This is a genomic window from Actinoalloteichus fjordicus, from assembly GCF_001941625.1.
GTDB classification, from domain to species: Bacteria; Actinomycetota; Actinomycetes; order Mycobacteriales; family Pseudonocardiaceae; genus Actinoalloteichus_A; species Actinoalloteichus_A fjordicus.
Genome location: NZ_CP016076.1, coordinates 1 through 115,343, shown reverse-complemented (window position 1 = coordinate 115,343; position 115,343 = coordinate 1). Strand labels below are relative to the sequence as shown.

At 68.7% G+C, this 115,343-nt stretch carries 96 protein-coding genes, 4 tRNA genes and 2 pseudogenes (1 of these 102 running past the window's edge); 53 read left to right on the top strand and 49 right to left on the bottom strand.

The window, feature by feature from the left end; translation table 11 throughout:
• Nucleotides 1–85, top strand: the 3' end of a protein-coding gene (locus UA74_RS00505; protein ID WP_404799957.1) for a CPBP family intramembrane glutamic endopeptidase. Its footprint begins 740 nt before the window's first position; only the last 85 of its 825 coding nucleotides appear in the window; the start codon falls outside the window, past its left edge; it ends in the stop codon at nt 83–85.
• A gap of 43 nt (nt 86–128) precedes the next feature.
• Here the strand turns inward: UA74_RS00505 and UA74_RS32625 are convergent, their stop codons facing one another.
• Both UA74_RS32625 and UA74_RS00495 read right to left on the bottom strand, forming a co-directional pair.
• On the bottom strand, nt 129–347 hold the full coding sequence (locus UA74_RS32625) for a hypothetical protein (protein WP_198042890.1): 219 nt from the start codon (nt 345–347) through the stop codon (nt 129–131).
• A gap of 95 nt (nt 348–442) precedes the next feature.
• Nucleotides 443–1,057, bottom strand: a complete 615-nt coding sequence (locus UA74_RS00495; RefSeq protein WP_232237579.1) for a DM13 domain-containing protein — start codon at nt 1,055–1,057, stop codon at nt 443–445.
• 94 nt (nt 1,058–1,151) lie between these two features.
• Between UA74_RS00495 and UA74_RS00490 the strand changes: the two genes are divergently transcribed.
• Together UA74_RS00490 and UA74_RS00485 are read left to right on the top strand one after the other, a co-directional pair.
• The gene (locus tag UA74_RS00490; RefSeq protein WP_232237578.1) at nt 1,152–2,381 is read left to right on the top strand and encodes an arginine deiminase; all 1,230 of its coding nucleotides are present in this window, start codon (nt 1,152–1,154) and stop codon (nt 2,379–2,381) included.
• A 176-nt stretch (nt 2,382–2,557) separates the two neighbouring features.
• Nucleotides 2,558–3,118 carry a ferritin gene (locus tag UA74_RS00485; protein ID WP_075737915.1) on the top strand — a complete coding sequence of 187 codons (561 nt, stop codon included), beginning with the start codon at nt 2,558–2,560 and terminating at the stop codon, nt 3,116–3,118.
• A gap of 339 nt (nt 3,119–3,457) precedes the next feature.
• Here UA74_RS00485 and UA74_RS00475 read toward each other — a convergent pair whose 3' ends face one another.
• Nucleotides 3,458–4,933, bottom strand: coding sequence for a UvrD-helicase domain-containing protein (locus UA74_RS00475; RefSeq protein ID WP_075737911.1), 1,476 nt, complete (start codon nt 4,931–4,933; stop codon nt 3,458–3,460).
• 320 nt (nt 4,934–5,253) lie between these two features.
• Here UA74_RS00475 and UA74_RS00470 point away from each other — a divergent pair, with 320 nt between their 5' ends.
• The 5 genes from UA74_RS00470 to UA74_RS00455 all read left to right on the top strand — a co-directional run bounded on the left by UA74_RS00470 (nt 5,254) and on the right by UA74_RS00455 (nt 9,851).
• Entirely contained in the window at nt 5,254–5,592 is a 339-nt protein-coding gene (locus UA74_RS00470) for a hypothetical protein (protein ID WP_075763680.1), read from the top strand.
• Nucleotides 5,593–5,604: 12 nt separating this feature from the next.
• Nucleotides 5,605–6,222, top strand: a complete 618-nt coding sequence (locus tag UA74_RS00465) for a DUF3558 domain-containing protein (RefSeq protein WP_075737907.1) — start codon at nt 5,605–5,607, stop codon at nt 6,220–6,222.
• An 18-nt stretch (nt 6,223–6,240) separates the two neighbouring features.
• Nucleotides 6,241–7,557, top strand: a complete 1,317-nt coding sequence (locus UA74_RS31330; RefSeq protein ID WP_157433918.1) for a hypothetical protein — start codon at nt 6,241–6,243, stop codon at nt 7,555–7,557.
• 3 nt (nt 7,558–7,560) lie between these two features.
• Nucleotides 7,561–8,370, top strand: a complete 810-nt coding sequence (locus UA74_RS00460; RefSeq protein ID WP_075737905.1) for an ESX secretion-associated protein EspG — start codon at nt 7,561–7,563, stop codon at nt 8,368–8,370.
• Between the two features lie 674 nt (nt 8,371–9,044).
• Nucleotides 9,045–9,851, top strand: coding sequence for an ESX secretion-associated protein EspG (locus UA74_RS00455; RefSeq protein WP_075737903.1), 807 nt, complete (start codon nt 9,045–9,047; stop codon nt 9,849–9,851).
• Nucleotides 9,852–10,059: 208 nt separating this feature from the next.
• On the opposite strand, the gene UA74_RS00450 is transcribed toward UA74_RS00455, so the two are convergent.
• The 3 genes from UA74_RS00450 to UA74_RS00440 all read right to left on the bottom strand — a co-directional run bounded on the left by UA74_RS00450 (nt 10,060) and on the right by UA74_RS00440 (nt 12,500).
• A complete protein-coding gene (locus UA74_RS00450) occupies nt 10,060–11,025 on the bottom strand; it encodes a DUF5926 family protein (protein WP_075737901.1) in 966 nt (321 codons plus the stop codon).
• A 26-nt stretch (nt 11,026–11,051) separates the two neighbouring features.
• Complete coding sequence (locus UA74_RS00445) at nt 11,052–11,879, bottom strand: glycerophosphodiester phosphodiesterase (RefSeq protein ID WP_075743248.1); 828 nt, start codon at nt 11,877–11,879, stop codon at nt 11,052–11,054.
• A 177-nt stretch (nt 11,880–12,056) separates the two neighbouring features.
• Entirely contained in the window at nt 12,057–12,500 is a 444-nt protein-coding gene (locus tag UA74_RS00440) for an SgcJ/EcaC family oxidoreductase (RefSeq protein ID WP_075737899.1), read from the bottom strand.
• Between the two features lie 258 nt (nt 12,501–12,758).
• Between UA74_RS00440 and UA74_RS00435 the strand changes: the two genes are divergently transcribed.
• The 10 genes from UA74_RS00435 (at nt 12,759) to UA74_RS00390 (ending at nt 24,032) form a co-directional block, all read left to right on the top strand.
• Nucleotides 12,759–13,973 carry a cytochrome P450 gene (locus UA74_RS00435; RefSeq protein WP_075737897.1) on the top strand — a complete coding sequence of 405 codons (1,215 nt, stop codon included), beginning with the start codon at nt 12,759–12,761 and terminating at the stop codon, nt 13,971–13,973.
• Nucleotides 13,974–14,084: 111 nt separating this feature from the next.
• Complete coding sequence (locus tag UA74_RS00430; RefSeq protein WP_083682818.1) at nt 14,085–15,482, top strand: sensor histidine kinase; 1,398 nt, start codon at nt 14,085–14,087, stop codon at nt 15,480–15,482.
• A gap of 300 nt (nt 15,483–15,782) precedes the next feature.
• Complete coding sequence (locus UA74_RS00425; RefSeq protein WP_075737895.1) at nt 15,783–16,688, top strand: S49 family peptidase; 906 nt, start codon at nt 15,783–15,785, stop codon at nt 16,686–16,688.
• 102 nt (nt 16,689–16,790) lie between these two features.
• Nucleotides 16,791–17,615: a LytR/AlgR family response regulator transcription factor gene (locus tag UA74_RS00420; RefSeq protein ID WP_075737893.1), complete on the top strand. Its 825-nt coding sequence runs from the start codon at nt 16,791–16,793 to the stop codon at nt 17,613–17,615.
• On the top strand, nt 17,612–18,037 hold the full coding sequence (locus UA74_RS00415; RefSeq protein ID WP_232237577.1) for a hypothetical protein: 426 nt from the start codon (nt 17,612–17,614) through the stop codon (nt 18,035–18,037). Before UA74_RS00420 ends, UA74_RS00415 begins: the two co-directional genes overlap by 4 nt.
• A gap of 187 nt (nt 18,038–18,224) precedes the next feature.
• Nucleotides 18,225–20,042: a sodium/solute symporter gene (locus UA74_RS00410; protein ID WP_198042889.1), complete on the top strand. Its 1,818-nt coding sequence runs from the start codon at nt 18,225–18,227 to the stop codon at nt 20,040–20,042.
• A gap of 389 nt (nt 20,043–20,431) precedes the next feature.
• On the top strand, nt 20,432–20,782 hold the full coding sequence (locus UA74_RS00405; RefSeq protein WP_075737891.1) for a DUF485 domain-containing protein: 351 nt from the start codon (nt 20,432–20,434) through the stop codon (nt 20,780–20,782).
• Nucleotides 20,779–22,398, top strand: a complete 1,620-nt coding sequence (locus UA74_RS00400; protein WP_075737889.1) for a solute symporter family protein — start codon at nt 20,779–20,781, stop codon at nt 22,396–22,398. The genes UA74_RS00405 and UA74_RS00400 overlap by 4 nt, the downstream gene beginning before the upstream one ends.
• A gap of 186 nt (nt 22,399–22,584) precedes the next feature.
• The gene (locus tag UA74_RS00395; protein WP_075737887.1) at nt 22,585–23,100 is read left to right on the top strand and encodes a SigE family RNA polymerase sigma factor; all 516 of its coding nucleotides are present in this window, start codon (nt 22,585–22,587) and stop codon (nt 23,098–23,100) included.
• Nucleotides 23,097–24,032: a hypothetical protein gene (locus tag UA74_RS00390; protein WP_075737885.1), complete on the top strand. Its 936-nt coding sequence runs from the start codon at nt 23,097–23,099 to the stop codon at nt 24,030–24,032. Before UA74_RS00395 ends, UA74_RS00390 begins: the two co-directional genes overlap by 4 nt.
• Nucleotides 24,033–24,353: 321 nt before the next feature.
• On the opposite strand, the gene UA74_RS00385 is transcribed toward UA74_RS00390, so the two are convergent.
• Entirely contained in the window at nt 24,354–25,154 is an 801-nt protein-coding gene (locus UA74_RS00385; RefSeq protein ID WP_075737883.1) for an SAM-dependent methyltransferase, read from the bottom strand.
• A 106-nt stretch (nt 25,155–25,260) separates the two neighbouring features.
• On the opposite strand from UA74_RS00385, the gene UA74_RS00380 reads away from it, so the two are divergent.
• Together UA74_RS00380 and UA74_RS00375 are read left to right on the top strand one after the other, a co-directional pair.
• Complete coding sequence (locus UA74_RS00380; RefSeq protein WP_075743245.1) at nt 25,261–25,608, top strand: rhodanese-like domain-containing protein; 348 nt, start codon at nt 25,261–25,263, stop codon at nt 25,606–25,608.
• A 37-nt stretch (nt 25,609–25,645) separates the two neighbouring features.
• Entirely contained in the window at nt 25,646–26,521 is an 876-nt protein-coding gene (locus tag UA74_RS00375; protein ID WP_198042888.1) for a DUF4328 domain-containing protein, read from the top strand.
• A gap of 307 nt (nt 26,522–26,828) precedes the next feature.
• Here UA74_RS00375 and UA74_RS00370 read toward each other — a convergent pair whose 3' ends face one another.
• Both UA74_RS00370 and UA74_RS00365 read right to left on the bottom strand, forming a co-directional pair.
• Nucleotides 26,829–27,692, bottom strand: coding sequence for a DNA-formamidopyrimidine glycosylase family protein (locus tag UA74_RS00370; RefSeq protein WP_075743244.1), 864 nt, complete (start codon nt 27,690–27,692; stop codon nt 26,829–26,831).
• A 225-nt stretch (nt 27,693–27,917) separates the two neighbouring features.
• Nucleotides 27,918–28,361 (bottom strand): DUF983 domain-containing protein, encoded by a 444-nt coding sequence (locus UA74_RS00365; protein WP_075737879.1) that lies wholly within the window; start codon nt 28,359–28,361, stop codon nt 27,918–27,920.
• Nucleotides 28,362–28,528: 167 nt separating this feature from the next.
• On the opposite strand from UA74_RS00365, the gene UA74_RS00360 reads away from it, so the two are divergent.
• The 3 genes from UA74_RS00360 to UA74_RS00350 all read left to right on the top strand — a co-directional run bounded on the left by UA74_RS00360 (nt 28,529) and on the right by UA74_RS00350 (nt 30,366).
• On the top strand, nt 28,529–28,996 hold the full coding sequence (locus tag UA74_RS00360; RefSeq protein ID WP_318533280.1) for a PPOX class F420-dependent oxidoreductase: 468 nt from the start codon (nt 28,529–28,531) through the stop codon (nt 28,994–28,996).
• 89 nt (nt 28,997–29,085) lie between these two features.
• A tRNA-Gly gene (locus UA74_RS00355) sits at nt 29,086–29,157 on the top strand.
• A 90-nt stretch (nt 29,158–29,247) separates the two neighbouring features.
• Complete coding sequence (locus tag UA74_RS00350; RefSeq protein WP_075737877.1) at nt 29,248–30,366, top strand: acyltransferase family protein; 1,119 nt, start codon at nt 29,248–29,250, stop codon at nt 30,364–30,366.
• Between the two features lie 31 nt (nt 30,367–30,397).
• Here UA74_RS00350 and UA74_RS00345 read toward each other — a convergent pair whose 3' ends face one another.
• Entirely contained in the window at nt 30,398–34,165 is a 3,768-nt protein-coding gene (locus UA74_RS00345; protein WP_157433916.1) for a S8 family serine peptidase, read from the bottom strand.
• Between the two features lie 1,123 nt (nt 34,166–35,288).
• Here UA74_RS00345 and UA74_RS00335 point away from each other — a divergent pair.
• From UA74_RS00335 to UA74_RS00325, 3 genes are all read left to right on the top strand, one after another.
• Nucleotides 35,289–36,074, top strand: coding sequence for a hypothetical protein (locus UA74_RS00335; RefSeq protein WP_075763678.1), 786 nt, complete (start codon nt 35,289–35,291; stop codon nt 36,072–36,074).
• A gap of 183 nt (nt 36,075–36,257) precedes the next feature.
• The gene (locus tag UA74_RS00330) at nt 36,258–36,509 is read left to right on the top strand and encodes a type II toxin-antitoxin system Phd/YefM family antitoxin (RefSeq protein WP_075737869.1); all 252 of its coding nucleotides are present in this window, start codon (nt 36,258–36,260) and stop codon (nt 36,507–36,509) included.
• A complete protein-coding gene (locus UA74_RS00325) occupies nt 36,506–36,766 on the top strand; it encodes a Txe/YoeB family addiction module toxin (protein ID WP_075737867.1) in 261 nt (86 codons plus the stop codon). The genes UA74_RS00330 and UA74_RS00325 overlap by 4 nt, the downstream gene beginning before the upstream one ends.
• 116 nt (nt 36,767–36,882) lie before the next feature.
• Here UA74_RS00325 and msrA read toward each other — a convergent pair whose 3' ends face one another.
• The gene (gene msrA, locus UA74_RS00320; protein ID WP_075737865.1) at nt 36,883–37,557 is read right to left on the bottom strand and encodes a peptide-methionine (S)-S-oxide reductase MsrA; all 675 of its coding nucleotides are present in this window, start codon (nt 37,555–37,557) and stop codon (nt 36,883–36,885) included.
• A gap of 301 nt (nt 37,558–37,858) precedes the next feature.
• Between msrA and UA74_RS00315 the strand changes: the two genes are divergently transcribed.
• From UA74_RS00315 to UA74_RS00295, 5 genes are all read left to right on the top strand, one after another.
• Nucleotides 37,859–39,403 carry a hypothetical protein gene (locus UA74_RS00315; RefSeq protein WP_075737863.1) on the top strand — a complete coding sequence of 515 codons (1,545 nt, stop codon included), beginning with the start codon at nt 37,859–37,861 and terminating at the stop codon, nt 39,401–39,403.
• 281 nt (nt 39,404–39,684) lie between these two features.
• On the top strand, nt 39,685–40,908 hold the full coding sequence (locus UA74_RS00310) for a P-loop NTPase family protein (protein ID WP_075737861.1): 1,224 nt from the start codon (nt 39,685–39,687) through the stop codon (nt 40,906–40,908).
• Nucleotides 40,901–44,656, top strand: coding sequence for an FkbM family methyltransferase (locus UA74_RS00305; protein ID WP_075737859.1), 3,756 nt, complete (start codon nt 40,901–40,903; stop codon nt 44,654–44,656). The genes UA74_RS00310 and UA74_RS00305 overlap by 8 nt, the downstream gene beginning before the upstream one ends.
• Nucleotides 44,657–44,660: 4 nt before the next feature.
• The gene (locus tag UA74_RS00300) at nt 44,661–45,782 is read left to right on the top strand and encodes a hypothetical protein (RefSeq protein WP_075737857.1); all 1,122 of its coding nucleotides are present in this window, start codon (nt 44,661–44,663) and stop codon (nt 45,780–45,782) included.
• Between the two features lie 133 nt (nt 45,783–45,915).
• Nucleotides 45,916–47,376 (top strand): acyltransferase family protein, encoded by a 1,461-nt coding sequence (locus UA74_RS00295; RefSeq protein WP_075737855.1) that lies wholly within the window; start codon nt 45,916–45,918, stop codon nt 47,374–47,376.
• Here UA74_RS00295 and UA74_RS00290 read toward each other — a convergent pair.
• The 3 genes from UA74_RS00290 to UA74_RS00280 form a co-directional block, all read right to left on the bottom strand.
• Nucleotides 47,342–48,643: an alginate O-acetyltransferase AlgX-related protein gene (locus tag UA74_RS00290; protein WP_075737853.1), complete on the bottom strand. Its 1,302-nt coding sequence runs from the start codon at nt 48,641–48,643 to the stop codon at nt 47,342–47,344. The genes UA74_RS00295 and UA74_RS00290 overlap by 35 nt on opposite strands.
• A gap of 214 nt (nt 48,644–48,857) precedes the next feature.
• Complete coding sequence (locus tag UA74_RS00285) at nt 48,858–49,400, bottom strand: PepSY domain-containing protein (RefSeq protein WP_075737851.1); 543 nt, start codon at nt 49,398–49,400, stop codon at nt 48,858–48,860.
• A 250-nt stretch (nt 49,401–49,650) separates the two neighbouring features.
• A complete protein-coding gene (locus UA74_RS00280) occupies nt 49,651–50,046 on the bottom strand; it encodes a MerR family transcriptional regulator (RefSeq protein WP_075737849.1) in 396 nt (131 codons plus the stop codon).
• A gap of 116 nt (nt 50,047–50,162) precedes the next feature.
• Here UA74_RS00280 and UA74_RS00275 point away from each other — a divergent pair, with 116 nt between their 5' ends.
• Nucleotides 50,163–51,125 (top strand): aldo/keto reductase, encoded by a 963-nt coding sequence (locus UA74_RS00275; RefSeq protein ID WP_075737847.1) that lies wholly within the window; start codon nt 50,163–50,165, stop codon nt 51,123–51,125.
• A 91-nt stretch (nt 51,126–51,216) separates the two neighbouring features.
• Nucleotides 51,217–51,975, top strand: a complete 759-nt coding sequence (locus UA74_RS00270) for an SDR family NAD(P)-dependent oxidoreductase (RefSeq protein WP_075743242.1) — start codon at nt 51,217–51,219, stop codon at nt 51,973–51,975.
• 273 nt (nt 51,976–52,248) lie between these two features.
• Here UA74_RS00270 and UA74_RS00265 read toward each other — a convergent pair whose 3' ends face one another.
• Nucleotides 52,249–53,961 (bottom strand): TM0106 family RecB-like putative nuclease, encoded by a 1,713-nt coding sequence (locus UA74_RS00265; protein ID WP_075737845.1) that lies wholly within the window; start codon nt 53,959–53,961, stop codon nt 52,249–52,251.
• A 172-nt stretch (nt 53,962–54,133) separates the two neighbouring features.
• On the opposite strand from UA74_RS00265, the gene UA74_RS00260 reads away from it, so the two are divergent.
• Nucleotides 54,134–54,667, top strand: a complete 534-nt coding sequence (locus tag UA74_RS00260; protein ID WP_198042887.1) for a DUF6474 family protein — start codon at nt 54,134–54,136, stop codon at nt 54,665–54,667.
• A 384-nt stretch (nt 54,668–55,051) separates the two neighbouring features.
• Here UA74_RS00260 and UA74_RS00255 read toward each other — a convergent pair whose 3' ends face one another.
• From UA74_RS00255 to UA74_RS00235, 5 genes are read right to left on the bottom strand one after another with little or no spacing between them, the layout of a single operon-like run.
• Complete coding sequence (locus UA74_RS00255) at nt 55,052–56,044, bottom strand: glycine betaine ABC transporter substrate-binding protein (RefSeq protein ID WP_075737841.1); 993 nt, start codon at nt 56,042–56,044, stop codon at nt 55,052–55,054.
• On the bottom strand, nt 56,041–56,787 hold the full coding sequence (locus tag UA74_RS00250; RefSeq protein ID WP_075743240.1) for an ABC transporter permease: 747 nt from the start codon (nt 56,785–56,787) through the stop codon (nt 56,041–56,043). The genes UA74_RS00255 and UA74_RS00250 overlap by 4 nt, the downstream gene beginning before the upstream one ends.
• Before the next feature lie 32 nt (nt 56,788–56,819).
• Nucleotides 56,820–58,028, bottom strand: a complete 1,209-nt coding sequence (locus UA74_RS00245; RefSeq protein WP_157433915.1) for an ABC transporter ATP-binding protein — start codon at nt 58,026–58,028, stop codon at nt 56,820–56,822.
• Nucleotides 58,015–58,662, bottom strand: a complete 648-nt coding sequence (locus UA74_RS00240; RefSeq protein ID WP_075737839.1) for an ABC transporter permease — start codon at nt 58,660–58,662, stop codon at nt 58,015–58,017. The genes UA74_RS00245 and UA74_RS00240 overlap by 14 nt, the downstream gene beginning before the upstream one ends.
• Nucleotides 58,659–60,353 (bottom strand): BCCT family transporter, encoded by a 1,695-nt coding sequence (locus UA74_RS00235; protein WP_257787493.1) that lies wholly within the window; start codon nt 60,351–60,353, stop codon nt 58,659–58,661. Before UA74_RS00235 ends, UA74_RS00240 begins: the two co-directional genes overlap by 4 nt.
• A 288-nt stretch (nt 60,354–60,641) precedes the next feature.
• On the opposite strand from UA74_RS00235, the gene UA74_RS33205 reads away from it, so the two are divergent.
• From UA74_RS33205 to UA74_RS00215, 4 genes are read left to right on the top strand one after another with little or no spacing between them, the layout of a single operon-like run.
• Nucleotides 60,642–61,454 (top strand): hypothetical protein, encoded by an 813-nt coding sequence (locus UA74_RS33205; protein WP_232237576.1) that lies wholly within the window; start codon nt 60,642–60,644, stop codon nt 61,452–61,454.
• On the top strand, nt 61,421–62,017 hold the full coding sequence (locus tag UA74_RS00225; RefSeq protein ID WP_232237575.1) for a YcnI family copper-binding membrane protein: 597 nt from the start codon (nt 61,421–61,423) through the stop codon (nt 62,015–62,017). The genes UA74_RS33205 and UA74_RS00225 overlap by 34 nt, the downstream gene beginning before the upstream one ends.
• Nucleotides 62,018–62,019: 2 nt before the next feature.
• Nucleotides 62,020–62,583, top strand: coding sequence for a copper resistance CopC family protein (locus UA74_RS00220; RefSeq protein WP_232237574.1), 564 nt, complete (start codon nt 62,020–62,022; stop codon nt 62,581–62,583).
• 42 nt (nt 62,584–62,625) lie between these two features.
• Entirely contained in the window at nt 62,626–63,642 is a 1,017-nt protein-coding gene (locus UA74_RS00215; RefSeq protein ID WP_075737831.1) for a copper resistance D family protein, read from the top strand.
• A 147-nt stretch (nt 63,643–63,789) separates the two neighbouring features.
• Here UA74_RS00215 and UA74_RS00210 read toward each other — a convergent pair whose 3' ends face one another.
• From UA74_RS00210 to UA74_RS00200, 3 genes are all read right to left on the bottom strand, one after another.
• Nucleotides 63,790–64,104: a hypothetical protein gene (locus UA74_RS00210; RefSeq protein ID WP_157433914.1), complete on the bottom strand. Its 315-nt coding sequence runs from the start codon at nt 64,102–64,104 to the stop codon at nt 63,790–63,792.
• Nucleotides 64,105–64,299: 195 nt separating this feature from the next.
• Nucleotides 64,300–65,214: an aminoglycoside phosphotransferase family protein gene (locus UA74_RS00205; RefSeq protein WP_075737827.1), complete on the bottom strand. Its 915-nt coding sequence runs from the start codon at nt 65,212–65,214 to the stop codon at nt 64,300–64,302.
• A complete protein-coding gene (locus UA74_RS00200) occupies nt 65,211–66,584 on the bottom strand; it encodes a helix-turn-helix transcriptional regulator (RefSeq protein WP_157433913.1) in 1,374 nt (457 codons plus the stop codon). The genes UA74_RS00205 and UA74_RS00200 overlap by 4 nt, the downstream gene beginning before the upstream one ends.
• A gap of 516 nt (nt 66,585–67,100) precedes the next feature.
• Here UA74_RS00200 and UA74_RS31325 point away from each other — a divergent pair.
• Both UA74_RS31325 and UA74_RS00195 read left to right on the top strand, forming a co-directional pair.
• Nucleotides 67,101–67,253 carry a hypothetical protein gene (locus UA74_RS31325; protein WP_157433912.1) on the top strand — a complete coding sequence of 51 codons (153 nt, stop codon included), beginning with the start codon at nt 67,101–67,103 and terminating at the stop codon, nt 67,251–67,253.
• 7 nt (nt 67,254–67,260) lie between these two features.
• Entirely contained in the window at nt 67,261–67,629 is a 369-nt protein-coding gene (locus UA74_RS00195) for a hypothetical protein (protein WP_075737823.1), read from the top strand.
• Nucleotides 67,630–68,185: 556 nt separating this feature from the next.
• Here UA74_RS00195 and UA74_RS00190 read toward each other — a convergent pair.
• Nucleotides 68,186–69,214: a class I SAM-dependent methyltransferase gene (locus tag UA74_RS00190; protein WP_075737821.1), complete on the bottom strand. Its 1,029-nt coding sequence runs from the start codon at nt 69,212–69,214 to the stop codon at nt 68,186–68,188.
• 197 nt (nt 69,215–69,411) lie between these two features.
• On the opposite strand from UA74_RS00190, the gene UA74_RS00185 reads away from it, so the two are divergent.
• A complete protein-coding gene (locus tag UA74_RS00185) occupies nt 69,412–70,038 on the top strand; it encodes a TetR/AcrR family transcriptional regulator (RefSeq protein ID WP_232237573.1) in 627 nt (208 codons plus the stop codon).
• A gap of 343 nt (nt 70,039–70,381) precedes the next feature.
• On the opposite strand, the gene UA74_RS31320 is transcribed toward UA74_RS00185, so the two are convergent.
• From UA74_RS31320 to UA74_RS00155, 6 genes are all read right to left on the bottom strand, one after another.
• Nucleotides 70,382–70,720, bottom strand: a complete 339-nt coding sequence (locus tag UA74_RS31320) for a hypothetical protein (RefSeq protein ID WP_157442133.1) — start codon at nt 70,718–70,720, stop codon at nt 70,382–70,384.
• A 352-nt stretch (nt 70,721–71,072) separates the two neighbouring features.
• On the bottom strand, nt 71,073–74,297 hold the full coding sequence (locus UA74_RS00180) for an L-tyrosine/L-tryptophan isonitrile synthase family protein (protein WP_075763674.1): 3,225 nt from the start codon (nt 74,295–74,297) through the stop codon (nt 71,073–71,075).
• A gap of 500 nt (nt 74,298–74,797) precedes the next feature.
• The gene (locus tag UA74_RS00175) at nt 74,798–75,448 is read right to left on the bottom strand and encodes an SDR family oxidoreductase (protein ID WP_075743239.1); all 651 of its coding nucleotides are present in this window, start codon (nt 75,446–75,448) and stop codon (nt 74,798–74,800) included.
• Nucleotides 75,449–75,593: 145 nt separating this feature from the next.
• The gene (locus tag UA74_RS00170) at nt 75,594–76,211 is read right to left on the bottom strand and encodes a hypothetical protein (RefSeq protein WP_075737815.1); all 618 of its coding nucleotides are present in this window, start codon (nt 76,209–76,211) and stop codon (nt 75,594–75,596) included.
• 291 nt (nt 76,212–76,502) lie between these two features.
• Entirely contained in the window at nt 76,503–78,251 is a 1,749-nt protein-coding gene (argS, locus tag UA74_RS00165) for an arginine--tRNA ligase (protein WP_075737813.1), read from the bottom strand.
• A 1,286-nt stretch (nt 78,252–79,537) separates the two neighbouring features.
• Nucleotides 79,538–79,623 (bottom strand) — tRNA-Leu (locus UA74_RS00155).
• 138 nt (nt 79,624–79,761) lie between these two features.
• Between UA74_RS00155 and UA74_RS00150 the strand changes: the two genes are divergently transcribed.
• The 9 genes from UA74_RS00150 to UA74_RS00110 all read left to right on the top strand — a co-directional run bounded on the left by UA74_RS00150 (nt 79,762) and on the right by UA74_RS00110 (nt 90,447).
• The gene (locus tag UA74_RS00150; RefSeq protein ID WP_075763670.1) at nt 79,762–80,961 is read left to right on the top strand and encodes a DUF3662 and FHA domain-containing protein; all 1,200 of its coding nucleotides are present in this window, start codon (nt 79,762–79,764) and stop codon (nt 80,959–80,961) included.
• Nucleotides 80,962–81,135: 174 nt separating this feature from the next.
• Nucleotides 81,136–81,594, top strand: a complete 459-nt coding sequence (locus tag UA74_RS00145; protein WP_075737807.1) for an FHA domain-containing protein FhaB/FipA — start codon at nt 81,136–81,138, stop codon at nt 81,592–81,594.
• Complete coding sequence (locus UA74_RS00140; protein WP_075763668.1) at nt 81,591–83,027, top strand: PP2C family protein-serine/threonine phosphatase; 1,437 nt, start codon at nt 81,591–81,593, stop codon at nt 83,025–83,027. Before UA74_RS00145 ends, UA74_RS00140 begins: the two co-directional genes overlap by 4 nt.
• Entirely contained in the window at nt 83,027–84,472 is a 1,446-nt protein-coding gene (locus UA74_RS00135; RefSeq protein WP_075737803.1) for an FtsW/RodA/SpoVE family cell cycle protein, read from the top strand. Before UA74_RS00140 ends, UA74_RS00135 begins: the two co-directional genes overlap by 1 nt.
• Nucleotides 84,469–85,935 carry a peptidoglycan D,D-transpeptidase FtsI family protein gene (locus UA74_RS00130; RefSeq protein WP_075763666.1) on the top strand — a complete coding sequence of 489 codons (1,467 nt, stop codon included), beginning with the start codon at nt 84,469–84,471 and terminating at the stop codon, nt 85,933–85,935. The genes UA74_RS00135 and UA74_RS00130 overlap by 4 nt, the downstream gene beginning before the upstream one ends.
• Before the next feature lie 3 nt (nt 85,936–85,938).
• Nucleotides 85,939–87,423: a protein kinase domain-containing protein gene (locus UA74_RS00125; protein ID WP_075763664.1), complete on the top strand. Its 1,485-nt coding sequence runs from the start codon at nt 85,939–85,941 to the stop codon at nt 87,421–87,423.
• A gap of 101 nt (nt 87,424–87,524) precedes the next feature.
• Nucleotides 87,525–89,492 carry a Stk1 family PASTA domain-containing Ser/Thr kinase gene (pknB, locus tag UA74_RS00120; RefSeq protein ID WP_075763662.1) on the top strand — a complete coding sequence of 656 codons (1,968 nt, stop codon included), beginning with the start codon at nt 87,525–87,527 and terminating at the stop codon, nt 89,490–89,492.
• A 177-nt stretch (nt 89,493–89,669) separates the two neighbouring features.
• Nucleotides 89,670–90,074 (top strand): nuclear transport factor 2 family protein, encoded by a 405-nt coding sequence (locus UA74_RS00115; protein ID WP_075737795.1) that lies wholly within the window; start codon nt 89,670–89,672, stop codon nt 90,072–90,074.
• Nucleotides 90,075–90,174: 100 nt separating this feature from the next.
• A complete protein-coding gene (locus UA74_RS00110) occupies nt 90,175–90,447 on the top strand; it encodes a hypothetical protein (RefSeq protein WP_157433910.1) in 273 nt (90 codons plus the stop codon).
• Between the two features lie 34 nt (nt 90,448–90,481).
• Here UA74_RS00110 and UA74_RS00105 read toward each other — a convergent pair whose 3' ends face one another.
• The 3 genes from UA74_RS00105 to UA74_RS33200 form a co-directional block, all read right to left on the bottom strand.
• Nucleotides 90,482–91,123, bottom strand: coding sequence for an aminodeoxychorismate/anthranilate synthase component II (locus UA74_RS00105; protein ID WP_075737791.1), 642 nt, complete (start codon nt 91,121–91,123; stop codon nt 90,482–90,484).
• An 82-nt stretch (nt 91,124–91,205) separates the two neighbouring features.
• Nucleotides 91,206–91,382 carry a hypothetical protein gene (locus UA74_RS32620; protein WP_198042886.1) on the bottom strand — a complete coding sequence of 59 codons (177 nt, stop codon included), beginning with the start codon at nt 91,380–91,382 and terminating at the stop codon, nt 91,206–91,208.
• A gap of 27 nt (nt 91,383–91,409) precedes the next feature.
• Complete coding sequence (locus UA74_RS33200; RefSeq protein ID WP_232237572.1) at nt 91,410–93,152, bottom strand: class E sortase; 1,743 nt, start codon at nt 93,150–93,152, stop codon at nt 91,410–91,412.
• Nucleotides 93,153–93,988: 836 nt separating this feature from the next.
• Between UA74_RS33200 and crgA the strand changes: the two genes are divergently transcribed.
• Nucleotides 93,989–94,255 carry a cell division protein CrgA gene (crgA, locus tag UA74_RS00095; protein ID WP_075737789.1) on the top strand — a complete coding sequence of 89 codons (267 nt, stop codon included), beginning with the start codon at nt 93,989–93,991 and terminating at the stop codon, nt 94,253–94,255.
• A 284-nt stretch (nt 94,256–94,539) separates the two neighbouring features.
• Here crgA and UA74_RS00090 read toward each other — a convergent pair whose 3' ends face one another.
• On the bottom strand, nt 94,540–95,280 hold the full coding sequence (locus tag UA74_RS00090) for a rhomboid family intramembrane serine protease (protein ID WP_318533279.1): 741 nt from the start codon (nt 95,278–95,280) through the stop codon (nt 94,540–94,542).
• Between the two features lie 231 nt (nt 95,281–95,511).
• The gene (locus UA74_RS00085; RefSeq protein ID WP_075737785.1) at nt 95,512–96,066 is read right to left on the bottom strand and encodes a peptidylprolyl isomerase; all 555 of its coding nucleotides are present in this window, start codon (nt 96,064–96,066) and stop codon (nt 95,512–95,514) included.
• Between the two features lie 93 nt (nt 96,067–96,159).
• On the opposite strand from UA74_RS00085, the gene UA74_RS00080 reads away from it, so the two are divergent.
• Nucleotides 96,160–96,765 carry a hypothetical protein gene (locus UA74_RS00080; RefSeq protein ID WP_157442132.1) on the top strand — a complete coding sequence of 202 codons (606 nt, stop codon included), beginning with the start codon at nt 96,160–96,162 and terminating at the stop codon, nt 96,763–96,765.
• Nucleotides 96,766–96,880: 115 nt separating this feature from the next.
• On the opposite strand, the gene UA74_RS00075 is transcribed toward UA74_RS00080, so the two are convergent.
• Nucleotides 96,881–97,642: a TetR/AcrR family transcriptional regulator gene (locus UA74_RS00075; protein WP_075763658.1), complete on the bottom strand. Its 762-nt coding sequence runs from the start codon at nt 97,640–97,642 to the stop codon at nt 96,881–96,883.
• A 105-nt stretch (nt 97,643–97,747) separates the two neighbouring features.
• On the opposite strand from UA74_RS00075, the gene UA74_RS00070 reads away from it, so the two are divergent.
• Nucleotides 97,748–98,905 carry a DUF418 domain-containing protein gene (locus UA74_RS00070; protein ID WP_075737779.1) on the top strand — a complete coding sequence of 386 codons (1,158 nt, stop codon included), beginning with the start codon at nt 97,748–97,750 and terminating at the stop codon, nt 98,903–98,905.
• Between the two features lie 93 nt (nt 98,906–98,998).
• Here the strand turns inward: UA74_RS00070 and UA74_RS00065 are convergent, their stop codons facing one another.
• The 13 genes and pseudogenes from UA74_RS00065 to dnaA all read right to left on the bottom strand — a co-directional run bounded on the left by UA74_RS00065 (nt 98,999) and on the right by dnaA (nt 115,343).
• Entirely contained in the window at nt 98,999–99,547 is a 549-nt protein-coding gene (locus UA74_RS00065; RefSeq protein ID WP_083682812.1) for a DUF2020 domain-containing protein, read from the bottom strand.
• 134 nt (nt 99,548–99,681) lie between these two features.
• Nucleotides 99,682–100,521 (bottom strand): class I SAM-dependent methyltransferase, encoded by an 840-nt coding sequence (locus tag UA74_RS00060; protein WP_075737777.1) that lies wholly within the window; start codon nt 100,519–100,521, stop codon nt 99,682–99,684.
• 1,019 nt (nt 100,522–101,540) lie between these two features.
• Nucleotides 101,541–101,613 (bottom strand) — tRNA-Ala (locus tag UA74_RS00050).
• A 117-nt stretch (nt 101,614–101,730) separates the two neighbouring features.
• Nucleotides 101,731–101,847 (bottom strand): annotated as a pseudogene (locus tag UA74_RS33195) (DLW-39 family protein); the annotation flags it as partial.
• A 76-nt stretch (nt 101,848–101,923) separates the two neighbouring features.
• Nucleotides 101,924–101,997, bottom strand: a tRNA-Ile gene (locus UA74_RS00045).
• Nucleotides 101,998–102,121: 124 nt separating this feature from the next.
• The gene (locus UA74_RS00040) at nt 102,122–102,781 is read right to left on the bottom strand and encodes a DUF3566 domain-containing protein (protein WP_075743236.1); all 660 of its coding nucleotides are present in this window, start codon (nt 102,779–102,781) and stop codon (nt 102,122–102,124) included.
• Nucleotides 102,782–103,203: 422 nt separating this feature from the next.
• Nucleotides 103,204–105,756: a DNA gyrase subunit A gene (gyrA, locus tag UA74_RS00035; RefSeq protein ID WP_075737773.1), complete on the bottom strand. Its 2,553-nt coding sequence runs from the start codon at nt 105,754–105,756 to the stop codon at nt 103,204–103,206.
• 49 nt (nt 105,757–105,805) lie between these two features.
• A complete protein-coding gene (gene gyrB / locus UA74_RS00030) occupies nt 105,806–107,773 on the bottom strand; it encodes a DNA topoisomerase (ATP-hydrolyzing) subunit B (protein ID WP_075737772.1) in 1,968 nt (655 codons plus the stop codon).
• Nucleotides 107,774–108,231: 458 nt separating this feature from the next.
• Nucleotides 108,232–108,777, bottom strand: coding sequence for a DciA family protein (locus tag UA74_RS00025; protein ID WP_075737770.1), 546 nt, complete (start codon nt 108,775–108,777; stop codon nt 108,232–108,234).
• Nucleotides 108,778–108,925: 148 nt separating this feature from the next.
• Entirely contained in the window at nt 108,926–110,083 is a 1,158-nt protein-coding gene (gene recF / locus UA74_RS00020; protein ID WP_075737768.1) for a DNA replication/repair protein RecF, read from the bottom strand.
• Nucleotides 110,084–110,269: 186 nt separating this feature from the next.
• A pseudogene (gnd, locus tag UA74_RS00015) lies at nt 110,270–111,208 on the bottom strand (phosphogluconate dehydrogenase (NAD(+)-dependent, decarboxylating)); the annotation flags it as partial.
• Nucleotides 111,209–111,242: 34 nt separating this feature from the next.
• Nucleotides 111,243–112,412: a DNA polymerase III subunit beta gene (gene dnaN, locus UA74_RS00010; protein WP_075737764.1), complete on the bottom strand. Its 1,170-nt coding sequence runs from the start codon at nt 112,410–112,412 to the stop codon at nt 111,243–111,245.
• Nucleotides 112,413–113,369: 957 nt separating this feature from the next.
• The gene (gene dnaA, locus UA74_RS00005) at nt 113,370–115,343 is read right to left on the bottom strand and encodes a chromosomal replication initiator protein DnaA (RefSeq protein ID WP_075737760.1); all 1,974 of its coding nucleotides are present in this window, start codon (nt 115,341–115,343) and stop codon (nt 113,370–113,372) included.

Genomic DNA, 115,343 nt, shown 5'->3' with positions numbered 1-115,343 from the left:
GCTGGTCATCGGCCACGCGATGATCGACATCGTCGCCTTCGTCGGTTATGCGCTGCTCGCCGACGACATCTCCTGGCTGCGGTGACTCGGCCCCGGCATCGGGCCGAGGCCTGCGTCGAACCACTGAGTCAGGGACCGGTGCCTGCCCGAGGATCGAGAACGTCCTCGGCGAGTCGCCCTGGCGAGCGACCCGCCTCGGAGCCGACGTCACCGACGACGGCTTGGGTCTCATCGGGCCTGGGCAACCCGCCTGCCAGTCGGAGCGCCGCATTCACCGTCTCGTCGACTGCGGTGGTTCCCAGCCGACGCCGTGCCGCAGCCAAGGCCAGGTCGTCGATGTCTGTCACCAGTAGCACCGCCTCGGATTAGCCCACGACGAGCACCGCCAATCGTCGGGCTTCGGCGCATCTGATCCGACGTCGCGCTGCCTCGGCGGCGAGGTTCAGAGGTCCACCGCCGCAGAGCCGAACGCAACGGAAAACCGCTCGCACCAGATCACCACGCTACGCAGCCCGGCGATGTCCAGATCACCGGGCAGTGGATAGTTCTGATTGCCGTGTGTCCCTTTGAGCACGCCGAGCTCGTGATACCTGTTGTCGCGGTACTTGAACCAGTCACCACCCGCCTCCTGGTCGGTCAGCGCCACCCGCAAGTCCGGGCCGTCGCTGGAGGCAAGGCCGGTCAGCCGAACGATCCTGGAACCGTCGGGCAGCTCGAGTACCTCGGCCGTGCCGCTCGTCTCGTGCTCTTGGGAGACGAACTCCCCGGTCGCCAGCACGATCGGCTCCGTGGGGGTGGCGGGTCCGGCGGTCTCCGGCTCGGGCTCGACCGGGTCTGCGGACGACCCCGCCATCGGTTCTTCGGATTCGATCGGCATCGACGATGTCGAGGTGGGGCCGACCGTCGGCCGCGCCTCGTCGACAGTGCTCGACGTCCACAGCCGCCACGGTTGGAAGGCCCACAGCCCGACCGCCAGCACCACCACCGACAAACCAACTCCGATCATCGGCATCAAGCGACGCAATAAACCGCGCCTCGGACCGTCTGAATGTTTCATGAATCGATGGCCTTCCGTTCTGATAGCAACGATTGTAGCTATGAGGACCGGGTCAGAGCAGCAATTTGCTCCGTTTCCTTCTAGGCTGGTCGACGTGAACCTCCAGGTCCCCACTCCCCTGTCCCCGCTGGCCGGTGTTGATTCCGAGGTGGGCAGGCTCCGCTCGGTCCTGTTGCATCGACCCGGCAGTGAACTGAAGCGCCTCACCCCCCGCAACAACGACCAGTTGTTGTTCGACGGGATCCCTTGGGTGGATCGAGCCCAAGACGAACACGATGCATTCGCGAATCTCTTGCGGTCTCGAGGTGTCGAGGTGCTGCTGCTCACCGAGCTGCTCACCGACACCATGGTCGACGAACGTGCACGCACGGCAGGGATTCACGCAGCAGTCGAAGAGCACCGGCTCGGCCTGGAACTGGCCGACGCGCTTCGCTCCCACCTGACGTCGCTGCCCGCCGACGCATTGGTGGACGTCCTGACGAGTGGCATGACCTTTGAGGAACTCCCCGCCTCCGAGGGCGCCTCGCTGGTGCGCCGGATGCGGCATCCGCATGATTTCGCCGTCACGCCGCTGCCCAACCTGCTGTTCACCCGAGATTCCTCGGTATGGGTCGCCGACCGGGTGGCGATCACCTCGTTGACCATGCCTGCTCGGCGGCGCGAGACCTCGATCACCGATGTGATCTACGCCTATCACCCCCGGTTCGCCTCGGCGGGCCGCGCCTACGGCGCACACTCCGCGCCGGTGGAAGGCGGCGACGTGCTACTGCTCGCTCCCGGTGTGCTCGCCATCGGCGTCGGCGAGCGCACCACGCCTGCCGGGGCCGAGTCGTTCGCGAGATCCGTCTTCGCCGACGGCCTGGCGCACACGGTCCTGGCGGTGCCCATCGAACAGCGACGGGCCTCGATGCACCTGGACACGGTGTGCACGATGGTCGACGTGGACGCGGTGGTGATGTACCCCGCCATCCAGGACACCCTGTCGGCCTATCCGCTGCGCCCGACCGAGGAGGGCGGCCTTGCGGTGGCGGGTCCCGTACCGTTCCTCGCCGCCGCAGCCGAGGCGATGGGCATCGAGCGACTCCGGGTGATCGACACCGGACTGGACCCGGTCACCGCCGAACGCGAGCAGTGGGACGACGGGAACAACACCCTCGCGTTGGCACCGGGCGTCGTGGTCGCCTATGAACGCAACGTGGAGACGAATACCCGACTCGAGGAGAACGGAATCGAGGTGCTCCCCATTTCCGGATACGAACTGGGCAGCGGTCGCGGCGGACCGCGCTGCATGTCCTGCCCGTTGTCGCGGGATCAGATCAGCTGATCTCGCGCCTTTTCGAATAGCTGAGACAATAGGGCTAACTGCTTCCAACCACCCCTGACCTGCCAGGTAAGGTCAGGCAGGGCTAACTTCGGCTAGCCTTTCCTCGGCAATCAGTGGAGTCGTGAGCTGCTTCTCATGCGGTCGCCCGAGTGACAAAGAAGGTTTATCCTTGAATCATGGCTATCACGGCGAAGCAGATTCAGCGAAAGGCAACCGACTTCCATACCCTGCTACAAGATCAGGTGCGCAACGAGTTCACCGCCTCGCAGCAGTACATCGCGGTGGCCGTGTGGTTCGACGCCCGCGACCTTCCGCAGCTCGCGCGGCACTTCTACCAGCAGGCGCTGGAGGAGCGGAACCACGCCTTGATGATCGTCCGTTATCTGCTCGACAACGACATCGAGGTGACCATCCCCGACGTCGGACCAGTCCGAAACTCGTTCGGCGAGGTCCGGGAACTGATCGCGTTGGCGCTCGAACAGGAGCGTGCGGTCACCGAAGAGATCGTGGCGCTCGCCAAGGCCGCGAGGTCGGAGGACGACTACCTCGGCGAGCAGTTCATGCAGTGGTTCCTCAAGGAGCAGGTGGAAGAGGTCTCGCAGATGTCCACGCTCCTCAACGTCGTGGAACGCTCGAACGGCAACCTCTTCGACGTGGAGAACTTCCTGGCTCGCGAGACCGTCGGCGACGCAGGCGCGGACCCGACCGCACCCCAGGCTGCGGGCGGGGCGCTCTGATCGGGAACCGGGCTTCGCAGCCCGAGCACTCGCCGTCGCCCGCGCCCGGCAGCTCACCCCCTGCGGGAGTGCGGGCGCCTGGCGAGACCTACGCAGCCGAGTCCTCCTCGGCACAGACGTCCGCCATCGGACCGTGCGGCCGGACGACAGACCGTCTGTGGGCGCCCGACGCGACCGGGTCGACGGCGGCTCGGGCCGAAGGCCTCATCCCGACGCAGGCAACCCGGTCACCCGAGACGACGCACGCTGCGAACGCCGGGGCACCGACCATCTCCGGACTGGTGGACGCACTGTCGCCGGACCGGCTGCCGCCGCTGCCCACCCGCTACGACAGAGTGGTCAGTCTTGCTCCGACGGTGAGGACCGGGTCTCCGGCGCGGCCGGCTGCGGAAGCAAAGCGGACGGCTCCCCCGTCCACGTGACGAGCAGGCGGTCCCGCGCCCGCGTGCAGGCCGTATAGAGCAGAGCTCGCCATCGACGCAGCAACTCGGGACGGTCTCCCGGATCGATGTGGTCGAGGAGTTCGGCAGGCGGCACGGACTCCGCCCCGATGCCGGAGAGCGCGACACGCGAGAACTCTCGGCCTGCCGCCGAGGTCAGGACGCCGACCCTGACCGCCCGATTCTCCTCGATGTCCTCATCGGAGCCGAGGACGACGGTGCCCACCCGCGCGGCACGCAACCGCCGATCCACCTGGTCCCGCAGTCGCGTCGACGGAGTCAGCACCGCGCACGGCGGCTGGTCGGCGAGCACCTCCGTACGCCACCGCCGCACGACTCGGACCACGGCATCACGTTCCTCCGTGGTCGAGTCGAACGCCCACAGGATCGGTTCGGGGCCGGTCTGGTCGGTTCGAGTCACCTCGCCGGTGCTCGGCGATGCGTCGTCCGGATCGAGCACCGAGGTGGCGAACTCGATGATCTCTCGGGTATTCCGATGACCGGTGCTCAGGCGCAGCAGCCGCCCGGAAGCCGCGAACGCACCTGCCGCATCGCCCGGCGCGTGAATCCGCTGCCGATCGTCCACACACAGCAGCAGACTTCCCGTCTCGTCAGCGACCAGGGCACGCAGCAGCCGACACTGCGCGGGAGAGAACTCCTGTGCCAGGTCGGCGACGATGTGTCGATAGCCGCCCACCCTCGGAGCCGCCGGGCCGTGCGCCGCCTCGGCGAACTCGGCGGCGCGAGCAGCCGTCCGATCCCGGCTCGCCACACCCCGCCCGGCGAGCAGTTCCTCGAACGCCGTCGCCAGTCGCCAGACCTGGGTTCGCGCCGGTCCGTCGAGGACCACGCCCCGATCGGCTCGCGAGGCGGTCAGGTAATCGTCCAGCCGTCGCAGGTCGCGCCCGACGATCACCAGCCGGTACTCGGCCGCCAGGAAGTCCGGGGTGTACCGCCTGCGTTCGGCGTCGTCCAGCTCCGCAGCCCGTTGCAGCACGTGCGCCCACCGGGTGGGCTCGTCCCGTTCGATTCGGACGGCTCGGCCGGTGATGCCGACGCAGGTTCGTCGAGCGACCGTGTCGACATCGAGTACGTCGACCCGGTCCAGGATCTCCCGGCCCGCGAGCCGGACCAGCCCGTCGGCGAGTCGCGTTGCTCCGGCCGACGTGTCGGTCGTCAACAACAGCCTGCCCGCTCGATCACCCCGCCAAGACCGGTGAATCCGGTGCAGAGCGACAAGCGTCTTGCCCGTTCCCGGACCGCCGGTCAACAGCTCCCGCCCCCCTGGCACGGGCTCGGCCGCCGCGTCCTGCGCCGGGTCGAGTCGGAACCCTCCCGCGTCGCCGTGCCCGGTGGACTCGTCGGCATCGGCCATCGCGACTCGCCTCTCCTGGTCGGCCCTGGCTGGTCAGGGTGATCATGCCGGTAGCGCCTGACGACGGCAGGCGGCCCGCCCTGTTTCCGGTCACCGGGCATCCCCGCTAGGTGCCCTCGGCACGCCTAGCCGACCGTTCGGACGCGCGGACTGCGCTGAATGTGTGATCTTGCGGGTTGACTTCGGAGTGTGGCAGACGCACTACTGAGCGACTGCTAGCTTCGAGACGAAGATCGTGGACGGGACCGTGGGGACGGCCCGCCTACGAGCACGCAACGGGGAGGACAGGACACGCATGTCCGACGGCTACCAGATCGACCTTGAACGCCCCACAGATTCTGGCGAATCTTCGCGAGGCGTCGCTGAAGGTCACAGAAATCCTCACTAGTGCAAGCCAGCTGTCCCGAATCAGCTTCCGTGGGTCCGATGGAGTCAGCAGCCATGCCACCGACGAGATGCGCAAGATGACTGTTGACACCAACACCGGGTCACTCTTCCAGGCCGCGACTGCATACCGGGAGGCGATCGAACAACAGATCGAAGCACTGGAGAAGGCACTGCTCAACTATCATAGCGCCGAAGAACTGAATGCAATTTCGGCAGACGCCATAGAGATCGCCGACAGGCCTACCGTCGCCGGGCCAAACCTCGCGATCTGAAGGATACTCGCCATGAGGACAATTGAAAACCGGAGTGCGATCTACCTCGCATTGGCAGCCGGGGCCATCTTCACGCTCGCAGGGTGCGGACAGGAAAGCGAAGGAGATGCACGGCCGAGCCCACTTGGAACATCAGAGACAGCAGGGGAACGCGCCAGCGAGACTGCAGAGGCAACAAAATTCGACCCGCTGGTGCCCCGAGTTGCAAACCCCAAGAACATCGATGACACCCTTCCATGCGATCTACTCACCGCAGATCAGGCCACCGAACTCGGATTTGCCGCCGAAGGAGTGGAAGACACAACAGAACTCGGGACCACGCTATGCCGGTGGACTAATACCGAGACGCGACAAACCGTATCCCTGTTCCCCGAAGAAGAAGGAACCACCCTGTCAGCTATTTATGCACAGGAAGACCAGTATCAGGTATTCGAGCCGGTAGAAATTGCCGAGCATCCGGCTATCAGAACGAAGATCGTCGCAACCGAGTTGAGCTGCGAGATTCTACTGGGACTCTCCGACGATCAGCTTCTGGTCGTCAGCGCAGACCGTGGAGGAATGGACGACCTTGATGCATGTGAATGGGCGTCCGAAGTAGCCGAAGCAGCGGTCGAGAACCTGGGGCAGTAGCCAGAAGGGGGGAGTCAAATGGCATACCAAGCCAACCCGAGCGACCGAACGTGGGACCACACGAACGCCCAGGCAATTTCAGCAGCCCTGAACTCCGATCCGGCAGGTGCGAGCCCGGAAGACATGGAAGTCTCCTGGAAAGGAATAGCAGACCGATTCCTGGAACTTGGACAATACATCGAGTCGTCGCTTTCGACTTCCAACGAGGTTCACCAAGGTGTCGCTGGGGAAAAATCGCGTGGGGCCGTCTCGCCACTAGCAGTCTATGCACTTGAAGCCGACAGCCAAGCCCGTCAGATCGCGAGCGCAACGGCACTTCAAGCGAATTACCAGGCAACGGCCAAATTCTTGACACCCACCGGCTCACCGGAGCCGAGCAAAGACTTCCTTGACACGGTCGTGCCCGGGATGACCGGATATACCGACCAGCGAAATGCGTACGACCAGGAGAACCAGCGCGCACGCGAGATCATGGAGAATTATCAGTCCAACACGAACGCCAACCTGGCATCCTCGCGCGGATTTGAAGCCCCTCCGAACACGCTCGTGACCATCGCCGAGCCGAACTTGGGCCGAGCCGACGACGGCATGCCTGCCACGTTCGGAGATTCTTCGCTGCCCAACGGCGGTACCGATGCCAACAGCGGTACCGACACCGGTGGCAGGGGCGGATCCAACATTCCCGGTGGCGGTTCTGACGGTGGATCCGGCGGCGGGAACGGCAGTACGCCGGAGTATCGGCCGCCGACCGGGCCTCCCCCGGTCGGGCCAGACTTCCATTACCCCGTCCCGCAGCCGCCTACACCTGGACAACCGATCCCACCACCGGTCATCGGCGCCCCCGGTCCCAGCGGACCACCTGGCGGCGGTCTTCTCCCGCCGCTTGGCGGCATCGGCCGGCCAAGCGGCAACATCGGCGGGAACGGGCCTGGCGGCATCGGCGGGCGTGGCCCCGTCGGTGGACGGCACGGTGGATTCGGGGGCCCCGCCGGCGGACGTGCTCCCGGTGGATTCGGACCCGGCGGCAGCGGATTCGGGCCAGGCAGCGGCGGACCCGGTGGCAACGGCTTCGGGCCGGGGGGTGCCACCGGCGTCGGTGGCACCGGTGGCGGCCGCATGCCCGGTGGCTTCGGGCCTACCGGCGGTGGCGCAGGCGGTATGCCCGGCGGCGGGGTGGCAGGCGGCGGTGGCGCAGGCGGGCGCAACAGCGAAGGCGATGAGGACAAGGAACACAAGCGCGCCGACTACCTCATCGAGATGGACGACATCTTCACCGACGGCACCAAGGTCGCACCGCCTGTATTCGGCGACGAGGCACCACCCAGGGACAGATGAGAAGTGACTGAACGATTCACACTGACCGCGCTCGCCGTCGACGCCGTGCGAACCCGGTTGACGACGCGACTTCCGCCGCTGTTCTACACCGTCGGCTTCGGCGAGTCGGCGGAGGAACGCCGCCACCTGCATCGCAGGGCATGGGCCGAGTTGGATTCGCTCGGTCTGCTGGAGCGCGGCGAGCCGGTCTCGTTTCTCGCGGATGCCTTCGCCACGTTGTCCCGACCGATGCGCGCGGTGTACGGCGCCTACATGATCGACCGGACGACCGGGGCCAACGCGGTCTCGGCGGCGAACGGCGAGTTCGCGGTGTTGGCGACGCAGACGGAGCCTGCGGGCAGCACGGAGGCCGAGCGACCGTTGACCATCGAGCGGATCTGGTCGACGTCGTTGGGCCGCGCCGTCGTCGAAGTGCTTCCGCAGGTTCCCGCAGGTCGTGGGGTGTCGGTGAGTCTGCCGTCCGACGACGTCCTGCGGGCGGCCGAGGCGGGTGGTCGGTCGACGGCCGCGTTGCGATCGGCGATGACCGCCACCGGACTTCGACCAGGGCAGGCCGACGTCGTCGCGCGGACGCTCACCGCGCAACGCCTGCGGGCGGGCCAGATCAGCGCGACCAGCTTCGATCGACTGACGGGACGCACTATCGACGGCGCGTATCGGGTGGACTTCCTGGACACCGCCGAGGGTCGCTATCTCATGCAGCACAAGCCGTCCCACGACGGTGGACATTGGTTCACGATCGCTCCGTCGGACCGCGCGATGCTCGCGAGCCAGGTCGACGCGCTGTTGTCCACGGTCGAACCTCGGCGCTGATTCTCGTTGGACTCGAGCACGGCCGGATCACCCAGACTCGGAGCCGGGGGACCGACCACCGCCAGGCTCCGACGACGCTCCCGGCGCACCCGCCAGAGAGGCGAGCGTCCCTGAACCGGCGTTCGTCGTTGTGGGGCCGCCCCTCGGTCGGTTCTGATCGCGCACGATCTGCCGAACGGAGTCGGTCGGGCGGTGTCGGCAGGCGGGGCATCATGCCGCCGCCTGGGCGAGAGCAGGAACGGCCCGGCAGGCGGGGCCGTCGTCGACGAGGCGGGCAGCTGTCGACCGAACACCGCCGAGCCCACTTCACCAGCGTTGCACTGCGCTGAAGGTGTGATGTTGCGGCCTGACTTCGCAGTGTGCCTGATCGGCTACTCGCAGGCTGATAGCTTCGGTCGAAGATCACGTACGGGCTGTTGGTCGGCCGCCCGGAGTACGCCACGGGAGGCGAGCACTGTGACTGTGTTTGACGCCTGCGAGATCCCCCGCGAACGAGCATCGCCCGAACCGACCGGCCCGAGGCCCGCCCGAGACAGGCTGCCCGTGCCCGGCGACCGTCTGCAGCATCCCGGTCGCCTCGTCGAGATCACGCGCGGCATCGACACCGCGAGTGCGGCGCAGGCGGCGGACTCCGCACGACTCGGCAATGCTCCCCCGGCGAGTCGATGAGCGCCATGGCAGAACGATTCACTCTGTCCGCGCTCGCCGTGGACGCGCTCCGCACCCGGCTTCGGACGACGATCGCCCCGCTCACACCCGCATCGGACCTCGGCGCGCCCGACGCCGAACGAAGCGATTCGCACCGCGAGGCCTGGCTCGAGCTGGACGCGATGGGTCTGCTCGATCGCGGCGAGCCGATCCCCTTCCTGGCGACGGCTTTCCACGCGTTGCACCGGCCCAGTCGCTCGGTGACCGGTTCCTTCCTGGTGAAGAGCCTCAGGCTCAACGCCATCGCCGCCGCGAGCGGAGAGTTCGCCGTGCTGGCCACGCAGTCGGAGTCATCGGGGACCACCGAGACGGACCTGTCGATGACGATCGAACGAATCCGGCCGACATCGCTGGCCCGAGTCGTCATCGAGGTGCTGCCGCCGGTGCAGGCCGGGCAGGGCACGGTCGTGCGGCTCCCCTCGCACTACATCCAGCGGGCCACCGACGAGGGGATTCTCGACACGGCGAGGCTGCCGTCGGCGATTGCCTCGGCAGGGCTGCGCCACGAGGATGCCGAAGTGCTGGAGCGGGTTCTCACGGCACCGCGTGAGCGGGAAGGACAGATCAGTGCCACCGGCTTCGACCCGCTTGCCTGCCGGACCACCGATGCCGCGTACCGGGTCGAGTTCCTGGACACCGCCGACGGCCGCTATCTGACACAGCACAGAACCGAACCGGACGGCCGGGAGTGGTTCACCCTCGCACCCGCCGACCGGACGATGCTCATCGGTCAGGTGGAGATCCTGCTGTCCTCGATCGGGCCCCGGATCTGATCAGCGACGAGGCTCGGCCCACGGCACACCGAGATCGATGCAGGCCGCCCGGCCCCGACGGGCGAGGGGCCGGCCGGATCGACCGGGCACGATTTGGCGGGCGCTGCTCGCCGCTCGGCCTGCGACTTCTCGGCCCGTCGAGGAGACGCGGCCTGCAGGCCGGGCCTGATCCGCGCCCGGCCGACCACGAGGTCGCATCCCACCGCGCTCAGCGCAGCGTGATCTGCCTGCCGATCAGCCCCGCCCGCGCGCGCCGCTCGGACTCGTTGAGCGGTGTGTCGTCCAGGGTGGCGAGTGCCTCGGTCAACCGGTCACCGAGGTCGGCAGCGGGCTGCTCCCATTCGCGCGCGTGCAGCTCGCGGTCGAGATCCCACACCGGTACGAGCAGGCCGTGTGCCCGGAACGAACCCGCGTAGCGGCTGCCCTCGCCCAAGGTGAGCGCGTCGCGGGCGGCGAGTCGGGCCATCGCGGCGAGCAGCTTCTCCTCCGGCTCGGGACGGACCCAGCGCAGGTGCGCCTTCTCGCCCGCGTCGACCCAGTACGCCGCGCGGATGCCGGGGCCGTCGAGACGCTCGGTCGGCATGATCGCCTCGTTGGCACGTTCCAGCGAGACGGTGACCTCGGGGGTCGCCTCGGTGCCCTCGGGAATCCACCAGGCGAAGTCGGAGTGCAGTTCGACGTCCAGCGGCGCGTCGGCGGTCAGCAGGTCCTGGAGTCGCGGTCCGGCCGGGTCGTCATCCGGTCCGACCACGGGCAGCATGTCGCCGACGCCTGCCTCGGCCACCCAGCGCACCGCGCGGGCGAGGTCGCGGCTGAGGTCGCCGGATCGGGTCTGGACCTGGAGGCCGACCAGCGCCTGGTCGTCGTTGCGCCGCATGGCCGCTGCGGCCATCGGCAGCACGGAGGCCAGGGTCACGTCCACGGCGGAGACGCCGTCGATCAGCGGCAGCCTTGCGGTGGCGCTGGGCACGAACTCGCGCAGCGCGATCAGCTCGCACTCGGAGGCGAGCCCCTCGAACGGCCTGGTGATGATCACGTCAGCCGCGCCGCCGTCGGTGCCGTGGCAGGCCTTGAACCGCTTGCCGGAACCGCATTCGCAGGGCCTGCGCGGGTTGAGTCCATCCTCGCGGGCACTCGCCCGATCCCTACGCTTGATCGCTGTGCGCTTGGCCACGTGGCGCCCCTCCCGTGATTCCCTCGTTACGCGTGGGGAACGGTAGTCGACGAAGCAGGGCGCAGGGCGGACCGGGTGGCGGCAGGCCGGTTGGTCGCGAGGAAGCGAACGCCGAGTCGGTCACACAGCTCGATGTCGGCAGGCTCGTCGACCGTCCAGCAGTAGGTCGGGTTTCCCTGCGCCTCGGCCCGCCGGACGTAGTCGGGATCGGACCGCAGCAGGTGGATTCCGGGACCCGTGTAGTCGGCCCAGGGTGGCAGGGTGCCGTCGCGAGTCGAACGGCTGAGGCGGTCGAACAGCAGCACCGTCGGCAGCGCGGGCGCCTGTGCCCGGACCCGCCGCACCGCACGGGAGGAGAAGGACATCATCACCACGGGCGAGTCGTCCTTCGACGCGGGCCGGGTGAGGCCGTGCCGGGCGAGGGTGTGCAGCAGGGCCCGCTCCACGAGCCCGCCGAACCGGACCGGGTGTTTGGTCTCCACGAACAGCCGGATCGGCCGAGGCGCGGTGACCACGAGGTCGAGCAGCTCCTCGAATCGCAGCAGCCCGGTCGCGGAGGCGGCGGGCCGTCCGCCGGACCGATCCGCAGGGGCGGACGGCGCGGCGGAGGGCTGCCCACTGCCGTAGTCCAGGGCGGACAGCTGGGCCAGGGTGAGTTCGCTGACCAGACCTCGACCCGACGAGGTTCGGTCGACGCTGCGGTCGTGGATGCAGACGAGGTGCCGGTCCTTGGTGAGCCGGACATCGCATTCGAGTGCGTCGGCCCCCTGTTCCACGGCCAGCGTGTAGGCGGCGAGGGTGTGCTCGGCGCGATCGGCTGATGCGCCGCGATGAGCGACGACGGCTGGCGACACAGCGAGATCCTCCGCCGCCGAGGTGGCGGACAGGTGGCGTTTCACCGACGTGCCTGCGAACCCCGGATGGCACTCCCGCGAGTGCGAGGCGCCGAAGCCCACCTGGGTCGGCTGGTGTTCAATCGCGACCGGCGAGCCCCCGACATTCCGTCACCGCAGCAGCCGAGTCCGGCATGGTCACGCGGGCACGAGGGTGTTCTGCCTGGCCGCCACCCACCACCGGCCCGCCTCCTTGACCAGGACGTAGAGGGCGATCATCGTCGGCTTCACGTCGAGCGGCTCGCCCTCGGCGGTGGTCGCCCTCGCGGTCTTATGGGCGATGGCGATGTCGGGCCGCAGGAAGACGACGTCACCGACGTCGTAGCGGACGTACTCGTCGCGAAGGAACCCGGCGAGACCTCGACGATTCGCGGCCAGCAGCTCGAGGCGGCCCGCCAGCAGCACTCCCATGGCGTTGACGACCGAGGCGTTCTCGGTGAAGTGGGCGGTCATGAGGTCGGGGTCGTTGGTGTTGAAGGCGGTCTCGACGTCGTGGATCACCTCGGTGACGGCGGCGAGGTCCGCACGGTGATCGACGGTCTCGTCCTGGACGACGGGCGCGGCGACGCTCTCTGCAGGCATACGAGCGAGCCAAACATCTGAACCTTGGTTCAGGTCAACGGGCGATCGGGCAGGCACGGTCGACGGCCGCCCTCCACCGCGCCCGGCACGGCAACTGCGCAGACCTCATGCCGCGGACAGGAACCGATCCTCGGAAACCAACAGGCAGGCGCCGAAGGGATGCAACAACGCCTGAGCGGCCATGCCTACCTGCCCGCAGCACTGTGAGCTGGGCTGACCGATGCCGAGACTGAGCGGTCGGCGGCTTACGGTGTCCCGATGAGCGCCGCCCAGCCTGCCGCCGCGCAGCCCTTCGACCCGACCGATCCGACCTTCCTGGCCGACCCGTATCCGACCTTCGCGGCGATGCGCTCGGCCGGACCGGTGCACCGCCACGACGGCATGGGGTTGCATCTCGCCGTCACGCACGCCGCCGCGTCCGCCGTGCTGCGGCATCGGTCCCTCGGCCGGATCTGGACCGACGCGGAGCCCGCCGCCGAGTTCGGTGCGTTCAACCTGCTCCACCAGACATCCCTGCTGGAGAACGAGCCGCCGACCCACACCCGACTGCGTCGACTGGTCTCGGCCGCCTTCGGCCGCGGCCATGTGGAGCGGCTGCGGCCGTGGGTCGAGCAGCTCGCCGACGAGCTGGTCGCCGGGCTGGCCGAGCGGATCGACTCGACCGGCTCCGGTGATCTGCTGGCCGAGGTCGCGGCGCCGCTGCCGGTCGCGGTGATCGCCGAGCTGCTGGGTGTGCCGGAGTCGGATCGAGGGCTCCTCCAGCCGTGGTCGAACGCGATCGTGAAGATGTACGAGTTCGACCTGGCCGAGGAACGCAGGCAGGCAGCGGAGCAGGCCGCCCGCGAGTTCGTCGACTACCTCCGCGAACTGGTCGCGCTGCGCAGGAGGACGCCGGGCGACGACCTGGTGTCCGACCTGGTCGCGGTCACCGACGCCGACGGCGCCCGGCTCACCGAGGATGAGTTGATCGGCACCGCCGTACTGCTGCTGATGGCCGGCCATGAGGCGTCGGTGAACGTCGTCGGGAACGGCGTGTCGGCGCTGTTGCGATACCCGGCGCAGTGGCGACGGCTGCTGGATGACCCCTCGCTGCTGTCGACGGCCGCCGACGAACTGATCCGCTTCGACTCGCCGCTCCAGCTCTTCGAACGCACCGCCGTCGACGAGGTCGAGATCGCCGGTGTCGTCCTCGCCCCCGGCGAGCGGATCGCCGCCCTGCTCGGCGCCGCCGCCCGCGATCCGCTGGTCTTCGACGAGCCCGATCGGCTGGACGTCGGGCGCGATCCCAACCCGCACATCGGCTTCGGCCTCGGCATCCACTACTGCCTCGGCGCCCCGTTGGCCAGGATCGAGGTGACCGCGACGCTGGCAGCCCTGCTACGCAGGCTCCCGACGCTGTCGTCGGCAGGCACACCTCGGCGACGCGACGAGTTCGTCATCAGAGGTCTGCATGATCTTCCGGTGAGCCGATGACTGGAGAGTCCCTGGTGACGAGGCGGGTACCGCACGGGCCTGCATCGTGGATTGCTCCATTCGGGCGACAAAACCTGAGTGGATTGCCACGTCGGCACCGATCATCGGAGCATGGGACCCGTGAGTGAGCTGTTGACCGATCGCACAGTGCTCACGACGCTTGCCGTGATCGGCGTGCTGGGCATGTTCGTCATGCTCTGTCGCGCCCGTCGCGTCAGCACCTCTGTCGAGGATGCCACGCTGCGGGCGTTGCACCGGGTCTCCCAGGCCGCGCCGGAGTTGCGGGAGGGGCTGACCGAGGAGGCCGCCAACCGGGCCACTCCGCACCTCCGCGAACTGCTGCAGTGCGTGGCCGTCGGCCTCACCGACCGAGCGGGCCTGATCAGCTGGGACGGCGAGGCCAACTATCACTACGACGACCTGGCAGACAAGGTCGGCGAAGTCGTCTCCGACGGCAAGCGCGCCCACGTCGACCACGCCGATCTCGACTGCACGCACAAGGCCTGCCCGATGCGGCACGCCTCGATCATCCCGTTGCTGGTGGAAGGCGAGATCAAGGGTTCGCTGGTGGTGGTGGCCGACACCGGAGGCAAGCGACTCATCAACGCGGCCGAGGAACTCGGGCACTACGTCTGCACCCAGTTGGCGCTGGCCGAACTCCAGGAGTCGCGAGAACGGCTGGCCAAGGCCGAGGTGCAGGCCTTACGTGCCCAGATCTCGCCGCATTTCATCTACAACGCGCTGAACACGATCTCCTCCTTCATCCGGACCGATCCGGAGGAGGCGCGGGATCTGCTCCAGGACTTCGCCGAGTTCACCCGATACTCGTTCCGCGCGACCGGACTGTTCACCACGCTGGCGGAGGAACTGCGCAACGTCGACCGCTATCTGACGTTGGAACGCGCCCGCTACGGCGAGGACCGACTGCGCGTCCAGCTGCGGATCGCCCCCGAGGTGCTGCCGGTGGTGGTGCCGTTCCTGGTCGTGCAGCCGCTGGTCGAGAACGCGGTGCGTCACGGACTGGCCAGCAAGCGGGGCGGGGGGACCGTGACCGTCGAGGCGGCCGACAACGGCACCGAGGCCCTGATCAGCGTCGAGGACGACGGCGTCGGCATGGACCCGAACCGGCTGAACAAGGAGTTCACCAACGCCCACCTCTCCGGTGCTCACGTGGGCCTCGGCAACATCCACGACCGGATGCAGTCGGTGTTCGGCAATGAGTACGGCCTGATCGTGGAGACCAACCTCGGCGCCGGGATGCGGGTCACGATGCGGGTGCCCAAGTTCAGCCCCGGGGTTCGGCCGCTGCCGACAGCGCCGGAGGCCGACGAGGTTCCGGAGACGCCGGTCGACGAGGTGGACCCACCGCAGGCCTCGGTCGCCGACGAACCCGTGTCCGACGCGGAGCCCGCGGAGCGGACCAGGACCGAGCTGGCGGTTCCCGGTGAACCTGCGACCGAGGACGCCAAGGCACGGATGGCCGCGCTGATCCAGCGCAGCGGCGACTGAGAAGGCGGGGCTGCGGCCGAGACCGTCGGGGTCGTCGGAGACGGCGGCGCGATTCCGTCCAGACGCCGTGAACGAACGGGACGTCTCGGGTCGTCGATCGGGGCATCCTGGCATCCGATGGTCCTCGGCCTCGTCGAAAGGGGAGGTGTCTCGCGTGCCGCCACGGGCCTCGCGATCGGAGCGGACCAGCCAGCCGCCCAAGTCATTCGGGAGTCACCCAGACGACGTACCGAGGACGAACCACGCGCGACCGGACAGAAGGTCTCGATCATCCGTCGACTTTCGAGCTAGGGTCGGGTCATGAGCGTGACCGACAAACTGGCCGCCCGCCTTCCGCTGCCGGGCAGACTCGGCGAACGCGGGGAACGTGCACCGGTGGTCGCCGTGATCCGGCTGCACGGCGTCATCACGCCGAACCCAGGCCCCACGGCGAGGGGCGCACTCAGCCTCCACACGGTGGAGACCGCACTGACCAGGGCCTTCGCCCATGACCGACTGGCTGCGGTGGTACTGGAGATCAATTCGCCCGGTGGATCTCCCACCCAGTCGGCGTTGATCGCGGACCGCATCATCGGGCTCGCCAAGAAGAAGGCCCACCGAGGAAGGCCGGTTCCGGTGCTCGCCTTCTGTGAAGACGTCGCCGCATCCGGCGGTTACTGGCTGGCCTGCGCGGCAGACGAGATCTACGCGCATCCGACGTCCTTGGTCGGCTCGATCGGAGTGATCAGCAGCGGATTCGGCCTGACCGGGCTGCTGGAGCGCATCGGCGTGGAGCGGCGAGTTCATGCCGCAGGCGCGCACAAGGTTCGGCTTGATCCGTTCTCCCCGCAGAAGGCGGAGGACGTGGAGTGGCTGACGGGACTGCAGGCGGATCTGCACGAGCAGTTCGCCGCGTGGGTCCGCGAGCGGCGCGGCGACCGCCTGAACGGCAGCGAGGAGGAGCTCTTCTCCGGCGAGGTGTGGACCGGGGCCAAGGCCAGGGAACTCGGCCTGGTGGACGAGGTCGGGACACTGCGCGACGTGATCTCCCGTCGGTTCCCCAAGGCGGAGATCTCCGTCGCCGAGCCCAGGCGGAACCTCCTCTCCCGGCTCGGCATCGGCAGCGGAGCAAACCTGTCCCTCGGCGGTTCGAATCCGGCGACCGGGCTGCTTCAGGTGATCGAAGGTCTCGAACAGCGCGCGATGTGGAACCGGTTCGGGCTGTAGAGGAGCCTGGAATGGTCAGGGCCGCAGGCGCCTTGTCACACTGTCGAGTAGACGCTCGGTCATGGACGGCCACGACACGTCTGGGCAGGAAATGAAGGCATAGTGAGCACTCAAGACAACGGCACGGGACTCATCGTCCTCGCGGTCGACGACGAGGATCGCGGCCTGGACGAGTTGTTGTACTGTCTGCGTCGCAATAATCGGGTACGTCGCATCCTCACCGCCTTCGACTCGGCCGATGCCCTTCGTGTCCTCCGCAGCAACGACGCCGAACTGCGCGAACGTTCCAGGGCGGGTCTGTCTCCGGTGGACGTCGTGTTCCTGGACATCGCGATGCCGGGGCTCGACGGCATGGAGCTGGGCAAGGTGCTCACCGCATTCCGGGTGCCCCCCGCGCTCATCTTCGTGACCGGTTATGACAACCAGTCCCTTGAGGCGTTCAACGTCGGCGCCACCGACTACCTCGTCAAGCCGCCGAACGCCGAGCGAGTCGACGAGGCGCTGCGACGCGCGGAGCGTCTGCGCAAACCGGAGAGCGGCCCCGGCACGGTGACCCCCGCCGAGGACGAGGTCATTCCCGTCGAACTCGCGGGCACCACGAAACTGATCCCGCGCTCCTCGATCCGCTATGTGGAGGCGCAGGGCGACTACGCGCGCCTGCACACCGTCGACGGCAGTCATCTGGTGCGCATTCCGCTCTCTCAGCTTGAGGAACGCTGGTCCGAGGTCGGTTTCGCCCGTATTCATCGGTCCTATCTGGTCTCGTTGTCGTTGGTGAGCGAGCTCCAGATGTCCTCGTCGGGCTATTCCGTGCGGCTGGGCAGCGGGGAGACGGCCATCGAGCTGCCGGTGAGTCGCAGACACACCAGGGAGCTGAAGGACCGGCTGGTCCGGTCGCCCAAGCGAGGACTCGGTCCGGGTCGATGATCCCCCCGGACGATGATCGGGCGGAACTGCCCGACCCGGACACCTTGGAGGCGCCGCCGGGTCGCCGCCTTCGCCGGGTCAAGGTGGTGCTGGCGGATCGCCGCGCCACCCGCCGCCCGCTGCGACAGATCTCGGAACTGGAGGAGCAGACGAGCGTCGGTGAGGCGCTGGTGCGCAATCTCATCCGCGCGCAGCTCCGCACCGCATTACGACTGACGCTGCTCACCCTGGGACTGCTCGGCAGTCTTCCCGTGCTCTTCTGGCTCTTCCCCGCGTTCGCGACGCTGTCGGTCGGCGGAATCCGACTCTCCTGGGTACTGCTGGGCGTCCTGCCGTTCCCGCTGCTCATCGCGGTCGGCTATGCCTACAGCGTGCAGGCCGAGCGACATGAGCGGGACTTCGTCGACATGGTGGAGAACTGATGTCGCCGCGTCGCCCTTCGACGGTGAGCGCGTCGCATCGGCGGCGGGGCCGGGCCGAGTCGGGACGGCGCGGACTCGGATCATCCGGCTGGTCGATGGAACTCCTCGTCCGACATCGGCCCGCCCTCGCCGGGACGGCCTCCGATGTCGCGGCCGCCTGCCGCCCAGCTGACCAGGCAGCGATGCCGTGGAGCTGATTCCCTGGGCGACCGTCGGCATCGTGGTGATGGCCGTCGTCACGTTCGCCCTGGGCATCTTCGGCTCTCGGTCCGTGCACACGACCTCGGACTTTCTGGTGGCCCGCCGGACGATCGGCGCGGAACGCAATGCCGCGGCGATCTCCGGCGAGTACCTCTCCGCCGCGTCGTTCCTCGGCATCGCCGGGCTCGTCCTCAAAGACGGCGTCGACGCCCTCTGGTATCCGATCGGGTTCGCGGGCGGGTATCTACTGCTGCTGATGTTCGTGGCCGCGCCGCTGCGCCGATCCGGCGCCTACACGCTCCCGGACTTCGCCGAGGCTCGGCTGGGCTCCACCGGCCTGCGCAGGCTGGCGACCCTCACGGTCGTCGTCATCTGCTGGCTCTACGTCGTCCCCCAGTTCCAGGGTGCCGGGCTGACCCTGCGGATGGTCACCGGGCTGCCGTTCTGGGCGGGCACCGCGCTGGTGGCCCTCCTGGTGGCCGTCAACGTCCTCAGCGGCGGCCTGCGAGCCGTCACGCTCGTGCAGGCCGTGCAGTACTGGGTCAAGCTCTTCGCGATCTCCTTACCGGCATTCCTCCTGGTCATCGTGTTCGTCGCGAATCAGGAGGGCACTCGCCGCGGGCTCGCCGAGCCGCTGCCGCCTCGGTTCGAGGCGGCGACCGCCATCACGGTGGGCACCGACGTGACGCTGGACGTCTCCCGGCCGCTGTATCTCCACGCCGACGGGGTGGTGGGCGGGCAGCGGGCGGCGGGCACCGTCTACTGGGCGCCGGGGGAGCACAGCGTCGGAGCGGACACCGAACTGACCTTCCCGGCAGGTTCCGACGTGCCGGTGGTGCTGGGTGCGCCCACGGACAACGCCTCCTGGCTGACCCCGCAGGACGGCGGAGGACCGAGCCTCTTCGCCACCTATTCGCTGATCTTCGCGACGTTCCTCGGCACCATGGGCCTGCCGCACATCCTCGTCCGCTTCTACACCAATCCCAACGGCGGAGCGGCCCGCCGGACGACCCTGTTCGTCCTCATGCTCCTGGGGCTGTTCTATCTGTTCCCCACGATCTTCGGCGCGCTCTCCCGCCTGTACGTCCCGCAACTACTGGTCACCGGCACCACCGATGCGGCCGTGCTGCTGCTGCCGGGCGCCATGCTGGCGGGCTGGCCGGGAATGCTGCTCGGCGCGGTGACGGCGGCAGGCGCGTTCGCCGCCTTCATCTCGACGGCTTCGGGGCTGGTGAGCTGCGTGGCGGGCGTCCTGGCGACCGACGTCCTGCGGCGCGGGGCACTGAACGACTTCCGGCTCGCCACCGTGATCTCCGCGCTGGTGCCGCTGATCGCGGTCATGTACTTCGCGAATCTCAGCATCTCCCAGACGGTGGGCATGGTCTTCGCCGTGTCCGCGTCCACCTTCTGCCCGCTGCTCGTGCTGGGCATCTGGTGGCGCGGCCTGACGGCGACCGGCGCGGCGACGGGAATGATCGTGGGTGGTGGACTCGCCGTCCTGGCGGTGACGCTGACGGTGATCCTGGAGCCTGCGTCGGCGGGCTGGCTGAGCTCGGTGACCGCCCAGCCCGCCTTGATCACGGTGCCGATCGCGTTCCTGACGATGATCGTGGTGAGCCGGGCGACGTCCCGTCAGGTGTCATCGGAGGTGTCGCGCATCCTCTTGCGGATGCACGCGCCGGATCGGCTCGGTCTGATCAGGGATCGGGACCTGGAGCGGTTCGGGTTCGTCGACGATCCGGCGAGGGAGGACCCCCCTCGGTCGAACGGGCCTCGACATCACCGGCCCGCAGGCGAGGACTGACCGGGTCCGAGGGCCACGCACGTCGGCACGCGGGCGGCGACGGCGAGAACAGGCACGACGGGGCGGGAACCGGGCGGGCTGAGACAGGGTCGTCGTGGCTCCGTCGGCTGCGGCGATCCACGGCATCGACCTGCCGAGGAGGACCAGTCGTCCGACCTCCTCGCCCGGCGCCGCGGCGCGAACCACCGCGAACACCCTCACTCGTCGGATTTAAACCGGTGCATCCAAAGAGTGATGACTTGCCCGCGATCACGTAACGCAGCGTAGATGGAAACACCCTGTGCTGTCAGATTCCTCCGAGTCAGGCGAGTAAGCCCCCCGTTTGGCGGCTTCCGATGTGATCAACGCGACACAACCATGTGGGACACCCAAGCCAGCAGGGAGGTTCTGTGAGCGAGACACCGCCACCCCTACCCCCGGAGCCGCCCGGTCCAGACGCCTGGCGCACCATCCAGGAGAGTCCGGATTTCGTCGATCTGCGCCGCAGGCTTCGCCGTTTCGTCTTCCCGATGGCCGCGTTGTTCCTCGCCTGGTATCTGCTCTATGTCCTGGTGGCCGACTTCGCGCATGACTTCATGAGCATCAAGGTCATCGGCAACATCAACATCGGCCTGGTGTTCGGCCTGCTCCAGTTCGTCTCCACCTTCCTGATCACGACCCTCTACGTGCGCTTCGCGAACCGCAGGCTCGACCCGCTCGCCGACCGGATTCGGGAAGAAGCCGAGGGAGGCGACCGATGACCGACGCCGACACCGTGATCCTCGCGCAGGGGGACATCGGATCCCCCTGGCTCAACATCGGCATCTTCGGCCTCTTCGTCGCGGTCACCCTGGTGATCGTGCTTCGGGCCAGCCGCAACACCAAGACCGCCGCCGACTACTACGCGGCCGGGCGAGCGTTCAGCGGCCCGCAGAACGGCGTCGCCATCTCCGGCGACTACCTCTCCGCCGCATCCTTCCTCGGCATCGCGGGCGCCATTGCGGTCAACGGCTATGACGGCTTCCTGTATTCGATCGGCTTCCTCGTCGCCTGGCTGGTCGCGCTGCTGCTGGTGGCGGAACTGCTCCGCAACACCGGCCGCTACACGATGGCGGACGTGCTGAGCTTCCGGATGAAGCAGAAACCGGTGCGCACTGCCGCGGCCATCTCCACGCTCGTGGTGTCCTTCTTCTATCTGCTGGCCCAGATGGCAGGCGCGGGCGGACTCATCGCCCTCCTGCTCGGCATCGAGAGCGGCGCCGGGCAGGCACTGGTCATCGCGATCGTCGGTGCGCTGATGATCGTGTACGTCCTGATCGGCGGGATGCGCGGCACGACCTGGGTGCAGATCATCAAGGCGGCCCTGTTGATCTCGGGCGCCGCCGTGATGACCGTGTGGGTGCTCAGCATGTACGGGATGAACCTGTCGAGCCTGCTGGGCGCGGCGGTCGACGCCGCAGGCACCGAGGACGTCCTCAATCCCGGCATGGCCTACGGCGCCTCGGCACTGACCAGGATCGACTTCCTGTCGCTCTCCTTGGCGCTGGTGCTGGGCACGGCCGGGCTGCCGCACATCCTGATGCGCTTCTACACCGTGCCGACCTCGAAGGAGGCCCGCCGCTCCGTGCAGTGGGCGATCTGGCTGATCGGCCTGTTCTACCTGTTCACCCTGGTGCTCGGCTACGGCGCGGGTGCCATCGTCGGACCGGAGCGCATCCAGGACGCCCCTGGCGGTGTGAACTCGGCGGCGCCGCTGCTGGCGGCGGAACTCGGCGGCCCGCTGCTCCTCGGCTTCATCGCGGCCGTGGCGTTCGCGACCATCCTCGCCGTCGTCGCAGGCCTGACGATCACCGCGTCGGCCTCCTTCGCGCACGACATCTACGCCAACGTGATCAAGGGCGGAGCGGCGGACGACAAGGCGGCAGAGGTACGGGTCGCCCGGATCACCGCCGTCGTCATCGGCGTGGTGTCCATCCTCGGCGGCATCGTGGCCAACGGGCAGAACATCGCCTTCCTGGTGGCACTGGCCTTCGCCGTGGCGGCGTCGGCGAATCTCCCGACGATCCTGTACTCGCTGTTCTGGCGCCGCTTCAACACGACCGGAGCGCTCTGGAGCATGTACGGCGGGTTGGCCATCACCATCACGTTGATCGTCTTCTCTCCCGCCGTATCCGGCAGCGACAGCGCGATGTTCCCCTCGGCCGACTTCGATCTCTTCCCGCTGTCCAATCCGGGCATCGTCTCGATCCCGATCTCGTTCTTCCTCGGCTGGCTGGGCACCGTCCTGTCCAAGAGTCCCGCCGATCCGGCGAAGTACAGCGAGATGGAGGTGCGTTCGCTGACCGGCCTCGGTGCGGAGAAGGCCACCGAACACTGATCCTTCTCACCCGTCCACGAGGGCCCGACCGCCGCCGCGCGGTCGGGCCCTCGGCCGTCTCGCCCGGTCCTCGGCGACCAGCTTCGACTCCACGTTCATCGATGATCTTCGAGATTCGTGCAACCTTCCCGGCGGAATCCGCGTAGTGGACATGACCGCAGGTTCAGCACAGCCAGGAGGAGATCGGTGCGCGGACGCGACGAGCACGTGGAGGACTTCACCGAGTTCTTCACGGCGCGCTTCGACACGGCACGACGAACGGCGTACGCGCTGTGCGGCGACTGGTCGGAGGCAGAGGAGATCGCCCAGGCGGCATTCGTCCGGGTCTATGCCCGATGGTCCTGGGCCCGCAGGAACAGTGCGTCCGGTTACCTGCGCACGACCATGACGCGGCTCTTCCTCGACGCCCGCAGGCGTGGCAGGCAGCTAGAACGGCCGGTGGCCGAACCGCCCGACAGACCTGATGTCGAGCCCGGCGGCCGGGACGAACGTCGTGAGTTGATCGCGGCGCTGCAACGGGTCCCGTATCGGCAACGCGCCACCCTGGTGCTGCGGTTCGTCCAGGACCTCTCCGTCGAGCAGACGGCGCAGGCACTGAAGTGCTCCACGGGGACGGTCAAGAGTCAGACCGCGCGCGGGCTGGATGCGCTGCGCCGGGCGTACGAGTCGGCCGGTCGGCCGCAGGAAGCAGGGATCCAGTGAGAAAGAACGTCTGGGACGACGAGGAGGCGATGGGAGCGGCGCTGCGCGACAGCGTCGACGGACCTGCCCCGATGCCGAAGGTCGGCGTGGATCAGGTGATGAGGCAGGGCAGGCGGCGGGCGGCGGTCCGGCGCGGTGCGACGCTGCTCGGGGCCGCCGGTGTCGTGGCAGGCATCGGACTGAGCACCGTGCTGGCGGGGGGCTTCGGCGGCGGGCTCTTCACACCCGCGAGCAACGGCGAGGAGACGGACTACCAGCGATCACCCCAGCGGGAACAGGCTGCCGTGGAGCCGTTGCCGGGCTGGACGCTGGTCGACGGATGCCCGCTGCTCGACCAGTACGGGGACGAGGTTCCCGCCGACCTGGGTCCGCTCCCGCAGGTGGAGATCCCCTCGGCCGGCGTCATCGAGCCCCTGCTCCGGGCCGCGCTGGTAGACCAGCAGCCGGAGTCCGAGCCTGCCATCACGTTCGCGACGACCGAGTACAGCGAGAAGTACCAGTCGCCGCGTGTCGCGGTCAACATGGACCTGGTCGGCACGGAGACGCCCGGATCGATCTACCTGGAGGCGCTGCCGCACCACGGCAGTCCGACGGAGGCGGCAGACCGCGCGGCAGCGGACAAGGTCAGCCGAGCGCCGTCGTGCGAGGTCGTCGCTCAGCGGATGACCCTGGACGACGGGACGGTGGTGCAGATCTACGGCGTCGTCAGCGGCGGTTACAACGCGAACTCCCCCAGTCAGGGGGTCGACGTCTTCCACCCCGCGAACTACTCCGTCTCGATCGACGCCGACGGCCACCTCAGCACCGACTTCGAATCGTCCGCCGACGATCCCGCCATGGGGGGCCTCCCGGAGGACGCGGGCACGGGAGTCGTGCCGCTGACCACCGAGGAGCTGGCGGCGGTGGGCCTCGCGCTGGCCGAAATGGGCTGAGCAGAGGGCCCGGCAGAGCCGGGATCTCCAGCGCCGCGCCTGTCCTCCCCTTTCCTGGAGGGGAGGACAGGCGTCGTCCATCTCAGCACAGCAGGGCGCGGCGACGACCGGTCTGCACCGTCTCGCCGCGCGAGGCCGTCCCCGAGTTCGATCAGCAGCTGCTCGACTGCAAGGTCTTGATCCACGTGGCCGGCCGGCCGAGCACTGATCCGCGTGGGCCTGAGCCTTCACTCCCCCGCGTGATCCCCAGGTGCCTGCGCAGGCATCGACGGCTACGGACGGGTCGGGCAGGCCTGGCGAGCCCGCCCCGTGCTCGTCCCCTCAGTCGAGGCGTCCCACCCCGGCCCAGCAGGCCGAGTCGCTCGGCGGAGTGTCGTCGTCCGAGTCGTCGTCCGGCCGCCATTCCGAGGTCCACACCACCCCCGGGTCCACCAGGCTGAACCCGCCGAACAGCTCCCGGACCTCCGTCCGGCTGCGATAGTGGATCTGGTGCGTGGTGGCCTCGAAGCGGGCGGCCACGGCGGCCGCCTCCTCCTCGCGTCCGTCGGCGGTCGCGTGGGAGACGACGAAGTAGCTGCCCGGCGCGAGCAGCCGGTGGTACGGCGCCAGCACCGCGAGCACGTCCTCCTCGTGGCCGAGGTAGTGCAGGACGGCGACCGTCATCAAGGCCACCGGCCGATCGAAGTCGATGAGTCCGCGGGTCTCGGCGGCCTCGAGGACGGCGGCCGCGTTCCGCAGATCCGCCTGCACCATCGCCGTGCGATCCACGCCTGCCAGCACCGCGCGCGTCTGGCTGACCGCCACCGCCTCGTTGTCCACGTACACCACGCGGGACGACGGGTCGGCTGCCTTGGCGATCTCATGCACGTTGCCCACCGACGGGATGCCGGAACCGAGGTCGAGGAACTGGGTGACCCCGTCGGTCAGGCAGTGCCGCACGGCACGTCGCATGAAGTCACGGTTCGCCCGCGCCACCTGCCGCCCGTTCCGCGTCGCCGCGATGATGGCGTCGCCGACTGTCCGATCTGCGGCGACGTTGTGCGCGCCGCCGAGCGAGTAGTCATAGATCCGTGTCGGATTCGGCGTCGTCAAATCCGGCCCGACGAACGGGGTTGGTTCCATCGGCCCAGTGTCGCCGACACTGCCCGGACCACAAGAGCCGTACCGGACACTGGTGAGCAGACCCGTCTCACAGCACGCCGACCCCGGTTCGTGGCAGCATCGACTCGTGCAACCAGTACAGGTGCCCAGTGTGGCGATCAGCAATCTTCCCGACGAGCTGCCCAACCCGGACGTCGTCCTGCTCGACGTCCGAGAGGACGACGAGTGGCAGGCAGGTCACGCGCCCGGCGCCCTGCACATCCCGCTCGGCGAGCTCGGAGCCAGGCTCGGTGAACTGCCCTCGGACAACGACGTCTTCGTGGTGTGCCGATCCGGCGGCCGATCCGCTCGAGCCACCGCCTACCTGAATCAGAACGGGTGGGACGCGGTGAACGTCGACGGCGGAATGAAGGCCTGGTCGGCGGAGGGCCGGTCGGTCGTGTCCGAGTCCGGGAACGACGCAGAGATCCTCTGACGGCGTGCACCCGCGACCAGGGCAGCGCATGAGGTGGGTGGCCGTCCCACCCGATCAGGATCACCCTCGGCGGCGAACCGCGCCCCCGTCGGTGTACCAGGGACCGCCCTCCTATCCCGCTCCGCCGCGCTGGGGCCTGCCGCTGTTGGGCTGGCGCGCGCCGACCTCGGTGCCGACCATGGCGACACCGACCCTCGATGCGAGCACCCGTGCCCGCTTGGTCGCGGTGCCCGCGATCCGCATGCTCTGGGCGACGGCGGTGCTGCTGGTGCTCGCCGCAGCCGCCGAGGCCTGGCGATACCTGTTGTTGGCGGCGGGCCTGCGCGGGGCGTTGACCGTACAGACGGTGCGACTCTCCGACACCGCAGTACAGACCGGCGCGCTGCTGGCCCTCGTCTTCAGCATCGGCGCCCTCGGCGCGTGCCTGCTGTGGCTCGTCCGGGCCAGAGAGGCGGCCGCTGAGTTGGCGGCGGTCCGACCGTCCAGGCCCGTGTGGCAGGCGACCCTCGGCTTTCTGATACCGGGGATGAACCTCGTGGTTCCCGGTTCGGTGCTGGCCGAGCTGGAGCACACCGCCGCCCTGCGACCGCCGGACGAGCGGCCTCGGCCGACCCGACTGGTGGCGCTCTGGTGGGCCGTGTGGTCGATCAACCTGCTGCTCGGTCTCGTCGTCGTCCTCTGGCGGTTCCGCGAGGGCGCCCAGGCGATGGCCGACGGCGTCCTGCTGCACCTGGCCCTGAATCTGACCGCAGCAGCGGTGGCGGTGCTCTCCGTTCGGCTGATCCGGCGGGTGTCGCGCTTCCTGGACCCGATCGACGTACGGAACACGGCTCGCTTTCACGTGGTGCGAGTCCAGGATGACTCGGCATCGTCCGGCAGGCGCAGGCCCCGACAGCCCGGTCAGGTCCGCTGACGGCGGAAGCGCTCCGCACGCCGGAGAGGTTGTCTTCGATCCCGCTCCGTCGTGGGCGGGGATCGGCGTGGCTGAGCTGCCATGACGGCGGCATGGTGACCGACGACGCCGCCGCAGGTCACCACGCCCGGCCCCGCGCAGGGATCAAAGACCGGCTCGGAGGCGACGTCTCGTCGATCGCCCGTTGAGGCGTCCGTCCCCGGTCTGCGCAGGCTTGCCGGTCGCCTTCGAGCCAGGCCGGGCGGTGGCGAGCCCGCGCACCGAACTCATCGATCCAGGCTGGAGGGCTCGCACCCGCCGCCGCGCGCTATTTGACGAACCGCGAACGTCGCCGGTCGGCGAGCGTCCGCCCCCCGGTCTGGCAAGTAGGGCAGTACTGGAACGAGCGGTCGGCGAAGGACACCTCCCGCACGGTGTCACCGCAGATCGGGCAGGGCAGCCCCGTACGCCCGTGAACCCGCAGACCGGAGCGCTTCTCGCTCTTGAGCCGGGCCGCCTCCAGACCGATCGAGCGATGTACCGCGTCGGAGAGCACCATCTCCAGCGCGGCGTGCAGCCGGTCGATCTCCTCCGCCGTCAGGCGGCCCGCTGTCGCGTAAGGCGAGAGCCGCGCAGCGTGCATCACCTCGTCGGAGTAGGCATTGCCCAGTCCCGCCAGGATCGACTGCCTGGTCAAGACGGTCTTGAGTCGCTCGGTGTGTCCACGCAGCACCTCGGCCAGCCCCGGCTGGTCGAGAGTCGCCGCATCCGGCCCGAGATTCTCGATCCCCGGCACCTCCGACGGGCTGCGCACCACCCAGACCGCGAGTCCCTTCCTGGTTCCGGCCTCGGTGAGGTCGAATCCCGGCCCGCTGCCCGGCGGGCCCAGGTGGACTCGGACGGCCAGCGGACCCCGACCAGGCCTCGGCGGGGCGGCGGCGAGCACGTCCGCCCAGCGCAGCCAGCCCGCCCTCGCCAGGTGGATCACCAGGTGCAGACCGTCGCAGTCGAGATCGAGGAATTTCCCGTGGCGGTCGGCCTGCCGCACCGGCCTGCCGTGCAGCTCGGTCCACGGCGGCGCGGCCGTCTTCAATGCCGCCAGCGACGCGATGTCGACCCGGTTGATCGTCCGCCCGACCGCATGTTCCCGCAGGTAGTGGACGATCGCCTCGATCTCCGGAAGCTCAGGCACCTGCCCAGTGTGCGCCCACCCGGCGCTGCGCACCCGGCGATGACCAGGGCGGTGCACCGACGGCGGTGCGGAGCGAGCCCCCAGGCAGCCCGAGGACGGCGAGGTGGGCGGTGCCTGCGCGAAGGCGCTCGACGGCAGCGAGTCCCACCACCGCAGGCGACCGGGCCGAGCGGGCCGGTCGCACGGAGGCGAAGTGAGGCGGCCCGCACCCGAAGACCGACCAGGTCAGTCGACCGGTTGCAGCGTGCCGTCCTGATCCGGTTCGGAATACACCTCGATGTGCCTGGCCATCTTCGCCGCCTCCTGGCGCACCAGGAACACCCCGCGCACCACGCCCACCCACCGTTCCTGCGGATGCTCCTCGTCATCAGCGCCGGGCCGGGTCTCGGCGACCAGCGTCCACGGCCTGCGCAGCACCCACCGGGCCGGGAAGAAGATCAGGACCAGGAACAGCGCGAGGATCAGCCACGCGGGGACGATCACCTCGGGCGGCTGCCAGAGGAGCAGGATGAGGACGAGCACACCGAGCACGATCGACAACAGGATGCCGGGACCTCGACCACCACTCACGTCGTGTTCGAACTCGTCGAGCTGTAGAGGATGCGTCCACTCCATCTCGCCCTGGATGCTCCACATCCGGCCGTCGGCGCCGCGCACCATCTTGTTCATGCCGCCTCCAGCGGGCAGTGGCGGCAGGGGCCACCCACCACCAAGAGACAACGAAGTAGTCGGGGTCGATTACCGTGCGTAGACCCACCGTACCGCGTCGGCAGCGACTCGCCCAGCGCTCGCGGCGGCCTCGAAGACCCGCCTCGCCGATCTTCTCATCTGAGAGGGTGGAGGAGGATGAGCAGCGCCTGCTCTGGCGCGGCGACGAGCAGACGGAGGCCGACGTGGAGCACGAGGTCGCACTGGCGAAGATTCGCGAGCAGCATCGGGCGGTGCTGGCCACCGCACGGGCCGACGGAACCCCGCAGATGTCTCCGGTCCTCACGGCCGTCGACGAGGACGGCCGTGTGCTGATCAGCACGCGGCGGACGACGTACAAGGTCCGCAACGTCCGACGCGACGCCCGAGTCTGGCTGTGCGTGCTGCCGGACGAGTTCTTCGGCGGCTGGCTCCAGATCGACGGCCGAGCCGAGGTCCTCGAACTTCCGGAGGCGATGCCGCTGCTGGAGCAGTACTACCGCCAGGTCTCCGGCGAACACCCCGACTGGGCCGAGTATCGCGAGGCGATGCGCACCCAGCAGCGGGTGATTCTGCGGGTCACGGTCGACCGGGCGGGGCCGAAGGCCCACGACTGAGCCGATCACCGACCCGGTGCAGACGTCCGGTGCGGGGCGGGCTAGAGTATTGTCACCACACGGGGTTCACCCCCGCAGGCGGACATCGTGCGGACGTGGCGCAGTGGTAGCGCATCACCTTGCCAAGGTGAGGGTCGCGGGTTCGAATCCCGTCGTCCGCTCGTGACAAGAGGCTCGATCGAATTCGATCGAGCCTCTTTCGCGTCAGCGGGCACAGATGAAAGGCATGCCGCGCCCGGAGGGATCTACAGGTGAGCACTCCACCGTCCCCGAATCCGGCATCGACGCGGCAATACCTCTACGGCCTGGACGTCTTACGAGCCGTCGCAGCATTGTTCATCGTCTATCGCCATTTCATGGACTGGACCGCGACTCGCGGACTCCCACTCGACTTCCGCGACGCGGTGAACGACACGATGGCATCGCTCCGGCTCCTGCCGAACCTCGGCATGGTCGGCCTGTCGTCGTTATTCCTGATCAGCGGCCTGGTCATCAGCTATGTCACCGAGAAGGAGACGCCGGGACAGTTTCTGGCGCGGCGGGCGTTCCGACTCCTCCCCGCGTTCTGGATCGCCGTGGTGGTCAGCTGGCTGCTGGTGCTGGCGGGGTTCTTCCCCGGCGGCAATCCCGACATGACGGCGAACGGCAACTCCCTCATCGGCAGTCTGACCCTGGCCAACCACTTCCTGACCGAGCAGAACGTCGTCCTCCCGGTGGCCTGGACACTCACCCTCCAGTTCAGCTTCTATCTGTTCACGGCCGCGATGATCCGGCCGGGACGCGGACGACCGTGGCTCGGCCCGGTCATCGCCGGAGTGATCATCGCGATCGCGCTTGCGCTGACGGTGGAGACGCCCACCGCGACGCTGAACCACCTCAGGACGATGGCGACCTTCCTGCCGGTGCTGTTCATCGGCCAGTGCATCTCGCTGGTGCGCTCCGGGCGGCTGCGGGCATCCGCAGGTCTCGCCGTGGGCGGCGGGCATTATCTGCTCTTCATCTGGGGAGGGCTCAACCACGAGACCATCCCGTACGGCGAGCCGGTCGAGCGGACGCTGCTGATGATGATCCTGCTGACGGTCCTGCTGCTCGGCACGAGCGGCGGTCTGGCCCGGTCGCGAGCGGTGCGCGAGGTGGCGAAGCGGACGTACTCGATCTTCCTGATTCACATGCCGGTCGGCTTCGCGGTGCTGGCGGCCCTCAGCCCGCGGGTTGGTGCAGGCGTCGCAGTCCTGGCGGCGGTGCTGGTCTCCGCAGTCTGCGCGGAGCTGCTCTATCGACTGGTCGAGCTGCCGGTGAACGACTGGTATCGACGCCGCGAACGCGACCGGGCCGCCCGTCGGGCGGACGCCGCCTCGGCAGGGTCGTGAGGACCCCCGCCGAGACGACGTCAGCCTCACCTCAGCGAACCTCGTAGGCCGCGATCAGCGTCTCCGTGTAGGAGTTGCCCGCACCCTCGTCGGCCGCATGCAGACGCAGCGACACAGGCCCCGCCTGCTGGCCGGGGACCGTCACGGTCCAGCCCTGATCCACCTCGGTGACCACGGCCTCCTGCCAGGCCTCGCCATCGGTCGCGAACTCGACCCGCAAGTCCGCAACACCGGCAGCGTCGGCGGTGGAGCCGGCCTGATAACCGGCCGCGACGCCGAAGGTGACGTCTTCACCAGCCTGCGCGGTGTGCAGCAGACTCAATGCCATGTCATAACGAAGATCGATCAACGGCAGCACCTCGGACTCGCCGTCGACCGGACCACTACGAAAGACCCAGTCACCCCGATACCCGGTACCGACGCGCAGACCGGCCAGCTCGCGATCCGCCCGCACCGTGAGCCGGTGCTCCGCATCCTGCGCAGGCACCTCGAATACGCCCATACCGGGGCTGTTCGATCGACCGCTCTCGATGCCATCACTGATCAACACCGTCTCACCGGTATTGGCCCAGGATTCCACGACGCCGATCGATCCGTTCGGCGAATTCGCCTGAAACACCGGCAGGTCGATCCGAATCTCATCATCCGTCCGGGCCACGAACGGCGTGGGCTCGTAGGTCACGCTGTCCCGGTGCGGCACCCCCAGGTCGACGCCGTAGGGGCCCGAAAGCAGATCGACCTCATAGTCGCCGCCCGCCTCATACCGGGCCGGCAGTGTCTCGTGAATGCCGACAGGCTGGTACGCGTCATCGGTGCCGATCCGGGCGCTGTGGAACCATTCGAAGCCCGGTGTCACGTAGAGGCCCTGTTCAAGAGGGGCGTAGACGACAGAGTCCAGCCCGACCAGCCCATCACCGAAGTCCGCGAAAGAGGCCACCGACACGGCGGCGCCCTCCGAGGCCGGCGCGTGTACCCGCATGCGGACCCGAGTCAGGTCCTCCTTCCGGTGCGACCAGGTGATGCCTTGCAGGCCAACGCCTTCGGTCTCGTCGTGCAGCAGGTACCGAACCGACCCCTGCTCCCGGCCGATGATGGTGAACTCAGTCGGTCCCTCGGCGATCCGATCGCGCAGGAGCCCCAAAAAGTCGTCTACCTGGAGAACCGGCACCTGCCACGCCGAGTCGTACTCGACATCCTGGAATCCGTTGTAGAGAACGCCCTCGGCGCCTGCCTCGATCAGCTCGGTCACCCGGGCCGCGACCTCCTCGCCGGGGACTCCCTGAACAGTGAGCAGCGCGATGGCTCCCGCCACCTCCACTTCGGCCACGTCCTCCGCTGCGCCGACATCGATCACGGGAGCGGTCAGCTCGCCGATGAACCGGTCGGCGGGGTCGCTCACCACCAATTCAGACAGCTCGACGGACAGTGGCTCTGGATCGGTGGTCGCGCCCGTCAGCATTGGCCGCGCCCACAGCGAGGTGGAGTACATCCCGAGCCCGTCGAGCGGTTCGGCTGGGACCACGAAGTCCCGCCCAGGGTGGGGGATGGCCCCAGATAGGGAGGCCGGCGCAGCGCCGACCTTCGACCGGATGCCGAAGGATGGCACCATCTGCGGAGTGAGTCGGAGTTCTGGGTCGTCAAGCTCGGTTTCGACCGGCTCGCCAGCCCGCGCATCAAGTGTGACGGTGAAGTGATCGTCGAGCGTCACCTCTCGGGCCAGATAGGTGAACGCCTCTGTGTACGAAGATCCGCTCGGCAGGACCAGATCATCGGTCACCTGAGCAACCACACGATATCGACCCTTGGGCACCACAATGCTTGAGTAAGGGCCTCCAATGGTATAGCTTTCACCGGTTTCTACGCTTTGCGCGAAGCCCATGGCCTGAACATTGTCACCTGACACACCCGCCCGGTTGATCGCCGTGTAATCGAGCCGTGCCTCGTCCTGTCCGATGTCGGCACCCAAGGCCACCCGGATCGTCTGACCGTCGGGCCCGGCACCGACCAGTCTGGCGCCCTTCGGTCCGGGTGCCTCCGCCGAGGCGGCGAAGTCTGCGGTGACATCCACCTCCGCCACACCCTGCGCGGGAACTGTGATCGTCGAGACGTCGACGTCGAACAGGCCCTCCGGAGCGGGTGCGGCATCGGCCGCCGCCTCGATGCTCAGTGCCAGCTCGACCGGTTCGGTGTCGTCGTTGTGCAGGGTCACCGGCATCGTGACCGGCTCGGCCTCCTCGACGGGAGACAATGCCTTGCCCATCGACAACGAAGCAGGCTGAGCACGCAGCGTCTGATCCACCGCGCGAGCGACGTCGAGGCGCCCAGCGCCCTGCCCGTAGACGGAGACGTCGTCCAACGGCTGTGCCGAACTCATCAAGGCGGACTTCAGCTCGGCTGCCGAGAAGTCCGGGCGCTGCTGGGCCAAGATCGCGGCGGCACCTGCCACGTGCGGTGTCGCCATCGACGTACCCGACAACCTGGCATGCTGGTCGTCGACGATCCCCCCGAGATCGGTTCCCGCCGCCCTGGCGGCGGTGATGTCTTCTCCGGGAGCGGCGATGTCTGGCTTCACCGCCGAGTCGATCAACCGCGGTCCCCGGCTGGAGAACTCGGCGAGCTCGTCCTGCTTGGTCGAGGCCGCCACCGTCAACGCAGAGTCGGCCGCACCGGGAGCTTCCACGGTGGAATCTCCTCCCCGGTTGCCCGCCGCGACCACGAACAGGGCACCGGAGGATGCGGTGAGGTCGTCGATGGCCTGCGAGAGCGGGTCGGTGCCGTCCGAGGGGTAGCTGCCGAGGCTCAGGTTGATCACCGAGGCCTGCTGATCGACGGCCCACTGCATCCCGGCGATGATGACGTCCGTCGGGCAGCCGTCGAGCTCGCACACCTTGCCGTGCAGCAGCTCGGCATCCGGAGCGACACCCCGATAACGGCCGTCCGACGCCGCACCGGAACCCGCGATCGTCGCGGCGACATGCGTGCCGTGCCCGACGGGGTCGGTGACCTCCGCCCCAGGCTCGATCAGATTCTCGGCCCCGGCCACGTTGTCGACGAGATCGGGATGAGTCGGGTCGTATCCGGTGTCCAACACCGCCACCCGCACCCCCTCGCCACTGAACCCGGCCTCCCACGCCGACGGGGCGCCGACCAGGCCGACGCTCTCATCCAGCGAAGGCTGCAACCGCTGATTCAGCCAGACCTTCTCCACCGGACCCGCCGCGGCGGAGAACTCCTCAGCCCGGGGCTCGGCTGCGAGCAACTCGCTCCAGAAGTCGGCCGCCTCGGTCTTCTCGACCGCCAACGCGGTCACGCCCAGGTCGGGGAAAGACCGGGTCACCTCCGCCCAGACAGGTGCCGCAGAGAAGGTGCTCACCCCGGCCTCCGAGGTAGAGAGCAAGGGGACCGAGTCGACGTCCGGCTCGTGCAATCCCTGCTCGGCGAGCAGCGAGATGTTGAACAGCGCCTCATCCAAGCGATCTGCCCGTAACAGCCCGAGGGCATCCGACGGATAGACGAAATGCTCGCCGTTCATCTCCAGCCGCGTGAACTCGATCGAGCCGCGCCCCGGCCCCGGCTCGACGCCGGTCACCTGGACGGACTTGTCCGGGTCGGTGCGAACCGCGACCGTGTCACCAGTGACGAGGGTGATGACCCCCGGCGTGCCACCGGGCGCCGCGCTCGGTGCCTGCCCGTCAACCTGCGCGACCGCAGTCGGAGATGCCGCCACCGCCAACCCCAGGAATACGGCGCAGGCCGTGCCCACCACCACGGGCGGACTAGTTGATCGTCTTCCCTGCACATCAGCTCCTGACTGATCGCCGCGACCACGAGGGCGTGATCGCGAACTTGCAGTCACCACACGTAACGACAGAGAGCGAGGTTGCACTGCCGATTCGACGGATGCGGCGACGGCTCCGTCCATCGGCCCGATCTGCCGGGCCTTCCGATGAGGAGATCGACCACAGCCAGGCCGTTGATCAGCAACTATTCCGTGATCGAATCTTGTCCTGCACCACCCCGCCGCAATCGGAGACGGGGGGAGACTCCGTCAGCGATCGACCGCCGGCACGTTCTCGAACAGCCGTCACTCCTGTGGCTCGGTCACGAACTGATCAAGGACGCCCGACCGACCCTCGGGCCGGGTGTCGGTACGGATGCGGTGGCGAGCCGTGATGCCGGCGCCCGCCTCACCTCAGCGAACCTCGTAGGCCGCGATCAGAGTCTCCGTGTAGGAGTCGCCCGCACCCTCGTCGGCCGCATGCACCCGCAACGAGACGCAGACTCAACGCCAGGTCGTAGCGAAGATCGATCAGCGGCAGCATCGCGGACTCGCCGTCGACCGGACCACTTCGAAAGACCCAGTCAACCCGGTAACCAGTGCCCACGCGCAGGCTGGCCAGCTCGCGATCCGCCCGCACGGACAGCTGATGCTCCGCATCCGATCCCAGCACCGAGAAGGACGACTCCGGGTGCGTTCGACCGATCGGTCCCCAAAGTCGACGGTCTCGCGTCCCGGCCCCGGCTCGACGCCGAGCACCTGAACGGACTCGTCGGCGCCAGTGCGGATCGGGACCCTGTCATCGGTGACCAGCGTGAGGGTCCCCGGCGTTCCGGGAAGACCCCGACGGCGGCGTCGATTCCGCATGCTGCGCCATCGAGTTCGGGAAGGGGAGGAGGACACCGCCCCTCCCGCCAACCCGTGGCGGCCTCCATGATGATCGTCTTGCCTGCATGCACACTCCCGACAGATCGCCCGATCACCGAAGGTGATCGTGGACTGCCGGTAGTACGCAGAATCCGCAGCTGAGGTTGCAGGTTCACTGACATTCTCGCCGGGATGCGACGAATCGCGCATAGACGGCCCGCCGACGCCGATGGTTATCTTCTAACCTGATCGATGCCCGATCAGTGAGGAGACCACGATGTCGACCTGGATGTGGTGGCGAGTCGCGATTCTGGCGGCGGGCTGCCTGACGGCGGCTTCCTGTGCAGAGTTCGGGCCGGCCGAGCCGGACTCCGAACAACGGTCGTCGGCCGAGCTGATCAGCAGCTTGCCGGTCGACTCCGCGATGGAGTCGATCAGCGCGTCGGCGTCGGTTCCGGTGGCACGGCGCCCAGCAGTGGAAGTGCGGCCCACCGGCCCGGATCTGGTCTGCGAGACCGTACGCGCCCCGGACGACACCGACTTCGCCGTCACCGCGCTGGCGGATGAGGACGGGCGCAGCGTCGACTGTGCCGAGGCCCGACTGATCGCCGACGAATACCACCGAAGCGGCGCCCACGGTGTCGGGCAACGCGCCATGATCGACGGCTGGACGTGTGCGGCAGACTCGACGGCGGCGGCGACCCAGGGAGTGCTCTGCGGCCAGGACGACGACGTCAACCTGACCATCGTGACCACCCGCATCCTGCACCGCGTCCAGCCAGCGGCCGAGGACGTCCAGTGCGGCGGGCTGCCCGTTCTCGACGGCGAACTGCGGCAGCTCGTCACGAAGGCGGGGCTGCCGTCGGAGGTCAACGGCACGGCGCCCGCGAACCAGGTCGGCTGCGTCGCCGCCCGCGAGGTGATCACCCGGTTCGACGACGGCGGGCAGGCCACGGACTGGACCTGCGTCGATCTGGACCCCGACGATCATCCGTCCAGGGTGACGGCATCCTGCGAGAGCGAGATCGGCGAGTTCTTCGTCGTCCTGGAGGGCACGGCCTGACGGAGAGAAGACGCGGCTTCCGTCGGGCAAATCAGCGACTCTCTCGATACCGGCACGAGCAGGCCGCTCTCACCGGGCTCGCCGCAGCCACCGTGTGGCCCCGCCCACCGTCCGCTCGTGGCGCCGTTGGCACCACGAGCACATCGGGCGTACGCTATCTTGTACATACTAGGAGGTGGGCTCATGAAGACCATGAGTTACTCGGAGTCTCGGGCAAACTACGCTGCGACGCTCGATGCAGTGGTCGCAGACCGCGAGGAGGTCGTGATCACCCGCGCGGGCCACGACCCGGTGGTGATCGTCTCCCTTGACGACTACCAGTCGCTCAAGGAGACCGCTTACCTCCTGCGTAGCCCGGAGAACGCGCGACGCCTGCTCACCGCCATCGAACGGCTGGAGTCGGGCGGCGGGACGCAGCACGAACTCGCCGAATGAAGCTGGTCTGGGACGAGTCGGCGTGGGGCGACTACCTCTGGTGGCAGACCGAGGATCGCAAGGTCCTCAAACGGATCAACGATCTGATCAAGGACATAGCTCGTCACGGCAATGAGGGGATGGGAAAGCCGGAGCCGCTGAAGCACGGCTTCCACGGTTACTGGTCGCGACGGATCACCGAGGAGCATCGACTGGTCTACCGGATCGCCGACGACGAGATCCGAATCGCGGCCTGCCGTTACCACTACAGCAGGTGATGAGGACAGGTCTGACCTCGCCGACGCTGCCGAGGTCCGGCTTGGCTCTGCCGCTGCCCGGGCCACCAGGACCGCCCGGGCGGCGGCTGCAGTGACCCCGCCGCACGGACCTAGGGTCAGTGCTGCGCCCCGGCTCCGCCGAGCCCCACCGGACAGGCGACACCCGTGCCCCCGATCCCGCAGTAGCCGCCGGGGTTCTTGGCGTCGCTGAGGTACTGCTGGTGGTAATCCTCCGCGTAGTAGAAGTCGGCGAGCGGCGCGATCTCCGTGGTGATGGAGCCGTGTCCCGCCGACGTGAGCGCGCGCTGGTATTCGTCGCGGCTCGCCGTCGCCACTGCCTGCTGTGACTCGTCCGAGGTGTAGACCGCCGAGCGGTACTGGGTGCCGACGTCGTTGCCCTGCCGCATGCCCTGTGTGGGGTCGTGGCCCTCCCAGAACACCCGCAACAGATCGGGCAGGGAGATCACCGCCGGGTCGAAGACGACGAGAACGACCTCGGTGTGGCCGGTACGACCGCTGCAGACCTCTTCGTAGGTCGGATTCGGCGTGCTGCCGCCTGCGTACCCGACCGCGGTCGACCAGACGCCCTTCGTCTGCCAGAAGATCCGTTCGGCGCCCCAGAAACAACCCATCCCGAACACGACTGTCTGCAGCCCTTCCGGGAAGGGCCCGGCGATCTGACGATCCGGGAACACCGTGTGTCGCCCAGTGATCGTCAACGGAGTGTCACGACCCGGCAACGCCTCGTCAGAAGACACGATCCGTCCCTTGGCTCCGCCGAACAACGCCATACCACCACTGTACGCACCGTCTGCACCCCTCCCGGCACCCTCGTGCGCCCTGCTCCGGCCTGACCTGCTGTGATCTTCTTGGCGGACCGACGGCCGTCCCCGGTCCGACCGCGCAGGGGCAAGGCTCGACATCGTCTCTCGACAACTGTCGACCCGATGGACAAGATGATCCGACAAACCGCGGCACCTTGATCTCGATCACATCACGACGTCGGTTGCTTATATCGAAGTTTGAATAGGCGATGAACAACCCGGGCCGTTTCACAGACAGGTTCGGTGGAAGCAGCGAAGGAGCACAGTCATGACCTGGCAGGACGAGTTGCGCAGACTCGATACCGCTCTCGCTGCAGGCGACATCTCGCAGAGCGAGCATCAGGATCAACGAGACGCGGTCCTGTCCATCGCGGCAGGCAGCAGAGCAGGCTCGCCCTTCGACACCCAGCTCACGCTCCGCAATCAGCCGATCGCCGCACTCTCGACGGACACGCAGACCGCCGCGCAGGGTTCCCCCACGCAGGAGGCGGCATCGACGACGTCGAAGGCAGGCGCGGGCACGGCGTCCATCGCCCAGGCGTTCGCGGGCAGCGCAGCCGCCGCCTCGGCCACGTCAGGCACGAGCGCACCCGAGGCGGACCGCTCCGCCGAGGCACCGGCCCCTGCTGAGCAGGAACAGATCGAGCAGGCGCGGACAGAACAGGTTCAGCCGCAGCAGGACCCGGCAGCGCAGCCGCCTGCTCAGAAGACGACCGGGCAGGAGAGCGCGACCAGCCAGAACGACGCCGCTGTATCGGCGCAGCCGACCACGCCCGGCGACTCATCGTCCGCGACGACAGCCGCCGCGTCGGCGCAGGTTCCGGGAGACCCCACTCCGGCCACGCAGGTCCAGGAGCACCCGGCCCCCGGCCACGTGACGACGGGAGCACCCGTGACCGGCACCACCGCACCCGCCACGACGCCGCCCCCCGGGCAGCCCGGCGCGGTTGATCCCCAGGTGCGGGCGACAGGACCCTCGGCACCGTCCGACGGGGCACCGCAGGCGCAGACGCTGGGCGCCAGGCTCGGCGCGGTCATGCAGGACCACCCCAGCGTTCATCAGAGCGACCAGGAGGCTCTGGCGTTGCCGAGCCCCGATCAGTCGAGCAGGCAGGGCCCCTACGCGGGCCGCGCCGAGGAGGTCTTCAACGCGCAGAACGCCCGACCACGGCGGAAACTCCTGCCGATGCTGGTGGTCGCAATCGTCGTCGTCGCGGTGCTCGCGGCGGGCGCATTCTGGTTCTTCAGCCAGGACGGCTCCGGGGCAGGCGATGCGACGGTCCCGCCCCAGGGGCAGGCGCAGGGCCAGGGCGACGAGGCTGCACCGCCGCCGGCGGGCGACGCCCAGCCGAACTTCCCCGTCCTGCCAGGCGCGCCTGCCCCGCATCCCGAGGCGATGAGCCGCGAAGCGGCGGTGAATGCCGGGGTGCTCGGCGAGAGCGAGGCCGCCGCACTCGGCGATCACGGCATCGCCGAGATCTTCTTCCGTGGTTCGGTGGACGGCGACAACGCGTTCGGCGTCCTCGTCGGGGTCGCCCCGACGGCCGATGCGGCGCTGGCCGGCGCCGAGGCATTGAGCTTCGGTCAGACCGAACTCGGACTCTCGGCCGTCGCGATGGAAGGGGTTCCCGCCCAGGTCCGGATCTTCGAGCAGGTGGGCGAGGAACAGAGCATCCATCGGGCCGTCTACGTCTCGGGCGAGTACGTGGTCCGCATCGGCGTGGCCGGGCCGACGAACGGCGAGGGCGAACCGGTCGATACAGCGTTCCGCACCCTCGCCGATGAGACCATGCAGGCGCTGGAGCAGAATTGACGGCTGTCCCGCTCTCACTGATCGCGTTCGCTCCTGGGGCTGCGTCACGTGTCGTCTCGACACCACAACGGTGACGTCCGCCCGCATCGCGGCGCGACATGGAGTGAACGAACCACCGGATCGGCTCGATGCAGCTACCCGGCACTGGAACTGAAGCACTGAGAGTCACCTCTAACCGGGTGCTCATCACAGATTGGTGACACCCGATCGCGGCCTCATCGCGGGTTTGGTGGGGTGTGGACAATAGGCATGCTTGACGTGTGAGGAAAGGGGGTGTCAGGGTGACCTGGCAGGAAGAGGCGCAGAAGCTGGACGCGGATCTCGCGACGGGCCGGATCTCCGCCGAGGAATATCGCGCCCGCCGTGACCAGCTGCAGGCAGGCGGCCAGGGCGTCACAGGCACCCCCCAGAGCACCGGCCACGAGGCCCCCTCGTCGATGGAGTCGACTCAGTTGATAGGCCCCAATTCAGAGAACGATCAACGGCAGGGCGGCGCCACCCCTCCGAGCGATGCCACACAGGTGGTCCGGCAGGACTGGCGCCAGCAGGCGGGTGGCCAGGCGGGCGGTCAGAGCGACGCCGATCGAACCCAGGTCGTACGCGGCCTCAATCAACAACAACCGCAGGGCGGCTATCCACAGCAGGGCTATCCCGCAGGCCCGCCCCCGCAGTCGCCGCCCGGCGGCTTCCCGCAGGGCGGTTACAACGCGCCGCCCCCGGGCGTGACACAGCCGCCCTGGGCGGGCGGCGACAGCCAGCCGCCGTGGGCCGGCTCGGATCTGCCCCCGATGGCGAGCAACTCCTCGGACAACTGGATCCGGCAGGGGCCGGAGGCCTTCGAAAGCGACGGCGGCGGCAAGGCGCCGAAGATCGTGGCGATCATCGCGGCCGTGGTCGTACTGGCGGGCATCGCGTTCGGCGCCTGGATGCTCTGGGGCCGAGGAGACGGCTCCCCGCAGGCAGGCGGCGACACCGACCAGACCAACACCGCCGATCCCTCCACCGCACCCACGTCGGAGGAGGAGCGCGAGCCGCGCGACCCGCTGCTGCCCGCCGACATCGGTGGTGCGCAAGAGCTCGACAAGGCGGAGATCGCCGACTACGCAGGCATCCAGAGCATCCAGACCCTCACCGAGGGCGAGGACGGGGTCTTCACCACGGGCGGCGCAGCCGATGCACGCGCGTTGGTCTCCCACTTCGACGACGGCACCCAGGTGGTGGTCTTCGTCGTCGAGATGGCCGACGCGGAGTCCGCAGCGGCAAGCCGTGACGAACTCACCACGTTGCAGGAGAACTACGGCCTGGAACTCCGAGACGGGGTGCCCGGCGTCAACGAGGCCTGGCGGGCCGCCCCGGAGGACGAGGATTCGATGGTCCGCACGCACTACGTCAGCGATGACCTGCTGGTCCGAATCCAGGTCAGCGGCCCTAGCGAGCAGGCAGTCAGCGACAAGCACCAGGAGGTCCTGACGCAGCAGATGGTGTCCCAGGTGCCCAATGAGTGAACTCACGGCACTGGCCTGCACCATCGTCGCGAAGAACTATCTGCCCGCCGCGCGGGTGCTAGCCCGGTCGTTCCGGGAGCATCACCCCGAGCACGGCTTCGTGATCGCAGTGATCGATCGTGAACCCGGCGAGGAGCAGGACGAGCACGCGACCATCGTCGGCCCGGACTGGTTCGGCATCGACGACGAGGACTATCTGCGGATGGCCACCTCGTACACGGTCATGGAGCTGGCGACCGCGGTCAAGCCCTACCTGCTGCGCACACTCCGCCAGAGGGCCGACGTCGCCGTGTACCTCGATCCGGACATCCAGGTGTTCAGCCCGTTCGGCGAGGTGGTCGAGCTCGCCGCGTCGAATTCCATCGTGCTCACGCCGCACACCTTGGAGCCCATCCCCCAGGACGGCCTGGAGCCCGACGATGCGGTGATCATGGGCACCGGGATCTACAACCTCGGCTTCATCGCCGTCGGCGCGGGTTCGGAGGGGTTCCTGGACTTCTGGGCCTCCCGCCTGCGACACGATGCCATCGCGGCTCCCGAGAAGCAGCTCTTCACCGATCAGCGCTGGGTGGATCAGGCGCCCGCGCTGTTCCCGCACCACATCTGGCGCGATCCCGGTCTCAACGTGGCGTACTGGAACGTCTGGCAGCGGCCGATCGAACAGGGCCCCGATGGGGGATACACCGCAGCAGGCAGACCGCTGCGGTTCTTCCACTTCAGCGGTTACCGACCGGAGAAGCCCTGGCTGCTGACCTTTCACTGCGCACGCAAGCCCCGCACCCTGCTCTCTGATCACCCCGCGCTGCGGGCCCTCTGCGACGGTTACGGACAGGCGCTGCTGGCCGCCGGTTACGCCGATTCGGTGGAGTCGGTGCCCTATCGCTACAACACGCTCGGCGACGGGGCACGGATCACGCCGGTCATGCGCCGGGTGTTCCGCGCGGGCTGGATCAAGTCGGAGCGCGCCACCGGCACGCCGAGCCGCAAACCGCTGCCGCCCGCTCCGCCGCATGCATTCGGCGTCGACGGCGGCAAGGCGTTCCGGGACTGGCTGACGGCGCCGGAGGATGCACAGCAGGCCTCGGCGGGGCTGAGCAGATGGACGATGGCCGTCTGGCAGTCCCGGCCCGACCTTCAGGTGGCCTTCCCCCAGCCGTGGGGCGCCGACGCCGAGGGCTACCGGCACTGGTGTCTGAACTCCGGCACCAAGGAGAAGCAGATCGCCGAGTGGGCGCTGCCCACCAGTTCGCCCAAGACGAGCGCTCCCCTGGACCGGTTCGGCGTCAACCTGCTCGGCTACCTGACGGCTGAACTCGGGCTCGGTGAGATGGCCAGGATCGTGCACGAAGCGATCCGTCGCGCCGACGTCCCGATCGCCGCGGTCGTCGAGGACGAGCTCGTCTCGAACCGGACCGACCTGGACGCACCGGAGACCCTGGGCGATCCGCGATTCCCGGTCAGTCTGATCTGCGTCAACGCCGATCAGATTCCGGCGGTGAGCGCGACCCATCCCAACGCGGTGCGCGACCGTTATCGCATCGGTCTGTGGGCCTGGGAGTTGGAGGACTTTCCGGAATCTCTGCATGCCTCCTTCGGAATGGTCGACGAGATCTGGACGGTGAGCGACTTCTGTCGAGAGGCCATCGCCCGACACTCCCCCGTCCCAGTGCACACGATCCCGGTTCCGGTGCGCGACACCGGTGCTCCGATCCGGCGGGATCGTGAGGAGGGCGAACCTGTTCGGTTCCTCTTCGCCTTCGACTTCAACAGCGTCGGTGAGCGGAAGAACCCCTGGGGCCTGGTCACGGCATTCCAGCGTGCCTTCCCCGATCGACAGGACGTCCGGCTCACGATCAAGGCGATCAACGGCGCGCTCCACCCGGAGGCGGCCGAACGGCTGCGTTCCCTGGCGGGTGCCGATGCGCGGATCGATCTGCTGGAGCGCTACCTGTCGGTCGCCGAGTTGCGCGCCCTGTACGCCGACAGCGACTGCTACGTGTCGCTGCATCGCAGCGAGGGCTTCGGGCTGACCGTCGCCGAGGCGATGATGCTGGAACTCCCGACGATCTCCACCGACTACTCGAGCACGACCGAGTTCATGACGGCGGAGACCGGGTGGCCGATTCCGTTCACCACGGTCCCGGTCGGCGAGCGCTGCGAGCCCTATCATGCCTCAGCGATCTGGGCCGAGCCCGACCTGGACGCTGCGGCCGAGGCGATGCGCGAGGTGGTGGACGACCCGGAGGAGGCCCGCCGCCGCGGAGTGGCCGCCCGCGCGCACCTGCTGGCGACCAGAAGTCTCGACACCACCGCGACCTGGATGCGGGAGCAGCTCGAGCGCGCCTACGCCACGTGGCGCGGCCGAGGCTCGGGCACTGCGCAGCCGACCCAGGAGCGGGAACCTGGTCCGATGGAGCCGCTGCACCGGGCTAGAGAGGCCCTGCGTTGGCGAGCCGACACGGAGATGCCGTCACGGAATCCGCTGGCGCCTGCACTTCGGCGCGCGGTGCTGCGCGCAGTCGATCACTACGACGTCCATCAGCGTCGAGTCCTCGGCGCCGTCACCGACGGTGTGGAGAGCAGCCTGCAGGCCGCGCATGATCGCATCGACGGCATCACGTCCCAGCTGACCGAACTCCACCAGCGGCAGATCGTCGGCGACGAGGACGTGAAGTCCGAGGTACGAGCCGTCGCGAACCGACTCGGCACGGCGCTGCGCGGTCACGACGACGTGTTGCGCAAGCTGGAGACCAGGCTGGACGAGCAGGCGCAGCGGTCCGAGGAGGAGCGTCTCGCCCTCGGCTCTACCCAGGCCGGGCACTCCGCTGAACTGCAAGGACTGCATAGGCGTGTCGACGAGACGGGCGAGCAGTCGTTCACCATGTTCGCCGAGCGCGACCGTCGCGCGGATCACCTCGACGTCGAACTGGCCCAGGCTCAGCGTGACCTCGACGCCTTGCACGCGCTCATCTCGGCCAGGCACAGTGCCGTCCCGACGGGGTCGGAGGTCGTGGTCTGCGATGCGGGCGCGCTGCTGATGCCGACGGACGAGGTCGTCCTGCCCTGGATTCGGTATCACCGAAGCTGGGAGCTGGACGAGGCCCGACTGATCGCTCGGCTGGCGGGTGAGGGCACCTTCCTCGACGTCGGCGCGCACGTCGGCTACCACTCGTTGCGCCTGCTCACGCAGTACCCGCAGCATCGGGTGATCGCCGTCGAGGCCAACCCCGACACGGTCGAGTACCTGCGCCGCAACATCAGCGCGAATCTCGCGCCCTCTGCGGCCGAACGTGTGGTGGTGCTCCCGGTCGCCGCCTGGGACACCTCGACGAAGCTGTCCCTGCTCGCCGCCGACGCCGACAACAGCGGTGACTTCCGGGTCAGCGAGTGGGCGGAGAACCATTCGCTGACGGTGCCCGCCGTGGCGCTCGGCTCGCAGGCAGAGGTGATCGAGGCACGGATCTCGTTGATCAAGGTGGATCTTCAGGGCCGGGATCATCGGGCGCTCGCGGGGCTTCGGGACATCCTGACCCGCGACCGGCCGCATGTCGTCTGTGAGTTCTGCCCGGAGCAGATCGAGGAGTTGACGGACGACCCGAAATCGGTGCTCGCCGAGTATCGAGAGCTGGGCTATCGGATTCGCGACGTCGCGGGAGAGGCGCTCCCCGACGACGCGATGATCATCGACGACGCGCGCGGCAGCGCCACGGGGTTCTCGACGCTGTGGCTGGACCCGTCGGCGTCCTGATCTGATGACGGCGGCGGAGACTCAGTCCAAGACCGGACCCGTCTCGGAGCGGACTGAACGGACGGCGACGACGGCCCGAGACGCGTCGGGGCTGAGCGTTCTCGGCACCGTCGCCGTCGTCCTCGTCCTGTACAGCTATCTCGTCGCGTTATGGCCGAACCGACAGGGTGAGGCGTTCGATCTCGTCGTCGTGCTGCGGCGGTGGGTGAACGAGCCGCTGGGCATCGGCTCCGACTTCGGTTTCGTCGGCATCGCACTGCTGCTGCTGATCGCGGGCTACCTCGGCGGGCGTTCGTTGGACCTGGAGTCACTCGGGCGTCTCGCGGCGCGCATGCTCGTCACCTTCTATGCCCTCGCCGCCCTCGCTGCGGGCATCGCCTTCCTGGTCGTCCTGGCAGGCGGGGAGGTCTACACGGCGCCTGCGGGTGCCGATCCGGACGGCGGCAGTCTCCTCGCGGCCGCGCTGCTGATCGCGCCGGTGACGGCCTCGGTCGAGGCCGTGCCCTTCGTGGCGGTGCTGACCTCGGTGCTGGTGTTCCTCATCGTCGCCGTGCTGTGTCGCCCCCTCGCCCGGCTCCATCCGGCGTGGGCAATCCTCGGGCAGATCCTTCTGTGCGCCGTGCCGGTGTTCATCGGGGTGGGCACCCCCGAGGGACCGCTGCGGTCACTCGGCCTGCTGGCGTTCCTGCTGCCGGTGCTGATCATCGGCCAGATCGCCTGGTCAGTCCGATACTCCACCGTCCCGCTCTGGCTCGGCGTGCTGCTGGGCATGACCACCTTCCAGGTGATGGCCTGGGCAGAGCATTCCTACCGCGAACTGCTGCACTGGTGGTACCCGTTGAGTGCCGTCTTCGCGGTGCTGCTCTTCCTGCTGCTGCTCACGCATCCGCCGAGATTCGGCGAGCACGGAGTGTTCCGCTGGTTCTTCGACCGCCGTCATGCGTTGCTGCTGTTCACTCCGACGATCGGGTGGGCAAGCCAGTCCGCGCTGGCCACCCTGCCCGCCGTCGTGGCCGTGGCGATCGGCGTGGGAGCGACCCTGGCGGCGGCGGACGGGTATCACCGGTTCATCGAGACCAGCCTGCGACGACTCCTCGACCGAGGCCGGCTGTCGGGAGGGTCATGATCGGCGAGATCATTCACGCAGCGGGCAGACGGCTGCGATCGCCACCGCGCCGATGTCCGCAGCCGTCCCCGGTGTCGAGGCTCAGGAGGCCTCGTCTGCGCCGGGCCGGTCTCACCGTTGAGGGAGCGCCGACATGACCGCCCGGCCAGGCCAGGCGCGCGACGAGGGGAGCCGAGCACCTCGGGCACGTCCCGATGACGCGATCACCGAGGCGATCCCCCGCGTCGTCGACGCGCGTACGCCCGGCACACCTCCGGTACGAGCCCCGAGTTCGGGTCCTCGACGACAGGCCGTCAGCGCGGGCACCCGGCCGGGACGCGCCCGAGGCGGTGGCATCGACGACGACGCGATCACCGAGGTGATCCCCGCCCTGGCCGGAACCGGCAGGGCACGTACCGACCAGAACGGTGCCGACGAGGGCGATGGGAAGGCCCGCGCCGAAGCGGTGCCGACCCCGCGCTCGCGGCGAAAGGACTACCACGCCGGGCTTGATCTGCTCCGCGTGCTCATGGCCGTCGCCGTGGTGTACACCCATCTCGCGATCTGGCTGGGGTCCAACGAGATCCTGTGGCCCGGTCACACCATCGTGCATCGCGGACTCACCACCCCGTTGAATCTCAACCTGAACCTGTCCTTCGTCGGTGTCGGCTCATTCCTACTGATCAGCGGCATCGTGATCACGAGGGTCGCCGATCGTGAGTCGCCGACCCGGTTCTTGGCACGGCGACTGGTGCGCATCCTGCCCGCGATGTGGCTGGTGACCATCGCGATGTACTTCCTGGTACAGGCCGAACTGGTCAGCCCGGAGGGCGATTCGACGGGCGGACCCGCCGATATCCTCACGAACCTGACGCTGACGACTTACTTCCAACAGCCTTCGGTGGTCCTGCTCGGCGTCACCTGGACCTTGGTCGTGCAGCTGCTCTTCTACACCTACATCGCCTGCACGATCCCGTTGTTACGTCGGTGGGCGTGGCTTCCGCCGCTGCTGGGGGCGGCGCTGATCTCGGTCGCCCAGTCCTGGGCGGCGGCGCACGAGGGCATCATCGCCTTTCGCATCGGGATGTTCACCAGCTACCTGCCGGTACTGTTCATCGGCCAGCTCATCGCGCTCGCCTACTCCCGACGCATCCCGCTTCCGGCCGCCGTCGGCCTCGGCCTGGCGCACTTCGGGCTGTTCCTCAGCGCCGACCTGCTCCAGGACTACATCACCACCGGCGTCGCACACACTCGCACTCTGCTCCTGCTGGTCCTGGTGGTCATGCTGGTGATGAACAGCAGCGGGCGCCTGGCGACCGCGCCGATGATCTCGGCGCTGTCGAAACGGTCCTACAGTGTCTACCTGGTCCACACCGCCTGCATCTATCCGATCATGGGCCTGATGACTCCGCGATTCGGTCCCGGCCTGGCGATCCTCGTCTCGATGACCGCCGTGGTGGTCGCCACGGAACTCCTGCACCGCTGCGTCGAGATGCCGCCCGTACGACTGCATCGAAGGTGGGAACGTCGTCGCGACCGCCGGGCGTCCCGCCGGGACGCCGACGAGGGGACCGCAGCGGTCAGGAGATCGGGTTCCGAGCCAACTCCGCGTTGATGCGACCGATCGTCGCGCTGTCCAGGAACGGTGCGGTGCCGCCGACCAGGTTGCGTTCGACGACCTCGATGACGATCACGTCCTGCTCAACGAGCATCTGGATCACCGAGTCAGGGTCGTCACTCAGCGTTCCGTAGTACTGCAAGGTCACGTCGCTGAAGAATCCGGAGACGTAACGGCTGGCCGCAGCGAGGAACGAGTCACCGATGATCGCAGTTCGCTCGGTGACCATGCCCGCGAGCGGCCCGATGCCGAAGTGCTCCGGCTGGTCGAGGTTGTAGTTCAGCCCGTGGGTGTTGTCCGTGACGCCGTCCGGTCGGATCCGATAGGTCATCCCGGCGCGCTCGGCATGCCGCCCGACGAGCACGGGCAGATCGGCGTCGCTGTGCCAGAGCGCGTCCTCGGTGGTGGTGACTGCGGCCGTGGACCCCGGACGAAGGTGTTCGGCCACGCTCGTCAGCATCGTGATGGCACCCTCGTCCATCCAATGCGAGTCGAGTGGGTAATAGGCGGGGCGGCCCAGGGCATCGCCAGCCTCCGCCAACGGCGTACGAAGGTCGATCGCTCCCGTCTCGGCGGGGATCCGCTCCCAGAACTCGGCGCCGACCTCGGTCGAGCAGTCCCGGCCCGCATAGTCGGCAGGCAGGTTCTCCGGAACCATCGTCGTCTTGTCCGGTGCGATCACCAGGACGAACTCCCGGCCCGATGCCTCGATGCCCGTCCTGAGTCGTTGCACCGCGTCGATCACCTCGTCGAGCGAGCGCTCGCTGTTGCACCTGCTGTCGACGTCGGCGCCGAGGTACATCCAGTCGTCCAGGCCCTCGATCGCCTTGGGATAGACCACCCTGCGATCACCACCGCCGTTCGGCGCGATGGGGCCGCTGCCCGCGTCGTCCCCTGCGCCGTCCAGTGACACGGACTCGCCGAAGAGCGTGTGGCTCACACCGTCGGCGATGGTGATGGCCGACTGCCGGAACGGCAGGTAGTCGATCGACCATTGCGGGAACTCGGTGAAGAAGCCCCAGCCGTGCATGACGTTCGGGAAGTCGACCAGCGCCCGGTTCTCGATCTCGGTCGCTCTGGCACCGAACAGGTAGCTGAACACCGGGGCGCCGAAGAAGAGCAGGGCGGCCAGCAACGCCAGGAGTTGGCGGCCGCCGTGGCGCGGGCGGTACAGGTCGTGCTCCCGAGGCAGCCATGCCTCGTGGACCTCGGGGAGTCGCACGCGAGGAATCGGCGCGGTCTCATCGCTCCGCTGCCTGGACATGTCAACACCCTAACGGTGGACTCGGAACGGTTCGGTCGATTCGGTCGCGTCCATCCTGATCGCTGCCTTCTCGCGGACGTCGGGGCGGGCGGTGTCCATGAACCGCCCGTGGTCGGCGACGCCGAAGCGGCCACGCCGAGGCTCTCGGGGGGAGAGCCTCGGCGGCGGTCGGTCTCCGAATCGCAGACGGTGCCGCGCCCCGCACCGGAGTCGATCAGTCGTCCCAGTCGTCGCGGTCGTCGCGGTCGTCGTCGTACCTGTCGTCGTCGTCGCGGTCGTCGTCGTACCGGTCGTCGTCGTCATCGTCGTCCCGGTCCTGCTCGACGTCGAGGACCTCACCGGTCTGGGCGTCGATCTCGACCTCCCACTCCGTCCGGTCCTGTCGCAGCTCGATGTCCCACTCGAGCCTGCCGTCGTCGGAGCCGAGGTCGACCTCGACGACGGTGGCGCCGGGCGCCTGCTCCTCGGCGATTCGTACCGCCTCGTCACGTCCGATGGCGGGCTCGGTGCGCGAGATCTGCGAGCCCCCGGCCGCGTCGGGGCTGCGGACGTCGTCCCGGCCGCCCGTGTCGCGGTCATCACGGTCGTCCAGGTCATCCCGGCCGTCTCGGTCGTCCCAGTCGTCTACCTGCTGGGTGGTGAAGGAGCTGGGGCTGACCTCGTTCGAACTCCGGTCGTCCAACGCGATGGCGGTGCCGCCGATCGCCAGGAGCCCGGCGGCTCCGATGATCGCTGCCATGATCTTCGGGTTGCGCATCAGATGTCCTTTCGTCGCTTCTCCGCTGGTGATGACTACATTGGCGGAGATCGACCTAGCGGCACGCTGCGTGATCCCTAACGACGAGTTAAGGAATTCGCGTGGTCTGGATGCGCGCCCCGACATCGGCGGAGCCGATCGGCTCCGGCGGACTCACCGTGCGGCTGCTGCGGCAGCAGGCCGCGCGCCGGCCGCCCACCCCCGCGTCGCAGGCGGTCCGCGCCGATCGGAATGCGCCTCGCCGGTCGAGTCAGCCCGCCGACGCCGTGCGCTCGCCCGACTCGCCCAGCACACCCCGGTAGTAGCCGATCTTCCGGTTGATCGCAGCGTGCCTGCCGCGCAGCTCCTCGATCTGCTCGGCGACCTTGGCGGCGTGCGTCTCCAAGAGGTCGACGCGTTCCGGGATCGTGTGCTCGCCGCTCCGCACCAGTTCCGCGAACTCTCGGAGCCTCGCGATGGGCATGTCCGTCTCACGCAGGCAGCGGACCAGGTTCAACAGCTCGACATCCGATGCCCGGTAGCGGCGGTGACCGCTCCGCGAGCGTTCGACCTCCGTGAGCAGGCCTGCCCGTTCGTAATAGCGCAGGGTGTCGTGGCTCATGCCGAAGCGAACCGACACCTCGCCCGGCGTGTAGTACTCACTCACGAGACTCGATCCTCCTTCACGGCCCGCGCATTCATCGACCGCGGCAGCGGCGATACACGCACGGGAATGATGGCACCGCACCTGCCGGAAGACCTGACACCTTATGGTCTTGAGCCGTGGAGCAACGACGACTGGGTGACTCAGGCCTGACCGTCAGCGTCGTCGGGCTGGGCTGCAACAACCTAGGCAGACCGGGGACCAGCACGGAGACGCTGTCCGGAACCCGCGCGGTGGTCAACGCGGCGATGGACGTCGGGATCACCTTCTTCGACGTCGCCGACGTCTACGGCGCCCCCCGAGGCCGCAGCGAGGAACTGTTGGGGCAGGCGCTGTCCGGCCGCCGGGACTGGGCGGTGATCGCCACCAAGTTCGGCATGGACATGCAAGGGGTCAACGGCCCCGACTTCGGCTCACGCGGCTCACGTCGCTACATCAAACGCGCCGTCGAGTCGTCACTGCGCAGGCTGGGCACCGACTGGATCGACCTCTATCAGCTGCATCGACCCGATCTGGCAACGCCGCTGGAGGAGACGCTGTCCGCGTTGGACGACCTGATCCATGAGGGCAAGGTGCGCTACATCGGGCACTGCAACCTCGCGGGCTGGCAGATCGCCGACACCGCGTGGATCGCCGAGACCGCGAAGCTCACGGGCCCCATCGCAGCGCAGAACCACTACTCCCTGTTGGAGCGCGAGGCCGAGCGCGAGGTGGTCCCGGTCTGCGAGCGGTTCGGAATCGGCCTGATTCCATACTTTCCGCTCGCCAACGGGCTGCTGACCGGAAAATACCGTCGAGGCGGGGAGACCCAGCCGGGGACCAGGCTCGCGGGCCGAGGCAGGCTGCTCGCCGAGGCGCCGTGGGATCGGATCGAAGCGATCCGCCACTTCGCCGATCAACGCAATCTGAGTATGACCGACGTCGCGATCGGCTGGCTGGCCGCGCAACCGGCAGTAGCCTCGGTGATCGCGGGCGCCACCATGCCCGAACAGATCAAGATGAACGCCGTCGCCGGGGACTGGCAGCCGACCCTGGCAGACTTGGCCGAACTCGACCAGATCTGTCCGCCCGGCCGTCGCTGAGTCCTCGGAGCCTCGCGCCGGTCGGCACGGGGATCTCGTGTCGTTCTCGGTCGGTCCCGGCAGACGGACCTACGGGCTCAAGGGAGAGCAGATGCAGATCACGGACACCGCAGCGATCGTCACCGGCGGAGCCTCCGGGCTCGGCGGCGCCACCGCACGGGCCCTCGCGGCCGGCGGCGCCACGGTGTTCGCCCTCGATCTGCCCTCGGCCGTCGATGCGGCGGCCCCCGTCGACGGAGTCCGGTTCCTCGCCGCCGACGTGCGCAGCGCGGAACAGGTGCAGGCCGCCGTCGAGACGGCCACGGGTTCCGGCCTGCCGCTGCGGGTCGCGGTGAACTGCGCGGGCGTCGCCGACGCCGGTCGCATTCTCAGCCGCAAGGGCGTCCATGACCTGGAGCTGTTCCGCAAGGTCATCGAGATCAACCTGATCGGCACGTTCAACGTGATGCGCCTGGCAGCCGAGGCGATGGCCGCCACCGAGCCGCTCGAGGAGGGTCACCGGGGCGTGGTCATCAACACCGCCTCGGTCGCCGCGTTCGAGGGTCAGGTCGGGCAGGCCGCGTATTCGGCGTCCAAGGGCGGCGTCGCGGGGATGACGCTGCCCGCCGCCCGTGACCTGGCCTCGCTGGGCATCCGGGTGATGACCATCGCGCCCGGCATCCTCAGCACGCCGATGATGGCAGGCATCACGCCCGGGTTCCGCGAGAAGCTGGAGTCGAACCTCCAGTTCCCCAAGCGCATGGGTCACCCTGAGGACTACGCGACGCTGGCCCTGTCGATCATCGCGCAGGACTACCTCAACGGCGAGACCATCCGGCTCGACGGTGCGCTGCGGATGCCGCCGCGCTGAAGCGACTCGCCGACCGAACACTGATCTATCTCGGGACCGCCGCGTCGCCGCAGCAGGCCGACGCGGCGCCGTCGGCGATCGACAGCACCAACCACGACCGTCCTCGGGCCTGCCTGGGCACCTGCGCCGCCGAGCGGTGCCCGATCGCCGTGGCGGGCCTGCTCGCGATCTCGCGCGGTCGGGGCATCGTGCATTCCGGCCGCAGGCCCCTCGGGGCGGAGCCGGGCGATCCCGAGCGACGGCGATGCCCCCGGCCTCAGAGATCCCCCGACTTCAGAGATCCCCCGCGTAGGGCACCTGCGTCATGGCGGTCGAGGTCATCCAGCGACGCAGGGTCAAGGTCGCCTGCACATCGTCCTCGTTGTAGCGGAGCAGCCGATCACGCTGGCGCGCGTCCGGTGGGAGGCCGTCCAAGCCGACCGCGTCGCGATACCAGCGCATCGAGTTCTCGCCCCCCGCCTCCGGATCTCGCCACGAGAACCCTGCCTCCGGCGCGATCGTCTTGAGTCCCCGCCCCTGTGCGCAGAGGAACTGCTCGCGGACGATCGCGAAGAGGTCGACCCATTCCTCGGACTGGATGAAGGCCCGAACCTCGGCGACGGCGGGCACGCCTGCCACGCCCTCGAATCGGCTCGCCGAGGACAGCAGCCAGCGGTTCTCCGCCAGCTCGTTGTAGCAGTAGGCCCGGAAGGTCAGGCCCCGCGCCGCGGCCCGCATCCGAATCGTCCGCAGCCACGCCCAGAACTCGGAGAACGACCTGGCCTCATCCGAGGTCGGGACCGGCTCCCAGGTCGCGAAGGCGCGGTACCCGGCGGGCTCGCCGACGTCGGAACCGGACAGCAGCGCGCCCCACAGGTACGCGCCGCCGTCGCCGAAGCTCTCCATGTCGACGTCCACCTCGACGTCGGCGCGCGGCACCCGGACGTCACGGACTCGGCGGATCATCGACAGACCCCGCAGCCACGCCCTGGCCAGCACGACGGAGTCACCGAACCCGGCGCCCATCAACGGCACCGGCGGCCTGCCCTGCGGGTCCAGGGCGGCGAGCCCGTCGACGGTGCGCACCCCGATGGAGCGGAACGCCGTCGCGTCCTCGCCCCGAACCACCAGACTGACGTCCCGATCGGCGCGCAGCGCCTGCTCGCACACCGGCCACCACGGGCAGGAACGGCATTCGAGAATGCGCGACGGCCGGGCCAGGGGCTCGTCACCGGCGGCAGCCGCCGCTGCGACGGCGAGACGGTCGGCGAACCGCCGGTCGTACTCGTCCAGCGCCGTCCGGCCGCCCGGCCAGTTGGGTGCCTCCAGGTCGTGCCAGACCACGACGTCGGCGTCCATCCCGATGACACCGCCTACGGCACGGTTCCGTCCGCCCGGCGCGGCGCTGCCGACCGACCTGCGCCTGCCCGACCGTGGTCGATCCTGCTCTGCACGGTCCCCGACCAGCCGAGCCTCGACCGCCTGAAGCAGGCGGTGGATGTGGGCGAGCCGGAGCTGGTCCCTGGCCTGCGGCCGCGCCTTGCGCCTCGGATCAGGCCGGGCGGCGGCGAAGGTCGGGGTCTCCAGCGGGCTGGTGCGCACCCCGGAACCGGGATCGCTCACCTTGTGCCGAACCACCAGGACGGGGAGATAACGGCCGTCGGCCCGCACGAGCAGGTCGATGCCGCCGCGTCGCCCGTGGTCGGGGTCGCCGGGCAGCTGCGCCCCCCAGATGAACGACGCCTCGGCCTCCATCGCGTCGAGCGTGGCGCGGGCTCTGACGCTCGACGGCAGGTCGCGGGCGATCTCGACCCAGTCGGCTTGGTGCAGGTCAGCGAGCCGCCTGCCGACGTTCGCCCGGTGGGTGGCCGCGTCGGCCATCCGCTGCTCGGCCGCCGTGTCCGGGCCTGCCTTGGGCGTGTCCGTCATCGTCGGGTCGTTCTCCAGATGAACCCGACGTCGACACCGCGTCACCACCCCCGCGTCGAGAAGCACCGTGTCCGTCACCCATCGAGCGTAAGCGCAAGCCCCGGCCTGCCGGGTCGATACCCGAGGTTGCACGCGCCCGGGGCCTGATCTGGCACGATTGGCGATCTCCAGCTGGTGTTCGCCAGGCGGCAGTCCCAGCCGGTGCTCCAGGACGGGGGCTCCAGGCAGGAAGGCGGAGGTGCTCAGGGCGATGGCACGACGAAAGAAGGACGATCCCTCTTCGAAGGGACGCGGCAGGCGGCTGGCGAGTCTGGCGAAGGTGCTGATCCCAGTCGCGGCGCCGGTGCTGCTGCCGTTCGCCGCAGGCGCGGCGGCCTCGGCCCGCGACGCCGTCGATCGGCTGCGGGCCCGGCGGCTCGGCGTCCCGGTCGAGCGGCTGGCCGAGTTCAGTGGCAAGGGTGCCGCATTGCACGCACGGATCGTCGGCGTGACGGAGGCGCTCGCCTCGCTCCGCGAGCAGGACGGCGGAAAGCACGAGGACGCCCGCTTCGCCGTCGGAATCGAGCCCCGGCTTCGGCAGCTCCTCGCCGCAGTCCGGGCAGCGGAGCGGATGCCCGGCGAACGGCGGCGGGCGGCGCACCGGGCAGTAGACGCCGAATTGGCGCAGGTGGAGGACGAACTGCTGCGGCGGTTCGGCCTCGGCACGCGCCCCGGATCGACCACGGACGGCGCCGGGCCCGCCGCATCGGCCCGTTCCGACGGCACGCGCACGACGGCGGGCTGACCACGACGCGATCACACCAAGGGGCCCGCAGACCCTGCTGCCCGCTGTCGCGTCCGCTGGCGTCCGTCGCCTGCCTGGCGCCTGCCTGGCGCCTGCTTCGGCCAGGTGCCGGGCAGGCAGCCGTCAGAAGATCAGCCCGGACGCCCGACGCGGACGTGGCGCCGACGACCGGCGCCGCCAGGGGTAGTCCCGACCGAGTGGAGCCCGCTCTAAGACCGGCTGAGGCGCCCGGAGAGCGAATCTCCCGCAGGAGCGGGCCTCCCCGTCACCCGGACACCCACCATCCCCCGAAAACGACATGGTCGTCGCAACCCCTCACATCGAGGCGTTGCGACGACCATGTGAACCCGCGCTCCTGCCGGGCCGCTGCCGTTCACGGTGTCCTCACCCTGCCGCCGTGACGAAGCCCTCCTGGATGAGCCAGTCCCTGGCCACCTGGTCCGGGTCCTGGCCCTCCACGTCGACCTTCGCGTTGAGCTCCCGCATCACATCGTTGTTCAGCCGCTCGGCCACCGGGTCGAGTACCTCCCTGACCTGCGGGTACTCGTCGATGACCTCCTCCCGCACCACGACGGAGGCGTTGTAGCGGGGGAAGAACTGCCGGTCGTCCTCGAGCACCACCAGGTCGAGCCCGAGGACGCGGCCGTCGGTGCTGAAGATCTCGCCGAAGTTGCAGACCTCGCCGTCGGCGGTGGCCTGGTAGATCGGCCCGATGCCGAGGGTGTTGATGTTCTCCGGCGGAACGGTGAACCCGTAGGTCTCCAGCACCCCCGGCATCCCGTCGTTCCGGCTCGCGAACTCGGTCTCGACGCAGAAGGTGGCCTCGGCCGGGTCCTCCTCGGCGAGCACCGCGAGATCAGAGAGCGTCTCCACCCCGAGGCGTTCGGCGTTCTCCCGGTTCATCGCGAAGGCGTAGGTGTTGTCCACCGGGGACATCGCCGTCCACACCAGCTGATGTTCCCGCTGGTCCAGCTCGGCCACCGCCTCGTACTGCTCCACGGCGTCCGGGATCGGATCGACGTTGCCGTTGTAAGAGATCCACGACGTGCCGGTGTACTCCCACATCATGTCGATCTGCCCGGCCGCCTGAGCGTCCCGCGCGCTGTTCGAGCCCTGAATGTTGGTCAGGTCCCGCACCTCGGCCCCTGCGGCGGACAGCGAGAACAAGGTGATGTATCCGAGCAGCCAGTTCTCGGTGAAGTCCTTCGAACCGACCGTGAAGACGGCCCCCTCGAACGCGGGATTCGCCTCAATCGAGCCCGGCCCGACCTCCAGGGCCAGGGCCGCGCCGGAGCTGAGCCCGCAGCCCGCGAGCATCGACACCGAGGCCAGCATCGTCGTCCCCCACAGGGCGACGCGGTTACGCGTCCGACTCATCGCAGTCCCTTCGGTCCGAGCAGCCGCTCGGCGAGCCCGCCGAGCCAGTCCACCAGCAATGCCAACGCCATCGCCAGCGTCGCACCCACCACCAGGATCGACGGCCTGCCGAGCTTGTAGCCCGCGTCGATCAGCTCGCCCAGTCCCCCGCCGCCGACGAAGAACGCCAGCGTCGCGACGCCGACGGCCAGCACCAGGGAGGTGCGCAGGCCCGCCAGCACGAACGGGACGGCCAGGGGCAGCTCGATACGGCGCAGGACGGTGAAGCTCGACATGCCGACGCCTCGACCGGCCTCCAGCAGGCTGGCATCCACCTGCTGGATGCCGATCATGGTGTTGCGCAGCACCGGGAGCAGGGCGTAGAGCGCGGTGGGGAGCACCACGATCCAGAACCCCGTCTGCCCGGTCCACAGGAAGAACAACACCAGGATGCCGATCGCGGGTGCGGCCTGACCGATGTTGGCGATGATCAAGATGACCGGTGCGACGAACCTGGCCCACGGCCTGGTCGCCAGGATCCCCAGCGGCACCGCCACCAGCAGCACGATCAAGGTCACCATGACGGTGATCTGGATGTGTTCCCAGGTCAGCGAGAGGAGCACCGGGAAGTTGATGTTGCGGGCCTCGATGTCGTCCAGTTCCCTGGTGAACGCCCAGACGAGCACTCCGGCGACCAAGGCCAACACGATCGCAGGCTCGATGAACAGCCGAAGCCGATCCGCGCGCCGCGAGCCCGAGTCCATCTCCGGCGTCGCACCCTGTGCGACGTCCGTGGTCACGACGTGGCCCCGTCGTCACCCTCGTGCTGCTCCCGCAGCTGCCGGATGGTGGCCATCAGAGTGTCGATGCCGACCACCCCGGCGTACTCGCCCCGCGACCGGGTGACCACGGCGTAACCGTCGTCGTCGGTCAGGATCGCCTCCAACGCGTCCTGCAGGGTGGAGGCCCGGTCGACGCTGTCGGCGACCGGCCGTCCCACCGTGGCCAGCGTGCCCGCCCTGCTCAGTTCACGCCGAGTGGCCCAGCGGATCGGCCTGCGTCGCCGGTCCAGCACCAGCCCCACGGCGCCCTGCCGCGATCCCAGCCGGGCCGACAGCGCCTCCGGAGTCTCCTCCACCGTCGCCGTCGGCACCTCTTCCAGTTCGATGTCCCGCACCCGCAGCAGCGTGAGCTGCTTGAGCGAGGCACCCGCGCCGACGAAGCCTGCGACCGTGTCGTCCGCCGGGTTGGCCAGGATCGCCTCGGGGGTGTCGTACTGGAGGATTCTGGACTGATCGCCGAGCACGGCGATCCGGTCGCCCAGCTTGACTGCCTCGTCGAAGTCGTGCGTGACGAAGACGATGGTCTTGCCGAGTTCGGCCTGGAGCCGCATCAGCTCGTCCTGCAGGTTTCCCCTGGTGATCGGGTCGACCGCGCCGAAGGGCTCGTCCATCAGCAACACGGGCGGATCGGCGGCCAGCGCCCTGGCCACGCCGATCCGCTGCTGTTGACCGCCGGAGAGCTGCCGAGGGAAGCGACCGATGAACTCGCCCACCTCGAGGCCGACCAGGTCGAGCATCTCCTCGGTCCTGGCCCGGATTCGCGCCTTGTCCCAGCCGAGCAGGCCGGGCACGACGCCGATGTTCTCCCCCACCGTCAGGTGCGGGAACAATCCGACCTGCTGGATGGCGTAACCGATGCTGCGGCGCAGTTCGTCCGGGTTCAGGCTGAGCGCGTCCCGACCGCCGATGGTGATCCGACCGGATGTCGGCTCGATCAACCTGTTGATCATCTTCATGGTGGTCGTCTTGCCGCAGCCCGACGGACCGACGAAGACCACCGTCTCGCCCGCAGGGATCGTCATGGTCACCGAGTCGACGGCGGGTGCCGACTGGTTGCCGTAGCGCTTGGTGACCTCGTCGAGATGGATCTCGACACTGTCCCCATCCCTCGAGCCCGACTGCGCTCCCGCACCGGCTGTACTGCTCGATTCAGACACGGACACCCCTTGACGTGGTCAATCGGCCGATCACGATGTACAGCGCGTCCAGCAACAGGGCCAGTGCGATGATGCCGAGCGTTCCCGCGACGGCCGAGTTGACCGCGTTCGCGCTTCCGACCCTGGCCAGCCCGGTCAGGATCTGATTTCCGAGGCCGGGGCCCTTGGCGTAGGCCGCGATGGCGAGGATGCCCATCAGCATCTGCGTGCTGACCCGCATCCCGGTGAGCACCGCAGGCCAGGCGAGCCGCAGCTCGACCCTGGTCAGCACCCTCCACCGGCTCATCCCGATGCCCCTCGCCGCGTCGACCACCGAAGGGTCGACCGCGCCGAGACCGACGATCGTGTTCCGCACGATCGGCAGCAGTGCGTAGAGCACCAGCGCCGTCACCGTCGGCGGCACGCCGAGCCCGAGCACCGGGATCAGCAGCCCGAACAGTGCGAAGGACGGCACGGTGAGGATCGCACTGGTCAGGGCGGTCGCCACCGACGAGCCCGCCGGGCTGCGATAGACGGCGACGCCGATCAGCACGCCGATGATCGCCGCGATCAAGGTGCACTGCACCACGGCACTGGCGTGCTGGAGGGCATCGACGCCGAGCTGTTCCCAACGCGAGCTGACGTACTCCCAGAGACTCACGTGGAACCGTCTCTGTTCTCATCGCTTCCGCTCCTCGGCGGCTCGTCCGCCGAGGAGCCGGGCAGCGTGGCGCCCGGGACGCCCGGCTGACCGGTGTCGCCCTTCTTGGCGGCGCCGACCTGAAGCTGGAAATCGCCCGCGAAGCGCTGGTTGCCGTGGATCACGGCCTGCTCCATCACGGCCTCGGCCTTCTCACTGCGGCGGACCATCGGGTCGCTGCGCAGATCCTTGGCCAGCGACACGCACAGCAGCACCATCACCAGCACGAAGGGTGCGGCGCCGAGGATCGTCAGGTTCTGCAGTCCGGCCAGCGCATCACCACTGCCGTCGCCGACCAGCAGCATGATCGCCGCCACGGCTCCGGTCGCCACGCCCCAGAAGATGACGATGGGTCGACTCGGCGAGATGGACCCGCGTTCGGACATCGTGCCCATGACCACCGAGGCCGCGTCGGCACCCGAGACGAAGAAGATCGCGACCAGCACCATGACCAGGACGCTGACCACCTCGGTGAGCGGGAAGGCGGCCAGCAGCCCGAAGAGCTGCGCCTCCTGTCCGCCCGCATTGGCGAGGTCTATCCCCTGTTGCTGTTCGTAGATCGCGCTGCCGCCGAGGATGGCGAACCACACCAGGCTGACGGCGCTGGGCACCAGGATCACGCCGCTGACGAACTGGCGGATGGTGCGGCCCCGACTGATTCGCGCGATGAAGAGCCCCACGAACGGCGCCCAGGAGATCCACCAGGCCCAGTAGAAGACGGTCCACCCGGAGAGCCAGGTGTTGACGGCGTCGCCGCCGGTGGCGTCGGTACGGGCGGCCATCGTGGCCAGGTCGTTGAAGTAGGCGCCGATCGAGGTGGGCACCAGGTTCAGGATCAGGACCGTCGGGCCGACGACGAACAGGAACAACGCGAGCACGGCCGCGAGCACCATGTTGATGTTCGAGAGCCACTGGATGCCCTTCGCGACGCCCGAGACGGCCGAGGCGATGAAGGCGACGGTCAGCACGGCGATGATCAACACGAGGACGGTGGTGCCGAGGTTGCTCGCCCAGCCGACCTCCTGCAACCCGCTGCCGATCTGGAGCGCACCGAGGCCGAGCGAGGTAGCCGAGCCGAACAGGGTGGCGAAGATCGCCAGGATGTCGATGAGCCTGCCGATCGGACCGTCTGCCATCCGCTTGCCGAACAACGGTGCGAAGGCGGCACTGATCAACTGCCTGCGGCCACGACGGAAGGTGCCGTAGGCGATCGCGAGTCCGAGCACCGCGTAGATGGCCCACGGATGCAGCGTCCAGTGGAACAGCGAGGTCGCCATCGCGGTCGAGACCGCCTCGTTGGTCTCGGCTGCGACGGTGCCGGGCGGGGGCGCCGTGTAATGCGAGAGCGGTTCAGTAACACCGAAGAACATCAGACCGATGCCCATACCGGCACTGAACATCATCGCGATCCACGAGACGGTCCGGAACTCGGGCTTCTCGTCGTCACGGCCGAGTGGGATGTTGCCGTATCTGCTTGCCGCCAACCACAGGATGAACACGACGAAGCCGGAGGCCGCCAGCACGAACACCCAGCCGGTGTTGGTCATCAGCCAGCCGAGTGCGGAGCTCGAGAAGTCGCCGAGTCCGCTGGTGTCCAGCATTCCCCAGGCCAGGAACGCCACCGCGAGCACCGCCGAGACACCGAAGACCACCCAGTCGGTCTTCGGACGCGCGGCCCTCGTCGCGGTGTGCGACGTGGCCGGTGCTTCGGCGGTGTCGGTTGATCGATCGCTATCAGGGTCTTCTGTCGTCACTTCATGTGCGACGCCCGGTCAGGGGCGCCCCTCCTCTCCATGGGAGGCACGCCCATTACTCAGAGCACCCATCGCGTGCTCTGAGTGAGAAGCATGCCGTCAGGGGCTCAACAGTTGCTCACCGCGCTCGCAGAAGCAACCAGACCCACGCGGGGTGTCATCGAAACGACACATAGGCTTGCCAGCGTGAGAGGGGTGTCTGGCGGTGGTCGCGGCGCGTTGAGCACGCTCAGCGGCACGCTGACGGCAGGCATCGCATCCTCACTCTCCGTGTCCGCACATGCCCTGGCAGGCGGGACGGCGCCCAACCTCGGCCTCACGCTGATCCTCACCGCGCTGCTCGCGGCCGGGCTGATCGCCACGCCGGGCCGCCGCCGGAGTCTGCCCGCCACCCTGCTCACGTTGACATTCGCACAGCTCGGGATGCACCTGCTGCTGGAGGCGCTGAGCAATCACGGCCATCCTGCGGCGGCGGAGACGACGGGCTTCGATCCACTGCTCATGATCGGCGCGCATGCGGCGGCGACGATCATCGGCGCGCTGCTGCTGACTCACGCCGAGCAGGTGCTGCGCCGGGGTCTCGGGGCCTTCGCCCGCAGCGTGGCCAGGCTCCGGCTGCTGTTGATCGACGGACCGGTCGTCGACACACCCCGGTCGTCGGACATCGCACCGCTGACCATCGGTCAGTCTCGACATGCCCGAGTACTCGCCCGTCGGGCCAACACCCGACGCGGCCCGCCTGCGCTCTCCGCACGGACATCACCGCGGTCCCGTCGACACGGCACGGGACCACTGCCGCCAGGAGAGAAAGCGACATGTCGACATTTTGCACTGCCCGCCGGCTCGGCGGAGCACTCGCGCTGGCCGGGGCCTTCGGCCTCGCGGGCGCGGGCACGGCCTTCGCCCACGTCACCGCCGTCCCCGACGAGGCGGCGCAGGGCGGGCACGCCACCCTCGCGCTGCGGGTGCCCAACGAGCGGCCCGACGCAAGCACGGTGAGCGTCTCGGTCACCTTCCCCGCCGAGCACCCGCTCAGCTCGGTCCGCACCCGCCCGCAGCCGGGTTGGACGGTGGAGGTCGAGCGGTTCGAGGAGTCCGCCGAGGCGGAACAGGAACCCGCGGTCAGCACCATCACCTGGACCGCCGAGGACGGCGCGGAGATCGGTCCCGACCAGTTCCAGGAGTTCTGGCTGAGTCTCGGCGGGCTGCCGACGGACGCCGATCAGCTCGTCCTGCCCGCCGTGCAGACTTACGACAGCGGCGAGGTCGTGTCCTGGGACGAGCCCCCGGCCGAGGACGGCGAGGAACCCGCCCGCCCGGCGCCGGTGGTCACCCTCGTCGAGGGTGACGGGGGGCATGGTCACGGGGGCGACGGTCACGGCGTCGACTCCGCCGTGTCCGGCGGCGAGGAGTCGGACGACCACGCCGAGGACACCGAGAACGGGTCCGCGAGCGGCGCGCAGGACGACACCGCACGGCTGCTCGGCGGGGGCGGCCTCGCAGTCGGCGCGCTGGGCGTCGGCTTCGGCATCGGGGCGATGCTCCGCTCGAAGAGGCGATGATCGTGCGGCGCGGACCGGCCTGGGCGCTGGCGGCGGCGGTGATCGGCCTGAGCATGGTCGGCACGGCCGCTCCCGCCTCGGCACACAACGTCCTGGTCGACAGCAGTCCGGCGAACGCCGCCGAGATCGACACCGCACCGGAGACGGTGGAGCTGGTCTTCGATCAGTACGTCCAGCCGGGCTTCAACACGGTGACCGTCACCGGTCCGGACGACAATCGCTGGGAGGAGACCAGCGAGGCGACCGTCGACGGCGAGACCGTCAGCACGACGCTGCATCCGCTCGGGCCCGCAGGCGAGTACACGATCGGCTTCCGGGTCCTCTCGGCGGACGGTCATACGGTTCGGGGCAGCACGACCTTCACCTTGACCGAAGCCGGTGGCGGCGAGGTTCCCCCGCAGCCTGCAGGCGATGCCGAGGACGCAGTGACGGACCCGGCCGACGACGGGTCGGCCGATGCGGGCGAGATGCCGGTCTGGCCGTGGATCGTGGGTGCGGCCGTACTCCTCGCCGTCGGAGTCGCTGCGGGTATCCGCTTCAGCGGCGGCGGCCCTGCCGAGAAATAGCAGGCGGCCGGATCGATCCCATAGAAGTAGTGAGCAACACTGGTGAGTAGTACTACTGGGTCAACGGAACATCGGGGCTCGCTCCGGTCTCCGCTGCTCACCGCCGGGGCGGGGGCACTGGTCGGGCTGGCGCTCGGCCTCGCCCTCGCCACCGCGTTCGACCGGTCCGACGGGCTGGCGGCGGACGGGCTCGGGCTGCCCGCCCTCCGCCTGGCCGTCGACATCGCGGGCACCGCAGTGGTCGGCCTGTCCGTCCTCGGTCTGCTGCTGCGCCCGTCGACCAGACACGGCACGACGGCGACCGCCGCCAAGGCGGCCTCCACCGCGGCTCGCACCGCGGGCGGCTTCGTTGTCGCCGTGGCCGCGGCGTGGGCGCTGCTCGCGTTGATTCTGCTGTGGGCCCAGGCGGGCGCCGCCTCCGGCGACGGGTTGACGATCGCCCTGCCCCGCCTGATCGACTACCTGGACGCCGTCGCAGCGGGGCGGGCTCTGCTCGTCGTGGTCGGCGCCTCGGTGGCCTGCGGCGTGCTGGCCGTGCTCGGACGGCATCGCGCGATTCCGAGGTGGGCGCCGCTGCTCATCGCACTGCTCGGCATGACGGCACTGCCGCTCACCGGGCACGCGGCGGTGACCAGCCTCGACGCCGTGGCGGTGGCCTCGGCGGCGGTGCACGCCGGAGCGGCCTCGATCTGGGTCGGCGGCCTGGCCGCGGTCATCCTGTTCGTGGCGCCGCGACGGGGCCTGGCCGCCAGGGTGCTGCCCCGCTATTCCACGGTGGCGGGCTGGTGCCTGGGGATCGTTGCGCTGAGCGGTCTGCTCAGTGCGCTGATCCGCATCGATCTGACGATCTCCGCGCTGTTCACCACGGGATACGGCGCCCTCATCCTGGCGAAGACCGGCGCGCTCGTCCTGCTCGCCGTGTTCGGGGCGCGGCTGAGATTCCGGGTCGTCCCCGGAGTCGTCCGGCACCACGGCCGAGGCCTGATCGGTTGGGCGTCCGTCGAACTCGGCGTCATGCTGCTCGCCTTCGGACTTGCTGCCGTGCTCGCGATCGCGTAGCCGCCGAGCCGACCCGTCTCGTCTGATACCGACGGGCTGGTGATCACGGCCGAGTGATTCCGGCCTGCTGCGAGTGGCAGCGCCCCAGCCGCCCGGCGCCGCTGACGGCGGCGAGCCGCCGGGTCCCGGCAGGCGAGGGCCCCGCTTCTAGAACCTGCCGATATGCCGCAGTGCGCGGGCGGCGTCGGGGCGGCGCGTCATCCGTTCCAGGGTCGCCACACATTCCCGCCCGCGCCGGTGCAGTTCTCGCCTGCCGATCCAGCCCGCTGCGAACCAGCGGTACGCCTGCCCGAGCATGACCAGTGCCGCGAGGTACTCCGCCGCACGTCGTGCCGAGGGTTCGGCGAGCCCGACGACCAGGGGAAGCTGCGCATCGACCAGTTCATCCAGCATCGCGGCGGTGCGCAGCGCGCGCCGTTGCGCCGAACCCTGTCGAACCCGACGTTCCCTGGGCCACGCCACCGACAGCCACCTCGCCTACATGCGACCGCCCTGCCCGTCCACGGTCCGACCAGCGACGACGACCGCAGACGGTGCGGTGGAGTCGATGAACGGTCGCCGTGACACGGCAGGGACGCTCTTTCGGTCGGACAGCCTGGCCATCGCCGAAGGACGCCCCGTTGTTACTCACCCGGACGGCTCACCCACATCGGGTGATCAACGATAAGGCGTCCAGGGCACGCTGTCGTCACCAGAACGCAGCGAGTCGAGGCGGAGCTGCAATTGGGCTCGGACGCCGGGGTTGCTGCGCAGAATCGGCAGCACGCTGGTGGTCAGTTTGAGTTCCCGCACGTCACGCAGTACGGAGAACCCCGACCATCGGGTGATGTCGAAGCCGTACTCGTGAGCCAGCAGCCGTTGCTGCTCCTCCGGATGCAGAAAGCGCTGCGCCCCGACCGCGAGCGGGGTCAGATCCCATTCCCTCGGACCCACGCACGCCGAGTCGAAGTCGCAGATCACCGTGCCGTCCGGGCCGGGGATGAGGTTGCCGAGGTGGGCGTCACCGTGCAGGACTCCCTGCGGCAGCGGAAATCGCAGATCCAGCAGCCGCTCCGCCACGTCGGCGCAACGGCGCTCCAGAAAGCCGCGGTCGCGGTCGGACAGTTCCTCGGCGTCGGCGAGCCTGCGACGCACGTCATCCAGGGGTCGCCAGGTCGGCAGGGGGAAGTCCGGGGCGGGCAGCCGGTGGATGTCGCGCAGCAGCCGAGCGAGCTCCTCGGCACCGGGAGGCGACCCCACATGGGGAATCGCCTCCCAGACCGTCGCCACCTGTCCGCCCGCGTAGATCGGCTGGTCGAGACCCGCAGGCAGCCGGACTGCGGCGACGCCGTTCTCGGCGAGCCACCGGGCCATCCGCACGACCTTCTCCGCGCGATGCCGCAGGCGGGCCGAGGCGACGATGCGCACGACGTGTCGCCGATCGGCCAGTTCGAACACCGCGTTGTTCGTGAAGCGGAGCAGGGTCGCTCCGGCAGGGTCCAGCCCGACTCGGGCGCACACCTCGCCCAGGGCGACGGTCAGCTTGGCGATCGTGAAACGACCGTCGAGTCGGTTCTCCGCGATCACCGTCATGCCACTCGGTGACTCCTGATCCGCTCCGCGAGCTCCCTGCTCATCGGGTTGGCGGATCGCTTCTGCGCGAGGTCTTCGAGCGGTCGCATCCGGTCGAACACCCGCTTCGAGCGCACGTGCTCACTGGCGTCGAGCGCGAGGGCGCCCATCGAAGCCCCCTGGTCGGTGTCGCCTTCGATGAGGTGGTTGAGCGCCAGCATCGTGCACTGGAACGCGACGTTCCTGGTCGGCACACCGCCGTAGTCGTTGATCGCCCTGGTCAGCGAGTTGATGGCGATCCTGCTGTGCTTCGGGTCGGCGTCGTCCTTGGTCGCCAGCTCGGTGTGGATCGCGCCGATCATCGCGAACAGGTCGGTCTCGTCGAAGAACCGCACCCAGCCCGGCGGGTCGGTGCGCTCGCTGCGCTCGAACATGTCCTTGGCCATGTTCACCAGGTTCTTGGCGGGTCGCTCCATGCCCAGCTTCGCGTAAGCCCAGGCCTCGTTGGCGCAGAGGACCGCGGTGGTGAGCTGCGAGCCGGTGTTCTGCGCCGCCATCTGCCCGAGCTGGAACAGCTTCAGCGCCTCGTTGGGCTCGTCGTGGTGCAGGTACAGCCGTCCCGTGCGATAGAGCACGTTCGCGACCAGCGAGTCGTCCCCGCCCCGGCGAGCGAACTCCAGCGCACGCGAGAAGTGACCGCGCGCGGAGTCGATCAGCCCGGTGTCGAAGGAGGTCCAGCCCGCCAGGTTGTGCAGGTCGCCGATGGCGACGAACAGTCGATTCTCGATCCCGTCCCGGCGCTGCGCGCTGAGCAGCTGCTGTGCCCACCGAAGCTGGGCGATCACCGCGTCTCGGCAGAATCCCCCGCCGTGTCGAGAGTCCAAGGAGCGCAGCGCACTGGTCGCCGCCTCGATCTGACGTACGTCGGTCACTCCGATCCGCCCCGGAATCGGGGTCTGATCAGAGGCAGGTGCCCAGCCCTCGTCTTCACCGAAGACGGCCGCGCCGACGGTCACGGCGGCAGCGTGCGCCAGGAATTTGCGGCGCTTCACCGATTCGTCCTCCTCCGACTGTGGGTCACCGGACGTGCCGACGACCTTGATCGCAGTGCCCTCGTCATAGGCCAGGCCCATGAACCCCCGAGGCACCCCCAGTCCGTCCGCGATCCTGACGAGCACGTCATAAGCCATGACCTGCCTGCCCTTGAGGATCTCCGAGACCTCGGACTGCGACTGGCCCGTCGCGGCGGCGATCTGACGCTGAGAGATCCCATGCTTGCGAAGCAGCTTGTAGACGGAGCTGATCTCGCGCTTCAGCAGCGCCTCGCGCATCTCCTGGCTCTCCCAGAACTCCGATGTAACAAGAGAGCTACGCGAACCGATGGTGTTCATTTGAACCCCCTCCCGCTCCAACGGGCGTCTCCCGCAGAGTAAGGCCACGTTGTGCCGCGGTGAAGTCCCGATCGGTGGAGCTGATCGGCCCCGCCGAACATCGCTGACCGCTTGTCGTCGAAGTGCAGCCGATCAACGCAATCGGTCTCCCCATGACAACGCCTGTGAATCAAGGTTGTACCCGGAACGGCGGAACACGGTGCGATCGACAGTGAGGAACCGAGAGTCGTGAGCTTGACGAGTCAGATCGGCCCCCTTGCGGGGGGTGACACGGAGCAGGCGGACCGTCGCCAGAGCCTCCGTGCGGACTCGGCTTCGAGCAGGGCCGAGGGACTGCACGACGGCGGGCCGTCAATCCACAGCAGTGGCGGGCCGTCAATCCACAGCAGTGGCGGGCCGTCAATCCACAACAGCGGCGGGCCGTCAAGGCACCACGACGGCGGGCGGGACCTCGGCGACAGCGGGTCCGTCGAACCGCACGGCGGCAGGCCCCACTGGTTGGTGGACTGTCGAGACGTGGCGAACCGCGCCTGCGTCATCACCGTGCTCGTCGATCACGGCAGGGTGGTCCTGCTCGGACCGCCCGGTGAGACGGCCGTGCTGACTGCGTCCGAGGTCAGTCGACTTCGGACGGTGCTGCAAGAGGCCGCCGAGCTGGCGGAAAGGTGACGTTGCGGTGGACGAGATTCTAGGCCGTGTCCTGCGGACGGCAGTCTGGGAACGGCTCGACATGCTCACCCGGCTTGCTGAGCGCGCCGACACCTCATCGTTGTTGTCGGTGGCTCGCTCGGAGCTGCCCCGTCTGACCGAGTGCTGGCGCGAACTGCTGAACGCGCATCAGCCGGACAACCGAGGAAACTGCCGCGAGTGCTCGACTCGCTGGCGACAGCAGCAGGCGCCATGCGAGGTGTGGCGAGCCGCCTACGAACACCTGGTGATGGGCGGGCTGGCACCGGAGGGTGTGTCGAGTCCGGCACCCGAGCCCGCCGGACTGCCCCAGGTCGGAACTCCAGGCAGGTCCCCCGTGTCCGTCGGAGCTGCCTGAACATCGAAGACGGGCGGTCTCGACCTCGTGCCAACCCCCGACTGGAGCGAGTTCGATCAACCGCCTCGGTACCGGTGGTCCGCCACCGCACGGCCCCCGACGGTGCACGGCGGGCCACCGGTCACCGAAAGACCTCGCCGGGCACGGCGACACCGACAACTGCACAGTGATCTTCATCGGCAGAACCGCAGCACGTCTCTCGTCCGCTCCGTCGCAGCCACATCCCGGTCGCAGTCGCATCCGGGTCACGGCGACATCCCACGGACGCAGTGATCGAGCGCGAAGCCGAGCCCGAGACTTCCGCGGGCCGACACTCACGTCCCTCCCCCGACAGTGTTGGTCCGCGGATTCCAACCGGCCTCGGTGTCCGTTGCCTTCACACGGACATCGAGGCCAGCCCAACCCGAGCCCATCACGAGATGGGGCCGAGTCCGTCGACGCCCACACGACGTGACCGCCCCACGAGAGGCGGGTGGCCGCCCACGCCACCCGCCTCTCGTCATACCTTCGTCAGCGTCACCGATCCGGCATCGATGAGTTCGTCGCCGAGCTGCCGTCACCGCGCCCGGCAGACGATCCCGTTGTGCGTCTTGATCTCCCCGTGCCGCAGCACCTCGAACCCGTTCTCATACGCGTAGAGGCCGAGCTGAGCGACGTTCTGCAGCTCGCGGTACGAGAAGTTCATCAGGTCGCCGAACAGGCGGTAGAACGCCTTGGTACGCAAGGCGATCCTCGGCGTCGTGAGAATCGCGTAGCCTCCGGGCCGGAGGAAGCGCCGATGCCAGTCGAAGGCCATCGGCTTGTACTGGTCGGGAAAGTGCTCGACCAGGCCGATCGACACGACGATGTCGAACTCGGGGCCGAAGTCGAGATCACGAATGTCGGAGACCAGGTACGAGATGTCCATCTCATCGCGGTGCCAGACCTTGGGCGCCCCGGTGGCCGGATCGGTGCCCAGGAAGGGATAGTCGGTCGGGAAGGCCCCGAAACGGCCCGTCACGCAGTACTCGTCGTAGTCGACGAGTACCACCTCGCCCCCTGGATACATCGCGGAGAGCAGCATGGCCTCGTAGCCCTCTGCCGCGCCGAGGAACAGGATTCTCGGCCGCTCCACGTCCAGGCCGCTGAACAACGACCGTTTCGCCCTCGGGTCCCATACCGTGTCCCCGACTCGATGCGCCTGGTTCCAGATCGTCCACCTGGCCACCTCGGACATCGCGGCGTAGGCGGCCTTGATCTGCATGGCGGTCAGCTTCAGCCCTGCGCTGCGCAGCGCGGCGACCCTGGCCTGCACCGGATCGGCGTCGAAGAGCGATTGGAAGGATCGGTTGAACATCTGCCACGCCAACGGGATCGGGAGCGACTCGTCGTGCTCGGTCTCCCATTCACGGCGTTCGCGAGACCAGTTCTCGACCCGGAACGGCCTGCCCACGTCCCGCCAGCTCAGGCGGGAGAAGTCGATCGGCCTCGCATCGGCGAACACGTCGCGGGTGGTGGGTCTGAGGTCGACTCGATGGGTGTCACGGATCTGGGTCCGGCCGAGATCCGCGTCGGTCCATCGCGATGACGACGAGATCGATGTCATGGCGCCTCCTGTCTCATTCGCTCGATCTGGTAGCGCACCGTCGCCCCATGCGAAGGAGATCGTTAGAGAGGGGAGGAGCCGCCTGCTGAGCCGCCCTCCCGAACGCGAAACTACTTCGCATACTAGGTGAGACGCAGCTCACGTGAAAAGGGCCGGACCCGAGCGGATCCACCGACCGCACCGTGAGGAGAGTTGCTGTGACCATCGCCCCGACCTCGCTCCGTAGGCGACCCGTGCAACAACGCAGCACACAACGGGTCGAGAGAATGCTCAGCGCCTGCGCCGAACTCGTCAGCGAGCTGGGCTACGACGGTGTCACGACCACCCTGATAGCCGAGCGGGCAGGCGTCGCCGTCGGCTCGCTGTATCAGTTCTTCCCCGACAAGAAGGCCGTCGTCGCGGAACTGACCCGTCGCAACCTCGACGACTTCCTCGTCAGGGTGCGGGAACAGCTCGCCACCAGCACGCCGGGCGACTGGTGGGGAGCGGTGGACACGGTCTTCGACGTGTACGTGGCCATGCATCGGACCGTGCCGGGATTCTCCCGACTGCACTTCGGTGACGCCGTGGACCTGCAACTCCTCGACGAGCGCAAAGAGAACAACGCGCTGATCACCGACGGACTCACCCGGTTGCTCGCGCCTCGGTTCCAGATCGCCGCCGATCGCCTGCGGCTGCCGCTGGCCGTGGCGATCGAGGCCGCCGACGCGGTGCTCAACCTCGCGTTCCGTCGCGATCCGATCGGGGACGGACACGTCGTCGACGAGGCCAAGGCCATGATCCGAGGCTATCTGTCGGCACGACTGAATCCGGCGACGGAATGACCAGCCCCGCGACGAGCGGTGTCCGAGTCGCGCCGAAACCGAAACCGAAGCCCAGCCAACGACATGACACGAACCTGCGGACGACCCGGCACGGCGGCCCGGCAGCGGCGTCGGGCCGCGCGTCGATCTCGACTCGGGGTCCCCGCAGGCCGACGAGTCCGACCGCGCGGCGGCAGACGCGGAGGTCGAGCCGCCGTATCAGCACAGGCTGATCAATCAAATCCGTCGATCTCCATCGAGGCACCGACTCGGACGGCCAGGTGTGTCGGCCGTCCGTCAGGTGAACGATGGTGACGACGTCGAGCGCCCCCACCCGGAAGCGGCCCGAGAGGGGGATGCACGCTCATCCGGCCAGGTGCACGCCTCGCCTGGCGCGATGCCGCCCTTCGCCCTCGCGATGCGGTGTCACCAGGACCATTCCGTCGGTGCACTTCCCGCAGTCCTCACAGGAGCACTCGAAACGCAGCAGCACCGCGGTCCGCGTGTTCTCCACCGACTCCTGGTGCCACCGATGCACTCCCGCCAGGCACGAGGAGCAGCGACTGTCCCGACGTGGCATCCGCAGCAACGCAGGCTTCTCGGAGTGCCGCGCCTCCCGCCCTATCGGACGACAGCTGGACCCGCTCGGCCACGAGGTGTCCCTGAGCGGCCAGGTCCACTCGGCGAGTGCAGACGATTCCACGGTTACCACTCCTCAGCACGCGACGCGCAGCTACCGCCGGGCATGATCACGCCGGGCGGACTCGACCCGAACCGGGCCGCGCGACACGACCGTCCGCACGCGCCGACGCGCCACGACCCGGCCGTTCACGGAGTGAATATCGGCATCTCACGGCGGCAGGCGGAGGACCTGACCTATCAGCCGACCGGGTGATAAATGATCTTCATGGGTGGGCGGCGGCCTCGATTTCCCTGTGCTGCCAATGGTTTCCGTCGATCACGACCGTCGGCGGGCGGCATCGGCGAAAGGCATCGGGACAGGCTGCGACGAGCGACGGCGCCGTCGCCGACGGCCGCTGCCCGCACGACTCAGGTCACCTCCGCCGCAGCCGGATGGTGTTGGCGAACGCGGGGTCCAGGCGCGCGCCGAACTCGCCGGGCACCACCCGAGCGGCCGTGATCGGCACCATCATCCAGGGCTGTCTGCTGCCGAGCAGCGGCGAGTACACGGGCACGAACGCCTGGTCGTACAGCGAGACCGCGAAGTCCGTCGAGACGTTGCCCTTCCGGTCGACGGCACCGGTCCCGTGCCACGGCAGCAGACCGGAGCCGCCGAGACCGGAGAAGCCGCATCGCCCCGGCCTCGGCACGTTCGTCAATCGGACCCGTGCCGGGAAGACGTCCTCGTAGTTCGAGTCGTGGTCGGCCCGCCGAACGACCACGTAACGCACGGCCGACCGCCAGGCCCGCCGCAACACCTGCCTGCGCGCGTCGAGCACGGCTGCGTCCGCAGCGGACTCCCGTACGTCGAAGACATCGGCGAACACCCTCGCCGACCAGTTCATCGAGTCCACGGACGGCGGGACGTCGGGCGCGGTCGAGTAGAGAGCCGAATGGAAGAAGTCCGGCAGGGCCGCGAGGAGATCGTGGGCCAGCCCGGCATCGAGGACGCTGTGGTCGGGCAGAGCGGCTCGGCGGGCGACGGCCGCCAGCGTGCCGATGGGATCCTCGGCCACGTCCAGGCCTGCGAGAAGGGCGACCAGACCCCGGTGATACCGGCGGATGCGGCCACGCCGCTCTGCCTTGCGTTCCGAACTGAGTCGGTGGTCGGCCAACTCGTCGATGTCGGTCAGCTCGATGACGTCCTCCGCGCCGACCAGTGACAGGTAGCCGTGGAGTTTGCGCTGATAGGCCGCGGTCGCCGAGTCCGGACGGGAGTGGAAGTGCTGGCCGTCGGTCAACACCGTCAGCCGCACCCCGGGCGGATAGATCTGCGCGACCGCCTTCGCGAGCTCTCGCAGCCGGACCAGGACGCCGAGCTCGGCCAGGTCGGGCAGCGGGCCCGAGGCCTTCAGGCCGTTCTGACCGTGCTTGATCGGGAAGCCGGTGATGACCATGCGGATCGGGGCGTCCCGCGCGAGGAACGGGCTCATGTCCCGCATCGCCTGCTCCGGCGGGTAGTTGGACCGGGCACCCTTGATGAACTGCTTGCGGGTCAGCAGGTGGTGGATCAACAACACGGTCTGCTCCCGCTCGGAGTCCACCGCGTCGAGTCGATCGGCGAGATGCCGCCGCGCGTTCGCCGCCACCCGGACCGCCGCGCTGTCGGCACCGTGGACCAGCGCATCGACGATGGACCTGCTCTCCGCCATGGACAGCCGCACCGCCTGCCCCCGTGCGGGCCGGTTGGCTCGCAGTTCGCCGATCCGCAGACCCGCCAGCGAGCAGGCATAGGAGAGGCGGGGCTGTTCGGCCGTCTCCGCGGCGGGCCGGGGGGTGGTCTCGAAGTTCTGGATGGTCGGGCTGATCGAGGAGGCCGCCGAGACGCCCGCCGAGGACGGGCCGACGACGAGCCGCACGGCCTGCGGGAACTCACGGACGAGCAGCGGCCAGTTCGCCGAGGAGTCGGCGATGACCGCCACCGTCTCCAGACACTGCCTGCTCTTGATCTGCGCCACCGTCTGACGTATCTCCCCGCCCTTGGCGAGGAACACCTCACCGCCCGCGTCGGACACGTCCCACCGGAATCGACGCAGTCCGGGCAGCGAGCCCTCCGACTCCGAGGAGCCGAGCTGGATCAGCACCGACGGTCGATGCCGCGTCTGCCCGGCCCGTCGGGCCTGGGTGCGCCCGCGCACCTCGGCGAGCACGTCCTTGAGCTGTTCGTCCTGCGTGGTCGACACGCTGTGCACGAACCGACGCAGCGGATGGTCGGTGTCGAGTCGAGCCGCGGTGTCCGGGCGAAGGAATCGCAGCTCCTCCACCAGCACGGCGGTCACCGCCCGCCGGACCTCGGCGGCGGGGTACCGATCGAACCAGCCGGTACAGCGGCGGAAGGCGACGGCCAGGACGCCCAGCAGGTCGTACAGCGCCCGCATCCCGTCGCCCGCCTCGCCGTCCCCTGGACCGAACGCCTCGGACGGCGCCGCCGGGTCGAGGAGCACCATCCTGCCGGTGAGGTGCAGCTCGGGCGACAGCTCGACGGCGACGTTCTTCTCGTGCAGGGCGGACAGATCGAACCCGTACCGGTCGACGAGGACGCGGAAGACCGTGACGATCGGACGTACGACGAACTCGATGAAATGGTCGAGCTCGCTCTCGGAGCGCTCGAAGCGATTCTCCAGCGCCCGTTGCAGCAGCGTCGGGGAATGCCGGTCCTGCCCGCTGATCAGCGCGTTGATGCTGACCGACAGCGTGCCGCCGGGGAACTCCGGATGCGCCGGGTAGACCTGGGTGGACCGCAGCACCGAGGTCGCGCCGGACGCGGCGTCGACCAAGGCCAGCAGCGCGGGCCTGCCTGCCGCGTAGAGCCGGAGCAGCGGATCGGTGCGCAGGATCTCCGTCAGCGACCAGCAGCGGTCCAATGTGCTCTGCGTCTGCCTGCGAACGACGTTCTCGGCGGGCCAGATCTGCTGCGATCCGCCGAGGAGCGGCGCCGCGCCCGGTTCGGTCTCGAGCTCGACCCGCCAAGGCCCCCGGCCGCCCCGCAGATCCGGCTCGGCCAGCAGCAGGGTCCCGCTCGAGGAGGTCAGCTCCGCGACGAGGGTGCGGTGGCTGATCGGTGACCGGCTCGCGGCGACGTCCGGACCCCCGACCAGGGGAAAGGTGACGGTCCCGTCCGGATTGGTCAGAAAGTGCAGCCTGCGTCGCGCCTCGTCCGTCAACGACTCGGGCAGCGCCGCGCGGGGCACGAGGGTGTCGACTCGATCGGCAGGCAGCATCGCGCAGGGCAGCGCGAACGGACCTCGCGGCACCGCAGGCAGCAGATCCGACTCGCTCGCGACGACGTGGCGCTCACCGAGCACGTCGAACCGGCGTCGATCCCCGACGGTCCTGTCCCGGAAGACACCGCCCGCCTCGGCCTGCCCGACGGTGTCCTGCTGCCAGTCGAGGTCGGTCCGTGATCGGGTCTGCCGCAACCGCACCAGCACCCGGTACAACGCCAAGCGGTCGACGGGCCCTCGGATTCGGATTCCCGCGCCGGTTCCCGGACCGGTGAGCAGGATGCCGGTGCGATTCTCGACGACGGTGAGCGGATAGCCGCCGTCGCGCAGAAGTGTGTTGAGCTGTTCCCCGGTGAGCACCTCCTCTGCCGCCATTCGGGCTAACGGAGCCGGTCTCAACGCGTCCGGTCGAGGAATGCTCGGGCCTGTTCTCGCAGGCGCAGTCTCAGTGGCCGAATGCTCCCAGGACAACAAGAGCCCGTCCTGACCCATCACGCGCGCATACCTCCCCCACCGGATCCGCGACAGCGGTTGTCACGCGAAGAAGCATTGTCGCAACGGATCGCAGCGGAGTCGAACCTGCTGGGTAAGCACCTGACCACCCAGGGGAATGAAACAAGTCGCCCGGTATGGCCGTTATGACTGCGGAACGTGTCCATCGCGCACTCTTATGAGTAAGCGCGACAGGAACACACAAGAAGCTCACGAGTCGGGCGGAGTCGGCCCGGCGAGGCGCCGATTCTTCTCCCGACGAACCCGGTCTCGCCGAGGAGCCGCAGGGGCGACTACCGCCGAGACCCCAGCCGCGTCGATCTTCCTCCGTTGCGCGGCTCGACACTCCGTCCTCGGCTTCGCCGGGATCGACCTCCACGGAGTTACAGGGCGGCCAGCGCCTCCGGAATGGGCGTCGAACCGTTCACCAGCTCCGCCGTCACCCCGGCCAGCTCCGGACGATCCAACAACCCGAGCAGCACCGAGGCGACGTCGTCCCTGCTGATCGATCCCGGCTCGGTCGAGGACGCCAGCCGCACCAGCCCCGTCCCCGGTTCGTCGGTCAGGGAGCCCGGCCGCAGGACGGCCCAATCCAAGTCCTTCGTCCGCAGCTCCTCTTCGGCTGCCTTCTTCGCCCGCAGGTAGGCGGCGAACACCTCGTCGATGCCGGGATCAGTCGCCCGATCCACTCCCATCGAGCTGACCAGCAGATACCGCCGCACGCCTGCCGACACGCTCGCGTCGGCGAGCAGCACCGCGGCCGCTCGGTCCACCGTGTCCTTCCTGGCCGCACCGCTGCCCGGCCCGGCGCCTGCGGCGAACACCACCGCGTCGGCGCGATCGAGAGTGTCGGCGACGAAGGACACCGATGCCTGCTCGAGATCGCAGAGAACCGCCTGCGCTCCGGTGTCGGCCACCTCGTCCAGATGGTCCTGGTTGCGGACCAGGCCGATGACGCTGTCACCTCGCGCACTCAGCAGTCGTTGAAGTCGAAGTGCGATCTTTCCGTGTCCACCCGCGATCACCACATGCACGACGATCACAGTAGTGCGGGTTCGTCGCGGGCGCCGTCTCACAGCCCGTCGTCACCGCTCGGCGCGCGCTCCGACTCTCGATGCGCGCTGGGCGTCTCGATGCGCTCCGCTCCACGTCGGGACCGGAGCATCAGCGGCGACCGACCTATTCGGCCAGCATCCGCTCATAGATCACCTCGTTGAGCCACAACCCCGTCACCGAGACGGTCGGGTCCACCAGTTCCGGCCAGGCGGACTGAGCGACGTCGAGGCCGTCGTCGGCTGCGGTGGTCGTCAGCACGGTGACCTCATGCCGCTGTGCACGCGAGAGACAGTTGTCCTGAAAGTCCGCCAGACCCAGCACGCCGTCGGGCAGCACCATCGCAGCCCCGCAGAACCGGGCGAACGGGGCGACCGAGGCAAGGCCCGTACGCCAGTGCCTGCCGAGGGACAGCATGCCCGCGATCCGAACGGCGGGCGGCGGCACCTGCGCGGTCAGCTCGGGCCAGACCCAGGTCTCCACCGAGGCCCGGTCGACCACCGGCGCATAGCCGAGACACAACCGCTCCGCATGCGCCTCGTGAATCAGCTCGGCGACAGGGATGACGCGCCTGCCGAAGAGCGTGAGGGCGGGCAACACGACGCCCTGCCATCCCAGCAGATCGGCTGCGGCCACCGCGAGGTGTTCCGCCGGGGTGGGAAGCGCGACGTCCGGCTCCTGCCTGGCGGGCAACACGTCGGCATTGTTTCCGGTCGCGTGCCCTGGTGAGCGGTTCACGGACATGCCTCCTTATCCGATACTTCACGACAATGGGTGAGTCGCGCATTTCTGCTCTACTCAGAGCAGGGGTACCAGTTGAGGAGAAAGCGACGACCGACTACCGGCTGCCGATGCGACCGACGGCGGCGAGCGGTCGATGACCGGTCGATAACCGGTAGGCGGTCTTCGGCCCCACATGCCGCCGTTCGTGTGAGTCGGACTCCGCGAGTCGGAGTAACGCGCCGGGGCAGGCATCGGGCCGGAGTCGGCCCGATGCAAGGAGAACAGCCCGAAAGATGAAGGAGCCGGTGAACCTCAGAGTCGCTCGGGAGCCTCGATGCCGAGCAGGGACAGTCCCAGCGTCAACACCTGCGAGGTGAGCGCTGCCAGCACCAGCCGCGACTGCCGGACGTCCTCCGGCGTGTTCGTCGCGAGGATCGGACACCGCTCGTAGAAGCCCGAGAACGCCGTGGCGATCTCGTAGAGGTGCCCGCAGATGCGGTGCGGCGCCAGGCCCTCCACCGCAGCGGACACCGCCGAGGGGAAGCGCAGCAGCGCCAGCGCCAACGCCCGCTCTGCCGGGTCTGCTGGGTTCACCGGCGTGCCGGGTGCCGGCCGGGAGCCCGCCTTGCGCAGAATCGACAGGATCCGCGTGTTGGCGTACTGGAGGTAGACGGCGGTGTTGCCGTCCATGGCCAGCATCTTGTCCCAGGAGAAGACGTAGTCCTTCTCCCGATCGCTGGAGAGGTCGGCGTACTTCACCGCGCCGATGCCCACCGCATGCGCCACCGACGCCCTGGCCTCGGCGTCGAGTTCGGTGCGCTCCGCCACCACGGCACCCGCCCGCTCGACCGCCTCGTTCAACAGCTCGACGAGCTTCACCGAGCCGCCCGCCCTGGTGCGGATCGTCTTGCCGTCGGAACCGAGGATCGAGCCGAATCCCACGTGCTCGGCCCGATGCTTCTCGGTCAGCCAGCCTGCCTGCCTGCAGACGGCGAAGACCATCGCGAAGTGCTGGGCCTGCGGGTTGCCGACGACGTAGAGCAGGTCGGTCGCCGCGCGATCGTCCGCCCAGTACCGCGCGGTCGCCAGGTCGGTGGTCGGATAGCCGTAACCGCCGTCGGACTTGCGGACGATCAACGGCAGCCGCTCGCCCTCCCGGTTGGTGAAACCGGGCGGGAAGACGCAGACGGCGCCGTCGCTGATCTCGGTGAGCCCCTTGGCCGTCAACTCCGTGACCGTCTCGTCCAGCATCGGGTTGTAGAAGCTCTCGCCGTAGAGGTCCTCGCGCCGCAGCGAGATCCCCAGCAGCTGGTAGACCTCCTCGAAATGGCGGGTGGACTCGTCGACGAACCCCTGCCACAGCGCGAGGGTCTGCTCATCGCCGCCCTGGAGGAGGACGACGCGCCGCCGGGCCCGATCGGCGAAGCCCGCGTCGGCATCGAACTTGAGGCGAGCCTGCTGATAGAAGCTGTTCAGGTCGGCGATGGCGTAAGTCTGAGCGCCGTCCGCCGTCCAGCCCTCGTCGAGCAGGTGCTCGATGAGCATGCCGAAGGGGGTTCCCCAGTCGCCGACGTGGTTGTGCGGGATGACCTCGTGGCCGATGAACTCGATCAGTCGAAGCAGGGCGTCCCCGATGATCGAGGACCGCAGGTGGCCGACGTGCATCTCCTTGGCCAGGTTGGGGCTGGAGTAGTCGATCGCGAACCGCCGAGGCGCGTCGACCACCGGCACGCCTGCTCTCGGGTCGCCGAGCAGGGTGGTCAGCCGGTCGCCGAGCCAGTCGTCGCGGAGCACGATGTTGATGAACCCCGGGCCTGCGATCTCGGTGCTCGCCACCAGGTCGTCTGCGGCCAAGTGCTCGACCGCGGCCTCCGCGACCTCCCTCGGCTTCCGGCCGATCCGCTTGGCCAGGCTCATCGCCACGTTGCACTGATAGTCGACGCCTGCTCTGCCGGAGGGTCGGATCAGGGCTTCCTCAGGAGTGATCGACACGTCCAGTGCCGTGCGCAGCGCGGCCGCGATCCGACCACCGAGTTCCAGCCCGACATCGCCCTGTAGCACCCCGGCGTCCTCCTGTTTCTCTCCGTCATACCTGCACACCCGTCCAAGACGAGTATCTCAAGCTCGTCCGCGAGACCGTTGTCCGGACGTCGCTCGGCACCGTCGTCGACCCCGGCTGATCGTCCGCTGGGGGTCCTGTCGTCGAACGCGGTCCTGAGCCGGGACTCCCTGACCTTGCCGGGCGAGGACCTCGCCCCCACGGGTACGTGGTCGCCGGGATAGATCACCAGCATGACGGGACCGTCGAACTCCTGGCGGGCGAGTGACGGAGGGGCGAGGAGGGGTCCTCCCAAGAGCCGGGTGCGAAACTGCCCGTCGGCCGCACCGCCGACGCGTCGTACGTCATCAACGAGCCGACCGCCGATCACCCGGCCTACGCGGGCGGAGGCCGGATCGACGAGTCCCGGATCGCGATGACGCCACTCGCCGGGCGGTTCGGCCACCCTGACCACGACGGCGTCCGACAAGCGGATCGACGCGGCGTGAACCAGGACGGCACGCCGACCGTCGGCGGGCCGGACGGGCCTGCTCGCCCCTTCCTGCTGGTCGGCGCACAGGGCCATACTCATCCCGCCGGTGATGAGCGCCACGAGGGACCTGGCCACGTGAGCGGGCTCACGTCAGGACCGGCGTCGGTGGCTCCAGGTCCGCGCACCGGCCACATGGCCTTCCGCGACCTCCGATCCTGGCCGACCCGTCGAGGCACCCGCCCCGGCACCGACCCCGAACCACGCGAATCCCCAGGCAGACAGCTGACTCGCGACCGCTCCGTAGCCGTCACCCAAGCCCACCGAGACGCCCTCTGAACCGACACCTGAGAGGTAGGAAAGGACGGACCCTGACCGTCCCAGCCCTCACAACACGAACTCGAGTTCCAGGGCTAGATCCACGCAGGCCTCACACCACACCCGAACCAGAAACCCGCACAGACCACAGCCCGGGCCCGCGCCTGGACCGTCAGCCGAGAGAACACCCGTTCAGCCCTGACGACCAGCCACCCGAAGCATTACCCTGAACCCGCCCCCGACGAGAAGGCCAGGACGAGAAGCACTACCACCACGAGCGCCGATGGCCGAGCCCCAGACAAAGGCGACGCACCAACGAAACCGACGGCCAAGGCCGAAGACCGCACACGAAGGCCAAAGGCCGAGCCCCAGGCACCCGCTAGTAGACACACCCGCAACCACAGAAACGGCCGAGGAGCAGGCATCGTGGGGGTCTCGGGGGGCTCGGCCCCCCGGTAGATACAAGGAAAACCGGAAAGCTGGCCCAAGGGCCAGCGAACATGGTGGGCGAGGAGGGAGTTGAACCCTCACGTCCTTGCGGACACACGGACCTGAACCGTGCGCGTCTGCCATTCCGCCACTCGCCCGAGTGACTTTCACCCCTGCTTGCTGGGTGCGGCGAAAGCGTAGCACACGTTCTGCGGGGCACTTTGCACTAGAGGCTGTGGACCGCTGCGCGCACGGATACGATCGGGTCAAGTAGTCGTATCGGGTGGAGGTATGCCGTGGGCCTCGTGCAGCGCTTCGAGCGCCGTCTCGAAGGCATGGTGGGGAACACCTTCGCGCGGGTGTTCGGTGGAAACGTGGTGCCGCAGGAGCTGGCTCAGAACCTTCAGCGGGAGGCCGACGGCCATGTTCAGGAGCTCGCGGGTGGCCGCCTGCTCGCACCGAATCACTACGTGGTCACGCTCGGACCCAGTGACCATGAGCGACTCACCGGTGACGAGCAGCGGGTCAAGCAGCTACTCGCCGACTGCGTCCAGGAGCACCTCGCCGAACAAGGGTGGGATACCTATGGTGACGTCGTAGTCTCCCTGGAGCGCTCTGAAACGCTGCACACGGGACAGTTCCGAACCAGTTCGTCTGTCGACCCGGATGCGGGCAGCCAGGCGGCACCACCTCGCAACGCAGGAGACCCACCCATGAGCCAGCCCCCCGGCCAGCAGTACCCCGAGAGCGACCCGTACGGCCAGCAGCAGTACGGCTACGACCAGCAGGGTTACGGCCAACAACAACAGCAGTACGGCTACGACCAGGGTTACGGCCAGCAGCAGCAGGGCTACGACCCGAACTACGGCCAGCAGCCACAGGGCTACGGCGGCCAGCCGGGCTACGACCAGGGTTACGGCCAGCAGCCGCAGGGCTACGACCCGAACTACGGCCAGCAGCCACAGGGCTACGGCGGCCAGCCGGGCTACGACCAGGGCTATGGCCAGCAGCCGCAGGGTTATGACCAGGGCTACGGCCAGGGCGGTCAGCAGCCGGGCTATGACCAGGGCGCTCAGCCGCAGGGGTACGACCAGGGCTACGGTCAGCAGGGCTACGGTCAGCAGCAACAGGGTTACGGCCAGCAGCAGGGTTACGGCCAGCAGCAGGGCGGATATGCTCCCCCCGCCGTGCAGACCGGCCCTCGGCAGATCACCGCGACACTGCAGCTCGACGACGGTTCCAACCGCACCTATACGCTCGTGCAGGGAAGCAACGTCGTCGGCCGGGGGCAGGACGCACAGTTCCGACTGCCCGACACGGGAGTCTCCCGGCGGCACCTGGAGATCACCTGGGACGGGCAGAGTGCGACCCTTGCAGATCTCGGCTCGACGAACGGCACCACGGTCAACGGAAATTCAGTCCAGACTTGGCAGCTCGCGGAGGGCGACGTCGTACGCATCGGCCACTCCTCCCTGGTCTTCCGCAGCCAGGGCTGAGGACACCGCAGGCACGACCGGCCACGAGACCTCGGTGGCGGCATGGAGTCCCGACCGCCAGAACTCGGTTGGCGGCATGGAGTCGCGACCACGAGACTTCGGTGGGCGGCATGGAGTAGGAGCATCCAGAACGGTGGAAGGCGCATATCCCCTCCGTAGCGGGGGTGGTCGGTCATGCCAGAGTTGGTGATCCAGCTCACCAGGGCGGGATTCCTCGCCCTGCTCTGGTTGTTCGTGTTGGCCGCGCTCCGGGTCGTCCGATCGGATCTGTACGCGGCCTCCGGGCTTCGAGTGCAGGTCCCCGGCGGACGACGTGAACCGCAGAAGGCGGGTCGTGGTCGATCTCCTCGGCAGCTCGTCGTGACCCACGGGGCTCTCGCGGGCACCCGGATCTCGTTGGACGGAAGGCCGATCACACTCGGCCGGGCCGACGACTCGACGCTGGTGTTGGACGACGACTATGCCTCGACTCGGCACGCGCGTCTGGTACTCCGAGGAACGGACTGGTACGTGGAGGATCTAGGCTCCACCAACGGCACCTACCTCGACCGGGCGAAGGTCACGGGTCCGACCCGAGTCTCGCTCAGAGCCCCGATCCGTATCGGCAAGACGGTGATCGAGCTGCACTCATGACCCTTGTCCTCCGCTATGCGGCCCGAAGTGACCGAGGCCTGGTTCGCTCCAACAACCAGGACTCCGTATACGCAGGCCCACGACTTCTCGCCCTGGCCGACGGCATGGGCGGGCACGCTGCGGGCGAGGTGGCCAGCAAGGTCGTCATCGCCGCGCTGGCCCCGCTCGACGACGACGAGCCGGGCGACGATCTGCTTGGTCGACTCCGCGAGGCCGTGAGCAACGGCAACGGCATGCTCAACGAACTGGTCGCGGGTGATCCAGACCTCGACGGCATGGGCACCACGCTGACCGCCGTGCTCTTCGCGGGCAGCAGGCTGGGGCTCGTCCACGTCGGCGACTCGCGCGCCTATCTGTTGCGCGACGGCAGGTTCGCCCAGATCACTCATGACGACACGTTCGTCCAGTCCCTCATCGACGAGGGCCGGATCAGCGAGGAGGACGCCGCGAACCACCCGCAGCGTTCTCTGCTGCTCCGCGCACTGACCGGCAACGACGTCGAGCTGACGCTCACCGTCCGGGAGGCGCGGGCGGGCGATCGTTATCTGCTGTGCTCGGACGGACTCTCCGGCCCGGTGAGCGAGGAGACGCTCGACGAGGCCATGCGCATCCAGGACCCGCAGACCTGCGCGGACCGGTTGATCGAGCTGGCGCTCAAGGGCGGCGGGCCGGACAACGTCACGTGCATCGTCGCCGACGTCGTCGACGTCGAGTTCGGCGAGAACGATCCCATCGTGGGCGGCGCCGCGGGCGACGGCTCCGAGCAGCAGCCGCCGCCGGACTCGGCAGCGGCCCGCGCCTCGGCGACGACCCTGCCGAGGCCGTCTCGACCCGAGACCCCGCCGGAGCAGCCGACCCGACCGAAGCGGAAGCGGCTGCGCACCTTCCTGGTGCTGCTGGCCGTACTGGTCCTCCTCGGCGTCGGCGGATACTTCGGCTACTCGGTCGTGATGGGCCAGCACTTCGTCAGCACCAACGACGACGACGAGGTCGCCGTCTTCCAAGGCGTGCGCGGCACCGTGCTCGGGATTCCCCTGCATCGACAGGTCGAAGACTCGTGCGGAGACGCGGGCGAGGACTGCGAGCGGATTCAGATCACCGATCTCCGGCCCGCCTACCAGGGCACCGTCCGGAACGGCATCGTGAATCAGGGCAGCCTGGCCGATGCCAGGGAGACGATCGAGCAGCTGCGCACCGAACAGCTCCTGCCGCCGTGCACCGAGGAGAACTCGCCGCAGCACGACGCGGAGCCTGCGGGCCGGTCGACCGAGCCCGACACTCCCTCCGGAACACCGACCGGACCGAGCTCGCTGATCGGCCAGGACGACGGCGATCGGGTCGGCTCGGCACAGGATGACGCCAAGCAGGACGCTGCGGTAGGCACCGCACGGCCCGTGCAGGAGCCCGGAGTCGACTGTCGGACGGTGGGCTGATGGCCAACCCGGTCGACGCCGCGTCGAATCCGGGGCAGGCAGCGCCACGGCCTCCTGCCATGCCCACTCGTCGAAACACCGAACTGCTGCTGCTGGCCTTCGCCGCGTTGCTCGTCACCATCGCCAACGTGCTGGTGGAGGCGAACCAGGAGCAGGAGCTGACCAGTCAGCTGCTCTACAACGGGGTGGCCTTCCTCGCCCTCTTCGGCATCGCGCACCTGGCGGTGCGCAAGTGGGCGCCGTATGCCGATCCGCTGATCCTCCCGTTCGCGGCACTGCTCAACGGGATCGGGTTGATCATGATTCATCGGATCGACCTCGCCAGGATCGCGGCCGCCCCGGAACGCAACGCGCTGGTCAACCGTCAGATCGGGTGGATGGTCGTCAGCATCGTGCTGTTCGTGCTGGTCCTGGCGTTCGTCAGGGACCACCGGATGATGGCGCGCTTCGGCTATACCTGTGGTTTCGTCGGGCTCTTCGCCCTGGCCCTGCCGGGGTTCCTGCCTTACAGCATCTCTGGTGCGGGCGGCGCGAAGATCTGGATCAGGATCGGCGGTGCGGGCATCCAGCCCGGGGAGTTCGCCAAGATCCTTCTGTTGATCTTCTTCGCCTCCTTCCTCGTGTCCAAACGAGACCTGTTCACCGTGGCGGGCCGTCGTTTCCTCGGGATGGAATTCCCTCGGATGCGCGACATGGCCCCGATGCTGCTGGCCTGGGCCGCCTCCGTCGGCGTCCTGGTCTTCGAGCGTGACCTCGGCACCTCGCTGCTGTTCTTCGGCCTGGTGCTGGTGATGATCTACATTGCCACGGAGCGCGCGTCCTGGGTCGTCATCGGGCTGAGCCTCTTCGCGGCGGGTTGTGTCATCGCCTATCCGCTCTTCAACCACCTTCGGGTCCGGGTGTTGAACTTCCTCGACCCGTTGGGCAGGCTGGATGCCTCCGATGGGGACAGCTACCAACTCGTCCAATCGTTGTTCGGCCTCGGAACCGGCGGCATCTTCGGCACCGGACTGGGCGGCGGCAGGCCCACGTTGATCCCTGCGGCAGAGACCGACTTCATCATCTCGGCTATCGGTGAGGAGATCGGGTTCGTCGGCGTCGCCGCCGTCCTGCTCCTCTACTTGTTGCTGGTGATGCGAGGTCTGCGCACCGCGTTGGCCGTTCGGGACAGCTTCGGCAAACTGATGGCCAGCGGGCTGGCCTTCATCATCGGCCTTCAGGTGTTCATCGTGGTCGGCGGGGCCACCCGACTGATCCCGTCCACCGGCATCACCGCCCCGTTCCTGTCCTACGGCGGCTCCTCGCTGCTGGCGAACTACATCCTGATCGCGCTGCTCCTGCTCATCTCGGACGCGGCCCGCAGGCCTCCGCCGCCATCTAAGCCCAAACCCAAGCAGGCGCCGATCGCGGAGGCGCACACGGAAATGGTGGCTCGACCGACATGAACACTCCGATCCGTCGAGTCGCACTCACCGTGATGTTGATGATCGTCGCCTTGCTGGCGAACCTGACCTACATCCAGGTGATCTGGTCCGACGAGCTGCGGGCTCATCCGCGCAACAGCCGGACGCTCACCGAGGAGCTCGCACGCCAGCGCGGCGACATCATCGTCGGTAACGAGGCGGTTGCCACCGTCGTGGAGACGGGCGACAACGTCTACCCCTACCAGCGGACCTACCCCGACGGCCCGGTCTACGCGCCGATCACCGGCTACTACTCGCCTGCAGGCCGCACCGGACTGGAGCGCGCCGAGGACCCGGTGCTCAATGGCTCCGACGACCGGCTGTTCGTCCGCAGGCTCTCCGACCTGATCACCGGTCGGGATGCCAGGGGCGGCATGGTCGAGCTCACCATCAATCGGCGGATGCAGGAGACCGCCTATCAGATGATGACCGACCAGGGGCTCACCGGCTCGGTCGTCGCGATCGAGCCGGACACCGGCCGTATCCTGACTATGGTCTCGACACCCACTTTCGACCCCAACGACCTGGCCACACTGGATTCCGAGGCAAGGTCCGAGGCGATCACGAGGCTGGAGGAGGACGAGGGCCGCCCGCTGCACAACCGGGCGATCTCGGAGACCCAGCCGCCCGGGTCGACCTTCAAGCTGCTGGTCACGGCGGCGGCGCTGGAGAACGGCTACACGGCCGACAGCGCGGTCAACCCGGCATCCTCGATCCAGCTGCCGGGCACCAACACCATGCTGCCCAACTTCAACAACAACGACTGCGGCAACGGCCGGAACGCCACCCTGCTCCAGGCGGTCGAAGAGTCCTGCAACGTGCCCTTCGGCGAGCTCGCCGACGAACTCGGCCCGGAGGTCCTTCAGGAGAAGGCCGAGGCGCTAGGCTTCAGTGATCCGGATCTCGAGATCCCGATGACGGTGGCCTCGTCCGAACTGGGACCGATGTCCGACAGGCCTGCGACGTTCCAGACCGGCATCGGGCAGCGCGACGTCCGGGTCACTCCGTTGCAGAACGCGATGATGGTCGCGACGATCGCGAACGAGGGCACCCGGATGCAGCCGCACGTGGTCTCGACGATTCGATCCCCCGAACTCGACGAGCTGGATCAGACCCGGCCGGACGAGGTCGAGGACGCAATGTCGCCGCAGGTGGCGCAGAGCCTCACCGAGATGATGATCGCCGCAGAGGCCCACGCAGGCGGTGAAGGCCAGATCCCCGGCGTGACGATCGCGTCGAAGACCGGTACCGCCCAGTGGGGCGTCGATCCGAATGCGACCAACCCGCACGCCTGGTACGTCGCCTTCGCCCCCGCCGAGGATCCGCAGGTCGCGGTGGCGGTGCTCGTCGAGGCGGGCGGCAACGTCGGCCAGGGTGCCACCGGCGGCCGAGTGGCCGCTCCGATTGGCCGGGCAGTGATCGGCGCCGGGCTCGGAGGTGGCTGAGCTGTGCTCACGTCCGGGCAGCTCCTCGCGGACCGCTACCGACTCGGCAGGCGGATCGCGGTCGGCGGCATGGGCGAGGTCTGGGAGGCGGCGGACACCCGACTTGACCGCAAGGTCGCGGTCAAGGTGCTCAAGCCGGAGCTCTGCGGCAATGCCGAGTTCCTGCATCGATTCCGCACCGAGGCCCGCACCACGGCCTCGCTGAACCATCCGAACATCGCGGCGATCCACGACTACGGTGAGACCGCCGCCGTGCCCGACGGGCCCGAGGACACCGCCTACCTGGTGATGGAGCTGGTCGAGGGCGACCCGCTCGCCGCGATCCTCGCAAACCAGGGCAGGCTCAACGCCGATCGGGCGTTGGACATGCTCGAGCAGGCCGGTCAGGCACTACAGGCCGCTCACGAACGGGGCTACGTCCACCGGGACGTCAAACCCGGCAACATCATGGTGACGCCGAACGGAAAGGTGAAGCTCACCGACTTCGGCATCGCCAAGGCAGCCGACGCCGCACCGGTCACCCGTTCCGGGATGGTGATGGGCACCGCCCACTACATCGCACCGGAACAGGCCCTGGGCGGCGAGGCGGAGCCCGCGAGCGACGTCTACTCGCTGGCGGTCGTCGGTTACGAGTGTCTGATGGGGCATCGGCCGTTCGTCTCGGACAACGCGGTTACCGTCGCCATGATGCACATCAGGGAGAACGTGCCGCCGCTCCCACCGGACGTGCCGATCGGCGCCCGGACTCTCATCGAGAACACCCTGGTCAAGGACCCGCGTCGGCGGTATCGGACCGGGGGCGAGTTCGCCGCCGCGGTGTCGGCGGTCCGGGCGGGACATCCGCTGCCGCCGCCGTCCGGACTGGCGATGGCGCTTCAGACCGGTCCCGTGACGGGGAACATCCCTCGGGTGCACACCGGCAACATGATGATGCCCGCGCAGCCCGTCCCGAACGTGCCGCCGACCCCTGGACACGGCGGAGTCCCGATGGGCCCGCCGCCGGTCGGGTATCACCACCACGGCCCGATGCCGCAACGACGGCGGGGCGGCGCGGTGCTCTGGGTGGTCATCGCCGTCCTCACCGTCGCGATCGTCGCGCTGACCGTCTGGGGAGTGAATTCGATGCTGGAGGACGGTCGGGCTCAGTCGACGTCGGGCGCCGAGAGCGAGGCGGGCGGCACCGGCCCCGCCGTCTCCGGCGAGGACGTCTTACCGTCGCTGCCCTCACCGGGAGACCGTCGGCCGACGGAGGAACCGGCGGTCGAGGACTTCGATCTCGTCGAGATCGCACCGAGTGACTTCGAGGGCAGACCGGCCGAACAGGCTGAGGTGATGCTCGCCGAGCTCAAGATGCGGACGACCCTGTCGTCGGTCGACGGGGAGGCCGTGGAATCCCCTCGTACCTGCATGGTGACGTCCGTTGAACCGAGTGGTCCGCTGCCGCCTGGCACCGAGATCACCGTGCGGTGTAGCCCTGGAGGTGCTTGATCCGATGTACCACCAAGGGGCCAGGCTAGACAGACTCGGCATCGAGCCGGGCGACCCGGCATGATGAGACGACCGTTATCGAGGATCGGGACGACGCAGTAATGAGCACGCAGCGACTGCTCTCCAACCGCTATGAACTGGGTGACACACTCGGTTATGGCGGCATGTCCGAGGTCCATATGGGCAGGGACGTCCGACTCAGCCGCGATGTGGCCGTCAAGGTGCTGCGCGCCGACCTCGCCAGAGACCCCACCTTCCAGCTTCGCTTCCGTCGGGAGGCGCAGAACGCGGCGGCGCTGAATCACCCGGCGATCGTCGCGGTCTATGACACTGGCGAGACGGAGACCGAGCACGGTCCGCTCCCCTACATCGTCATGGAGTACGTCGACGGCCGGACGCTGCGGGACATGGTGAAGGGCGACGGCCCGCTCACCGGCCGCCGCGCGATGGAGATCATGGCCGATGCGAGCGCCGCGCTGGACTTCAGCCATCGGCACGGCATCATCCACCGCGACGTCAAGCCCGCGAACATCATGATCACCAAGTCCGGCGCCGTGAAGGTGATGGACTTCGGCATCGCTCGAGCCCTGCACGACGGCCAGGCCGCCGTCACCCAGACCGCGGCGGTGATCGGCACCGCGCAGTATCTGTCGCCGGAGCAGGCTCGCGGCGAGGCCGTCGACGCCCGCAGTGACGTCTACGCGGCGGGCTGCGTGCTGTTCGAGCTGCTGACCGGGGAGCCGCCGTTCACCGGTGACTCGCCGGTGGCCGTCGCCTACCAGCACGTTCGCGAGGATCCCCGGCGGCCGTCCGAGGTGAACGACCAGATCACGCCCGCCCTGGACGCGATCATCCTCAAGGCGATGAGCAAGAACCCGGCCAACCGGTACCAGTCGGCGGCGGAGATGCGTGCCGACCTGATTCGGGTGCTGTCGGGTCAGCGGCCGAACGCGCCGATGGTGATGACCGACGAGGAACGCACCACGATGCTCGGCGGCGCCGAGGACTCGCCCCAACCGGGCAGGCGTCGTCGGCCGCCCCCGCCGGTCGAGGAGGACTACGACCTCGCCGACGAGGAGGAGGAACGCCGCGCTCGCAGGCGCAAGGGACTGGTCGCCGCCCTCATCACCGTCCTGTGCGTCGGGATCATCGCCCTGGCCGCGTATCTGACAAGCAGCGGGTTCTTCAATTCGGGTGAGGACGAGGCGCCGCCCACTCAGCAGGTGGAGGTGCCTGCCGATCTGGTCGGGATGACCGAGGCGGACGCTCGAAGCGCCCTGGCCGATGCCGGTCTGCGCATCAACATCGGCGAGGGCCAGGAGTCGACCGCAGAAGATGCGGGCACCGTCCTGGCCACCGATCCGACGCCCGGTAGCTCGGTCGACGAGGGCTCGTCCGTCACGATCACCCTCGGGCTCGGACCCGGCACCTCGACGGTGCCGGATCTGTCGCGCATGTCCGCCGAGGATGCGGGCAGGGCGCTTCGTGAGGTGGGCCTGCAGCTCAATCCGAGTTACGGGCGCGAGGAGGTCGACGACGAGAGTCTGGTCGACCTCGTCGTGGGGCAGGACCCGCCTGCGGACCAGGAGGTCGAAGCGGACACCAGCGTCCAGATCACCCTCGGGGTGGCTGCTCAGCAGGTCTCGGTGATCAATGTCGTCGGCCAGCAGTACGACGTGGCAGCCGGAAACCTGCAGGGCGCCGAGCTGGACGTGCGGCGGGAAGACGTCGACGGCGTGGCGGAGGAGGGCGAGGTCCTCTCGCAGAACGTCCCGGCGGGCTCCACCGTCGATCCGGGGACGACCATCACCCTTCAGGTGTCGCGCGGCAACCAGATCACGATGCCCGACCTGAGCCTGCTCGAGCCCGAGGAGGCGGAGCTGCGGCTGCGGGACCTGGGCTGGGAGGGCACGTTCACGGAGCAGACGACGGGCGTGGACGACATCGAGCAGATCGGCCGCGTCGTGGATCAGTCGGTGAACACCGGCGAACCGCTCGGCAGGAGTGCCTCGGTGACGGTCGGCGTCGGGCGATTGACCGGTGGCGGGCCCTCGTTCGACCCGCCGTGATCGATCGGATGTGATCCCACCGCAGGGGACGTTTCGGGGATGCCCGGGACGTCCCCTGCGTCGTCCCTGCTGGGCGACGCACGAGGCGGACGGCCGCAGACCGAGCCGCCGCCCCGGCTACGGTGGCCGACCGGGCGAGACACGGATCGGACCTCGGTCCCAGTACGCTCCAGTGTCATGGTGTCCACGGCGGAGGAACAGGCGCGGCGGACCATCGATCGGTATCTTCAGCTGCTCGCCGCCGGTGATGTGGCGGGCGTGCTGGAGCTGTTCACCGATGACGGGGTGGTCCGCTCACCGATGAACGGAGCGATCCCGGCACGCGAGTTCTATCCGGAACTCGCCGCCACCACCGCGCGATCGATGATCACGCCGATCGACGTCTACCTCTCCGTCACCGACCCGCGGTGCGCGGCCGTTCGATTCCGCTATGACTGGCGCCTCCCGGATGACACCGCCACCACCTTCGACTGCATCGACGTGATCACGCTCGACGACACCGGCCGTATCGCCGAGCTGCGCATCGTCTACGACACCCATCCGCTGCGGATGGCCTGGCAGGCCAGCCTCCCCGCACCGTGACGAGTCGCGCATCCTCCTGTTGCGACCGGGCGGACTCCGCACCACGCTGACACGACCGGACCGGCAGGCGGCTCCGGCGTTGGCGGAGGAGGTGTGCGCGATGGCAGCAGAGATCATCCCGCCTAGCGGCGAGACACTGCCGGACGTGCTCTGCCGAGATGCACAGGGCAGGCCGTGTCGGGTCGCGGTGCGTGTCGTCGAGGATCGGATCGAACTGAGCTCCTCGGAGACCGACGTCCTGATACTGGATCAAGAGTCCGTCCAGACACTGGCGACCGCACTGCGGGGCGCGGTCGCTCGGATTCAGGCCCGGATCAGGGCACGGTCCATCCCGGTGCCCCGGCCGAGGCAGCATGCTTCGCGCCCTAGGTGAGGTCGCGACTGACCCACAGGCAGGCCGTGGTGCGTCAGGCGTGCGCCGCCGCCGCGATCGTGCGGGCGCCGCGCTCCAGCTCGTCGACCAGTGCCGCCGGAACCGTCCGGCCGCAGACGGCCAGCCAGTTCGCCAGCATCCGATGCCCGCCGTCGGTGAGCACCGACTCGGGGTGGAACTGGACGCCCTCGATCGGCAGCTCTCGATGCCGGATCGCCATCACCACCCCCGACTCGGTGCGCCCCGTCACTTCGAAGGCATCCGGAACGGTGTCCGGACGGACGGTCAGCGAGTGGTATCGGGTGGCGGTGAACGGCTGCGGCAGCCCGGCGAGCACCCCGACCCCGGTGTGGTGAACCTGGCTGGTCTTGCCGTGCAGGAGTTCGGGGGCGCGATCGACGACCCCGCCCCAGGCTGCGGCGATCGCCTGGTGACCCAGGCAGACGCCGAGCACCGGCAGCGAGCGCGCGGCGCAGCGTCGGATGACGTCGATGCTCTGCCCTGCTCGTTCCGGAGTGCTCGGACCGGGACTGATGAGCACGCCGCTCACCTGGTCGAGATCGGCAGGCTCGACGACGTCGTTGCGTCTGACCAGCACCTCGACGTCCAACTGGGCGAGGTACTGGACCAGGTTGAAGACGAAGCTGTCGTAGTTGTCGACGACCAGGATGCGCACTCCGTCAGGATAGTCGAGCGTCAAGCCCGCTCCGCCGTGCTGCGCCCGCGCGACCGGCCCGGTCGCCGACCTCGCCCCCGCGTCAGCCCACCGTGTTCGAGTCGGTGGGCAGGTCCACGTTGTTCCACGGCAGCATCGGCGCCACCAGGGGGAACACGATGAACAACAACACCGCGACCACGATGGCGAACAGCACCAAGGCCTCGATGATCTTGACCACGAGCGGTCCCGGCAGGTGTCGCCAGATCCAGCCGTACACGTCGTCCCCGCTTACTCTCGTCGCTGATCACTGGCTGAGTTCAGGCGGAAGCTGAGCTCCCTCCCCGTCCTTCGGGTACTGAGCGGTCAACAGACCGTGGATGATCATCCGCTCCCGCGCCGAGAATCTCGGGTGACAGGTGGTCAGCGTGATCAACGCGCGCTGATCGGCCTCGGCCACCTCGGCGCCTCGGTTACTCGGCACCGGCAGGATGACCTCGCCCTGGCTCGGGGTGACGATCTGCCTGCCGGGAGTGTTCCCGTAGGCGCCGCCGCCGTCCACCGTCGGGTCCACCAGCGACGGGACGTCGGTGCACTCCGGCCTGCTGGCCCGCGTGTTCTCCCAGTCCGCGATCTCGCTCTCCATGGGCAGCACGCGGTAGACGAACCACTCGGAGGCGCCCTCGATGACGATGGCGTCGCAGCTCTCCAGCAGGTCGAGGTTGTTGAACGGCGAGTCCCAGCCGACCCGGTGTCCGGCCACGGCGAAGTTGCCGCGCTCACCGGGCATCGCCGTGTCGATGTAGTGACCGGGACCGACCTCGAGGTGGGCGTCGCTGGTGCCCTCGACGATGCTGTACTGGTAGTCAGGGCCGAACTTGGGCACGAAGATGCGAGCGAACGCCTCGCCCTCCATCGGATCGAGGCCCGCGCCGCGCTCGTTGTCGCCCGCCTGCCACTGCTCCTCCATCCGCGAGTCGGCCTGTGCCTGCCGCGCCGAGGTGAACCAGCCGGTCACGAAGAGCTCGTAGAAGACGAAGAGCAGCACTACGAAGCCTGCGGTCAGCATCAGCTCGCCGCCGGAGCGCGCGATGATCCGACCTGCGCTGTCCTTCTTCCGTGCCGGGGCCTGCTTCTTCTTCGGCCGCCGCCGGGGAGCGGCCTGTGCCGCGGCCTCGTGCTCCTCGTCGAGATCATCGTCGGGGTACTCGTCGTCGTGATCGCCGTGGCGATCGTCGTCGTAGTCGTCCTCGTGATAGGTCTCGGCGTCCTGGTCCTCCACCGGGGCGATCAACTCGGTGACCGCCTCGGCAGGCTGCTGCCTGCCCTGGCCTGCCTGCATCGAAGCGCCTGCCTGCATCGGCGGCCCTGCCTGGCGGGCCACCTGCGGGATCTGCCGGGTCGGCATGCCTGCGCCCTGCTCAAGCGGCGGACGAGACCTCTCGCCGTCGTCGAGATCGAGATCGCCGTCGAGCCGCGAACCCAGCCTCGACTCCAGGCCGTCCTGGCCGCCGGGCGGCGGCGGGAATGCCGGATCGGACCGCATCGAGGGGTTCGGCGGGGAGAACTGTCCCGCCTGTCCCGGCATTCCGGGGCCGGGCGGCGGCTGTCCCGGTCCGGCCTGACTCGGTGCGGCCTGGCCCGACGGCATCCCGCGCGGCTCGTCCGAGCCCGGCACGGGAAGCACGCCGCCCATCAGCGCCGCAGACCCCGGCCACGGGTCCGAGTGAGTCCGCTCCTCCCGAGGCTCCACGCCCCGACGAGGCCGAGCGGGCGGCTCCGACGCGAGCGGAGCGGCCTGCGGCGGGCGGGTGCGCCTGCCCGTCGGCGACTCGACAGGACGACGGGCGGGCGGCTGCTGGGCTCCGCCGGGCGGTGGCGCGGCCGGGCGTGGTCCAGGTCCGCGCCGGGGGCCCGCCTGCGACTCGGGAGTCTCCAGCCGCCCCGTCTGCGGCCAGGCGTGCTCGGGGGACGCGGCCGACAGCGCCGTCGCGGACGTCTCCGGCGCGACGGGGTGGTCCGGCTGCTCCCGGCGAGCCCTGCGCGGCACCGGCTGCTCGTCCGGCTCGGGGCGACGCCGACGACCGCCGCCCCCGGCGGGACGGCCTGCCTCGGGACGGAATCCGCCCTCAGGAGGCAGGCCTCCCTCGGCAGCGCGTCGCGGTGGGCGCTGGGGAGCCCGGCGAGGCTCGGCCTCGGAGACACGGCGAGGCTCAGCCTCGGAGACACGGCGAGGCTCAGCCTCGGAGACACGGCGAGGCTCAGCCTCGGGAACACGGCGGGGCTCCTCGGTGTACCCCCGAGGAGCATCGCCCGGCGGACGAGTCGGCTGGGGAGGACCCGGTGCCTCCCAGGTGCCCGACGAATGCCTGCCCGCACCACCGCCGGGGCGGCCATCGTCCGGTGCCTCGCGGGCGGCGTGCCTGCGACCAGGCGCGGCGGCGCGATGGGGACGCGGCGCAGCCCGGTGCGGCTCGTCCTGTGTGGTCTGCGGAGCGCGCGTGCGGGGGGCGTAGTCGTCCCGCTCCGGCGGGAACTCACTCACCACGAAACCTCCTGGACTCCGACTTCTGCGGCTCTGCACCAGCAGCGTAAACACACGTCTGTTGTCATCGTGTCCGTTTGTCGAGAGACACCGGTCGCACTGCGCAGGCCGTCGTGGGCCTCGCGGGCGGATCAACCGGCCTGCGATGCGGACGGCTCATCGTCGCCGTCACAGGCACCACATGCTCGACGGGTACACCTGTCCTTCGCTGAAGGCCTCGACTACGTTAACGTGATTGCGGGATCGAGGCGTCCACCTTGCGATTTATCACCAGGCGTAGACTGGACGGCCACATTCCGTGATGACGACGAGCAACACCGGTCGACGCCAGCGAGGACACGATGCCGAAGTCCAAGGTCCGTAAGAAGGACGTCTACACCGTTCCGCAGGATAAGCGCACGCCGGTGAAGGTGAAGGCGGTGGGTCCTTCACATCCGGTCTACGTGTCCGTGATGCTCGGGATCATGCTGATCGGCCTCCTGTGGCTGATCGTCAACTACATCGCCGGGGACCGCATCCCGCTGATGGCCGAGCTCGGAGCGTGGAACTTCGCCATCGGCTTCGCGCTCATGATCACCGGCCTGCTGATGACCATGCGGTGGCGTTGAGCGAAGGTCTCCCCAAGAGCACTGAGAGTGATCGCGGCCCGGATGCGACGTGCATCCGGGCCGCGCTCTTTCTGATGAAGATCACTACGCCCACGACTGGGCCGTGCACACGGGGTCGTCGAACCACAGCCGTGTAAGTCATCCCCAGTGGGGACAACTCCTGTGGATAACTTTGAGCATTTCGGCACAAGCGCCGGTAGAAGGTCCTACTTGTCCACAACACAAGAGTGGGCTCACCCATTCGGGTGAGCCCACCGGCTTGAGTTCGTCGAGGATCGTCGGCGTCAGCCGCCGATCCGCCCACAACCCGGCCGCCCGTCGGCGCCCGTCACGCACATCCACTCACCGAGCTGGGCGTCGCGGAGGAAGAACAGGGCGACGATCAGGATCACCAGGGCCGCCACCGTGCCGATCTGGACGAGGTTGCGGCGGTCCCGAGGCGCGAAGACCATCCCGGCGACGGCCAGGGCGCCGATCACCAGCCCGCCGACGTGTCCGAGCAGCGAGATGCCGGGGATGGTGACGCTGATGACCAGGTTGATGCCGATGACCATCAGCGCCTGCCTGGGGTTGACCTTCAGGCGGATCGCCGCGACTGCGATGCCGCCCATCAGGCCGAACACCGCGCCGGACGCGCCTGCGACCTGAGTGCCCAGATCACCGAGCAGGTACACCGCCACCCCGCCGCCCAGCAGGGACACGAGGTAGACGGCGATGAAGCGTGCCCTGCCGAGCAGGACCTCCAGGTCCCGACCGAGCACCCACAGCGCGAACATGTTCAACGCGAGGTGCAGCAGACCGAAGTGCAGGAAGCCCGAGGTGGCCAGCCGCCACCACTCCCCTGCGGCGACCTGGGGCGGCCACAGCGCCCAGGCGTCGAAGAGTGCCGATGCCGAGTTGCGCATCGGATTGCCCGCCTGGGCGGCGGTGATGAGATAGACCAGCACGTTCAACGCGATGAGGACCGGAACGACGATCGGCCTGGTGCCCACCGCCGCACCAGCCAGCGTCTGGGGCCTGCGCACCGCGCGGGTCCCCTCCGTGACGCAGTCGACGCACTGATAACCGACGGAGGCGTCGCGAAGACACTCCGGACAGGCCGGGCGTCCGCACCGAGTGCAGCTCAGCCCCGTCGGACGCTCCGGGTGCCGCGCACAGCCCGGCAGCGAGGGGCTTCCCCCGCCGCCGGTACCAGGTTGCTGCCCAGGGGGTGTCGTCATCACGCCACCCGCACGGTCCGGGCCGTCATGTCGGGATCAGCCTTCCCCGCGCTCGATGGTGATGCTCTCGATGACGACGTCGGTCGAGGGACGGTCGCCGGGGCCGGTCGAGGTGTGTCCGATGGTGTCGACGACCGTGCGCGACGCCTGGTCGGCCACCTCACCGAAGATGGTGTGCTTGAAGTTCAGGTGAGTGGTCGGTCCCACGGTCACGAAGAACTGTGAGCCGTTGGTGTTGGGCCCGGCGTTGGCCATCGCCAGCAGGTAGGGCTTGTTGAACTGAAGCTCCGGGTGGAACTCGTCGGCGAACTTGTAGCCGGGGCCGCCGCGACCGGTGCCGGTCGGGTCGCCACCCTGAATCATGAAGCCGTCGATGACCCGGTGGAAGATCGAGCCGTTGTAGAACGGCCCGGAGCGCTCCCCCTGCGCGTTCGGCTCGCTGTAGTCCTTGGTCCCCTCGGCAAGCCCGACGAAGTTCGCCACGGTCTTCGGTGCGTGATCGGGCAGCAGGTTGATCCTGATGTCACCCAGCGAGGTCCGCAGGGTGGCGATCAGCTTGCTTCCGACCAGTGTCTCTTTACTGTCAGCCACTCAACCATCGTGCCATCTTCAGCGAGACCTCTGGCGGAGGGGCAGTATGGGGATCGCGGAATGACGTCCGTCAACCAAGGTTCCGGAGGCAACGTGGACGAGGTGAGAGCAATGGCCGCGGCGGGAGAATCCGTGGGCCGGGCGATGGGCAGCGGGGTCAAGACCGTCCGCGAAGGCGCACAACGGGCAGGCAAGGCGAGCGCTCAGGCGACGATCAAGGCGGCGCGACAGGCCGCCAGGTCGGCCGAGTCGCAACTCGCCGAACGCGGACTGACACCGCAACAGCTCCTGGAACTCATCGAGAGCAATGCTCAGGAAGGCAAGAAGACGGTGGCGGTGAACAAGCGCAAGCTGCGCAAGCAGCAGGCCCGCACCGGCCGAGACCTGCGTAAGGCGGGCCGCTCGGCCCGGCGAGAGCTGGAGAAGAAGTTCAAGAGCACCCACAAGCGCAGGCGCTGGCCGTGGGTCCTCGGCCTGATCGCGCTCGGCGCGGTGGCGGTCGCAGCGACCAGGCGATCCGACAGCTCGGCCGTCCAGGCCGAGGATGTCTTCGACTCGCCCGATGCCATGCACGGCGACGGCCGCGACCCGACGGGCACCGGATCGGACGGCGGCCCGAGCACCAACGGCACGGGGACGCTGCATCGAGGCAACGGCGCCGCACGCGATCTAGACCGAGGCGCCGACAACCGAAACTGACCAGCCGACGACAGGCCGACGGCGGGAGCGGAGTCATCCGCTCCCGCCGCCGTCGTCGTCGTCCGTCCCCGTTGCGACGCGGCCCGACCCGCACAGTGCGTCGGCGGGTTCGGATTCAGTCTGTGTCCGGTACGTCACCGATCCGTACTGCGAGTCCGTCTAGCACCAGTTCGAGGCCTGCGGCGAAGTCTTCGCGTGCGGTCTCCTCCGAGGATGCGTCCGAAGCGGCGAGCACCCCGGAGGCGAACATCGACGCGGTGTGCGGAAATCGCTCCGGGTCGACGAGGTCCCGCAGCGCGACTGCGTACTGCTGCTCGCTCTCGGCCTGCGTCTGGCCGGGTGGACGCCCCTCGGCGAGATCCTGTGTCAACAGGACGGAGTGACGCGCGAAGCCGTTCAGCAGGGTGAGCGCCGCGAGTCTCTCGCCCCAGCCGAGTCGGCTGGACGCGAGCTGGGCGAGGCCTCGTTCGAGCCAGGCGATCTGATTCGGCCCGGATGGCGTGCTGTAGACCGGGACGCGGGGAACCCACGGTCGCCCTCGATACAACTCCCACAGGTCGACGGCCCACGATCGCAGTCCTTCGCGCCAGCCTGCCCCGCTCGCCGATGCGGCACCGGGCTTGCTCGCGGCGTCCATCATGAGCTGCAGCAGCTCCTGTTTCGAGCCCACGTAGCGGTACAGGGACATGGCGGTGACGCCCAGTTCCTCCGCCACCCTCGGCAGGGTCGCCGCGTCGAGACCCCCGGCGTCGGCAAGCCGTACAGCGGTGGCAACCACCGTCTCCACGTCCAGCGTCGACTTGCGCCCCAGCCGAGCCGGGGGTGACGGCAACCGCCACAGCCTGCGAAGAGAGTCGGGTACGGCGTCGTAGTCCATGGTTTCGCTCCTGGTGGCATCGGCCGCCGCAGCGTATCCGACCATAAAGTTTATATCAGATAGTTTATTTGATAAGTTCACGGCGTGGATAGCCGAGAACTCGACATGACACGACCGGCAGCCCCGCGCGTCCACGACATCGACGCACTCCGCGGGTTCGCACTGCTCGGGATCTTCGCCGTCAACATCACGTTCATGGCCTCGGCATACCCGGCCAACCTGGTCGACGATCCGGCCTTCGCCGCACCGCTCGACGACACCGCCCGCTTCGTGGTCGCAGCGCTGTTCTCGATGAAGTTCTATCTGCTCTTCTCCTTCCTCTTCGGGTACAGCTTCGTGTTCCAGATGGAAGCCGCGCAGCGCGCAGGCCAGGGCTTCGGGGGGCGGATGCTCCGCAGGATCGGGGGCCTGTTCCTGATCGGGGCTGCGAGCCTGATCCTGCTCGGCGGCGACATCCTGACGACCTATGCGCTGGCAGCACTGGTGCTGCTGGCGATGCATCGCGTTCGCGACGTGGTCGCGCTGCGCACCGCCTGCGGGATCTACGCGGTGGTGGTGACGTCGCTCGTCACGAGCGCGCTGTTCCTCGACCGCTCGGCGTTCGTCCCTGCCCACGACGAGGCGCTTGTCAACGCGGCGGCACAGACACAGGGCATGCTCGGCCCGTTCGCCGACATCGTGCGGGGCAACATCGACGGCCTCGGATTCCATGCCGTCCAGGCCATCTCGCTACAGGGGCCGACGGCACTCGCGATGTTCCTTCTCGGCATGGTGGTCGCGCGCCGAGGAGTCCTGGCGACGCTGACCGGGAATGAGCCGGTCCTACGACTAATCCAGTTGATCGGTTTCCCGATCGGCCTGGCTGGCGGCGTGACGTATGCGGCCCTCGGCGCCCATGCCGACACTCTCGCCACCGCCGTCAGCGTGGCCACCGCCCCGTTCCTGGCCGCCGCGTACCTGGCCACCCTGGTGCGTGCCATGCACAGTCCCCGGATCGCCTGGCTCCGGAGCCTGCTGGCACCGGCAGGCCGCGTGGCGCTGACGAATTACCTGATGCAGGCACTGATCGGGGTGGCGTTGTTCAACGGCATCGGGCTCGGACTCGCGGGACAGATGTCCCCGCCCCTGCTGCTGGCCATGACAGTCGCCGTCTTCATGGTCCAGGTCGCCGCGAGCATCTGGTGGCTCCGCAGCCATCGATACGGTCCGGCCGAGTACCTGCTCCGCTGGATCACCGACTGGCGCCGACCCGTGCGGCGGTGACGTCCCACTAGCGACGCTGTGCGGGGTCATGGTTCCCGGCGAGGCGCGGAGCGGCCCGTCGCCGGGAACCATGCGGATCGACGAGGCGGCTCGTCAGAGCGCGAGGTCGGCGATGACCGTCTCGACGACCGTCTGAGCCGGGAAGCTCTGCTGCTGATTGGTCCACACGACGACCGCGGTCTCGTCCTTGTAGACGGCGAAGACGGAGCCGTCGTCGCCGCTGATCCTGCCGCCGGTCCAGCCGCCGTCGACCTCGGCGAGCTGCGACGAGTCGACGGGCGCCTGCTCGTCCACCAGCGCCTTGGCGGTCTGCGGCTCCCCGACGAACACGCGGACGGTCAGCTGATCGCCGCCGTCGGGTCGAGCGAAGAAGCAGGAGGGATGCGGTTCGTCATCACCGATCCGTACCTCGCCGAGGCGCTGCCCGTTGACCTGCTCCACTAATGCCGCGTCCAGGTAGGGACACGGCCCGTCGGCCACCGGCTCGACCGGAGGCGGCGGCGCTCCGTCGTCGTGCACGATGGTCGTCGACGTCACCGTGCCCGGCGTGTCCGGCTGGGACTGCGCGTCCTGGGACGCACAGCCTGCGAGGGCGACGGCGGCGCCCGCCAGAACCACCGCGACAAGAACCGAGTTCTTCATAGCAGGCGATAATCGACCACCCTGCATTCCGACCGACAGCGGGGTCCCGCCACGCCGTGCCGCCGGATCGGATGCCGCGCGGGGCCGGGCGACGAATGCAGCCGAGCCTGCGCCACGCGAGGTCACGTCGTGCATCACCGAGGGCGTCGGGCGACCACCGAGAAGTTCAGCGGAATTCGAGGAACGCCCGTCGGGAGTCGCCACCCCTCCGGGCAGGACACCAGGCCCTCGAAGGCAGGCCAGTCCATGAACGGATGCTCCCCGAGCGCCTCGATCACCAGTCCGGCCTCGAGCAGCGCACCGGTCACCTCGGCCAGGTCGTGGCGCCACTCGTGGTTGACAGTGTGCGTGATGGTGTCCGTGGGGCCGTCGGTGTAGGTGGCGGCCTCGTCGTAGGTGTTCGTGCCGCCGCCGCTGAGATAGTCCCCGGTCACCTGCCACGGCTCGAATCCCATGGCTCCCAGGATCGGGTGATCGTCACGGACCATGAACACCCCGCCCGGTTCGAGCAGGTCGTGGATCGATCGGGCCCAGGATCGCAGTTCCGGCAGCCAGACGATGGTGCCCGCGCTCGTGACGATCACCTCGAAACGACGGTCGATGAGCTCCGATGCCCTGCGCGCATCGCCTTCGACCAGCGTGAGCCGGGCACCGTCGGCATCGGAGAGACGCCGAGCATGTGCCAGCGAGTTCGGGGACAGGTCCAGGCCGTGGACGTCCACCGCGCCCAGCCGAGCCCAGCAGATGGTGTCGGAGCCGATGTGGCACTGCAGGTGCAGCAACGACTTCCCGGCGACCGTCCCGCCCGGCACATGCGGCGCCAGGACGGCGAGGTCGTTGCGCACCACCTCGGAGATGAACGACGAGTCCGCGAGCAGACCCGCCACGTCGTACATCTGTGACCGCGCGTGGACGTCGGCACGTTGATCCCAGTTCGCTCGATTCGCCGCGATTGCCTCGTCGTACTCGTCCATGTCTGCCGCGATCCCTCACTCTCGTGCACATCGACTCGCTGGGCAGCCGGTCCGCACCCTGCTCGGTCCTGGGTGCGGAATTCGCCGGGCGCGCTCCTTGGAACGATCATCCGACGATCCATCGTGTGCGGCCGGACCATCGGATCGCCGTCCGCCGGGAGGCCGGTGCCGGGACGTCGATTCCGGCGGTGGACGACCCGCACGGCAGGTTAACCAGTATCGACCGGCCGATCGACCTGTTTTTCGCGCGTCGACTCGGTGCGGCCCACGCGAGGGGTGCTGACCGAGTCCGGCCGGGCCCGGTCGTCTCACCCGCCGACCGGGCCGGCACCGGCCGAAGTCAGCCCACGGCAGGCCGGCAGGGACCGATCCACGTTGATCTACGCGGAACCGGGCTTCATCGCCGAGCAGCCAGGGGATGCGGACGGTGCCCGCCTGCTGCACCTCGACGGGGTCGCCGCTGTGCGCGCCGCTGACGACACCCGAGGCGTGGCTCTCGCCTTGGAGGGACTCGCAGGAGTGGGCACGCTGCTGGGCGGGCGCCGCCGCCTCGGCACGGGAGTCGATCGGTGCGCCACTGTCGAAAGCCGAACGACAGGACGACGACCGAATCGCCGACCGGGCGCGGTCGGCGGCAGGCGAGGAAGACTTCGACGCCGAGTTCGCGGCCGGCTCGCGGCGCAGCCCCGCCGAGTCCCTGCGCCAGATCGGATTCTCGACGTCCGTCCCACCGCGACGGCCACCACGCCCGAGACCTCCGACGGAGATGACGCGGGATGAGTCGCGCTAGGACCGTCGTGCGGCGATTCGGCGGACGACGAACACCGGCCTCGCCGGTATGCCTGCGGTGACAATGCAGAAAGGCGACCCAGAAGGGTCGCCCGAGTACACGCTGGCGAAGCTGAGGTGGAACACGTGAACCGCAGCCACGAAGCGTGGTGCGGCGCCCCGATCCGCAATAGACACTGCGGGCACCGGGGCCAGGGCCGAAGCGACTGCCGACAGCAGTCCCCGGCTCGTGGAGACGAGGGGAATCGAACCCCTAACCCCCGCCTTGCAAAGGCGGTGCTCTGCCAATTGAGCTACGTCCCCGCTTGGCCGAACTGCAGGACTGTCATCCTCGCAGCCCGACACGAACACCGCAGTGGCGATATCCGAACGCCCCGGCCTGCCGCGTGATGACGCGGCAGGCGGAGCGTGGGATCAGCCCTCGCTGGGTGCGGTGGCCTCGCGCCACAGGTCCGCCTCCGCCTTGGCGGAACGGTTGCGACGGACGAGGAGCAGCACGACTCCAGCCACAGCGGCGAGTGCAAGCAGCTTCTTCACCTTTGATCGCCTCCTAAGAATGTGGCGCACAATGGCCCGATCGGGCCTGAGATTCATCGAAGATCATCATGTGCAGTGGGCCTAGGAGGACTTGAACCTCCGACCTCTTCGTTATCAGCGAAGCGCTCTAACCGCCTGAGCTATAGGCCCCCGTGGGTGCGATGGGAAGAGACTACCGTACGCCTCCCACCGCACCCAAACCGGCTGCTCGCCCGGGGTGCGAGATCAGGATCGTCGCTGATCACGCCACCGGGAGCACTCCGAAGGACGGGAATCAGTCGCGCTCGGAGAGCGTGACCTCGATGCCGCCTGCCAGATCCGCCGACACGTTGTAGACGAAGGCGCCGACGGTGGCGAGCGCGGTGAAGAGCACGATGTTCACCGCGCCGATGATCGCCGCGACGCCGAACACCCGACCCGCGCTGATCAGCGCGCTGTCCGCGCTCTCGCCCGCCAGGTCGTTGTAGGTGCCGTTGAGCTGATCCCACACCTGCATCCCGTCGAGGACGCCGTAGAGCACGCCGACCGCGATCAGCCAGACGACGAACATCGCCATCGACAGCACGAGGGTGAGCTTGAGCACCGACCAGGGGTCGATGCGCTTGATCTGGAGGCTCGCCCGACGAGGTCCGCGCCCTGGTCGACGGCCGCCGCCGCTCGGCGCGCTGCCTGCAGGCCTCGCCTGCGGCGGCTGGACTCCGGGTGCGGCGCCCGGCGGCTGCCCTGGCGTGCGAACGTTGCCTGCGGGGAAGGTCACGGCGCCGCGACCGGCACCGGGTTGCTGACCGCTGCCCACGGGTTGCGTCATGGTCGTCGCCTCGCCTCCCCCCGCGCCCGTGGACGGGCCTGCGGGTGCCCCACTCGAAGCGTACCCGGACGACTTCATCGCGTCAGGAGACTGAGTGGAGGACTGAGCGGAGGGCTGCCCGGCCACCGTGGTCCGCTGCCACGGCGGGGTGGCCGCCGGGGTGTCGGCTCGTGGCGACTCCGGTCTCGACTCGGACTTGGTCGCCGACGAGGAGTCCTTCCCCGCAGGCGACCCCGTCCCCGATCCGACGGTGCCTGCGGCCCGGGGCGCCGGGGTGGTGCCCTCGGCCGAGGCGGTCGAGACGGGGGACGCCGCCGGACTCGCCTTCTCGTCGCCCGTCTTCTGATCGCCCGTCTTCCCGGCGATCGTCTTCCCGGCGATCGGCTTCTCGGCGATCGGCTTCTCGGCGATCGGCTTCTCGGCGACCGCTTTCGCACCCTTGTCGTCGCCTGCGTTCTTGGCGTCCAGAGTCGTCATGAAAGAGGTCTTCTCCGAGTCCGGCGCCTGTTGGTCCGTGCCGGAGGCCGAATCGGAGTTGCCTGGCGAACTCATGGCTGGTCCTTCCCGGCCGACGCAGTCTGGTCAGAGGAGCCGGCTACCAGGCTCTGTCTGGCCGAGTCATCGCCCGCAGCGTCCGGGTCGGCGGCCTCTTCCGCATTGCGCGCGACCGCGAGCAGGGTGGTGCCGTCGCCGAGGTTCATCAGCCGGACTCCCTTGGTCTGCCTGCCTGCCTTCCTGACCTCCTTGGCGGTCGTGCGGATCACACCGCCCGTGGAGGTGATGGCGTACAGCTCATCCTCCAGGTCGACGATGAGCGCACCGACAAGCCTGCCACGCCTACGGTCGTACTGGATGGTCAGCACGCCCTTTCCACCCCGACCCTGCACCGGGTAGTCGTCGATGGGCGTGCGCTTGGCATAGCCGCCGTCCGTCGCCACCAGCACGAACCGGTCGGCGCGCACGACGCCCATTGCCAGGAGTTCGTCGCCCTCGTTGAACCGCATCCCGAGCACGCCTGAGGTTGCCCGCCCCATCGGGCGCAAAACCTCGTCGGTGGCGTGGAACCGGATCGACTGTCCCTCGGCCGAGACCAGCAGCAGGTCGTCGTCGTCGGAGCACAGCACCGCACCGACCAGCTCGTCGTCGTCCCGCAGGTTGACGCCGATGAGGCCACCCGCCCGGTTCGAGTCGAAGTCGGACAGCCTGGACTTCTTGACCAGGCCCTTCTTCGTCGCGAGCGTGAGGTAGGGCGCAGCCGTGTAGTCCTTGATCTGCATCACCTGGGCGATGTGCTCGTCCGGCTGGAAGGCGAGCAGGTTGGCGACATGCTGTCCCCGCGCGTTGCGGCTGGCCTCGGGCAGGTCGAACGCCCTGGTGCGGTAGACCCGTCCCTTGTTGGTGAAGAACAGTATCCAGTCGTGGGTCGAGCACACGAAGAAGTGCGCCACGATGTCGTCCTGCTTGAGCGCGGCGCCCTGCACGCCCTTGCCGCCACGCTTCTGCGCCCGGTAGAGGTCGGTCCTGGTGCGCTTCGCGTACCCCGTCCGGGTGATCGTGACCACGACGTCCTCGACCGCGATCAGGTCCTCGACGGCGACCTCGCCGTCATAGGGGATGACCCTGGTCCGACGGTCCTCGCCATGCTTGTCGACGACGACCATCAGTTCGTCCCGGATGATCCGTCGCTGCCGCTCCGGCCGGTCGAGGATGTCCTGGAGGTCGGCGATCTCCCGCTCGATCTCGGCGAGCTCGTTGACGATCTTCTGCCGTTCGAGGGCCGCCAGCCTCCGGAGCTGCATCTCCAGGATCGCGTTGGCCTGGACCTCGTCGACCGTGAGCAGCTCGATCAGCCCGGTCCGCGCGATGTCGGGAGTGTCCGAGCGGCGGATGAGGGCGATGACCTCGTCCAGCGCGTCGAGCGCCTTGACCAGACCACGCAGGATGTGGGCCCGCTCCTCGGCCTTGCGCAGCCGGTAGCGCGTCCGGCGGACGATGACCTCGACCTGGTGCCGCACGTAGTGGCGGATGACCTGGTCGAGACGCAGCGTGCGCGGCACGCCGTCGACCAGCGCCAGCATGTTCACGCCGAAGGAGGTCTGCAGCTGGGTGTGCTTGTAGAGGTTGTTCAGCACCACCTTGGCGACCGCGTCCCGCTTCAGCGTGATCACGATCCGCATGCCGCGCCGCTGGTTGGACTCGTCGGCGATGTCGGCGATGCCGCTGATCTTCCCGTCGCGCACCAGGGCGGCGATGTTCTCGACCAGGTTGTCCGGGTTCACCTGGTACGGCAGCTCGGTGACGATCAGGATGGCGCGCCCCTTGGCGTCCTCCTCCATCTCCACCACGGCCCGCGTCCGGATGGAGCCGCGGCCGGTGCGGTAGGCGTCCTCGATGCCCGAGGTGCCCAGGACGAGTCCGTGGGTGGGGAAGTCGGGGCCCTTGATCCGCTGCATGAGCGCGGCCAGGGTCTCCTCGTCGGAGGCGTCCCAGTTCTCCAATGCCCAGACGACGCCTGCGGCGACCTCCCGCAGGTTGTGCGGGGGGATGTTGGTCGCCATGCCGACGGCGATGCCGCCGCCGCCGTTGACCAGCAGGTTCGGCACTCGAGCAGGCAGGACGTCCGGCTCCTGCGTCCGGCCGTCGTAGTTGTCCGAGAAGTCGACGGTCTCCTCGTCGATGTCGGCCAGCATCTGCATGGCCAACGGCGTGAGCCTGCTCTCGGTGTACCGCATCGCGGCAGCCGGGTCGTTGCCGGGAGAGCCGAAGTTGCCCTGTCCGTCGATCAGCGGATGCCGCATCGACCACGACTGAGCGAGTCGAACAAGGGCGTCGTAGATCGACGAGTCGCCATGCGGGTGGTAGTTGCCCATCACGTCGCCCACCACGCGTGAGCACTTGACGTAACCCCGATCCGGCCGGTAGCCGGAGTCGTACATGGCGTAGAGCACCCGACGATGCACCGGCTTGAGCCCGTCGCGCACGTCGGGCAGCGCTCTGGCGACGATGACGCTCATCGCATAGTCGATGTAGGAGCGCTGCATCTCCTGCTGGATGTCGACCAGCTCGATGCGGTCGCCCTCCGGCGGCAGGGTCTCGGTCATTGAAGTCCTTCGTGTGGGGACGTATGCGTTGTCTTCCGGCTGCGACGGCTCAGACGTCGAGGAAGCGGACATCCTTGGCGTTGCGGGTGATGAACGCGCGCCGTGCCTCCACGTCCTCGCCCATCAGGACGCTGAACAGCTCGTCGGCCGTGGCCGCGTCGTCCAAGGTGACCTGGCGGAGCAGACGATGAGCCGGATCCATCGTCGTCTCCCACAGCTCGTTGGCGTTCATCTCGCCGAGCCCCTTGTACCGCTGGATGCCGTCATCCTTGGGAAGCCTGCGCCCGGCGGCGGCACCCTGCTCGATCAACCCGTCCTTCTCGCGCTCGGAGTAGGCGAACTCCGGCTCGCCCCGAGGCCACTTGATCTTGTACAGGGGCGGCGAGGCCAGGTAGACGTGCCCGTGTTCGATGAGCGGGCGCATGAAGCGGAAGACGAACGTCAACAACAGGGTTCGGATGTGCTGACCGTCGACGTCGGCGTCGGCCATCAGCACCAGCTTGTGGTACCGGAGTTTGCTGATGTCGAACTCGTCGTGGATGCCGGTGCCCAACGCGGTGATCAGGCTCTGCACCTCGTTGTTCTTCAGAACCCGGTCCAGCCGCGACTTCTCGACGTTGATGATCTTGCCACGGATCGGCAGGATCGCCTGGAACCGCGACTCACGGCCTTCCTTCGCCGAGCCGCCTGCCGAGTCGCCCTCGACGATGTAGAGCTCGCACTCCTCGGGATTGCGCGACTGGCAGTCCTTGAGCTTGCCGGGCAGGCCGCCGATGTCCAGGGCGCCCTTGCGTCGGACCAGCTCGCGGGCCTTACGCGCCGCCATCCTGGCCTGCGCGGAGGAGACCGCCTTGCTGACGATCGACTTCGCCTCGGTGGGGTGCCGCTCGAACCAGTCCGCAAGCCGCTCGTTGCAGGTCCGCTGCACGAAGGACTTCGCCTCGCTGTTGCCCAGCTTGGTCTTGGTCTGTCCCTCGAACTGCGGCTCGGCCAGCTTGATCGAGACGATGCCAGCCAGCCCCTCCCGGACGTCGTCGCCGGTGAGGTTGTTCTCCTTCTCCTTGAGCAGCTTCTTCTCCCGGGCGTACTCATTGACCACCCTGGTCAGCGCCGCGCGGAAGCCCTCCTCGTGCGTGCCGCCCTCATGTGTGTTGATGGTGTTGGCGAAGGTGTACACCGACGGCGTGTAGCCGGTGTTCCACTGCATCGCCACCTCGACCTCGACACCGGTGCCCTTGGCCTCGAACGAGATGACCTTGCGGTGGACCGCCTCGCGGGTGGCGTTGATGTGGCGGACGAAGTCCTCCAGGCCGCCGGGGTAATAGAAGACCCGCTCGCTCGCCTGCGCGGGCTGCCCCTCGGCATCGGCCTGATCGGCCGCCTCGACGACGCGCTCGTCACGCAGTCGGATCGTCAGCCCCTTGTTGAGGAAGGCCATCTCCTGGAGCCTGCGGGACACCGTCTCCATGTTGTAGGTCGTCGTCTCGAAGATCTCCGGGTCGGCCCAGAAGGTGACGGAGGTGCCGGTCCGGTCGGTGGGACCGGTGTCGCGAAGCTCACCGGGCACCGACTGCACGTAGCTCTGCTGCCAGATCCGACCGTCGACATGGATCTCGACGTCGAGCCGAAGGGACAGGGCGTTGACCACCGACACGCCGACGCCGTGGAGACCACCGGAGACCGCGTAGGACTCGCCGTCGAATTTGCCGCCTGCGTGGAGCTGGGTCAGCACCACCTCCAGCGTCGGCTTCTTCTCCAGGGGGTGCATGGCGACCGGGATGCCTCGTCCGTCGTCGACCACTCGGACGCCGCCGTCGGCGAGGAGGGTGACCTCGACCCTGGTCGCGTACCCGGCCATCGCCTCGTCGACCGAGTTGTCCACCACCTCCTGGACCAGGTGGTGCAGGCCCCGCTCACCGGTCGAGCCGATGTACATGCCGGGACGTTTACGGACCGCTTCAAGGCCCTTGAGCACGGTGATGGATGACGCGTTGTACTCGTTCTTCTTCGCTGCCACGAGCTTCGAAGTCTCCTCATTGCGGCCCTTGTCGCACAGGATGATCCGGTGCGGCGTGAAAAGGGGAACCAGCCTGACCGACCCGGTCCACGGGGCAGTCCTCGATCTGCCGTCGCCCGGTGCGGGCCAGGCGAGAACACGCTCTGCCGCCGATTCTACTGGGCCGGTACGTCAGGAGTGCCCCAAGGACACCTCTAGAATCCTCGCAGAGCCATCGAAGCGGACTCGTCTGCGGTCGGCAACCCCCCGCACCATTCCTTCAGCCTGGCGGGCGGCTCCGCGCTGACCAGAGGCCGAGCCCGACAAGGGTCAGCCGTCGGTGTTGCTCTGGTTACGCCGGGGAGTCACGGCGCGACTCCCCACCGGGCTGTCGCCCCCGGCCGAGTCCACCCGGCGCTCCACGGAGACGGCGCGGGGCGGTCGTCGAACTCCGGAGCTCGACGTCGCACGGGCCGAGCTCAGCCGTAGGTGTCCCTCGGGCCACGCCCTGAAACGTGCCTCGGGCCGTATCGCCAGCTCGGTGCGGCAGGCCCCTGGACCTTCAGGCGGCGGACGACGCCGGGACCGGCGCCGGTTCCGATGCGCGCGAGCAGCTGTCGTTGCAGCAGCCGAAGCTGCGTCGCCCATGCCGTCGAGTCGGCCTGCACGGTCAGCTCGCCGTCCCGCAGCGCGACCGGCGTGCTGTGCTCGGCGACGTCCTCCCCCACCAGCCGCGCCCACCTGCCGAAGACCGACCCGCCAGCGAGGCTCTCCGACCAGCCTCGCTCCACCGCGATGCGGGAGGCGAGTCTGCCGAGCAGCTGCGGATCGCGATCGTCGGGGCGCGGGCCGGACCACGTCCGCCGTCGCCCGGTGCGCACCCCCCGCCTGGCCGTCTGCTGCCCGGGTGCACGTCCCTTGGCCTTGGCCGCTGCCCGCGCGGCGGCGAGAGTGGCGCGCGCCAGGTCCGCACCTCGGGGAGCGGCCGCGTCCGGCAGGGAACCAGCGGATGTGACGCCGGGCACGGGCCGGTGGGCTGATCGGCTCGCCGCGTCGGCGCCCCAACGTGAGTTATCCACACCATCCACAGGGTTATCCCCAGATATGGGGGTAGTCGGACCTAGATCACCCACACCATGTGGTCGGCGCGGCCGAGACTGGTCTCGTGGTCGGTCAGTCGTCACGTCGCGCCTCGCCGTCTCGCACCTGGTATCGAACCCCGGCCAACTCCGGCGGCACGTCCGCCGCCACCGCTGCAGTGATGAGCACCTGCTCCGCCTCTGCCGCCACCTCCGCCAGTCGTCCTCGCCGCCGTTCGTCGAGTTCGGCGAACACGTCGTCCAGCAACAGCACCGGCTCACCACCGTCGGATCGCAGGAGTTCATAGGCGCCCAACCGCAGTGCCAGCGCGAAGGACCACGATTCTCCGTGACTGGCGTATCCCTTCGCAGGCAACTCGCCGAGAGCGAGTTCCAGCTCGTCCCGATGCGGGCCCACCAGGCAGACACCGCGCTCGAGCTCCCGGTTCCGGACCCGCTTCAACTCGGCGAGCAGCGTCTCCTCCAGCTCGGCGACCGAGCGACCGGCAGGCGCCAGGCCCTCCACCGAGCAGCGATAACGCAGGGAGGCCTCCCTCGACTCCGGGGCGACCTGGGCGTAGGCGAGTGCCACCCGAGGTGCCAGCTCTCGGACCAGCTCCACCCGGCCTGCCAGCAGCAGGGCGCCGAAGTGTGCGAGCCGCGCGTCCCAGACGTCCAGGGTCGCGACCTCGTCTCCGTGCGGCTCCGGTCCGTCCCGTCGCGACCGACTGCTGCGACGCAGTGCGCCTGCCGACTTCAGCAGGGCGCTGCGCTGCCGCAAGACCTTGTCATAGTCCGCCCGCACCCCCGCATAGCGCGGCAGGCGCGCGGTGAGCAGCTCGTCGAGCAGCCGCCTGCGGTCAGCCGGGTCGCCCCGCACCAGGCTGAGGTCCTCCGGTGCGAACAACACCGTCCGCAGAATTCCCAGCACGTCCCTCGGGCGCGAGACCGGCGCCCGGTTCACCCTGGCGCGATTCGCCCGGCCCGGCGCGATCTCGACCTCGACCAGCAGCTCACGACCCTCGTTGACCACCGCGCCGCGTACCACGGCCCGGTCCGAACCCTGCCGCACCAGCGGCGCGTCGAGGGCGACCCGATGCGAGCCGAGCGTCGACAGGTAGCCGACCGCCTCGATGAGGTTGGTCTTGCCCTGCCCGTTGGCGCCGACCAGGACGATCGGGCCCGGCTCCAAGGCCAGGTCGAGCTGCGGCCACGAGCGGAAGTCGGTGACTTGAAGATGGCGTAGATGCATGAGCTCCGTCAGTCCACGCGACCGCCGAAGGCGATCAGCTCGCAGGGTGTCGGGCGGGCTGTGGCGAGATTCGACCGCGGGTGTACGCCGCGTCGGACACGCCGGCGGTGGATCGCAGGTCGGGGAGAAGACCTGCCTGCAGGCCGCGGGCATAGGCGCGGCGGAGATCTCCGCCGCGCCGCCGACTCACGTGCCTTCGGACACCCGACCGGTGCCGGAGGACGGACCCGCATGCTGCACCGCGTGTCCGCCGAACTGGTTCCGCAGCGCCGCGACGGCCCGCATGGCGGGCGAGTCGGACTGGCGGGAGGCGAATCGGGCGAACAGCGCGGCCGAGATCACCGGCGCCGGGACGGCGTGGTTGATTGCCTCCTCGACCGTCCACCGGCCCTCGCCGGAGTCCTCGACGTATCCACGCAGGTCGTCGAGTTCCGGATCGGAGTCCAGGGCCTTGATCAGCAGGTCGAGCAGCCAGGACCGCACGACGGTGCCCCGGCTCCACGCCTTGAGCACCGCAGGCACGTCGGTCACGACGTCGGAGGCGTCGAGCAGCTCGAAGCCCTCCGCATAGGCCTGCATCAGGCCGTACTCGATACCGTTGTGGACCATCTTCGCGTAATGGCCCGCGCCGACCCCGCCCGCGTGCGCAAAGCCCTCGTCGCGCGGGCCCTCGGGGCGCAGCGCGTCGAAGATCGGCATCGCCCGCTCGACCAGTTCGGCGTCGCCGCCCACCATCAGACCGTACCCGACCTCCAGGCCCCAGACGCCGCCGGACACCCCGCAGTCCAGGTACCCGACGCCGTGCTCGGCCAGCACCGTCGCGTGCTGCTGGTCATCGGTGTAGCGCGAGTTGCCGCCCTCGATGATCAGGTCGCCGGGCGAGAGAAGCTCGGCAAGCTCCGCCACGGTGTCGCGGGTCGGATCGCCTGCGGGAACCATCAGCCACACGATTCGAGGCCCCGTCAGCTCACCTACCAGCTCCGCGAGCCCGCCGACGTCCCTGATCTGCGGATCTCGGTCGTAACCGATGACCTCATGCCCAGCACGGCGCAGGCGCTCGCGCATGTTGAAGCCCATCCTGCCGAGACCGACCAGTCCGATCCTCAACGACGTCCTCCCCTGCCGACGAAGCCTTGACGATTGGTGAGTTCGGAGCGAATCAACCGGGCAGCCGCACCGGCATCAACAGGTACAGGTAGCCCTCGATGACCCCGCCCTCGTCGTTCACCGGCTTGATCAGCGCGGGCCGGGTGGGCACGGTGAAGGAGAGGTGGGCACGGTCGGTGCGCAGCACGCCGAGCCCGTCGAGCAGGTAACCGGGGTTGAAGGCGATCGTCAGCGGTTCGCCGTCGAGCTGGATCGGCAGCGCCTCCTCGGCGCTGCCCTCATCGTCGCCGCCCGCCGTCAGCCGCAGGCTCGACTCGCCGAACTCCAATCGGACCTGGGTGCCGCGCTCGGCGACGAGGGACACGCGCTTGATCGCCTCGACCAGCGGTGCGACCTCGACGATGGCGCTGGTGTTGTGCTCGTCGGGCAGCAGCTGCCGGTACTTCGGGAAGTCGGCGTCCAGCAGCCGCGTGGTGGTGCGACGGCCCGCGCCCGCCAGGCCGAGGAGCCCGTCGCCCGAGGCGAGAGAGAGTTCGACCTTGTTGCCCGCGCCGCCGAGCGTCTTCGCCGCCTCGGCGAGCGTCCTGGCAGGCACGAGTACGGACGTGTCGATGGCCTCGTCGCTGGACTCCCAGGTGAAGTCACGCACCGCGAGCCGGAAGCGGTCGGTGGCCACCATGGTCATCCGGTTCGACTGGATCTCGACCCGGACGCCGGTCAGCATCGGCAGGGTGTCGTCTCGCCCGGCCGCGACGGCGACCTGCGCGACGGCTTCGCCGAAGGTCTCGCCCAGCACGCTGCCCGCGAGTCCCGGCATCGCCGGCAGCTGCGGATAGTCCTCGACCGGCATGGTCGGCAGGCTGAACTTGGAGTTGCCGCAGGCGATGGTGGCGCGGGACCCGTCGACGGTGATGTCCACCGGCTTGTTCGGCAGCGCCTTGGTGATGTCGGCGAGCAGCCGACCGGATACGAGCGTCCGGCCCGGCGTGACGACGGTGGCGGGCACTCCCACCTGAGCGGAGACCTCGTAGTCGAAGCCGGAGACCGTCAGGGTGCGCTCGGCCCCCTCGCCGCCGGTCCCCTCCGAAGAGTCGTCGCCGTGCTCCTGCCCTGCGTCGAGCAGGACACCGCCCAGCACCGGGATCGGCGGGCGGGAGGGCAGGCTCCGGGCAACCCAGGCGACGGCATCGGCGAGACCGTCACGCTCGACTCGGATCTTCATCAGGCGTCCTTTCAGGCCGCTGCGATCTTGGGCAGCCGACCGAGCTTGACCAGGTCAAACAGCATCGACGTCGTACCGGGCTCGCTGACGCTGCTCACCGGGCGGGCCATCGTCGATGGTCAGGCTCGACCGGGCGAGGAGACGGGGCAATCCCAGACGGAGACGACCCCGAGCAGGGTCACCACCGTAGAGCCTCCCCGACCTCGGGTGTGACACGGGCCGGCGCTGACGGAGGTTTCTCGGACTGTGGTTCGGCGAGCTGTCCCCACCCCCTGTTTTTCTTCACCTTCTCTCTAAGGAGAAAAAGACAGGGATAGTAGTAAGGGCTGTGGATACTGGGGATAACCCTTGTTTTGGCTGCTCACCGTCCGTGCACCCCTGTGTGCGAACCAGTGGATCAGTCGGTGGACAACTTGGCCGCTCGGTGGACAACTCGGCGACCCCCGCGATCCGTCCACAGTCGAGCCGAGTTGTGCACATTTCCATCCCCAGATCTGGGGGTGGTTGTACCCAGGCACTACACAGGTAGGAAGTGGCGTGGATCTCGCCCGATCGGGGCTGTGGACAACTCTAATCCGAGGCTTTTCTGGGCAGGATGCGGCCCGTCGGCCTCCACGGGACGGGAAAATATCGGCCGCCGCGAAGGGGTCAGGCCGAGGAAACGGCCTCGGCAGCAACACCTCGCCGGGCCGGGCGCCCGCCACGACGGCGGCGCCGGCGGCACTGTGGCGGCCGAGCCGCCTGGCGGTGGCCGTCCGCCGCGCGACGGCGAAGGCAGTACCGGGCTCAGCGACCGCAGGGGCACACCGTCTGCGATCGCCTGTGGCGAGTCGCGACGATGCGTCTCACCGAGTGGTCGGGACAGGGCCCGAGTCGGTACGCAGTCGAGTCGGTGAGGGGTGGTGCGAGTGGTGCGAGTGGTGCGAGTGGTGCGAGTGGTGCGAGCAGACCGCCCGGTCAGCTCCTGGCGCGCTGCTTGATCCGGGAGGTCAGCTCCTGCACCTGGTCGTAGATACGACGGCGCTCGGCCATCTCCTTACGGATCTTCTTGTTTGCGTGCATGACCGTGGTGTGGTCGCGTCCGCCGAAGGTCTGCCCGATCTTCGGCAGCGAGAGGTCGGTCAGCTCTCGACACAGGTACATGGCGATCTGCCTGGCCTGCGCCAACGCCTTGGTCTTCCCCGGACCTGAGAGATCGTCTATCCCGACGTTGAAGAAGGTGGCGGTCACCGCCATGATCGTCGACGCCGTGATCTCCGGAGCATGCGAGTCCGGGATCAGGTCACGCAGCACGATCTCGGCGAGCTGGACGTCCACCGGCTGGCGGTTGAGCGACGCGAAGGCCGTGACCCTGATCAGGGCGCCCTCCAGCTCCCGGATGTTGCGCTCGATCCGGGCCGCGATGAACTCCAGCACCTCCGCGGGGGCCGCGAGTCGATCCTGGGCAGCCTTCTTCCGCAGGATCGCGATCCGCGTCTCCAGCTCCGGCGGCTGGATGTCGGTGATCAGACCCCACTCGAAGCGGGTGCGCAGCCGGTCCTCCAGGGTCTCCAGCCGTTTCGGCGGTCGATCCGAGGACACCACGATCTGCTTGTTCGAATTGTGCAGCGTGTTGAAGGTGTGGAAGAACTCCTCCTGAGTTCCCTCCTTGCCCTCCAGGAACTGGATGTCGTCCACCAACAGCACGTCGACGTCCCGGTAGCGGCGCTGGAAGGCCACCTTCCTGTCGTCACGCAGCGAGTTGATGAAGTCGTTGGTGAACTCCTCGGTGGAGACATACCGAACCCGCATCCCCGGAAAGAGCCGCTGCGCATAGTGCCCGACCGCGTGCAGCAGGTGGGTCTTGCCCAGGCCCGACTCACCCCAGATGAACAACGGGTTGTAGGCGCGGGCCGGGGCCTCTGCGACCGCGACGGCCGCGGCGTGCGCGAAGCGGTTGGACGCGCCGATGACGAAGGTGTCGAAGTTGTACTTGGCGTTCAGCCTGGTCTGCGAGCTGGGCGGCCCGTGTCGCGGCGCGGTGTAGGCCTCGAACTGCCCGTGCGCCTGGCTCACGCCCGCGGACTGCCCGGTGTTCGGCGGGCCATGGTGCGCCGGGGGCTGGGACTGGCCGCCGAAGGCGACCCGGCCCTCGGCCGGGTCCGGGAACGAGTCCTGCTCGTCGTCGACGTCCTCGGCCGCGCCGACGGAATCCAGGACTGCGACATCCGGCTCGATGCCGTCCTCGTTCGGGACGACCCCGGTGGCCAGGACGGCGTCGAGGGCGGGCAGCGGCCCGGTGTGCTCGGCTCGGCTCTTCTCGAAGTCGCGTGGCTCGTAATCGCGCTGGTCGAACTCGCGCTTCTCGAAGTCACGCTGTTCATAGCCGCCGTCGAACGACGGCCGGTCGAAGGGGAGCGGCTCGAACGGGAGAGTCTCGAAGTGCGGCGGTCTGCCCGGTCCGTCGAGTCTCGGCGGCGGCTCGCCCTGACCTCTGCCGGGGCCGTAGCCCGGTCCTGCCGCGAATCTGCTCGGCGGCGGCGTCCAGGCCATCGACGGAGGGAGTGGCGCAGGGCGGTCCCAGTCGGGCAGCTCGGCTTGATCGACGATCGGCCGTTCGAATCCCTGCGGCGGTGTCGGGGCCTCGGAGGCGAGCTGGTCCGGCTGCGGCGGCGAGAACGACTGCGGTCTGATCTCATCGACCTTGACCGCCAGCGTGACCTGTCTGTCGAGATAGCGGGAGAGCGCGTCGGAGATCGGGACTCGAAGGGTCCGCTCGAGCGCGTCCTTGGCGAATTCACTCGGCGCGGCGAGAATCGCGACCCCGTCCAGAAGACCGATCGGCCTTGTATCCCGAATCCACGCACGGTGCAACGGGGAGAGGGTGCTGGATGAGAGCTCCTGCACCACCTGATTCCAGACGACGCCGAGATCGGCCTGGTGGTCGGCCAC

Bases quoted from the DNA above. Each gene is read 5' to 3' on its own strand.
- UA74_RS00315 (WP_075737863.1), top strand. From the start codon at position 37,859: ATGACCTGGCAGGACGAGTTGCGCAGACTCGATACCGCTCTCGCTGCA.
- UA74_RS00110 (WP_157433910.1), top strand. From the start codon at position 90,175: ATGGCAGCAGAGATCATCCCGCCTAGCGGCGAGACACTGCCGGACGTG.
- UA74_RS00255 (WP_075737841.1), bottom strand. From the start codon at position 56,044: ATGAGTCGGACGCGTAACCGCGTCGCCCTGTGGGGGACGACGATGCTG.
- UA74_RS00430 (WP_083682818.1), top strand. From the start codon at position 14,085: ATGGGACCCGTGAGTGAGCTGTTGACCGATCGCACAGTGCTCACGACG.
- dnaN (WP_075737764.1), bottom strand. From the start codon at position 112,412: ATGAAGATCCGAGTCGAGCGTGACGGTCTCGCCGATGCCGTCGCCTGG.
- recF (WP_075737768.1), bottom strand. From the start codon at position 110,083: ATGCATCTACGCCATCTTCAAGTCACCGACTTCCGCTCGTGGCCGCAG.
- UA74_RS00290 (WP_075737853.1), bottom strand. From the start codon at position 48,643: ATGTCCAGGCAGCGGAGCGATGAGACCGCGCCGATTCCTCGCGTGCGA.
- UA74_RS00190 (WP_075737821.1), bottom strand. From the start codon at position 69,214: ATGACATCGATCTCGTCGTCATCGCGATGGACCGACGCGGATCTCGGC.
- UA74_RS00330 (WP_075737869.1), top strand. From the start codon at position 36,258: ATGAAGACCATGAGTTACTCGGAGTCTCGGGCAAACTACGCTGCGACG.
- UA74_RS00260 (WP_198042887.1), top strand. From the start codon at position 54,134: ATGGCACGACGAAAGAAGGACGATCCCTCTTCGAAGGGACGCGGCAGG.
- UA74_RS00415 (WP_232237577.1), top strand. From the start codon at position 17,612: ATGATCCCCCCGGACGATGATCGGGCGGAACTGCCCGACCCGGACACC.
- UA74_RS00060 (WP_075737777.1), bottom strand. From the start codon at position 100,521: ATGGACGAGTACGACGAGGCAATCGCGGCGAATCGAGCGAACTGGGAT.
- UA74_RS00400 (WP_075737889.1), top strand. From the start codon at position 20,779: ATGACCGACGCCGACACCGTGATCCTCGCGCAGGGGGACATCGGATCC.
- UA74_RS00475 (WP_075737911.1), bottom strand. From the start codon at position 4,933: ATGGCCGATGCCGACGAGTCCACCGGGCACGGCGACGCGGGAGGGTTC.
- UA74_RS00325 (WP_075737867.1), top strand. From the start codon at position 36,506: ATGAAGCTGGTCTGGGACGAGTCGGCGTGGGGCGACTACCTCTGGTGG.
- UA74_RS00485 (WP_075737915.1), top strand. From the start codon at position 2,558: ATGGCTATCACGGCGAAGCAGATTCAGCGAAAGGCAACCGACTTCCAT.
- UA74_RS00140 (WP_075763668.1), top strand. From the start codon at position 81,591: ATGACCCTTGTCCTCCGCTATGCGGCCCGAAGTGACCGAGGCCTGGTT.
- gyrA (WP_075737773.1), bottom strand. From the start codon at position 105,756: ATGACCGAGACCCTGCCGCCGGAGGGCGACCGCATCGAGCTGGTCGAC.
- UA74_RS00465 (WP_075737907.1), top strand. From the start codon at position 5,605: ATGAGGACAATTGAAAACCGGAGTGCGATCTACCTCGCATTGGCAGCC.
- UA74_RS00170 (WP_075737815.1), bottom strand. From the start codon at position 76,211: ATGTCCGTGAACCGCTCACCAGGGCACGCGACCGGAAACAATGCCGAC.
- UA74_RS00295 (WP_075737855.1), top strand. From the start codon at position 45,916: ATGACCGCCCGGCCAGGCCAGGCGCGCGACGAGGGGAGCCGAGCACCT.
- UA74_RS00385 (WP_075737883.1), bottom strand. From the start codon at position 25,154: ATGGAACCAACCCCGTTCGTCGGGCCGGATTTGACGACGCCGAATCCG.
- UA74_RS00065 (WP_083682812.1), bottom strand. From the start codon at position 99,547: ATGAAGAACTCGGTTCTTGTCGCGGTGGTTCTGGCGGGCGCCGCCGTC.
- UA74_RS00270 (WP_075743242.1), top strand. From the start codon at position 51,217: ATGCAGATCACGGACACCGCAGCGATCGTCACCGGCGGAGCCTCCGGG.
- UA74_RS00075 (WP_075763658.1), bottom strand. From the start codon at position 97,642: ATGGACTACGACGCCGTACCCGACTCTCTTCGCAGGCTGTGGCGGTTG.
- UA74_RS00335 (WP_075763678.1), top strand. From the start codon at position 35,289: ATGTCGACCTGGATGTGGTGGCGAGTCGCGATTCTGGCGGCGGGCTGC.
- pknB (WP_075763662.1), top strand. From the start codon at position 87,525: ATGAGCACGCAGCGACTGCTCTCCAACCGCTATGAACTGGGTGACACA.
- UA74_RS00285 (WP_075737851.1), bottom strand. From the start codon at position 49,400: ATGCGCAACCCGAAGATCATGGCAGCGATCATCGGAGCCGCCGGGCTC.
- UA74_RS00130 (WP_075763666.1), top strand. From the start codon at position 84,469: ATGAACACTCCGATCCGTCGAGTCGCACTCACCGTGATGTTGATGATC.
- UA74_RS00300 (WP_075737857.1), top strand. From the start codon at position 44,661: ATGACGGCGGCGGAGACTCAGTCCAAGACCGGACCCGTCTCGGAGCGG.
- UA74_RS00115 (WP_075737795.1), top strand. From the start codon at position 89,670: ATGGTGTCCACGGCGGAGGAACAGGCGCGGCGGACCATCGATCGGTAT.
- crgA (WP_075737789.1), top strand. From the start codon at position 93,989: ATGCCGAAGTCCAAGGTCCGTAAGAAGGACGTCTACACCGTTCCGCAG.
- msrA (WP_075737865.1), bottom strand. From the start codon at position 37,557: ATGGCGTTGTTCGGCGGAGCCAAGGGACGGATCGTGTCTTCTGACGAG.
- UA74_RS00200 (WP_157433913.1), bottom strand. From the start codon at position 66,584: ATGAACACCATCGGTTCGCGTAGCTCTCTTGTTACATCGGAGTTCTGG.
- UA74_RS00250 (WP_075743240.1), bottom strand. From the start codon at position 56,787: ATGGACTCGGGCTCGCGGCGCGCGGATCGGCTTCGGCTGTTCATCGAG.
- UA74_RS00495 (WP_232237579.1), bottom strand. From the start codon at position 1,057: ATGAAACATTCAGACGGTCCGAGGCGCGGTTTATTGCGTCGCTTGATG.
- UA74_RS00365 (WP_075737879.1), bottom strand. From the start codon at position 28,361: ATGAACAAGATGGTGCGCGGCGCCGACGGCCGGATGTGGAGCATCCAG.
- UA74_RS00455 (WP_075737903.1), top strand. From the start codon at position 9,045: ATGGCAGAACGATTCACTCTGTCCGCGCTCGCCGTGGACGCGCTCCGC.
- UA74_RS00435 (WP_075737897.1), top strand. From the start codon at position 12,759: ATGAGCGCCGCCCAGCCTGCCGCCGCGCAGCCCTTCGACCCGACCGAT.
- UA74_RS00135 (WP_075737803.1), top strand. From the start codon at position 83,027: ATGGCCAACCCGGTCGACGCCGCGTCGAATCCGGGGCAGGCAGCGCCA.
- UA74_RS31330 (WP_157433918.1), top strand. From the start codon at position 6,241: ATGGCATACCAAGCCAACCCGAGCGACCGAACGTGGGACCACACGAAC.
- UA74_RS00425 (WP_075737895.1), top strand. From the start codon at position 15,783: ATGAGCGTGACCGACAAACTGGCCGCCCGCCTTCCGCTGCCGGGCAGA.
- UA74_RS00305 (WP_075737859.1), top strand. From the start codon at position 40,901: ATGAGTGAACTCACGGCACTGGCCTGCACCATCGTCGCGAAGAACTAT.
- UA74_RS00205 (WP_075737827.1), bottom strand. From the start codon at position 65,214: ATGACGGTGATCGCGGAGAACCGACTCGACGGTCGTTTCACGATCGCC.
- UA74_RS00145 (WP_075737807.1), top strand. From the start codon at position 81,136: ATGCCAGAGTTGGTGATCCAGCTCACCAGGGCGGGATTCCTCGCCCTG.
- UA74_RS00070 (WP_075737779.1), top strand. From the start codon at position 97,748: ATGACACGACCGGCAGCCCCGCGCGTCCACGACATCGACGCACTCCGC.
- UA74_RS00180 (WP_075763674.1), bottom strand. From the start codon at position 74,297: ATGGCGGCAGAGGAGGTGCTCACCGGGGAACAGCTCAACACACTTCTG.
- UA74_RS00440 (WP_075737899.1), bottom strand. From the start codon at position 12,500: ATGCCTGCAGAGAGCGTCGCCGCGCCCGTCGTCCAGGACGAGACCGTC.